Genomic DNA, 115,343 nt, shown 5'->3' on the forward strand with positions numbered 1-115,343 from the left:
ACCAGTACTAATCGGTCGAGGGCTTATCCAATAGCAAGTCTAATGAGCGTCAGTTTCGTTTCGAATCTAGTTTTCAGAGAACAACACTCTGAATGGTGAAATGAAAATCGGTACATCACGGAAGGTGTGTATGATTTTCAGTTCCCTAATGGATATGGAAAGAAGATAAACTTCGATCCAACCCGCGTTTGGTGGCGATGGCGGAGGGGTTCCACACGTACCCATCCCGAACACGACCGTTAAGCCCTCTAGCGCCGATGGTACTTGGACCGCAGGGTCCTGGGAGAGTAGGACGCCGCCAAGCGAACTCTTTCATCATACATAGAAAACAGGCTTTGCATGTGGACCTTGTAAGATGAATTGCATTTGCCCTGCAAATGCATATTATTCCCTGATAGCTCAGTTGGTAGAGCACTCGACTGTTAATCGAGTTGTCACAGGTTCGAGTCCTGTTCGGGGAGCCATTTGCTCTCATAGCTCAGTAGGTAGAGTGCATCCATGGTAAGGATGAGGTCACCGGTTCGATCCCGGTTGAGAGCTCTGCAAATGGGGCCCGTTGGTCAAGGGGTTAAGACACCTCCCTTTCACGGAGGTAACAGGGGTTCGAATCCCCTACGGGTCATAGTTATTTTAATAACTAAAGAGTGGGATGAGAATTCCAAAGGTTCGTCGGAGAATGAGCATCGTCAGGAACTGCTGCGCAGTCTCGAATGCAGTGAGAGTATCCCCTACGGGTCATAGCAATACCTATTGCTTCACAAAGATGGAGGCTTAGCTCAGCTGGGAGAGCATCTGCCTTACAAGCAGAGGGTCGGGGGTTCGATCCCCTCAGCCTCCACCATTTAACTATTGGGGATTAGCCAAGCGGTAAGGCAACGGACTTTGACTCCGTCATGCATAGGTTCAAATCCTATATCCCCAGCCATTTTATTACGAGCCATTAGCTCAGTTGGTAGAGCACCTGACTTTTAATCAGGGTGTCGAAGGTTCGAGTCCTTCATGGCTCACTTGTTATACATGCGCGTGTGGCGGAATTGGCAGACGCACTAGACTTAGGATCTAGCGTCTTTGACGTGGGGGTTCAAGTCCCTCCACGCGCATCCTTTATTTGCGGAAGTGGCTCAGCGGTAGAGCATCGCCTTGCCAAGGCGAGGGTCGCGGGTTCGATTCCCGTCTTCCGCTCCAAATTTTGCGCCCTTAGCTCAGCTGGATAGAGCGTTTGACTACGAATCAAAAGGCCGGGAGTTCGAATCTCTCAGGGCGCGCCATTATTTCCTTTCATATCGGGATGTAGCTCAGCTTGGTAGAGCACCTGGTTTGGGACCAGGGGGTCGCATGTTCAAATCGTGTCATCCCGATTTTGTTATATGCGGGTGTAGTTCAATGGTAGAACTTTAGCCTTCCAAGCTAATAGCGTGGGTTCGATTCCCATCACCCGCTTAAATGATAAAAGACTCTGCATTTTTTATGCAAAGTCTTTTTTTGTTCTATAAGCTGTGACGAAGAACTGAACATGAAATGCGGGGCTGGGAGGCGATCTGAGGCACGGATCGTCTCATAGTATCTTAAAGAGCCAAGACCACTGTAATGAGGAATACAGGTGGTCTTGGCTCTTTTCAGGGGTGCTTTGGGCTATGGCCTGGAATGACTTGGCCAGAAGCGGAGGTTTTCTTTTTACAACGAAGAATCCAAGGAATTAACGCTCGTGATGGTCTGTTGCCCGCTTACGCATGCCGGCAAGTCCAAAGAGACCCAGCAAACCAAGCCATCCCCAGTCCATGCCTCTGTCACGGTCTGTTGTTGTAGCTGCATTTGTACGTAGGCTATTTGTGCGGTAATCTCCGTTGTTGCGATAATCCCCATACGTACGGTAGTTATTGTCCATATTTGTGTTCATGTTCATATTGGTGTTAGTGCGGTCCATGTAGTTGTGGTTCTGATAAGACTGGACACGTGATCCGTTATAATCCGTGCCTTTTGCCATATGACCTTCAGCTCCTGCAGGACCTGCCATAGCGGCAACAACAAGTAGGGAAGCGATAATCGTTGTACTTTTTTTCATGTTGTAACTCCTCCTTTGTTTTGTACGAGCTATCTTATAATCTGCCCAAGTCTACAGGAGCATTATGTAGCGGATGAGGTGTTAACATATGGCTTCGGAGATAAAATAAATCGACAAAATACATAAGAAAACATGCAAAAGCAGACGGTAAGTGTCAGAAAAAACGAAATTACATCTTTAATTTATTACGTCACTGTGGTAAAGTATACAAAAGCTTGCTTTGCCGGTCATGTTTCTTTGGAACACTCTGTGATTAATGAATGGTAAACAAGGAAATTCCTCTTCACTTACGCATGTTCAGACCTATCAAGGTATACTGTATAATTATGAATTTTTTAGAATAGGTATGAGGTGTTGAAGTTATTCAAAGTACGTGAAAAAGGTATCATGCGACAGCAGATGTTCATTCATTGAAGCAGAATAAGAAAATGAATAAAAAAGCGTGTTTTTGTGCTGTAATTCGGGGATATTCCCCATTTTTTCTAGTAGAAAAATAAAGATTTTCGTACCAATTTATTGTATGATGTTATGAAGGTGTCAAATTTACGTGTACGAATGGAACGATCAGATGGGAGGATAAGCATGACTGAAACTATGGTAACCGCCAGCAAAAGCCAATCCAACAACCTGCTTCGGCGAGACGTGCGGTTCCTGGGCAATATACTCGGAGAAGTTCTTGTCCATCAAGGCGGCACGGAGCTTCTTGATATCGTTGAGAAGATTCGGGAAACGAGCAAATCGTTGCGTGCAGAGTTTTTGCCGGAACTGTATGAAGAGTTCAAAACGATGATCCAGGAATTAGACTCGGACAATCGTCACCAGGTTATTCGGGCTTTCGCTATTTATTTTCAATTAGTTAATATTGCTGAACAAAACCATCGGATTCGGCGTAAACGGGACTATGAACGTTCTGCCGGAGACGCTGTACAGCCAGGATCAATCGAAAAGGCCGTACAGGATCTGAAGGAACGCGGGTTGTCTCATACCGAGGTAGAAGAGATTCTGGAAGATTTGTCGCTGGAACTCGTCATGACAGCTCATCCGACCGAAGCGATGCGCCGAGTCATTCTGGACATCCATAAACGGATCTCGGAAGATGTTATGCTGCTCGATAATCCTACGTTAACGTTGCGTGAACGTGAACAATTGCGTGAGAAATTGCTGAATGAGGTTATCACTCTTTGGCAAACAGATGAACTTCGAGATCGCAAACCGACTGTACTCGATGAAGTACGGAACGGAATGTATTACTTTCATGAGACGTTATTCCATGTACTTCCGGATGTATATCAGGAGCTGGAACGCTGCCTGAACAAATTTTATCCAGACCATGACTGGCATGTGCCGACGTATTTGCGTTTCGGTTCCTGGATTGGTGGAGACCGGGATGGAAATCCATCGGTAACTTCAGATGTAACATGGCAAACGCTTCTCATGCAACGCAAGCTCGCTTTGCGTGAGTATCAGCGGATCATGATTGAACTAATGGATCACCTCAGTTTCAGCACCAACATCATTCATATCTCGGATGAACTGGCGCAGTCGATTGAGCAGGATCGCAGCTGTGTTACTTTGAAAAAAGGGAACATTTGGCGTAATGAAAAAGAGCCATATCGCATCAAATTGGCGTATATGATTGCCAAGCTGAACAATGTTCTCGATGAGAACAAATTGGGTCAGCCGGATCGATATAAGAATGCTCAGGACCTTATTGATGATTTGTTAATTATCGACCGCAGCCTGCGTCACCATTTTGCTGACTATGTAGCGGATACAACCGTTCGCAAAATGATTCGTCAGGTAGAACTGTTCGGTTTCCATACAGCAGCGCTGGATGTGCGTCAGCACAGCAAGGAGCATGAAAATGCGATGTCCGAGATTTTGGCGAAAATGAATATTGTGGACGATTATGCCCGTCTTACGGAAGACGGTAAAATAGATCTGCTTGCTCGTTTGCTGGATGATCCAAGACCGCTTACATCTCCTTACCATGAGTATACAGAAGGAACCAAGGAGTGTCTGGATGTATTCCGTACAATCAAGCGTGCTCAGAACGAGTTTGGTACAGGATGTATCACAAGTTACCTGATTAGTATGACACAAGGGGCTAGTGATCTGCTTGAGGTTATGGTATTTGCCAAAGAAGTAGGCTTGTTCTCCAAAGGGGCAGATGGCGAGGTTATCTCTACACTTCAAGCCGTTCCTTTGTTTGAAACGATTGACGACCTTCATGCGGCATCTGAAATTATGCAAAGACTTTTTAACCTGCCTATATATCGGGCGAGTGTTAAAGGCCGTAATGAGCTGCATGAAATCATGCTTGGCTACTCTGACAGCAACAAGGATGGCGGCGTTGTTACAGCGAACTGGGAACTGCGTGTAGCGATGAATGCCATTACGGCTGTTGGTAACGAGCATGGCGTGAAGCTCAAGTTCTTCCACGGACGTGGCGGAGCACTTGGACGCGGCGGTATGCCGCTGAACCGCAGTATTCTTGCCCAACCGCCTCATACGATTGGCGGTGGCATCAAGATTACGGAGCAAGGCGAGGTTATCTCTTCTCGTTATTCCCTGCAGGGAATTGCCTACCGCAGTCTGGAACAGGCCACTTCGGCGCTGATTACAGCTGCTCTGAACGGACTGGAGCCGCAAGAATCGGCATCCGAGCAAGCTTGGGATGCCATTATTAGGGAGATTTCGCAAGTGTCACTGACGAAGTATCAGGATCTCATTTTCCGTGACCCGGACTTCTTCACCTTCTTTAAAGAATCAACACCACTGCCAGAGGTTGGTGAGCTTAACATTGGCTCACGTCCATCCAAACGGAAAAACAGTGACAAGTTTGAAGACTTGCGGGCGATTCCATGGGTATTTGCCTGGACACAAAGCCGTTATCTGCTCCCGGCTTGGTATGCAGCGGGTACTGGTTTGCAAAGCTATTATCAGGACAAAGCAGAGAACCTGGACGTCCTGAAAGATATGTATGCTAACTTCCCGTTCTTCCGTACACTGATTGATACGGTGCAAATGGCGATTGCCAAAGCAGATCTTGTAATTGCCAAAGAATACTCGGCGATGACCTCCAACAAGGAGGCACGTGATCGCATCTATGGTCAGATCGAAGCGGAATTCAAGCTGACTAAAGAGCTGATCCTGAAAATTACGGGCGAGGCTGAAATTCTGGATGATGTACCGGTAATTCAGGAATCAATTCGTCTGCGTAACCCGTATGTTGACCCACTCTCTTACATGCAGGTACAACTGCTGAGCGAGCTGCGTGACATGCGTGAACGTGGTGAAGATGACGCAGAGCTGCTTAGAGAAGTGCTGCTGACGATTAACGGTATTGCTGCAGGACTCCGCAATACAGGTTGATATTTCGGCCAGAGATTATTCATGTGATGCATGGTTTATGCAATTAATTATAAATTCATCTCTGTTCTTGGGATGAAAGGTTAGACGGGACTCCTGAGGGAGTTCCCGTTTTTACTGTTTTTGGAGGATATTTGTCATACAGTCTTGATTTTTGACCAAAGTTGATTTACGATTTGATTGGTGAATTACAAGTGTGGACGGGTATGAGAAGACGGAAGACCCATCAGCATGTCTGGGGGAATTAGGGTGGACAATTTAGAGAACAGGCTTGTGAAGCTGGTACTCAAGGGTGACCAGCGAGCCTTTGCAGAAATCGTTGAACTATATAAAGACAAGCTGTTTCATCTGGCATATCGGATGCTGAGCAATCGTCATGAAGCGGAGGACGTTGTTCAGGAGACTTTTTTGCGTGTGTATCGAAATATGGAGAAGTATGATCCGAATCAGAAATTTTCGACCTGGATTTACCGGATCGCTACGAATCTCTGTATTGACCGGCTGCGCAGAAAGAAACCTTCGTATTCGCTCGATGCTGAACTGAATGACCAGGAAGGATCGGATGGATATGCCATGCTTCCGAGTGATGATCGTACACCGGAGAGTGAGGCGCTGCTGTCAGAGACACAGACTCTCATTCGGGAGGCGATTGACAGCTTGCCCGCGAAGTATAAGTCCGTCATGGTTTTAAGATATTTACAGGACTTGTCTTTGCAGGAAATCAGTGATGTCACAGGGATGCCCGTAACAACCATCAAGACACGAGTACATCGTGGCCGTGATTTTCTACGCAAAAAATTGGAATATAAGCTGTAACCGAAATTTGCCTGTTATTTTGGGCGAAATTATTTGAAACATATCTGAAACGGATACGTATGTAATGTATGCAAGTCTTATGCTTCCTTTTTACAGGTGCATGGACTAAGTGTCTAAGGAAAGGATTGGCTCTCATATGGATTGCAACTCGGCCGTCTCTTTAATGCATGAATGTTTGGATGAGTCGTTGTCCACGGAACAGAAGGCTGAATTGAAAAGCCATTTGTTGATCTGTCCGGATTGTCGCATGCGCTTTAAAGAGTTGGAACAGACGGAAATGCTGCTCTTTGCCATGAAACATTATTCACCGTCTGCCTCGGATGAGCTGACCAATCGAATTATGAATGCTCTGCCACAGCCCAAGAGACAGCAAGTATGGCTCAAATGGGTCAAAGGACATCCCGCGCTGACGGCGGCAGCCTTCTTTTTGGTCGTGATGCTCTTTAGCGCCTTCAATTTTTGGAATCAGAACAACGAAATGGTCGTTAAGGGGAACAGTCTGGATCAACTCGTGATTCAGGGCAACACGGTTATCGTTCCAGAAGGGAAGTCAGTTGCTGGCGATCTTACGATAGAGAATGGAACCGCTCAGGTCTATGGTGATGTGAATGGCAATCTGACGGTGATCGACGGACAACTGTTTCAAGCGTCTACAGCTCATATTTCCGGTCAGGTGAAGAGCATTGATCAGGCGCTGGACTGGTTCTGGTACAAAATAACCAATATGGTAAATGAAGTGGCATACCGCTAGGATTGGGTATTACTTCAAGGGTATATACCAAGCAGGGTACCTCCGAAATGCGTGGGGTGCTCTTTTTTATTTTTGATTAGTAGGAGAAAGTGGAAAATAGAGTAGTTTATATGAGCTTTGTGACCGGAGTAACTTGCAACCTGAACGGTAACGTTATAACCTAGATAGTAAAGAGAACATACTACATATAGATAAGCATTGAATAAATGCGAAGAAGGGATTATGTAAAATCCCGAATGGTTAATATGAGATCAGGGTTTTACTCATCAATGGGGATAGCGGGGGCTGGCTAATGAATTACTTTGCTGACTTAACGTGGAAAGAGTCCATCAAGGACGTTATCGATATATTGATCGTTACCTATATTATGTACAAACTGATTTTGCTTGTGCGGGGCACACGTGCGGTCCAGCTTCTGAAAGGCATTTTGTTCCTTGTGCTGATCTGGGCTTTAAGTACCTGGCTTAACCTGTACACGTTGAAATGGCTGATGAACCAAATGTTTACGTTTGGTGTCGTTGCCGTGTTTATCATCTTTCAGCCGGAACTGCGCCGTGGTCTGGAACAATTGGGTCGAGGCAAAATATTCGGCCGTTCGGCCGCAGCAAGTGATGAAGAATTAACAGTGTTAATTGGTGAGATCATTAAGTCTGTTAATTATTTGTCACGTCGGAAGATCGGGGCCCTTGTGGTTTTCGAGCGCGAAACGGGGTTGAACGATTACACGGAATCTGGCATCAAGATGGAGTCATTTGTCAGCTCGGAACTGATGATTAACATTTTTATTCCGAACACGCCGCTTCATGACGGAGCCGTAATTATACAAGGAAAACAGATATCCGCAGCAGCCTGTTATTTGCCACTATCCGAGAATCCTTTTATCAGCAAGGAGCTGGGTACACGTCACCGTGCAGCAATTGGAATTACAGAGGTGGCTGATGCAATCTGTCTGGTCGTTTCTGAGGAGACGGGACAAGTATCATTGGCAATGAACGGCCAAGTCGTTCGTGATATTAAGGAGGAGTCGCTCATTGCCAAGTTATATGAAGAATTGCGCCCAACCTCCAATCTGAGCAAAAAGAATGCATGGTCATCCTTCTGGAAGCGGAAGGGGGGACGTAACCGTGGATAAATGGTTTAACAACAATACGTTTGCCAAAATTCTTGCACTGGCGGTAAGCCTGCTGCTGTGGTTTATGATACACCTGGATGAAGTGCCGACAACACCAACGATTTCAACAGGCATATCCAGCAAAATCGTGGAGCGAACTGTGCCTGTACAGCCATACGGGCTGGATAGCAATGCTTATGTGCTTACATCTCTAAGCACCGATGAGGTGCGGCTTGAGATCAAAGGGCAGCGATCTATGCTGACCTCTATTTTTACCAATGATGATTATAAGGTGTTGGTCGATTTAAGCCAGGTCAAAGACGGTTCCAATACGCTGCCCCTTGTTCCTGATCTGCCTTCAGGTGTGGAAGTGGTCAGCATGGAGCCCTCTATGGTCACGGTCAATGTAGAGAAACTGGGCACCAAAGCGTTTAACGTGAATATTGTACCGGAAGGAGCCCCTTCCGCTGGATACAGCCTTGGAGCGCCTGTTGTAGAGCCTTCATCTCCGGTTAAGGTTGTACTGCCGGAAGGGCAGCTGGAGGCAGTAGCGAAGGTGCAGGGCAGTGTCAGCGTCAAGGATGCGAAGGAAGATGTAGTGCAGAAAAAAGTGAAGCTCCAGGCATACGATGCAGAGGGCAAGGTCATTGAAAATGCCATCATTACACCGCAGACGGTAGAGGTGCGTGTCCCGGTTAATCAGCCCTATACAAAAGTTCCCTTGAGGATCAAATATTCAGGACAGCTGCCAGATGGATTGGTACTCTCCAAGGTTGAGCCAAGCGTGAAAGAAGTCTCGATTTACGGGAGCGAGCAGGCACTTGCAGGTATACAGTCCTACGACCAAGCTACTCTTGATCTGACACAGTTTACTCAGTCAGGCACCTCGACAGTTAACGTGGACTTGACGCCGCCTTCCGGTTCTGAGAAAATCGAGCCTAGTTCGATTCAGATCCAGGTGACGGTGTCTCCTTACGATGAGGCCGAATCAACGACAAAGGTTTTTCCCAATGTACCGATCAAGCTGAGTGGTGTGGAAAATGGTCTTGAGGCTGTGCTGGTTTCTCCGAAAAGCGGAGGCCTGAATATTACGCTGACCGGATCACCAAGCATGCTTGAAGGTTTAAGCGGAGACGACATTCAATTAACCGGGGATCTCAGTGGTCTTGGTGCAGGCACGCATGAAATTAAGCTCGAAGCTGATTTGCCACGCTTTGCCAAGCTGGATGATGCAGCCAATGATCTAAGTGCAACGGTCAAGATCAGTGAGAAGGCACAAGACACAACCACTTCTCCGGGTCAAGATCCTAATGAGGGCAATCAGACGGGACCTGATCCGACACCAGCGGAAGTAGAAAATGGGCAAAATAGTACGGATCCTGCAGAAGAAGAACCTGAATCGAATACGGAACATCAGGATCAAAGCGAGCAGGGAAATGCGGCCACCAATCGTGGAAATGTAAACAATAATGCGAATAATAGCAGTACCGACAGTAAATCGGGCACGAATCCGTAATACGCAATTTTAATTCAATTTCATTTCTCATCAAAATTAAAAATTATAATGCGCACGATGCGTAGAAGATGCAAATAGAAGGAGCTAGATCATGGGTAAATATTTTGGTACAGACGGTGTAAGAGGGGTTGCCAATAAAGAATTGACGGCGGAACTGGCTTACAGCATCGGAAGATGTGGAGGTTATGTGCTTGCTGGCGGTGTGGAGAGACCGAAGGTGGTTATCGGGATGGACACCCGGATTTCGGGACTTATGCTGGAATCTGCGCTGGTCGCAGGTCTGTTGTCTATTGGTGCAGATGTCATTCGTCTGGGCGTAGTTTCTACACCGGGTGTAGCTTACATTACTCGTCTGCTCAAAGCGGATGCAGGTGTAATGATCTCGGCTTCTCATAATCCGGTAGAGGACAATGGGATCAAGTTTTTCGGTGGAGATGGCTTCAAGCTTTCAGATGAAACGGAGAACCGGATTGAAGAGCTGATGGATGCGGAAAAAGATGAACTGCCACGTCCCGTTGGTGCAGGTCTTGGAACTGTGACGGTGGATGAGCAATCCCGATATCGTTATCTGGATTATCTGAAAACAACCGTATCCGAATCGTTCTCTGGTCTCAAAATTGTACTCGACTGTGCGAACGGTGCAGCTTATGAGCTGGCGCCTAAATTGTTTGCAGAGCTTGGTGCCGAGGTCATTGCTATTGGTGCTGAGCCGAATGGCCTGAACATTAACGAGCAATGCGGTTCGACGCACCCGGAGCATCTCAAACAAGAAGTGCTGAAGCATAAAGCTGATCTGGGTCTTGCTTTTGATGGTGATGCGGATCGTTTGATTGCCATTGATGAAAAAGGTGCAGAAGTCGATGGTGACTTTATTCTGTGTATTTGCGGAGATGCAATGAATCGGGCGGGCAAGCTGAAGGACAGCACTGTAGTGTCCACGGTGATGAGCAACATCGGTTTCTACAAGGCAACGGAGAAGCTGGCGCTGAAAACAGCCAAAACGGCTGTAGGTGATCGTTATGTCATGGAGGAAATGCGTCGCGGTGGATATAATCTGGGTGGCGAGCAGTCCGGTCATGTCATTTTCCTGGATTACAATACAACCGGAGATGGCATGCTCACAGCGATTCAACTCGTAGATACCTTGAAGGCTTCAGGCAAAAAGCTGAGTGAACTGAAAGCTGTAATGACGCAATACCCGCAAGTATTGGTTAATGTGCGCGTTGAAGACAAGAGCAAATATGAAGGCAATACGGCAATTGGCGAAGCCATTGCTGCGGTCGAGCAGCAGCTTGGCGATAATGGGCGTGTGCTGGTTCGGGCTTCAGGTACAGAGTCCCTGATCCGTGTTATGGCTGAAGGACCAGATAAGCAGGAACTGGAGCAGTTCGTGTCCCAGATTGCTGATGTGGTGCAAAAAGAGCTGGTTTAGGATCGATGAAAAGCCTGCTGTAATGCGATCTGAGGTTGATTTTTCACAAATTGAATCTCTTGGCATATATTTAAACGGAGGTTTGATTTTTCCAAATAATAACGGTTAAACTCATTGAACCTGCGTCCTGGCCAGATAAGACCATTGGTCTGATTATCTCGCCGGGAGCGTGGGTAAATATGCTGAAATGGTTACAGGTACTTTGCTCCATTGCAAAATGGACTTCAGGTGCATATAATGAGTGGAGTCGTCATTCAGACACAGAAAGTGAGGATTGTAAGGTTACAGTTACACAAGCGCCAGAGCTTGGAGTTGCGCGGGACACATACTGATCGTGTCTCTCTTCCTGTGGAAGAGGGAACACAGCAGCATGGACGGCAATCAAGCTGACGAGGTGGAGGTGTTCGGATTGTTCGGCGGGGACCTCCCGGTGATGCACCAGAGCCGTAAACCGGATTGCGGAAAATGGATGGGTGACTGTCCACACAACGCGCCGGTAGGTGCAAGAAAAAAATAAAAACAAATGAATGTGCGTGAAGAGCGTAACAACAGTGCGCGGACGGGAAATGATGTACATTCATGATTGCATTCGTAATAAGGCATGATACCAGCAGGACGGCAACTGGCCGTTCTGATCATTGATAATTGAATAGAAAATGATATTCATGATACGTTAGCAATCCATCATTTTCCGATAGATCCAGTCTGCCTGTTTCTCTTTCTGACACAGTATTCATATAAACGGAGGAACTAAACTATGTGCGGTATTGTTGGATATATTGGTAATAAGAACACTCAATCGGTATTAATCGAAGGATTGAAAAAACTCGAGTATCGTGGTTATGACTCTGCAGGTATCGCTGTATTCACACCGCAAGGTCTGCAAATTACGAAAGCTCTCGGACGTTTGGCAAACCTGGAAGCGAAGCTGGATGGTGCTCCACTGGTTGGTAATGCCGGTATTGGACACACTCGTTGGGCTACACATGGTAAACCATCAGATGAGAACTCCCATCCACATACGGATGAGAGCCAGAAATTCTCTGTCGTACACAACGGTATTATTGAGAACTATCTGGAGCTGAAAGATGAGCTGATTGCTGAAGGTCACACGTTTTCTTCCGAAACGGACACTGAAGTGATCTCTCACCTCATTGCACGTGAATACAATGGCGATATTGTTAAAGCTGTGCAAAAAGTAATCACACTTATGCGTGGAGCGTTTGCGCTGGGTGTACTGACAGAGTATGAGCCTGAGAAACTCGTAGCTGTGCGTCAAGCAAGTCCATTGATTATCGGTATTGGTGAAGGTGAAAACTTCATCGGATCGGATATTCCGGCCATTCTTGAGCATACACGCAACGTGTACATTCTGAATGACGGTGAGATGGCTGTGCTGACACATGACGCTGTCGAATTGATGACGATTGAGGGCAATTTTATTTCTCGGGAAATGATTCATGTCGATTGGGATGCAGTAACCGCAGAAAAAGGCGGATTCGAGCATTTCATGCTGAAAGAAATTCATGAGCAGCCAAAAGCATATCGGGATACGATGCTTGGCCGCATCGACAATGAAGGCAAAAAAGTTCAGCTTCCTGAGCTCAAAATGACTGAGGAGCAAATTAAAAATATTCGGAACATCCAAATTATTGCATGTGGTACGGCGTACCATGCAGGTCTGGTTGGACGTACCGTGATTGAGCAATTGGTTCGTATTCCGGTTGAAACGGATGTTGCTTCCGAGTATCGTTACCGTTCACCAATCGTAAATAAAGATACACTTGTAATCGTAGTGAGCCAATCCGGTGAAACAGCAGATACGCTGGCAGCACTGCGTGAAGCTCAATCAAACGGTGCTCATGTGCTGGCAATTACCAACGTAGTAGGCAGCTCGATTGCACGTGACGCGAACGATGTCATTGCTACACTTGCCGGTCCAGAGATTGCTGTAGCTTCCACCAAAGCGTATACTTCTCAGTTGATTGCTTTTAACTTGCTTGGTTTGTACCTGGCACAAGTGCGTGGTACGAAAACACCAGATGAGATTGCACACACACTGGCAGCAATGCAAGCACTGCCTGAGCAAGTGGAATCTATGCTGGAGCAAGCGGATGCGATCAAAGGATATGCAGAGCAAATCTCCAAGCATCAACATCTTTTCTTCATCGGCCGCGGTCTGGATTATGCGGTAGCTCAAGAAGGCTCGTTGAAGCTGAAAGAAATCTCTTACATTCACTCTGAAGCGTATGCTGCAGGTGAGTTGAAACATGGTACACTCGCATTGATCGAGGAAGGCATTCCTGTAATTGCCTTGGCAACTCAGGAGAACGTATTGGAGAAAACGGTGAGCAACATCAAAGAAGTGAAAGCCCGCGGCGCAGACGTACTGGCGATCACTTATGAAGAGCATGTAGCTCCCCTGTTGAAATCCGTTGACCAAGCGTTTGCGATTCCTAAGACGCTGCCACTTCTGAGCCCGGCACTGTCCGTTGTAGCTTTGCAATTGCTGGCCTATTATGCTTCCCTGGCTCTGGGTCATGATGTTGACAAACCACGTAACCTGGCTAAAAGTGTAACTGTTGAGTAAGAGTTAGTGTGAAGGTTTAAAGCTTTATTTAGAATTTGCAATCAATAATAAAAAGCTCCAATACGTTATATAACGTATTGGAGCTTTTTTCTATTATTACGTTCGTCACCATCTTTTCCAGACCTAATGTCGACGTACGTCGAAATCCTTCGAATGATGAAATGAGCATCTTTAGCCGTTTTTTGTTCAAATCCTATTTTTAGTCAAAATATTAACATTTTACAATTATGTGCGTTATTTTACCAAAAATTTACTATACATTCTTTGGGAATTTGCTATAATTCTACCTAGGTTACATTGTCAAATATTCTATAAAATTACATCTAGAATATATTGCTCCATGACGTCAAAAGGTTCAGGCAGGATCAAGGCAACCTTATCTCAATTCCGATGGAGGATGAAGCGCATGAGCATTTTTGAAAAACTGGAATCCAACGTAAGATCTTACTGTAGAAGCTTTCCGGTAGTATTCGACCGGGCTAAGGAGGACCTGATATATTCTGAGGATGGCAGAGCATATATTGATTTTTTTGCAGGAGCAGGAGCGCTGAATTATGGTCATAACAATGATTATATCAAGGACCGGATTCTCGATTACCTGACCTCCGACCGGATAATGCATGGTCTGGATATGTATACAATGGCCAAGCGGGAATTCATCCAGAGCTTCTCGGAGCGAATACTGGAGCCGAAGAAGCTGGACTACAAAATTCAATTCTGCGGTCCGACAGGTACAAATGCGGTGGAAGCGGCTTTGAAGCTTGCACGCAAGGTGAAGAAGAGAACCGGGATATTCGCCTTTATGGGCGGCTTTCATGGCATGTCACTTGGCAGTCTGTCGGCCACAAGCTCCAAGTCGATGAGGGAAGGGGCAGGGCTTCCACTGGACGGAGTTACGTTTATGCCACACCCGAGCGGTTCTTTCGCAGACATGGATACACTCGGTTATATCGACAATGTTCTGACTGATTCACACTCCGGGATCGACAAGCCAGCGGCTATCCTGCTTGAAACGGTACAAGCTGAAGGCGGAATTCACGTCGTCGATACGCAGTGGCTGATCGGATTACAGCAGCTTTGCCACAGACATGATATTCTGCTCATTACCGACGAGATCCAAGTTGGCTGCGGTCGGACAGGGGATTTTTTCTCCTTCGAGCGTGCGGGAATTGAACCAGACCTCGTTACCCTGTCGAAGTCAATCAGCGGCTATGGTCTGCCAATGTCACTTCTGCTGTTAAAGCCTGAATTGGATCTCTGGACGCCAGGAGAGCACAATGGTACCTTTCGTGGCAATCAGCTAGCCTTTGTAGCTGCCAAGGCTGCACTTGAATATCGGGATAGAGTCTCCTTGGAGGCTCAGGTGAAACAGAAGGAAGAGTTCGTGCGCACGTTTCTTGAGAACGGAATCAAGTCTTTGCATCCGTCTATTACCATCCGCGGATTGGGGCTAATCTGGGGCATTGATGTTTCGGGCTTTATGGATGAAGCCGGGGCGAAGAGAATGACCGAGATTTGTTTCGAGAACGGGCTGATCATTGAAAGAGCCGGCAGAGGAGACTGCGTGCTGAAGATCATGCCCCCACTGACCGTTTCGATGGAGCATCTGGCTGCTGGCTGCGAGATTATCAAGTCCAGCATACAGCAGGTGATCTCTCAGGAGTCCCAGGATCTGCTGGTGACGACCTGAAAATGACGATATCAGTAGGCTCCTCGGCGATAGGTATGAAATGAAGTGCCTTCATTGAGCCATTGGGAGCCGATGTTTTCATTCACTTTTTGATCTCGTTGTAAAAATAACATCCTTGTTTGTCAGACAAGGTTACTACTCCGCAGCGGGATCTGTATTGATCCATATCAGTGCTGCGGGGGAATATGCAAAATATACATAGCGTGTATCCATACCCCGTAATCCCAGGCTTCTACAACGGTTGCTTCGGTGTCAAATCCGGAGAGATAGCCGAGTTTCCTGTTAACTGGCCGAAATCCTACATCAGGTCTTACAACGATGGGAGCAACCTCCCTTGTCTACCCCTACATCTATTTCCAAAAAAAATGTTAAATCTACGTTTGTTCTAAAGTAGCTCATCTGTAGAAAGTACATTACAACAGAGGAGCGAGAAGTCGTATATTACACGCAGGACGATGTTCTTTTTTTGTCACATGTTTGATAAGGCGGGGAGCTATGCTCCGCCGGATTGCTTTTACCGATCAAGAGAGGGGAACGATCCAGGTGGCTTTTGAAAAAGAAACGATGTTTTGGAACGAAAAATTTGTTGGTAACGATGATACCTTGACACGGCTGCCCTATACCAAAGCTCCAAGCTCGTTGTTGCCCATGATGACAACCGTCAGCGGTTCACTGTCCAAGGAGACGGCGCAGCGTATACAGCAGATGAGCAAAGGTGCTCCACTAGCCATGTTTATGATTTTACTCGCAGGTGTTCAATCGCTCCTACATAAATATACAGGCACTTCTGATATTTTGGTCGGCATGCCGGTTGTACGGAAAAAGGAGGAGACGCGGCGGTCTGTTAATCATACGGTCATTCTGAAAAACTCATTTTCGGCTGGTACGACTTTCAAAACACTTCTGGGTGAGCTGAGAACTTCCTTGCCGGAAGCGATAAAACATCAGCATATTCCATTCTTGAAAATGACGGAGAATCTGGACCTGCAATACGTTGACGGGATACCCGTCGTCCATACATTCGTTTCGTTAAAGGAACTGCATATGTATGAAACCGAGCACAGTGTGGTCACGGATTGTTCCTTTGAATTCAGCTTGAGTGCTGGCACCATACAGCTGACGCTGTCATATAACAAGAACTTGTATGACTCCGATTTCATGAATCGGGTTGTTGGTCACCTGAATCGCTTGTTGTCCGTGGGTCTCCACGAGTTGGATCTGGAGATTATGCGGGCAGATATGCTGTCGGAGGAAGAGAAATTTCAATTGCTGCAAGTCTTTAACGATACAGACAAAGAGTATGCCCAGGATCAGACCATTCATCAGCTCATAGAGGATCAGGTGGAGCGTGTACCTGAAGCGACGGCAGTTGTTTTTGAGGGGGAGCAGCTTACGTACGCTGAGCTGAACGAACGTGCGAACCGGCTGGCGTGCAAGCTGCGATCGCTCGGTGTGCTGCCCAATCAGCTCGTTGGTTTAATGGTCAGAAGATCGCTGGAAATGGTTGTTGGTATTGTAGCGGTTCTGAAAGCCGGTGGGGCTTACGTGCCGATAGATCCCGAATACCCGGAGGAACGCATCCGCTACATTTTGGAGAACTCAAATGCTCAGCTGCTGCTGACTCAAAGAGAACTGCTGTCTCAGGTGCCGTTCGAAGGCAAGGTGCTGGCGCTGGATGAAGAGCAGGCCTATAGCGAACATGGCTCCAATCTGGAGCCAGTCAGTGGTCCGAATGATCTTGCTTATGTTATTTATACATCAGGTACAACAGGCAAACCGAAAGGAGTTATGCTGGAGCATCGTGGTTTGGTGAGTTTGAAGTCGATGTTTGCAGACAGGCTGGGGATCAACCAGGATGACCGAATCGTTCAATTCGCGAGCCTGTCGTTTGATGCTTCCTGCTGGGAGGTGTTCAAAGCGCTCTATTTTGGCGCAACGTTATACATCCCGAAGGCCGAGACAATTCTTGATAACCGCCTGTTCGAAAATTATATGAACGAACATGCAATTACGGCCGCGATCTTGCCTCCGACCTACAGTGCGTATTTAAATCCGGAAAGAATTCCGAGTTTAACCAAACTTGTAACGGGGGGCTCGGCGGTATCGGCCGAATTTGTGCAGCAATGGAAAGAGAAGGTCCGTTATTTTAATGCTTACGGTCCAACCGAAGCCTCGATTGTTACGACGCTTTGGGATGCGAGTGAGCAGCAGTCAGAGCGCAGATTCATTCCAATCGGGCGACCACTGGATAATCACCAGATTTTTATTTTGAATGCTCACCTGCAGCTTGTGCCTCCTGGAGTGGAAGGTGAACTCTGCGTCGCAGGCGTAGGGCTTGCGAGAGGGTATCTGAATCAACCGGAGCTGACAGCCGAGAAGTTTGTCGAGCATCCGTTTGCGCCGGGAGAACGCCTCTACCGGACGGGCGACCTTGCCCGCTGGCTGCCGGACGGAAACGTAGAGTACCTGGGCCGAATTGACCATCAGGTAAAAATTCGCGGGTTTCGAATCGAGATCGGTGAGATTGAAGAGCAGCTTCTGAATATAGACGCTGTACAGGAGACGATTGTACTTGCAAGGCAAGGCAAAAGCGGGCAAGAGCTGTGTGCCTACTTGGTCGCAAGCCATCCGCTTGCACTCGGCGAGCTGAGAAGTGCACTGGCGCAAACCTTGCCGAATTATATGATTCCAGCACATTTTGTTCAGCTTCCGCGTATGCCACTTACGCCAAACGACAAAATCGACCGCAAGGCATTGCCTGCCCCGGAAGGAATTGCGTTGACAGGCAATGCCTACGTGCCGCCACGAAATGAAGCGGAGCAGACACTTGCTGATGTGTGGAAGGCGGTATTAAACGCCGAACGCGTTGGGATAACTGATCATTTCTTCGAACTGGGCGGAGATTCAATCAAGTCCATTCAAGTATCTTCGCGGCTTCATCAGGCGGGATACAAGCTGGAAATCAGGGATTTGTTCAAATATCCGACCATTTCACAGCTTAGTCTGCATGTGAAACCGACGGGACGTACGATCCATCAAGGCGAGGTCACAGGTGATATGTCACTGATTCCGATTCAGCGGTGGTTTTTCGAGAGTGCATTTGCCGACCCGCATCATTTTAACCAATCGGTAATGCTTTACCGCAAGGAAGGCTTTGGTGAAGAGGCAGTGCGTCAGGTGTTGCAGAAGCTGACAGAGCATCATGATGCCTTGCGAATGGTATTCCGCCAATCGGAACAAGGATTCAGCGCGCGGACTCGTGCAATCCAGGAAGGCGGCTTCTTCACGCTGGACATGTTCAACTTCAAGGATGCAGAGAATCCGATGCAAGCTGTGGAGACGAAGGCAACGCATATCCAGGCAGGCATTCATCTGGAGAACGGTCCTCTGGTAAAAGCGGGACTGTTCCGGTGTGCTGATGGCGATCATCTGCTGCTTGCGGTTCATCATGCCGTAGTGGACGGTGTATCCTGGCGTATATTAATGGAAGATTTCGCTCTGGGGTATGAACAAGCTGGAAAAGGAGAGGAGATTCGTTTTCCAGCAAAAACGGATGCGTACCACACCTGGTCCGAGCAGCTGACCGCTTATGCGCAAAGTTCTGAAATGACAAAGGAACGCGACTATTGGCAGGGGGTGGAGAACATCGAAGTTCCCCACATACCTAAGGATATGGAAGCGGACGTCACGATGCAGCAGGATAGCGAATCCCTGTTCATCTGCTTGACTTGCGAAGAAACAGAACTGCTGCTGAAACGGGTACACAGGGCCTACAATACCGAAATGAACGATATTTTGGTTACGGCGCTTGGTATAGCCATACGCAAGTGGACTGGACACAAAAAGGTGCGAATTAATCTTGAAGGGCACGGACGTGAATCGATCGGAACAGATATCGATATTACACGTACAGTTGGCTGGTTTACGACCAAGTTTCCTGTTGTCCTGGAGCATGAAATTGGCGGGAATTTGGCTCAGCAGATTAAACAGATTAAGGAAAGCTTGCGCCGTGTTCCGAATAAAGGGCTTGGTTATGGCGTATGCCGTTATCTATCTAATTCCGAGGATGGCTTCGTTTGGGGTGCGGAGCCGGAAATTAATTTTAACTATCTTGGTCAATTCGACGATGAAGTCAGCCAAGATGAAATTGGTATATCTTCCTATTCCAGTGGCAGCCCGGTAAGCGACCGACAGGCCCGCAGCTTTGTGCTGGATATTAACGGTATGGTGCTGGACGGTGCTTTGTCACTTGATCTCAGTTATAGCCGGAAGCAGTATCGTAAGGAAACGATGGAAGCTTTCGCCCTGCAGTTTAAGCAAAGTTTACAAGAGCTTATCGCCCACTGCGCAAGCAAGGATAATACGGAATTGACACCAAGTGATGTGCAATATAAAGGTTTGACGATCGCGGAATTGGAGCACATTGCGCATCGTTCGGGCCATCTTGGGGAGATCGAAAATATTTACTCACTTACACCTATGCAGAAGGGGATGTGGTTCCACAGCGCACTTGATCAGCAAACGGCAGCTTATTTTGAGCAGACGCGGTTTACGATGCGGGGGGCGCTCGACGTACAGCTTTTCGAGAAGAGCTGGGAGGAGCTTGCGAAACGACATCTGGTGCTGCGTGCAAATTATGTGAAAGGACCCGCGGGTGAGCCGCTGCAAATCATATATCGGGAGAAGCCAGCCTGCTTTGAATATGAAGAGCTGCTTCATCTGGAGGAGGACGAAAAGCAGGCGTACTTGGATAAAAAGGCCGAGGAAGACAGGCTTCGCGGCTTTGATCTGGAACATGACGCACTCGTACGATTCACGATTATGCGTACCGATGAACAAAGCTACCATGTGCTGTGGAGTTTCCAGCATATTTTGATGGATGGATGGTGCCTGGCTCAACTAACACAGGAGCTATTTGAGATATACTCGGCCTTGACCTCCGGCAAGCAACCAGTTGGAGAAAAAGGCTCGGATTATGGTGCTTATATTGAATGGTTGGAAAAGCAGGACGCTCAGGCGGCAGCCAGCTACTGGACGACATTTCTCGAAGGATATGAAGGGCAAACGGTACTCCCGGGGCAAAAGGAAGTGGCACCGAATGACCGGTTTACGGCAGATCACGTCATCGCCGAGCTTGGCAAGGCATTGAGTGAACGGATGGACAGGGTGGCAAAAGAGCGCCTGGTTACGGTCAATACGCTGCTGCAAGCTGCTTGGGGTGTGATGCTGCAAAAATATAACGGAACAAACGATGCTGTGTTCGGCAGCGTTGTGGCCGGAAGGCCAGCGGAAATTCCGGGCATTGAGTCCATGATCGGGCTGTTCATCAATACGGTCCCGGTTCGCGTCACGAGCGCAGCGGATACCGTGTTCGCCGACCTGATGGCGAAGCTCCAGGAACGGTCGCTGGAGCTCGGACAGTATGCTTATTATCCGCTGTATGAGATTCAAGCCCTCAGCATGCAAAAGCAGAACCTGATCAATCATATCATCGCTTTTGAGAACTACCCGGTGGATGAGCAGATGGAGCAGGCAGGCGACCAGCAGCATGGTGATTTGACGATTGCTGATGTTCAGATGGAGGAGCAGACTAACTATAACTTCAATGTGACGGTGGTACCGGGAGCCGATATCGAAATTCGATTTGATTTTAATGCCGAAGTGTTTGATAAAGATAGCGTTGAGCGGCTCAAACAGCATTTTGTACATCTGCTGCAACAGGTGACGAATAACCCGGAAATCACCGTGGGTGAGCTGGAACTTGTAACCGAAGTTGAAAAGCTGGACCTTCTCGAACGTTTTAACGATACGACTACGGAATTTCCGCGCGGGAAGACACTTATTCAATTGTTTGAAGAACAGGCGTGGCGAACTCCGAATGCAGCTTCCATTTCCTTGAATGAGCAGCAACTGAGCTACTGCGAACTGAACGAACGTGTCAATCGCCTTGCGCGAACCTTGCGTAGCTATGGAATATGCAAAGGTCGGTTGGTTGCCATTATGGCTGAACGTTCCATTGAAATGGTGGTTGGTATGCTGGCTACACACAAAGCTGGAGCGGCTTATGTACCGATTGACCCTGAATATCCCGAAGAGCGTATCCGTTTCCTGATTGAAGATTCGGGGGCGCAGGTCATGCTGACACAAACCCATCTGCGTGAACGGCTGGCGAATTCATGTGCTGGCTCACATTCGGTGATCTTAGTGGATGACAACTCTTTCTATCACCACGACGGTACTGATTTAATTCCGGGTACTGAAGCGACAGACCTGGCTTGTATCATCTATACGTCTGGCACGACTGGAAAGCCGAAAGGCAACCTTGTTTCGCACCGTAACATTGTGCGGATCGTGAGAAATACGAATTATATCGACATTACCGAGCGGGATCATGTCCTCCAGCTTTCGAGTTATTCATTCGACGGAGCGATTTTCGATATTTTCGGCGCTTTGACAAATGGGGCGAGGCTGGTGCTGGTCCCCCGGGAGACGTTGCTGGAAATCGGCCAGCTGGCGGATCTCATCAAACGTGAAAGCATCTCGGTCATGCTGATCACGACGGCTTTTTTCAACGTGCTTGTAGATGTGAATGTCGATTGCCTGCTGGATGTCCGGGCGATTTTGTTCGGTGGGGAGCGCGTGTCGGTTGGTCATGTGCGCAGAGCGCTTGCACATATCGGACCGGGCAGGCTCAATCATCTGTATGGCCCATCGGAAAGCACGGTGTATACCACGTATTTTCCGGTTGACTTCGTGGATGAGTCGGCGGTTACTGTACCGATCGGACGGCCGATAAGTAATACGACGGTGTATATCGTCGACAGCCAAAATCATCTTGTGCCGATCGGCATGGCCGGGGAGTTATGCGTCGGAGGAGAAGGACTGGTACAGGGTTACAACAACCGGCCGGAGCTGACGGCGGAGAAATTTGTCGACAATCCATTTGTGCCGGGAGAGCGCATGTACCGGACAGGGGACTTGGCGAAATGGCTGCCGGACGGAACGATTGAATACGTGGGACGGACGGATGACCAGGTGAAAATTCGCGGCTTCCGCATTGAGCTGGGGGAGATAGAAGCTCAGCTGCAGAAAGTGGAAGGAATTCGGAAAACAACAGTATTCGCTCATGAAAACACCTCTGGTGAGAAGCAGCTTTGCGCTTATTATGAAGCAGACCTTGAGCTATCGGCAGCTGAGCTGAAGAGTGTGCTCTCTCAGGAACTGCCAGCATATATGATCCCGACATACCTGATTCAGTTAGATCGGCTCCCTTTGACGACAAACGGCAAGGTTGACCGTCAATCGCTTCCTGCACCTGAGGAAAGTCTGCAGCCGGGTGAAGAGCGTACGTTGCCTCGGAATGCACTGGAGGAAAGCCTGGTCGGAATTTGGAAGAGTGTGTTGGGATTGCAGTACATCGGCGTTCATGACAACTTCTTTGACCTGGGCGGTCATTCTCTACGGGCGACGACGCTGGTGAGCAAGGTGCATCAGGAATTGAATGTTGAGCTGCCTCTGCGCGATGTGTTCCGCTACTCTACGATTGAAGATATGGCTCTTGCCGTTTCCCGGATCGGGAAGCAGTCCTTCTCGTCGATTCCGCTGGCAGGTGAGAGGCAGCATTATCCACTTTCTTCAGCACAGAAGCGACTGTTTATTCTGAATCAGCTGGAAGGAGCCGATCAGAGCTACAACATGCCGGGTGTGCTGCTGCTGGAAGGAACGATTGACCATAGTTTACTGGAAAATGCTTTCCGGGGACTGATCTCAAGGCATGAAACGCTGCGGACGGGCTTTGAAATTGTACAGGGCGAGGTTATACAGCGCATATACGAAAACGTTGATTTTGCAATCGAGTACCGTCATGCAAACGAAGGAGAAGAGTCTGCAATCATAGCAGCGTTTATTCGGCCTTTCGACTTGGCAAAGCCTCCGCTCCTGCGTGCAGAGCTCGTGGAGCTTGCAGCAGAACGTTATTTGCTGATGTTCGACATGCACCATATCGTGTCTGATGGGGTTTCGATGGATGTGTTCGTCAATGAACTCGTTCGTCTATACGGCGGGGAGTTATTAGAACCTTTGCGTATTCAATACAAGGATTATGCGGTGTGGCAGCAGTCGGATGAGCAGAAGTCACAGTTGAAACGCGAGGAAACGTACTGGCTGGACCGTTACCGGGGTGAACTTCCGGTTTTGGAGATGCCTACGGATTATTCACGTCCTGCCGTGCAGAGTTTTGAGGGACAGACGCTGACGTTCTTCGTAGATGAAGCAACGAATGAAGGACTGAAGCAGTTGGCGAATCAAACAGCAACAACGCTGTATATGGTGCTGCTTGCCGCATATACCGTGCTTTTGCATAAATACACAGGTCAGGATGATCTAATTGTTGGCACATCCATTGCGGGCAGAACACATGTTGACACGCAGCCTTTAATCGGAATGTTTGTTAATACGCTGGCGCTTCGTAATAATCCCTCTTCGGAGAAAACGTTCCTGTCGTATCTGGAAGAAGTGAAGGAAACAACCTTAGGCGCCTATGAGCATCAGAATTATCCGTTTGAAGAGCTTGTTGATCAGGTACAGGTTAGCCGGGATTTGAGCCGAAATCCGCTATTTGACACGATGTTTTCCCTGCAGAATCTGGAGGAGACAGCATTGGAGCTGGAGGGGCTGAAATGGTCTCCGTACCCTAGCGAATACGGCATGGCCAAATTCGACCTGAGTATAGATGTAGCGGAAGAAGATGGCGGCCTGGAGTGCAGCTTTGAATTTGCAACAGCTCTTTATAAAGAAAGTACGATCCGGCGGCTGGCGACTCATTTCGGGCAATTGCTCGAAGCGATTGTAAGTCATCCCAGTGAGAAAATTGCTGAGCTGAATCTGATGACGGCTGGGGAAAAAGAAGAAATGATCAGCGCGTTTAACCCGGCGCAGCCGGAAGCAGCCCCTGTGGCGGCATTCCATCGCCTATTTGAGAAACAGGCGGAACGCACGCCGGAGGCAGAAGCTGTTGTGTATGAGAACGACCGCCTGACGTATGCGGAGCTGAATGTGCGGGCGAACCGTCTGGCGGCGACATTGCGCACCAGCGGCATCGGCCGGGAGTCCATCGTCGGCATTCTCGCCGAGCGTTCGGTGGACCTGCTGGTGGCGGTGCTGGCTGTCTGGAAAGCAGGCGGGGCGTATGTGCCGCTTGACCCGGACTATCCGGCAGACCGCGTACGTTTCATGCTGGAAGACAGCGGGGCAAAGGTGCTGCTGACGCAAACGCCACTGCGCGAGCGTGCCGAAGCCTGGCTGAGTGAAGAGCAGCTGGCACTGGCGACCGTGCTGTACCTCGACGATGAAGCAGCGTACAGCGAGGAACGAACGAATGCGCCGATGCTGGGCTTTGGCCAAGGCTCCAGCCTGGTCTCTGGCAAGTTAACAGGGGCTGTGAATGGCGGGAGTGAGGGCTATCTGAATGTTCTGGATGATGTTGATGTTAATGGCATGGATCACTTCCATGAAGCTCGTCCAGAGGACTTGGCGTATGTGATCTACACGTCGGGAACAACCGGCAAGCCGAAGGGTGTGATGATCGAGCATCGGAGCCTGGTCAACACAGCAGCAGGCTATCGACGGGAGTACCGATTGGACCAGTTCCCGGTACGGCTGATGCAGCTCGCGAGCTTCTCGTTTGACGTGTTTGTGGGTGATATTGCACGCACGCTGTATAACGGGGGCACGATGGTGATCGTGCCTAAGGACGACCGGATTGATCCATCCCGTCTGCACCACTGGATCGAGCGGGAGCAGGTGACTATTTTCGAATCGACGCCAGCATTGATTGTGCCGTTCATGCAGTACGTGTACGAGCAGCAGCTGGAGATCCGCTCGATGGAGCTGCTGATCACAAGCTCGGATAGCTGCAGCGTTGCAGATTATCGCACCTTGCAGGAGCGGTTCGGCTCATCGTTCCGCATTATTAACGCCTACGGCGTGACGGAAGCGGCCATCGATTCCAGCTTCTACGACGAGCCGCTGACCCAGCTGCCGCAGACGGGCCATGTGCCGATTGGGAAAGCGTGGCTGAATGCGACATTCTACATTGTGGATGCACATCTGAATCCGGTGCCCGTTGGGGTGCTGGGCGAGCTGGTGATTGGCGGCGTCGGTGTGGCACGTGGATACTTGAACCGTGCGGAGCTGACGGCAGAGAAGTTTGTAGATAGTCCATTCGTCGCCGGGGAGCGGCTGTATCGCACAGGAGATCTGGCGCGGTGGATGGAGGACGGCAGTGTAGACTTCATCGGTCGAATCGACAACCAGGCGAAAATCCGGGGATACCGGATCGAGACGGGGGAGATTGAGTCGCAGCTGCTGCAGGTGGCAGGTGTGCGTGAAGCGGTGGTACTGGTTCGAAGTGATGCGAACGGGCAGAAGACGCTGTGCGCGTATTACACGCCGGATGCCGAAACGGAACTGGCCGTGAATGATCTACGCAGTGCGCTAGCACAGGAGCTGCCGGGTTACATGATCCCCTCTTATTTCGTGGAGCTTGAGCATCTGCCTTTGACGCCAAACGGAAAGATGGATCGAAAGGCACTGCCAGCGCCGGGAGGAGAAGCAGGAAGTGGAACGGAGTACGTTGCACCGCGCAATAAACTGGAAGCGAAGCTGGCTGCGATCTGGAAGGACGTTCTGGGGCATGTGAAGGAGATCGGGGTTTACGACAACTTCTTCGACATCGGCGGACACTCCCTGCGGGCGACGACGCTGGTCAGCAAGATTCATAAAACGTTAAACGTGGATTTGCCTCTGCGTGACGTGTTCCGCCATTCCACGATCGAGAGTATGGCGGCGGCCATTGCCCGTCTGGATCAACAGCAATTTGTTTCGATTCCGGTGGCAGAAGACCGGGAGGTGTACCCGCAATCTTTTGCCCAGAAACGTCTCTTTATCCTGAATCAGCTGGAAGGTGCGGAGCTTAGCTACAACATGCCGGAGGCGATGCTGCTGGAGGGTGCTTTGGACAGGGCAAGGTTCGAAGAAACGTTCCGTAAGCTCGTGGCGCGGCATGAAATGTTGCGCACCGGGTTTGAAATGGTGGATGGCGAAGCATCCCAACGGGTTTACCAGAACGTGAATTTCGCGGTGGAGTTCTATCAGGTCGAAGAGCAAGAGGTCGAAGAGACGGTTCTCGGTTTCATTCGTCCGTTTGACTTGGCGAAGCCCCCGCTGTTAAGGGTAGGCCTTGCCCAGCTTGCCCCCGAACGCCATATTCTGATGTATGACATGCATCATATTATTTCCGATGGCGTTTCGATGGAAATCTTCGTTGAGGAATTCGTTCGTTTGTATGGTGGAGAACAATTGGAGCCGTTGCGCATTCAGTATAAAGACTACACCGTTTGGCAGCATTCGCCGGAGCAGCAGGAACGGCTTCAGCAGCAGGAGATGTATTGGCTGAGCAGGTTCCAAGGCGAGCTTCCAGTGCTGGAAATGCCGACCGACTATCCGCGTCCTGCCGTTCAGAGCTATGAAGGTCAGACGCTGGAGTTTTTCTTTGATGCTTCGAAAACAGAAGGTCTGAAGCAGCTGGCTTCGGAAACAGGCACGACACTGTTCATGGTGCTGCTTGCGGCATATAACGTTCTTCTGCACAAATATTCAGGCCAGGAGGACGTAATCGTGGGTACGCCGATTGCTGGAAGGAACCATGAAGATGTGCAGCCGTTAATCGGAATGTTCTTGAACACACTCGCAATCCGCAGTTATCCGGCATCGGAGAAGACCTTCCTGTCCTACCTGAATGAAGTCAAGGAAACAACTCTGCATGCCTTCGAGCATCAAAACTATCCGTTTGAACAATTGGTGGACAAGGGTCAGGTGACCCGTGATTTAAGCCGCAATCCACTCTTCGATACGATGTTTACGATGCAGAATACGGAGAACGAGGCATTTGAGCTGGATGGGCTTCGCATGACGCCTTACCCGAACCTGCTGGATACAGCGAAATTTGATATCAGCCTGGATGTGGGCGAGGAAAATGGCGGTTTGGATTACAGCTTCGAATATGCAACGGCTCTCTACAAAAGGGAGACGATTGAACGGCTGGCGAAACATTATGAGCAGTTGCTCGTGACGATCGTAAGCCGTCCAGATGCCAAGATAGCTGAGTTGAACCTGCTGACGGCAGCGGAAAAAGAAGAAGTGGTCAGCGGGTTTAACCCGGCGCAGCCGGAAGCAGCCCCTGTGGCAGCATTCCACAGGCTGTTCGAGAAACAGGCGGAACACACACCGGAGGCAGAAGCAGTTGTATATGAGAACGACCGCCTGACCTATGCGGAGCTGAATGTGCGGGCGAACCGTCTGGCGGCTACACTGCGCATAAGCGGCATCGGCCGGGAGTCCATCGTTGGCATTCTCGCCGAGCGTTCGGTAGACCTGCTGGTAGCTGTGCTGGCCGTCTGGAAAGCAGGCGGGGCGTATGTGCCACTCGACCCGGATTATCCGGTAGACCGTGTACGGTTCATGCTCGAAGACAGCGATGCGAAGGTGCTGCTGACGCAAACGCCACTGCGCGAGCGTGCCGAAGCCTGGCTGGGTGAAGAGCAGCTGGTACTGGCGACCGTGCTGTACCTTGACGATGAAGCAGCGTACAGCGAGCAGCAAACGAATGCGCCGATGCTGGGCTTTGACCAAGGCTCCAGCATGGCTTCCGGCGTAGTCTCTGGCCAGCGAACGGGAGCTGTGAGCGGCGGAGATCGGGGCCATCTGGATGGTGTGGATGACGTTGAACAGGTTGATGTTGTTGGGGAGGCTACGGGAATGGACAGTTTCCATGAAGCTCGTCCAGAGGACTTGGCGTATGTGATCTACACGTCGGGAACAACCGGCAAGCCGAAGGGTGTGATGATCGAGCATCGGAGCTTGGTCAATACAGCAGCAGGCTACCGACGGGAGTACCGATTGGATCAGTTCCCGGTGCGGCTGATGCAGCTTGCGAGCTTCTCGTTTGACGTGTTTGTGGGCGATATTGCGCGCACGTTGTACAACGGCGGCACGATGGTGATTGTGCCTAAGGACGACCGGATTGATCCATCCCGTCTGCACCACTGGATCGAGCGGGAGCAGGTGACTATTTTCGAATCGACGCCTGCACTGATCGTGCCGTTCATGCAGTACGTGTACGAGCAGAAGCTGGATATCCGCTCGATGGAGCTGCTGATCACAAGCTCGGATAGCTGCAGCGTTGCAGATTATCGCACCTTGCAGGAGCGGTTCGGCTTATCGTTCCGCATTATTAACGCCTACGGCGTGACGGAAGCGGCCATCGATTCCAGCTTCTACGACGAGCCGCTGACCCAGCTGCCGCAGACGGGCCATGTGCCGATTGGGAAAGCGTGGCTGAATGCGACATTCTACATCATGGATGCACATCTGAATCCGGTGCCCGTTGGGGTGCTGGGCGAGCTGGTGATTGGCGGCGTCGGTGTGGCACGTGGTTACTTGAACCGTGCGGAGCTGACGGCAGAGAAGTTTGTAGATAGTCCATTCGTCGCCGGGGAGCGGCTGTATCGCACAGGAGATCTGGCGCGGTGGATGGAGGACGGCAATGTGGACTTCATCGGTCGAATCGACAACCAGGCGAAAATCCGGGGATACCGGATCGAGACGGGGGAGATTGAGTCGCAGCTGCTGCAGGTGGCAGGTGTGCGTGAAGCGGTGGTACTGGTTCGAAGTGATGCGAACGGGCAGAAGACGCTGTGCGCGTATTACACGCCGGATGCCGAAACGGAACTGGCCGTGAATGATCTGCGCAGTGCGCTAGCACAGGAGCTGCCGGGTTACATGATCCCCTCTTATTTCGTGGAGCTTGAGCATTTGCCTTTGACACCAAACGGAAAGGTGGATCGAAAGGCATTGCCAGCGCCGGAAGGAGAAGCAGGAAGTGGAACGGAGTACGTTGCACCGCGCAATAAACTGGAAGCGAAGCTGGCTGCGATCTGGCAGGACGTGCTAGGGCATGTGAAGGAGATCGGCGTGTACGACAACTTCTTCGACATCGGCGGGCACTCCCTGCGGGCAACGACGCTGGCAGGCAAGGTATTTAAGGAATTAAACGTCAATCTGCCGCTGCGTGATGTATTCCGTTACTCAACGATTGCGTCGATGGCCGAGGTGATGGCCCGGATGGAGCGGCAGGAGCATGAGGCCATACCTCAAGCGGAGGAGAGAGAATGCTACCCGCTGTCCTCTGCACAGAAACGACTGTTCATTCAACATACGCTGGATGGAGCGGATCAGCTGTACAACATGCCGGAGCTTGTGCAGATGGAAGGTCATTTTGATGTAGAGCGTTTTGAAGCCGCGATGCGGAAATTGATTATAAGGCATGAGTCGCTGCGCACCGGTTTTGAGATCGTGAAGGGTGAAGCGGTTCAGCGGATTTATTCACAGGTGGATTTTGCTATCGAGCATCATCATGCAGATCCAGAGGATGCGGCTCAAATTGAGCAGATCATTCGCAGCTTCGTTCGTCCGTTTGATCTTGGCAAGCCGCCACTGCTGCGAACCGGAGTCATCGAACTGGGGCCGGACCTGCATATTCTGCTGTTTGACATGCACCATATCGTGTCCGACGGAGTATCCATGGCAATTGTAATGGATGAATTCTCAACTTTCTATGCGGGAGAAGAGCTGCCACCACTGCGCATTCAATACAAGGACTATGCTGTTTGGCAGCAGTCGAAAGCTCATCTGGAGCGAATCGGGCGGCAGGAAGCGTACTGGCTGCAAACCTTTGAAGGTGAGCTGCCAACGGCGGACCTGCCGACGGATTATGAACGGTCTGCAGTTCGTAGCTACCAAGGCGCGCATCTGGATTTCGACGTTGAAGCTTCTCTCTCTGCACGGCTGCGCGAACTGGCGGCCCAGCGTGAAAGCACGCTGTTCATGGTATTGCTTGCGGCTTATACGGTGCTGCTGTCCAAATATAGCGGTCATGAGGACTTAATTGTAGGCACGCCGGTGGCAGCAAGAACCAATACTGACTTGGAGCCGATCATCGGTATGTTTGTGAATACGCTGGCACTTCGCAATCGTCCGTCAGGTAACAAAACGTTCTTGTCCTACCTGGATGAAGTAAAGGAAACGGCACTTGGAGCCTTCGAGAATCAGGATTATCCATTCGAGGAACTCGTGGAGCGTTTGAATGTGAAGCGAGAGCCTGGCCGTTTCCCGTTGTTTGATGCTGTTTTCGACATGCAAAATATTGAAGAACGAGACACCGAACTGGAAGGAATCCGTCTGAGAAATTACGAGCTTGACCAATTGGAAGAAGCGAAGTTTGATCTGACTCTCTTCATTTATGAAAATAACGGGTCATTAAGCGGGGGGTTCTTCTACGCTACCAAGCTGTTCAAAGAAACGATGATCCGCACCCTGACCCAGGATTACCTGCGAATTCTGACTCAAATTGCGGAGAATCCACAACTTGAGTTGAGCCGCATCGAATGTCATAAACCGTCAGAAGGCGCAAAGCGTGTCGTCGACACGATCGAATTTGCTTTCTAATGACTCCAGCGGACACGCTCTGCTGCGTCAAGCAAAGGCGGCGCGTCTCCCAAGAAAAACGGAAAACCACGTGCAAGCCCGTAAATCCAGCCCGTAAACGCGCAGGCCGAAGGCAATTTTCTTCGGACCTGCGTCAGGGCATGCGGTCACTTCATTTTTAGGGGAGGTACGAATGAAATCTTTATTTGAAAAGGAAGAGCAGTACTGGAGCCGCAAATTTGACACTGAAGATAGCCTGAGCTTTCTTCCCTTCAGTCCCGCCTCCAAATTATACGCTGGTGCTGAAGCAGCAACTGAACCAGCCTTTCTTCAGCTTACTCTGCCGGGTGAGCTCTCAGAGAGAATCATTCGTCTCGGTAACGGTTCGGATATGGCGATGTACATGATTGTTTTGGCAGGAGTTAAAAGTCTGCTTTTTAAATATACCGGGCAGAAGCAGCTGTTAGTCGGCATGCCATCTTATAGCCCGGACTCCGACGGGACTGCACCGCCGCATGACATCCTGATCATCAAAACGTCCGTGAGCCACCAGACGACGCTGAAAACGCTGCTGGGTGACATCAAAGCCTCCATCGGTGAGGCGCTGGAGCATCAGCATCTGCCTTTTCGAAAAATGGTGGAGCCGCTCCATCTGGATTACACCAAAGAAGGCCTTCCAATTATTAACACGCTTGCATCCTTTGCCCCGATTCATTCCGACTCGTTCCATAAATGGGTGTCGGCTGACACTGTTTTTCGCTTCAACCGTCAAAACGACTCCATTGAGCTGGAAATAAGCTTTAATGAGCAGCGTTATGAGCGGGCATTTGTAGAACAGGTGGCCGATCATTTTGTTCGGCTCCTGTCCATGCTTCTATCTCAACCGGATCTGGAGCTTGGACAAGTCGATGTACTTTCCCCTGAAGAGATGCAGACATTGCTCAACATTTTTAATGATACCGAAACCGGGTTTGATCGGGGCCAAACCATTCACGGTTTGTTCGAAGAGCAAGCGGAGCTTTATCCAAACAGCGTCGCCGTGGTCATGAATGAGCGGCAGCTGACCTACCGCGAACTGAACGAACGTTCCAATCGCCTGGCACGGAAGCTGCGCGAGACGGGCGTTCAAGCGGATCAACTGGTAGCTATTCTCGCTGAGCGCTCGCTGGATATGGTTGTTGGCATTCTGGCGATTCTGAAAGCGGGCGGTGCCTACGTGCCTGTTGATCCCGATTACCCGCAGGAGCGTATCCGCTTCATGATCGAGGATTCGGGCGCACCGCTGCTGCTCATTCAAAAGCATTTGCACGAGAAAACAGACTTCGCAGGACCGCGTCTCGAATTAAATGATTTTGTTAGGGAGGATAGCTGGACAAACCACTCGGCAGATGCCATGGATGCTTCGAATCTGGAGCCGATTTCCGGGCCGGACAACCTGGCCTATGTGATCTACACGTCGGGAACCACGGGCAAACCGAAGGGTACGTTAATTGAGCATAAAAATGTCGTGCGTCTTCTGTCCAATGACAAAAACCTGTTTGACTTCGGCCCGTCCGATACGTGGACGCTGTTCCACTCGTTCTGTTTTGATTTCTCCGTCTGGGAGATGTACGGGGCACTGCTGTACGGAGGCAAGCTGGTGATCGTACCGCCGCTCACAGCGAAAAATCCAGCCGATTTCCTGGCGCTGCTGAGCCGGGAACAGGTCACGATTTTGAACCAGACCCCAACATACTTCTATCAGTTGCTCCGCAAGCTCCTGGTGGACCATCCGCACAAGGTGACAATTCGCAACGTCATCTTCGGGGGGGAAGCACTCAGTCCGCTGCTGCTCAAGGGATTCAAGACGAAGTATCCGGAGACCAAGCTGATCAATATGTATGGCATTACGGAGACGACGGTTCACGTAACGTATAAGGAAATTACATGGACCGAGATCGAAGCAGCGAAGAGTAATATCGGCAAGCCCATTCCAACGCTGCGTGTGTATGTGCTGGATGAAAACCGCCGCCCTGTGCCAATCGGCGTAGCCGGAGAAATGTATGTAGCCGGGGAAGGGCTGGCGAGAGGATATCTAAACCGCCCGGATCTGACGGCGGAGAAGTTCGTGGATTCCCCGTTTGCAGAGGGGGAGAAGCTGTACCGCTCAGGTGACCTGGCGGCGTGGCTGCCGGATGGCAATATCGAATACCTGGGCCGAATCGACCACCAAGTAAAAATTCGCGGATATCGAATTGAGCTGGACGAGATCGAGACGCAGCTGCTCAAAATTGCGAATGTACAGGAAGCGAAGGTGCTCGATCGTGACGATACGAACGGGAATAAACAGCTTGTTGCTTATTATGTTGCGGAGACAAGGCTGATGGCGCATGAACTCAAGGAGCAGCTTGCCAGGCAGCTTCCCGGGTATATGATTCCTTCCCACCTTGTTCAGCTTTTGGAAATGCCGCTGACCCCGAACGGGAAAATCGACCGCCAAGCATTGCCTGCGCCCGAGGAAGCCGTGACTGGAGGAACAGAATATGTTGCACCGAGAACACTGCTCGAAATGAAGATTGCCCGAGTCTGGCAGGATACACTTGGCATCCCGCAGGTTGGCGTAAAGAATAACTTTTTTGAGCTAGGTGGCAACTCATTAAGTCTGATGAGGCTTGTTCAAGCCGTTTACGATGAAACGGGCATGGAGATACCGCTTAACCGTCATCTCCATCATGTAACTGTTGAAGCTATGGCCTACGGAGAGGGGGACCTGGGTCTGAACAAGGGTGGAGATTCTTTTATGAAGCTGAATAAAACAGGGGATCTGAACGTGTTCTGTTTCCCTCCGGGCAGTGGTTTTGGTATCGGTTACCGAGAACTCGCCAGCAGACTCGACGGACAGTTCTTGCTCTATGGCATTGATTTTATGGATGATACCACCGATTACACGGCAATGCTGAACCGTTATGTGGATGAAATGATTCGCATCCAGCCTGTAGGTCCCTACGTGCTGCTCGGCTACTGCTTCGGAGGCAACCTGACGTTCGAGGTAGCCAAAACGATGGAGGAGAGAGGGCATTGCGTATCAGATGTGCTCATGGTGGATTCGTGGATTAAGGACACCCTGACGCCTCCGGAAACATCGAAGAAAGAGCTCGAAGAGATGCTGGCTGATTTCGACGAAGAAGAGAAGGAATTGATGAGCAACCCGCTTGTACGGGAACGCGTTCACCGCAAGGTCAAAGCAACCTTGGCGTACGAAGCACAACTGAAAAATACAGGGACCATTACAGCCCGTATTTACGAGTTGATTGCTAAGGACAGTGAGGCGTTCCGCCGGGAGCACCAACTGCCATCATGGCAGAGGGCCACAACAGAAGCTTACACCGATTACCGGCTGGAGGGTGCGCATGAGGAATTGCTTGAACTCACACATGTAGATGAAACTGCTCTGGTCATCCGGGACATTTTGCAGCGAATCAAGCAGCAGAACGAGGCGGATAACGGGGTGTTGCATGGAAGCTGATCGGCAGCTGTCAGTTCAAGAGCAAGGGGCGGGAGCGTCCTCCAAGCGCCAAACTGCTTACGCTACCTGGAAAGCGCTTCGCTGGCTCATGTCCTATGTAGGCCGTCACAAAGGTTTGATGATCGTTGGCACTTTATCCGCAATTGCCGCGGCCATCATTGAGATATGGACGGGAAGTCTGATCGAGCAGCTGACTACCCAGGCCGAGAAGGGAGCGGGTCCAGTCGTTCAGCAAATCGTATACACGGTTTTTGTGGTCATCTTGATCGGCGTGCCTGCGAAGTTTCTGATGAGTTTCGGTGTGGAGCGAAGCAGTGCCGCGGCGGTGCAGGATATCCGCAACGATGTCATGCGCCACATCGGCAAGCTTCCGGTCTCTTATTTGGAAAAGCAGCACTCCGGTGACGTGTTGTCCCGGATCAACAACGATCTGCAGCTCATCCAGCAGTTTATGATTCGGGATCTCGCCCAGTGGTTCTATCATCCATTATTGTTTATCGGCTGCTTCACTTATTTGATCTATCTCCAGTGGGAGCTGATGTTGTACAGCCTGCTGTTATTTCCGTTAGCACTGCTGGTTTCGCAATGGATTGGCAAGCAACTGGAGCGTTTGACGGAGGAAGCACAGGCAAATATGGGCAGAATGAATGTCAATCTTCAGGATACGCTTGGCGGAATGCCTATTGTAAAAAGCTACCTGTTATCAGGCATGTTATCTCGTTCCTACCAAGTGCTGCTGCAATTGACAGCTCAAAAAAAGCTGGCTGTGAAAAAGCGGGAAGCCTGGGTTAACCCGCTGCTTTCCACGCTGATGATCAGTCCAATCATTTTTGCTGTCAGTTACGGGAGTTATTTGATTTACCAGGGGCAGCTAGGCGCGGGAGAACTGGTCGCCTTCCTGTATTTGCTGAATCTGTGTCTGGAGCCGCTGGAGCATATTCCGGAACTTATCACACGTACGTTCGAAATGGCGGGTGCACTGAGAAGGGTATCCGAAATTGTGGAGCAGCCGACCGAAACGGATAATGGCCGTTTGCTTCTGAAAGAAAACGCTGCGCCAATCGAGTTTCAGAATGTAACCTTCGGGTACGATGAGGGCTCCCCGATCCTGCGAAATGTCAGCTTCTCGGTGCCGGAAGGCAAGACCATCGCGCTTGTTGGAGCCAGCGGCGGGGGAAAGAGCACGGTGTTTAAGCTTGTATGCGGCTTTTATCCACTTGCGAAGGGTCAGGGGCATATCCGCGTGTTTGGTAGCCTGATCGAAGGAGCTGATCCAGAGCAGCTGCGGTCACATTTTTCCGTCGTAACCCAGGATTCCTATTTGTTTAGCGGTACGATTGCCGAAAATATCGGCTATGGGCGGGAAGAAGCGTCTATGAACGAGATTATCGAAGCCGCGAAGGCAGCTCAGGCGCATTCCTTCATTATGCAGCTTGCGGACGGCTACCAGACGTATGTCGGAGAGCGAGGAGGTTTCTTATCCGGCGGGCAGCGTCAGCGTATAGCAATGGCTCGGGCTTTTCTGAAGGATGCAGCCGTTCTGCTGCTGGACGAGCCAACATCGGCCCTTGATCCGGAATCGGAAAGTGCAGTTCAGAAGGCGCTTAACGTATTGATGAAACAGAGAACAACCATGGTTATTGCCCATCGGCTTTCTACAGTGCAGCATGCCGACGAAATTTGGGTGATGGAACAAGGACATATTGTGGAACAAGGAACGCATGAACAATTACTGGAACTGAAGGGGCTGTATGCCCAGTCGTATTATCAGGAATTTACCGAATCTGCCGAACACAGGGAGGTGGCGTACAGATGAGAAAGGGCAGATGGATTTCGCAAGTGAAAGAACTAGGCTACTTGTTGACGTTTATGAATCGCAAGCACAAAACCCAGTACGCCATTGGCCTGGCTGTAACGGCGCTCACCCAGACCTTGTTCCTGATTGCCTTCAGTCTGGTCGTACATAACCTGGTTGATTTTGCCGTGTCCCGTGATACGTCCCTCATGGTGCAAGCCTTTGTTATTTTGGGGGTGGCCCTGTTTCTGGAAAATGTCATATCCCCTTGGTTTATTTACTTATATCAACGCAGTGTTGAGCTAACGGTGCTACACATTCGCCAACGTCTTTATGACAAGCTGTGCCGGGTGCGGCCGAGGTTTTTGGAGCAGACACATCATGGTGACTTATTGTCGCGAGTGAACAATGATGTAACTACCGTTGAGTTCACATTTTCGCAGGTCTACTTTGTTTTGCTGCTTCAAATTGTTTTTTGCATCGGCTCGATTGTTTCCATGGTGTTAATTGATTGGCGGTTTGCAGGGGTGTCCTTCCTCATTTTGCTGCTGTCCTCTGCGGTTAGCCTGAAATTTGCTCGGGATATTCGTACCTTGTCTGAACAAGGCCTGCAAACGCTCGGTAAAATGACCGAGAAATTCAAGGATTTTATGGGTGGCATTCAATTGGTGAAGCTGTTTCGCATACGCACGATATATAGCCAGTACGAGACGTTGAATGAACAGATGACGCAGACGCTTAGGAAAACGGCGCAGAAGAATGGTCTGCAAGCCGCAGTGAACCATTTTATCAGCTACGTCACGTTTTGTGGAATCATTGTCATCGGCAGTCTTCTATATGCCTACGGGCTTATGGGGATGGGAAGTGTCGCGGCGCTCGCAGTGCTGCAAGTGAATCTGACGCATGCTTTGCTGAACCAGGGTCTGGTGCTGTCCATGACCCAAAATTCACTTGCCGGCGCTCACCGGATTCAAGAAGTACTGGAACAGGAAGAAGAACCCGAGCATCTGGGTTCCATTCATAGCCAGCATGAGTCGAAGGCTGCGGTGGAGTTTCGTGAGGTGCAATTTTCCTATCAGGCGGATCAAAAGGTGCTCGTTGACCTGTCCATGCAGGTGTTTCCTGGTCAGGTTGCTGCGATTGTGGGGGCCAGCGGCAGCGGTAAAAGTACGCTGATCAAGCTGCTGCTCGGCTTTTATCCTGTAGAAAGCGGGGAAATTTTGCTCCAAGGTAAACCGTTTGGCCATTACACGCTGAATGACATTCGCAGGCAGATCGCATACGTTCCGCAGGAGCCATTTTTGTTTTCGGGTACGATTGAGGAAAATATTCGTTACGGCAAGCCGGGAGCAACGGATGAAGAAGTGATCGAAGCGGCCAAAGCAGCGTATGCTCATCATTTTATTCAGGAGCTTCCTGAACAGTATAAAACGCCAGTGGGAGAGAGGGGAGCCTCATTATCAGGGGGACAAAGGCAGCGAATTGCCATCGCCCGGGCGATACTCAAAGATGCTCCGATTCTGCTGCTGGACGAAGCAACCTCTGCATTGGATAACGAATCCCAGCATTGGGTACAGCAGGCCCTGAACCGATTGATGAAGGGGCGCACCACAATTCTGATTGCTCACCGCCTCAGCACTGTAGAACAGGCGGATTGGATTACTGTTATGAATCAGGGCAAGGTAGTCGAGCGTGGCCGTCACCAGGATTTGCTGGCGCTTGGGGGGTACTATGCTAGGTTGTATGGCTAAACTGGCTTGGCGGCGGGTGGCTTCAGGCTGATCTCTATGTACGAAGACGAAACCTATCTATATAAATCTCTATTAACGGGGAGTGTGTCGATGTGAGAGAGAAGAGCAATACGCAATATGGATTGACGCAAGCGCAGCGCCGAATATGGTTTATGGAAATGATGAATCCGGGAACGTCTATTACGACACTTTCCGCGACCTACCAGATTACGGGCGAGATCGACACACAGCTATTGGAGCGTGCGGTGACTGAAATTGTCAAAACATATGATGCTTTCCGAATCCGCATTAGCGGGGATGTGCAGAATCCGACGCAGTGGTTCGAAGAGCCGGAGAATGTTCAAACCAGGATAAGTCGTCTCGTCGTAGGTACAACTGAACAATATTATGATTGGATTAAAGAAGTAAGCGAAAAACCGGCCAGCGTACTCGATGAACATCTCTACCAATTTACGATTATTCATTTTGCGAATGGTCAGGTATGGCTAAATTTGACGATCAATCATATTATCGCCGACGGCTTGTCTGTTAATGCGTTGCTTCATGCGGTGATGGAAAAATATCTGGAACTGCGCAAAGGAAAAGGCATTTCCGGCAGTTATCAAGCCCCGTCCTATCAGGATTATATTTCAGCAGAACAAGAATATGAGCAGTCGCCGCGTTATCAAAAAGGCAGGCAATACTGGCTGAACAAATACAGCATATTGCCAGAAACAACCGGCATTAAATCGGTTCCGCCATTCTCGATTGGCAGTGAATCCAATACACGTTTCATTACTTTGGATGGTTCCCGTTATGAACGCATTCTGGCCTTCAGCGAACAATATCAGGTCAGTTTATATACGTTATTTTTGTCTGCCATGTACGTTTTGTTGTACAAGTTGACCGATAACACCGATGTTCCAGTCGGCACAGTTTTCGCCAATCGCACCAGCAAGAAGGAAAAAGAAACGATCGGCATGTTTGTAAGCACCGTAGCTACGCGCATTCAGATGAATCCGGACGAGCATGTGCTTTCCTTGCTTCAAACGGTTTCCAAGGAAAATACAGCCGATCTGCGGTATCAGAAATATCCGTATAATCAATTGATTCAGGATTTACGCGAGCAACATGGACGCAATGATCTTTCGGAGCTATTCCGCACATCGCTGGAATATCTTCCTTTGAAAATTGAGGAATATGAAGAAATCAAGGTACGCCTGGAGGCTCACTTTGCCAGACATGAGATGGACGACTTGCTGCTGCGCTTCGACCATATGCTGAATGATGACTATATTACTCTCCATGCGTCCTACCGTACCGGTTTGTTCGAGAAGGCCGAGATTGATCGGATCATAGAACAGTATGTAACCGTCCTGGATCAGTTTCTTCAGTCTCCCGAGCTGCCTATACTCGAGATTTCTCTGCTGAGCGATGAGGAGAGACGACGTATACTTAACGTGTTTAACCCGCCGGTGGCAGGGCTGAGTGAGGGAGAAGTGTTTCATCGGTATGTTGAAAAGTTGGCAAAGGACATCCCGGATCATCCGGCAGTTGTCTACATGGACCAACAGCTGACCTACGGGGAATTGAATGAACGTGCCGATTGCCTGGCTTCTCTCCTTCGTGAACAGGGTGTGGGAAGGGAGACAATTACAGGCATCTGGGCGGAGCGATCGGTGGAGCTGCTGGTCGGTGTGCTTGCCGTCTGGAAAGCCGGCGGAGCTTATGTTCCACTGGACCCCGATTATCCAGCGGAGCGAATTGAATATATGCTCAGCGATAGCGAAGCATCGGTGCTGCTTACACAGCGTCATCTGCTGAAGCGTGCCGAAGGCTGGTTGGCTGATGGGCAGTTGAAGCTTCAAGCGGTCTATGCACTGGACGATGAACAGATGTATAAGCGGGATGCCTTGGCCGTGGAGTTTGAATCTGCGCACAGCACCCCTCAAGATCTGGCTTATGTCATTTACACCTCGGGTACAACGGGACAACCGAAAGGCGTCATGATTGAACACGGCAGTCTGATGAATACGGCAGACGCATACCGACGAGAGTACCGCCTGGATCAGTTCCCGGTACGGCTGTTGCAGCTGGCCAGTTTCTCGTTTGACGTGTTCGTTGGGGACATTGCGCGTACGTTGTATAACGGCGGTACGATGGTGATTGTGCCCAAGGATGACCGAATTGATCCGAACCGTTTATACGGCTGGATTCGGGAGCAAAACATTACGGTATTTGAATCGACGCCTGCACTCATTCTGCCGTTCATGCAGCATATTGATGAAGAAGGGCTGCACGTTAGCTCGATGCAGCTGCTGATTACCAGCTCGGATGCTTGCAGTGTTACCGATTACCGCTGGCTGCAGGAACGATTCGGCGAACAATTCCGCATCATCAACAGCTATGGCGTTACCGAAGCGGCGATTGATAGCAGCTTTTACGATGAGCCGCTGGAGAGATTGCCATCATCGGGGCATGTGCCGATTGGCAAGGCTTGGCTGAACGCCCGATTTTACATTGTCGATGCTGCATTTAATCCAGTTCCTGTAGGGGTTCCGGGTGAGCTTGTTATCGGGGGTTCCGGGGTAGCACGCGGGTATTGGAATCGTCCGGACTTAACTGCGGAGAAGTTTGCGAACAGCCCGTTTGTGCCTGGCGAACGTTTGTACCGGACAGGTGATGTGGCCCGCTGGCTGGAGGATGGCAACGTTGATTTTATCGGCCGGATCGACTATCAGGTCAAAATTCGCGGATTTCGAATCGAACTCGGTGAAGTAGAGACGGCCCTGCTGCGTTTTCCGGACATCAAGCAGGCTGTAGTCATAGACCGCACGGATGAACAGGGGCAGAAGTATTTGTGCGGCTATGTAGTAGCGGATGCATCCTTGCAGTTGAGTGATTTGCTGTTTCAATTAAAGCAAGAGCTGCCTGCACATATGGTCCCGGCCCGACTGTTATCTCTTGATCGGCTTCCTCTTACACCGAACGGCAAAATTGATCGCAAGGCCCTCCCTGAACCGACGGGAGAGATAGAAGCAGGCCGCGAGTATGTGGCCCCTCGCACAACACTGGAAACCAGACTTGCTCTCATGTGGCAGCAAGTGCTGGGTATAGCCAGGGTAGGGGTGCAGGATGACTTCTTCGACCTGGGTGGTCATTCCTTGCGCGCTTCTTCGCTCGTTTCCAAAATTCGAAAAGAGCTTCAAGTCGAGGTTCCGCTCCGTGATGTTTTCCGCTATACCACGATCGAGCAGCTGGCTCTAAGAATCGGCGGTTTAAAGCATCAGGAGACGTATGAGATAACAAAGGCAGCTGAGGCTGAGTACTACCCGGTTTCATCTGAGCAAAAGCGTCTGTATGTCCTGCGCCAGCTTGAAGGAGCCGAACGCAGCTACAATATGTCCGCAGCGCTTCTTCTTGAAGGCAAGCTGGATCCTACACGTGTCGAGCAAGCGTTCCAGGCACTGATTCAGCGCCATGAGACGCTGCGTACCGGGATCGAGCAGGTTCAAGGCGAGTTTGTCCAGCGTATCTATAACGATGTGGAGTTTGCTGTCGATTATTATGAGGCGAGTGAGCAGGAAGTGCAGCCAGTGGTAGAAGCTTATTACCGCCCGTTTGATCTGACAAAGCCACCACTTCTGCGTACCGGTCTGATTAAAGTTGCCGAGAATCGTCACATTTTGTTGTTCGATATGCATCATATTGTCTCGGATGGCATCTCGACAGCGCTGCTCTTCGACGAGTTCAGTCGCTTATATCGGGGGGAGGAGCTGGCTCCGCTGCAGATCCAATATAAAGATTATGCCGTTTGGCAGCATTCTGAAGCCTATGATCAATTGCTTCAGCCGCAGAAGGCGTACTGGCTGGAGCAGTTATCCGGCGAGCTGCCGATTCTGGATCTGCCCACCGATTTCCCGCGGCCAGCGGTGCAAAGCTTTGACGGACGTACCGTAAAGTTTCATATCGGGAAAGAGCGGACAGAGAAGCTGAAAGAGCTGGCAGCACGAACAGGCACAACCCTGTACATGGTGCTGTTGTCGGCTTATTCCATCCTGATGCACAAATATTCGGGTCAAGAGGATTTGATCATTGGAACGCCGATTGCCGGAAGAACGCAGGAGGAAGTGCAGCCAATCGTAGGCATGTTTATCAATACGCTGGCCATTCGCAGTCGTCCGGAGCGTTCGAAGCCATATCTTTCTTACTTGGAAGAAATCAAGAACATTACACTAGGGGCATTTGAACACCAAAATTATTTGTTCGAGGAATTGGTGGAAAGTCTGAGGATTCCTCGCGCAACGGGTCGGAATCCACTCTTTGATACGTTCTTCTCTCTGCAAAATACAGAGAACGAGCAAATAGTCATTGAGGGACTGGAGCAATCCTTTTATCCGTTGGAAAACCTGACCTCCAAGTTCGAGCTGCTTCTGGACATTTCGGAGCTGCACGGTCAGCTCGAATGCCGATTGGAGTATGCTACAGCTTTGTATAAACAGGAGACCGCTGAGCGGTTTGCCAGACATTATGACAAACTGTTACACACCATCGCAACGGCGCCGGACGGGGATATTGCATCGCTTGGAATGCTCACGCAGGAAGAAATTCACCAGTTGGTGCATGATTTCAACGATTTGGAGGCGGACTACCCGCGGCAGCAGACGATTCACGGTTTGTTTGAAGAGCAAGCGGGGCTTTATCCAAACAACGTTGCCGTGGTCATGAATGAGCAGCAGCTGACCTACCGTGAACTGAACGAACGTTCCAATCGCCTGGCACGGAAGCTGCGGGAAACGGGAGTCGAAGCGGATCAATTGGTAGCCATTCTCGCTGAGCGCTCGCTGGATATGGTTGTTGGCATTCTGGCGATTCTGAAAGCGGGCGGTGCCTACGTGCCTGTTGATCCCGATTACCCGCAGGAGCGTATCGGCTTCATGATCGAGGATTCGGGCGCACCGTTGCTGCTCATTCAAAAGCATTTGCACGAGAAAACAGACTTCGCAGGGCCGCGTCTCGAATTGAATGATTTTGTTAGGGAGGATAGCTGGACGAACAACTCGGCAGATGCCATAGATGCTTCGAATTTGGAGCCGATTTCCGGGCCGGACAACCTGGCCTATGTGATCTACACGTCGGGAACCACGGGCAAACCGAAGGGCACGTTGATTGAGCATAAAAATGTCGTGCGTCTTCTGTTCAACGACAAAAACTTGTTTGACTTCGGCCCGTCCGATACGTGGACATTGTTCCACTCGTTCTGTTTTGATTTCTCCGTCTGGGAAATGTACGGCGCGTTGCTGTACGGAGGCAAGCTGGTGATCGTACCGCCGCTCACAGCGAAAAATCCAGCCGACTTTCTGGTGCTGCTGAGCCAAGAACAGGTCACGATTTTGAACCAGACCCCAACATACTTCTATCAGCTATTACGTGAGGTCCTGGCAGAGCACCCGTATAATTTGCGGATACGCAATGTCATCTTCGGAGGGGAAGCGCTGAGTCCGCTGCTGCTCAAGGGATTCAAGACGAAGTATCCGGAGACCAAGCTGATCAATATGTATGGTATTACGGAGACGACGGTTCACGTAACGTATAAGGAAATTACATGGACCGAGATCGAAGCAGCGAAGAGTAATATCGGCAAGCCCATTCCGACGCTGCGTGTGTATGTGCTGGACGAAAACCGCCGTCCTGTGCCGATCGGCGTAGCCGGAGAAATGTACGTAGCCGGGGAAGGGCTGGCAAGAGGATATCTGAACCGCCCGGATCTCACGGCGGAGAAGTTTGTGGATTCCCCGTTTGTGGAGGGGGAGAAGCTGTACCGCTCAGGTGACCTGGCGGCGTGGCTGCCGGATGGCAATATCGAATATCTGGGCCGAATCGACCACCAAGTAAAAATTCGCGGATATCGAATTGAACTGGACGAGATTGAGACGCAGCTGCTGAATGTCCGGGGCGTAGAAGAAGCCGTGGTGCTCGCCCGTCAGGACAACGGAGGTGAAAATGCGCTTGTTGCCTACTTTGTGGCGGAACGCACGTTGACGGTTAGTGATATTAGAGCCACTCTAGCCCACGGAATGCCGGGGTATATGATTCCGTCGTACTTTGTACAGCTGGAGCGCATGCCGCTGACGTCTAACGGAAAAGTGGGCCGCAAAGCGCTGCCTGAGCCGCAAGGCAGCATGCAAACGGGCGTGGAATACGTAGCGCCGCGGAATCGGACGGAGTCCGAGCTTGTGAACATCTGGGAGGATGTACTGGGTTACTCGGGCATTGGTGTTCTGGATAATTTCTTTGAGCTCGGTGGTCACTCCTTGCGGGCGACAAACCTTGTCAGCAAAATTAGGAAGGAAATGAATGTTGAGGTTCCTTTGCGTGACGTGTTCCGCCTTACAACGGTGGAATCAATGGCCGAGGCTATTTCCAGCTTGGAGGAAACATTGCACAGTTCAATCCCAAAAGCAGAAGAGAGAGTCTATTACCCGGCTTCCTCTGCGCAAAAAAGGCTGTACGTCCTGCATCAGCTCGATGAACTGGAGCTAAATTACAATCTTCCAAGTGCCTTGCAACTGGAAGGGGCGTTGAATGTAACCAGAGTGGAAGCGGCGCTGGCTGCTTTAGTGGCACGGCATGATATGCTGCGCACCGGTTTTGAAATCGTGAATGGAGAGCCGGTTCAGCACATTCATCCGTTCGTAGCGTTCAAGGTCGAGAAGCTTCAGGCAAGCGAAGATCAGGTTGCGGCACTTCTTGAAGGTTTCATTCAGCCTTTTGACTTGACTCGACCGCCTTTACTGCGTGCTATGCTGATCGAACTGGAACAAGAAAAATTTCTGCTTGTGCTGGATATGCATCATATTGGTTCGGATGGCCTTTCCATGGACATACTGCTGCGCGAATTCGTGCAGCTATACAACGGGGAGACTTTGCCTGAGCTGCGAATTCAATACAAGGATTATGCTGTATGGCAGCAGTCGGAGGAGCAACGTCAATCCATCCAGCAGCAGGAGCAATACTGGCGCGGGGTATTCAGCTCCGAGCCTCCGGTTCTTGAGCTTCCGCTCGATTTTCCTCGTCCGTTCATACAGCAGTTTGACGGACAGACCCTCACGTTTGCGCTGGATACGGAGAAAAGTGAAGCGCTCAAACGGCTGGCAGATGACTCAGGTGCAACGCTGTACATGCTTTTGCTGGCTGCGTACTCCGTATTGCTTCATAAATACGCGGGGCAGGAGGATATTGTGATCGGCACGCCGATTGCTGCCCGTTCTCACGCCGACTTGCAGCCGATTATCGGCATGTTCGTCAATACGCTAGCCCTTCGTTTGGGACCAACGGCAGAGCGGACGTTCCTGGATTACTTGCAGGAAGTGAAGGAGACGACACTTGGGGCCTATGAACACCAGGACTATCCGTTTGAGGAGCTGGTGGAAGCCCTTCAGGTAAGCCGGGATTTAAGTCGTAACCCGCTGTTTGATACGATGTTTTCTCTGCAAAAGCACGAAAGTCTGGATCTAACCATGGAAGGATTAAACTGGTCGCTGTTTGACATTGAGGAAAAGACGGCAAAGTTTGATCTTAGCTTGGATATCGTGGAGACGGGTAACGAACTGCTTTGCAAGATCGAGTATGCTACCTCTTTGTTTAGACCAGAGACGATCGTACGGCTGGCAAACCATTACGAGCAGCTTTTGTCCTCAATTCTGGCTGAGCCGGATGCACAAATTGCGGATTTGAATATATTAACGGATAGCGAAATACATGATTTACTGGTCCGGTTTGACGTGTCGTGCCCGGCTCTTGCGAACCGGTACAACACAGAGGGGGCAGGCTTGGAAGCGGATGAGTTGTGTGAGTCGTGGAGAGAGAGAACGTTCCACGAGTTGTTCGAGCAGCAGGCGGAGCGTACTCCAGAAGCGCTGGCCGTGGTCTGTGAAGACAGCAAGCTGACATATGCAGAATTGAATTCCAGAGCGAATAGTCTGGCGCATGCACTGCGGGCACACGGGGTGAGACCGGAGCAGGTGGTCGGCATTCTTGCCGGGCGTTCGGTGGAACTGCTGATCGGTGTACTCGCTGTATGGAAAGCGGGTGGCGCTTATGTGCCTCTCGACCCGGATTATCCGGCGGATCGGATCGAATATATGCTAGCAGACAGCGGGGCAGCCGTGTTGCTTACACAGACCTGTCTGCTGGAGCAGGCAGAAGCTTGGCGAAGCAATGGAGCTCTGGTACTGCAAACGGTGCTTGCACTGGACAACGTTGCGACATACAACCTCGAAGCGATAGAAACCGCTGCCGGCTTGCAAACGCTGTGCCAGTCAGGCGCCGAGGAGAAGGTTTTGGCACCAGCGGAACCATCTGCTGCGGAAACGTCTGCCACCGCAGAAGCAGTGATCCACAGACTAACGGCAGTTCCTGCATGCAATCCGGCGAATGTGAACAAGCCGCATGACTTGGCTTACGTCATCTACACCTCCGGTACAACAGGCCGGCCGAAGGGCGTGGCGGTGGAACACCGCAGTCTGGTAAACACGGCAGCAGGTTATCGGCGGGACTATCGACTGGATCAATTCCCGATCCGGCTGTTACAACTCGCGAGCTTCTCGTTCGATGTGTTTGTGGGCGACATTGCACGGACGCTGTACAACGGAGGAACGATGATTATCGTGCCTAAGGACGATCGGATTGATGCAACCCGTCTCTACGGCTGGATTCGGGACTACGCCATAACGGTGTTTGAATCGACTCCAGCGTTGATCATACCGTTTATGGAGCATGTATATGCAGAAGGTTTGGACCTCAGCTCAATGCAGCTGCTGATTACAAGCTCGGATGCATGCAATGTTTCGGACTACCGCACCTTGCAGGAGCGTTTCGGCTCGCAGTTCCGTATCATTAACAGCTATGGCGTCACAGAAGCAGCGATTGATTCGAGTTTCTATGACGAGCCGCTGAATAAGCTGCCGAAAACGGGAAGCGTGCCAATCGGAAAAGCATGGCTGAATGCGAAGTTCTACATCGTGGATGCAAATCTGAAGCCGGTGCCGATCGGGGTACTGGGCGAGCTGGTTATCGGCGGAGCAGGAGTCGCCCGCGGATATTTGAATCGCCCGGATTTGACGGAGGAGAAGTTCGTAGACAGCCCGTTTGTGGCTGGTGAGCGGCTTTACAGGACGGGAGATCTGGCGCGCTGGATGCCTGACGGTAATGTGGATTTCATCGGACGAATCGACAATCAGGTGAAAATTCGCGGTTATCGGATCGAGCTGGGTGAGATTGAAGCAGCCATGAAAAATGTTGCTGACGTGGGACAAGCACTTGTCATCGACCGCATGGACGAGCGGGGACAGAAATATTTGTGTGGTTATGTCGTAGCAAATTCGGACTTTGATCTGGAACAGCTTGTGGCTTATCTGGATGCGGCGCTGCCTTCTCATATGGTGCCTTTGCGCATGACTCGTCTGGATCATATGCCACTTACGCCAAACGGCAAGATCGACCGTAAAGCGCTGCCTGTGCCGGAAGGAAGCATGCGTTCCGAGGCTGCATACACGGCGCCGCGTACTCCTGCCGAGCAAGCACTCGCATCGGTCTGGCAGTCGGTTTTAGGCATGGAACGGGTTGGCACTATGGATAATTTCTTTGCCCTTGGCGGGGATTCCATTAAAGCTTTGCAGGTATCTTCTCGCCTTTTGCAAACGGGCTACAAGCTGGTCATGAAGGATTTGTTCCATTACCCGACGATCTCCGCCCTGAGTATGCGACTGCAAACGGTGGAGAGAACGGCAAGCCAGGCCGAAGTGACAGGTGAGGTAGTTTTGACCCCGATTCAGCGCTGGTTCTTTGAGCAAAATCCGGCCGATATACATCACAGCAACCAGGCGTTCATGCAGTTTTCCAAGCAAAGGTTTGATGAAGAAGCTCTACGTCAGGCCGTGCGTCAGCTTATCGTGCATCACGATGCTCTCCGTACAGTTTACCGTACAACCGAGCATGGTTATGCAGCCTGGAATCGAGGCGCGGAGGAGAACGAAGCATTGTTTGATCTGGAGGTTATTGATTTCAGGGGCACGCTGGATGTGAAGAAAGCGGTGGAGGCTAAGGCGAGTGAGATTCAAGCAAGCATTGATCTGGAGCATGGCCCGCTGGTGAAGCTTGGTTTGTTCCGTTGCGACGATGGTGACCACCTGCTCATTGTGATCCATCATTTGGTCGTGGACGGTGTGTCCTGGCGAATTCTGCTTGAGGATTTGGCTACCGGCTATGAGCAGACACGGCAAGGACAGCCGATCCGTCTGCTGCTCAAAACAGATTCCTTCCAGCTGTGGGCGAAACAGCTCGCTGATTATGCCAAAGGTTCGGCAATCGAAAGTGAAAGAGAGCATTGGCATAATATCGAGCAATTGGCCTATGAGCCACTTCCGAGAGATTTTGAACAAGGTCGCCCCATGCTGAAGGACAGCGGGATTGTGTCTGTACGTTGGACGGAGGTGGAAACGGAGCAGCTTCTGAAGCAGGCACACCTTGCTTACCATACAGAGATGAATGATCTTCTGCTTGCCGCGCTTGGCCTTGCAGTACAAGCCTGGAGTGGTCATGAACGGGTGCTGGTGAATCTTGAAGGTCATGGTCGTGAAGAACTTTTTCCAAATGTAGATATTACACGCACGGTAGGCTGGTTTACAAGCCAATTCCCTGTTGTTCTGGAGCAAGGGCACGCAGAGACTCTTGGTCATCAGGTGAAAAGGGTGAAGGAAGGCTTGCGCCGTATTCCGAACAAAGGAATCGGTTACGGCATCCTGCGTTATTTGGCGGGGACACGTGGTGACGAGAGTTTTGTTTTAGAGCCGGAGATCAGCTTCAACTATTTGGGTCAGTTCGATCAGGATTACGATAGTAGCGGCTCACAGCCGTCTCCGTTCAGTCCGGGTTCTGATTCAAGCCCGAATGCAGTGATGGATTTTGTGCTCGATATTAACGGTATGGTGTCTGAGGGAGTGCTGGAGCTCAACATTCGATATGGGAAAACCCAGTATAAACGGGAAACGGTAGAGCGCTTAGGTACCCTGCTCCAATTGAGCTTGCGTGAGATCGTCGACCATTGTGTTTCAAAAGAGAAGCCAGAGCTTACGCCTAGCGATGTACTGCTTCAAGATATGACGGCGGAGGAACTGGAGCAGCTTACGGACCATACAGCGGCGCTTGGCGAACTGGAGAATGTATACACCCTGACGCCGCTGCAAAAAGGGATGTTGTTCCACAGCCTGCTGGATGCTGATTCGGAAGCCTATTTTGAACAGGTGACCTTCGATCTGCACGGAAGCCTGGATGTCGAGGCCTTCACTCAAGGTCTGGACACGCTGGTGCAGCGCAATGAAGCGCTGCGAACCAATTTCGTGACTGGCTGGAGGGACGAGCCGATTCAGGTGGTATTCCGCGAGCGGAAGTGTGAAGTGTATTTTGAAGATATTCGCCCGTCATACCATGAAGACCCGGAGAAGACGATAGCCGAGTTTGTCAGCGCGGATAAAGCGAACAAGTTCGATCTGGCCCAAGGCTCTCTGATGCGTGTGACAGTCCTTCGAACAGGTGAAGAGTCCTACCATGTGATCTGGAGCCATCATCATATTTTGATGGACGGCTGGTGTATGTCTTTCATGATCAAGGAAGTGTTCGATACCTATTTCGCAATTCAGGAAAAGAATGCACCGGAGCTTCCTCCAGTTACCTCGTACTCTAAGTATATCGAATGGCTTGAAGCTCAAGATGCTGCGAAAGCTTCACTGTACTGGTCTGAATATTTGGCCGGTTACGATCAGCAGACCAAGCTGCCACAGGAGAAAACACAACTGAGACAGCATGCTTTTGAGATGGCCGAAATGGATATGGAGCTTGGTAAAGGATTGACTGGGCAAATTGAGCGTGCAGCGCGCCAGCAGCAGGTGACACTTAATACGTTCATGCAGACCATATGGGGACTGGTGCTGCAGATATACAACAACAGCGAGGATGTCGTATTTGGCTCCGTTGTATCCGGGCGTCCAGCAGAAATTCCGGGCATCGAAAGCATGATTGGTCTGTTTATTAATACGATTCCTGTTCGTATTCAAAGCAAAGCGGAGCACACAGTAGCAGATATCCTGAGAACAACTCAGGATCAAGCACTGGCATCGAGAGCATACGAGACGTATCCACTGTTCGAAATTCAGTCGCTGAGCGAGCAAAAACGCGACTTGATCAATCATATTATGGTCTTTGAAAATTATCCGATGGAAGAACAGATCGAGCAGGTCGTCGGGGGTGACCAGAACGCGTTGAAAATTGCCAACATCCAGTCGCCGGAGCAAACGAACTACGATCTGGACATTACCGTCATTCCAGAAGAGCAAATTTTGCTGCGGTTTACGTACAATGCGTTGACGTTTGAAGCGGATGGCATCAGACAGCTTTGTAGTCATTTTGTTCGGGCACTGGAGCAAGCTGCGGTTAACCCGAATATGCGAATAAATGAGCTGCAGCTTTTGACAGCATCGGAAAAAGAAGAAATCATCAGCGCGTTTAACCCGGCGCAGCCGGAAGCAGCCCCTGTGGCAGCATTCCACAGGCTGTTTGAGAAACAGGCGGAACACACGCCGGATGCAGAAGCTGTTGTGTATGAGAACGACCGCCTGACGTATGCGGAGCTGAACGTGCGGGCGAACCGTCTGGCGGCTACACTGCGCACAAGCGGCATCGGCCGGGAGTCGATCGTCGGCATTCTCGCCGAGCGTTCGGTGGACCTGCTGGTTGCTGTACTAGCTGTCTGGAAAGCAGGCGGGGCGTATGTGCCACTGGACCCGGATTATCCGGCAGACCGCGTACGTTTCATGCTGGAAGACAGCGGGGCGAAGGTGCTGCTGACGCAAACACCGCTGCGAAAGCGTGCGGAAGCTTGGCTCGGCGAAGAGCAGCTGGCACTGGCGAAGGTGCTGTACCTGGACGACGAAGCAGCGTACAGCGAGCAGCAAACGAATGCGCCGATGCTGGGCTCAGACCAAGGCTCCAGCATAGCTTCCGGCGTAGTCTCTGGCATGGACAGTTTCCATGAAGCTCGTCCGGAGGACTTGGCGTATGTGATCTACACGTCGGGAACAACCGGCAAGCCGAAGGGTGTGATGATCGAGCATCAGAGCTTGGTCAATACAGCAGCAGGCTATCGACGGGAATACCGATTGGATCGGTTCCCGGTGCGGCTGATGCAGCTGGCCAGCTTCTCATTTGACGTGTTTGTGGGTGATATTGCACGCACGCTGTATAACGGGGGCACGATGGTGATCGTGCCTAAGGACGACCGGATTGATCCATCCCGTCTGCACCACTGGATCGAGCGGGAACGGGTGACTATTTTCGAATCGACGCCTGCATTGATTGTGCCGTTCATGCAGTACGTGTACGAGCAGAAGCTGGATATCCGTTCGATGGAGCTGCTCATCACAAGCTCGGATAGCTGTAGCGTTGCAGATTATCGCACCTTGCAGGAACGGTTCGGCTCATCGTTCCGCATCATCAATGCGTACGGCGTGACGGAAGCGGCCATCGATTCCAGCTTCTATGACGAGCCGCTGACCCAGCTGCCGCAGACGGGCCATGTGCCGATTGGCAAAGCGTGGCTGAATGCGAAATTCTACATCGTGGATGCACATCTGAATCCGGTGCCCGTTGGGGTGCTGGGCGAGCTGGTGATTGGCGGCGTCGGTGTGGCACGTGGTTACTTGAACCGTGCGGAGCTGACGGCAGAGAAGTTTGTAGACAGTCCATTCGTCGCTGGGGAGCGGCTGTACCGCACAGGAGATTTAGCGCGGTGGATGGAAGACGGCAATGTAGACTTCATCGGTCGAATCGACAACCAGGCGAAAATCCGGGGTTACCGGATCGAAACGGGGGAAGTCGAAGCGAAGTTGCTGAGTGCAGCTGGTGTGAAGGAAGCCATCGTCGTTGTTATGGAAGATCAGGAAGGGCAGAAGGCGTTGTGCGCTTATTATACGGTGGAAGAAGGTTTGTCGGCCGCAGATTTGAAAAGCATGATCTCCACCGAACTGCCGGGTTACATGATCCCGTCGTATTTCGTTGAACTGGAGCAATTACCGCTAACGCCGAATGGGAAAATCGACCGTAAGGCGCTGCCAGCACCGAAAGGGGGCGGTCACGAATACGTGGCGCCTCGCACCGAACTGGAGCAGAAGCTGGCTGCCATCTGGCAGGAGGTGCTTCTTCGGGAGCAGTTGGTAGGCGTAACAGACAACTTCTTCGACCTCGGGGGACACTCTCTGCGGGCGACAACCCTTGTCAGCAAAATGCATAAAGAACTGGGTATTGAATTCCCGCTTCGCGACGTATTCCACTACGCGACAGTTGAGGAAATGGCCGCGGCGATGGAACGGCTGGAATCCAGCTCGTTTACTTCTATTCCGGCTGTGGATCCTGCCGAATATTATCCGCTCTCTTCCGCCCAGAAGCGTCTTTATATTTTGAATCAACTGGAAGGAGGCGAACTGAGCTACAATATCCCGGGAGCAATGCTGCTCGAAGGACAGCTTGACCGGCAAAGGTTTGAAGAAGCGTTCCGCGGGCTTGTAGCGCGTCATGAAACGCTGCGAACCGGTTTTGAGATGGTACATGGTGAAGCCGTTCAGCGGATATATGAAGATGCTGCCTTCCAGGTTGAATATGTGCAGATTAGTGAAGAGCAGGCGGTAGAAACGGTGCGTCAATTTGTTCGTGCATTTGATCTGGCGAAGCCGCCACTTCTGCGAGTAGGTCTTGCCAAATTGGAACCGGATCGACACATTCTAATGTTTGATACACATCATATCGTATCTGATGGCGTTTCAATGGACGTCATGATTGAGGAGTTCGTGCATTTATACAGTGGGCAGTCGCTCGAGCCGCTCCGCATTCAGTACAAGGATTATGCGGTATGGCAGCAATCGGACGAGCAAAAATTGCAGCTTGCCAAGCAAGAGGCCTACTGGCTCGATATGTTCAGCGGAGAGCTGCCGGTTCTGGAAATGCCAACGGATTATCCACGTCCGGCTATGCAGAGCTACGAGGGTCATTCGTTGCAACTGTGTATGAATCGTGAGAAAACGGAAGGCCTGAAACGACTTGCAGCCGAGAATGGAGCAACGCTATATATGGTTCTGCTTGCAGCATATACCGTGCTTTTACACAAATATTCAGGGCAAGAAGACGTGGTAGTGGGTACGCCGATTGCGGGCAGAAATCATAGCGACGTTCAGCCGTTAATCGGGATGTTCGTTAATACGTTGGCGATTCGCAGTTATCCGGCTGCCGGGAAGACGTTCCTTGACTACTTGCAAGAGATCAAGGAGACAACGCTGGGTGCTTTTGAACATCAGAATTATCCGTTTGAAGAACTGGTGGAACAGGTGAATGTGACTCGCGATTTACGCCGTCATCCGCTGTTCGATACGATGTTTGCTTTGCAGAATACAGAGAATGTGGAAATCCAGCTTCCAGGACTTCATTTATCGACGTATGCCAGCGAAGAAATGGTTTCCAAATTCGACTTGAGTCTGGATGTTACAGAGATTGAGGATGGCTTGGAAGTTCTATTTGAATACGCTACGGCTCTATATAAAACGAAAACGGTGGAGCAATTGGCTACCCACTACTTGCAGCTGATTGAATCTATTCTCTGCAACCCGTCAGCAACAATTGCTGAATTGGATATGTTGACGGGGGCGGAAAAAGAAGAAATGATCAGTGGGTTTAACCCGGCGCAGCCGGAAGCAGCCCCTGTGGCAGCATTCCATCGCCTGTTTGAGAAACAAGCGGAACGCACGCCAGAGGCAGAAGCTGTTGTGTATGAGAACGATCGCCTGACCTATGCGGAGCTGAACATGCGGGCGAACCGTCTGGCAGCTACACTGCGCACAAGCGGCATCGGCCGGGAGTCCATCGTCGGCATTCTCGCCGAGCGTTCGGTGGACCTGCTGGTTGCTGTACTAGCTGTCTGGAAAGCAGGCGGGGCGTATGTGCCACTGGACCCGGATTATCCGGCAGACCGCGTACGTTTCATGCTGGAAGACAGCGGGGCGAAGGTGCTGCTGACGCAAACACCGCTGCGCGAGCGTGCGGAAGCCTGGCTGGGTGAAGAGAAACTGGCACTGGCGAAGGTGCTGTACCTGGACGACGAAGCAGCGTACAGCGAGGAACGAACGAATGCGCCGATGCTGGGCTCAGACCAAGGCTCCAGCCTGGTCTCTGGCAAGTTAACAGGGGCTGTGAATGGCGGGAGTGAGGGCTATCTGAATGTTCTGGATGATGTTGATGTTATTGGCATGGATCACTTCCATGAAGCTCGTCCGGAGGACTTGGCGTATGTGATCTACACGTCGGGAACAACCGGCAAGCCGAAGGGTGTGATGATCGAGCATCGGAGCTTGGTCAATACAGCAGCAGGCTACCGACGGGAGTACGGATTGGATCAGTTCCCGGTGCGGCTGATGCAGCTCGCGAGCTTCTCGTTTGACGTGTTTGTGGGCGATATTGCGCGCACGTTGTACAACGGCGGCACGATGGTGATTGTGCCTAAAGACGACCGGATTGATCCATCCCGTCTGCACCACTGGATCGAGCGGGAGCAGGTGACTATTTTCGAATCGACACCTGCATTGATCGTGCCGTTCATGCAGTACGTATACGAGCAGAAGCTGGATATTCGCTCGATGGAGCTGCTCATCACAAGCTCGGATAGCTGCAGCGTTGCAGATTATCGCACCTTGCAGGAGCGGTTCGGCTCATCGTTCCGCATCATCAATGCGTACGGTGTGACCGAAGCCGCTATTGACTCCAGCTTCTATGACGAGCCACTGACTCAGCTGCCGCAGACGGGCCATGTGCCGATTGGGAAAGCGTGGCTGAATGCGACATTCTACATCGTGGATGCACATCTGAATCCGGTGCCCGTTGGGGTGCTGGGCGAGCTGGTGATTGGCGGCGTCGGTGTGGCACGTGGATACTTGAACCGTGCGGAGCTGACGGCAGAGAGGTTTGTGGACAGTCCATTCGTCGCCGGGGAGCGGCTATACCGCACAGGAGACCTGGCGCGGTGGATGGAGGACGGCAACGTGGACTTCATCGGTCGAATCGACAACCAGGCGAAAATCCGGGGATACCGGATCGAGACGGGGGAGATTGAGTCGCAGCTGCTGCAGGTGGCAGGTGTGCGTGAAGCGGTAGTGCTGGTTCGAAGTGATGCGAACGGAAATAAGGCGCTGTGCGCGTATTACACAACGGATAGCGAATTGCTGGCGATTGACATAAAACGGGCGATCTCCAGCGAGCTGCCGGGTTACATGATCCCGTCTTACTTTATCGAACTGGAGCATTTACCTCTGACACCAAACGGAAAAATCGACCGAAAGGCGCTGCCGACGCCGGAAGAGGCAATAAGTGCAGATCGTGAATACGTGGCACCGCGTAATGAGTTGGAAACAAAACTGGCGGCAATCTGGCAGGACGTGTTGGGGCTCTCGAAGGAAATTGGTGTTCACGACAACTTCTTCGATCTCGGCGGTCACTCCCTGCGAGCAACAACGTTGGTTAGCAAGGTGCATAAAACGTTGAGTGTAGATCTGCCTTTGCGCGATGTGTTCCGGCATTCGACCGTTGAAGCGATGGCTGAGGCAATCAGTCGATTGGAGCAGCAGGAATTCCTCTCTATTCCGGTGCTGGATAAGCAGGATTGCTACCCACTTTCCTCCGTGCAAAAACGGCTTTATATCCAGCAGCAGATGCAAGGTGCCGAGCTAAGTTACAACATGTCTGGCATGACGGTGCTCGTCGGGGGCTTGGAACGGGAGCGATTTGAGGCAGCGCTCAAGGGTTTAATCGCGCGTCACGAAATCTTACGAACCGGCTTCGACATGGTTGACGGGGAACCGATGCAACGCATTTATGCGGACTTGGAGTTTGCCGTAGAGTATACAAAAGCAACAGAAAGTGAAACGAAAGGCATAGCGGATGCCTTTGTACGTGTCTTTGATTTGCATTTACCACCACTGTTGCGCGTGGGCTTGGTTGAATGGGAATCGGAGCGCCATCTGCTTATGCTGGACATTCATCATATCGTCACGGATGGCATGTCAATGGGCATCTTCGTCGAAGAACTGCTGCGTCTGTATAATGGTGAGACGCTGGAACCACTTCGGATTCAGTACAAGGAGTTTGCCGCTTGGCTGCAATCTGAGCCTGTGAAAGATCGGTTGAAACGTCAGGAAGCCTACTGGCTGGATATGCTGAATGGTGATCTGCCAACGCTTGAACTGCCGACGGACTTTGCCAGACCTGCTGTTCGCAGTTTTGAGGGAGATGTGCTGCCTTTCAGTATTAACAAGCAGATGACCGAAAGCTTGCAGCGCATTGCAGATGAGAACGGTGCTACCCTGTATATGGTGTTATCGGCTGTCTATTCCGTCCTGCTCAGCAAATATTCGGGACAAGAAGACTTCATTGTAGGGACGCCGGTGTCGGGTCGCACCCATGCCGACCTGGAGCCGCTAATCGGAATGTTTGTTAACACATTGGCGATTCGCCATTATCCTTCAGGGGAGAAGACGTTCCTTGCTTACTTGAACGAAGTCAAAGAAACGATGCTGGGCGCCTATGACCATCAGGATTATCCGTTTGAGGACCTTGTGACGAAGCTGCAAGTACCGCACGATCAAAGCCGCAATCCAGTGTTTGATGTCATGTTTGCTCTGGAAACGAAGGAAGATAACGTTCAAAGCTTTGGAGATATCCAGATCGAATCTTATCCGGAAAAACATACGGTTTCCCAATTTGATCTGACCTTGATCATTTCGATGCTGGATGAGGGCATGAACGGGCTATTCGAATATGCCACGAAGTTGTTTACACGCAATCTGATCGACAATTTTGCTCAGGACCTGCTTGTGATCATTGAACAAATTGGCGAACAGCCTTCAATGCTGCTCAAGGATATTTCCCTGAACGGGCCATCCGAACAGGAGCAAGATGAGTTAGAGACGATCGATATTATATTCTAATCCTTTACCCGGCTTGGGTGTATGCCGTATTTTTCTCGGTATGCATCCTGCCGGGTATTTTAAGTTAGAAGAGAAGAATTAACTATAAAGGCCGCAGGTATAGATCTAAACACAGGTCAGAATGAATGTTGATTCATATTCGGTGCTGACGACTGTATCGTGGGGGGGTACGTTGTTTAAGGGGAAATGGCTGTGACACAACTTTGGCAATGTAGAGACTGCTTGTCATTTTATTTATAAATACAATGATGTGGTAGTCCATTATATGATTTAGTTAACTAATCTTAAAGACATAACATATGTAAGAGTGAAGCGAATTTCGCTTCACTCCGTAGTTAAATGAATTTTTAGATTGAAAAAATAATATAAAATTACTCTACGAAAACATTGGCACTTATACTTACATTGCCAGGACCATTATTGTAATAACCTAAGAAGTACGTACCAGCTTCCTGGATGAAGTATCTTCTGTGATATCCGTTACCCGAGACATTCCATCCAACATTGTTGCTTCCATTTTCTTTGAACACCACGTACGTTACATTAGGTATGCTAGAGCCGTCAACGGATGTTTGTGTAATATCAATGTAAAATGAAGTTGGGGCATTAATTGTAACTCTGGCATAGTTGTAAGTCGTTTGAAGACCATCCGTTGGAGAGAGATTGTTGTGGAAAACCCACATAACGAGTTGTGATTGCAGCGCAACTGGAAGGAAATCGGATAGCTTGGTGTGGGTGCCCCCTCCATAGTCTCTTGCTGGCTCCATCTCAGCTGCCATAGCAGGTTGAGATATTCCTAAAATCATCAGTGAAGCAAAAGCACTAAGAAGCCCCTTTTTTAACCACATACATTAAACCTCCTTAATATAAGTGTATGAGAATGGCCATTTCTCAATATAATAATTGCATAAAAAGAAAAATTTGTAAATAGATATCTATATTTCAATTATTGAAAATATTATACTTTCTAAGTGTTATTAATTGAATTCATTTAATTAGTTCGAACACCTGCAATTTCTTGGCAGGAAAAAGATTCAGGGAAACTGATCGGCAAAATGAAGGCGGTATGAGCTGTGCTAAATATTAATATGATAAACGTTCATTAGTTTACTAATCTTTCACAGAGATTAACTTGAACTTATAAGAGTATAGTTGTTGCTGCATCACCAATTCCTATATATGACTCAACAAATGCAAATAATGCTGTCTCAGTGATTCCTTTAACGTGTCAGGTGCAACAATCTGAATAGAGGTGCCGTAACTTGCAAGATAGCTCACGATGAAATCCAGTTCATGGGATTCATAGGTCCCGACGAGCATATGCATACCATGCTGTTCTTCAAGGTGCATAGATGGAAAGTAGTTCTGACGAAATAACTCCATTCCCGCCTCGCTGATCTTGCATTGAAACGAGATCGCCTGCTCGGATGGTTTCCATAAGGCATGAAGATGCTCTGCATGTAGTAGATCGGCAACCTGCTTAACAGGCTCAATATCAGTTAACAACGCCGTTATCATGCGATCACAGCGAAATACACGGTAAGCTTTCTTTTTCAGATCATACGCCTGACAGTACCAGTAGCCTTTACTGGCGTACAGTGCAATGGGCTGAATGATACGGGGACTGGCTTCTACGTTGTGCTTGTCCGAATACGTCATCTGAATGACCTGCTGCTGCACAGCCGCCATTAATAGAAGCTCCAGGTGGGAGCTGTCCTTGATTTGTTCCGTATGTTTGAAGGTAACACGCTGCTGCATATTGTGAATATTGTCCCGCTGCTTGTCGGATAGTGCCGCCATAAACTTCTGATGAACGGAATCAAATGTCGTCTGGAATGGCAGGCTGGAGAAGCTGCGAAGCGCCTGCATGGCAAAATACAGGGCATGAAGCTCATCTGTGTTAAAAGAGATCGGAGGCAGCTGCATTTGCTGGAGCAGCCGATAGCCGCCGTAACGTCCATATTCAACATAGATGGGCGCACCCATCTCTTCCAAAGACGCAATATCCCGCAGAGCCGTGCGTTTGGAGATTTGGAACTCCTGCATCAGCTCAGGCAAGGTGAAATGTTGTTTTTGATTAATGAAGCGAAGCATGTGATGTAATCGTTCTGTTTTCTTCACAAGGCTGTACCCTGTCCTTTCAATGGTGCCGTGAATTGGCACCTTTACTTGTTATAGTCCTAAGTGTAAGGCAAACGAATAGAGGAGGCAATTCTGATGAAGTATGAAGTTATTCCATTCCTGTCCATGAACGGGGATGCAGCGAAGGCCATTGCATTTTATGAGAAAACGTTAGGGGCGAAGGTGCTTTTTCGCAAGAGCTACAAAGAAATGAAAGAGATGAGTCCTGAGTTCACGTATCCTGAAGGCCAGGATGAGTATGTCACACATTCCGTGCTGCAGGTTGGCGTAAACAAATTAATGATTGCTGAAGAAGCGATGGATGCGGAAAGGCCTTGGGAATCGGGGAATAGTATTTCAATGTGCATTCAGTCTCGAGATCAAGATCAGATCGACCGATTATATGAGGAATTATCGCAGCATCCAGGGGTAAAGGTGCTTGTCCCTTACGAACAGAATGAATTCAGCCCCGGCTATGGCATCGTTCGTGATCCGTTTGGTGTTGTCATACAGCTGTGTGTTACAGTGCATGATTTTTGATAACTATAATTTTCACTTAACAACTGCTTAAAGATGTATCATGCTAAAGAAGAGTAAATGGGGATATGAATCTCCAGCTACTCTTCTTTTTTAATAAATATGGTGCGGAACGTGAATTTTGCCCTAGAAAACAGATGCAATTTGTTGTATGATTCGGCCCGTAACGTTTAGTACGTAGAAAAAACTGTATGTGTGTGAAAAAAATATATTTTGAGATTTATGCAATTCAGTGATCCAAAAGTAATGAATTGGGGTATCAATACCTAGAATCAAATGCAGGAATGAAGGTGCGTTAAACGAAAACTTGTGATCTGCACTTGTCATCCATCTGCATCAGGCAAGCAGTTACAATATATGACGTTATTGACTACGGGACGGATTGTGGGGGATTTAGATGACTTTATTGGGGAATGTGCAGCAGGATGAGGTTACGGACGCACTGGTGATCAAGGCGCTGGAGAGAAGCTTGGCCATTATCCGGTTTGATGTAAATCGCAAGGTTACATACGTGAATGATGTATTTGCTTCAACAATGGGGTATACCAAGGAAGAGATGTATGGCATGCATCATCGTCAATTATGTTTCGGCAAGTTTACAGACAGTCCGGCGTATGAGGAGTTTTGGAGAAGTATTTTGAACGGAAAAAGTTTTCAGGACAAGGTGGAGCGGATGGATGCCGGAGGGCAGTCTGTATGGCTCGAAGCCACGTACATGAGGGTATATGATGAGTCTAATCAAAAAATTGTTGGAGTCTGCAAGATGGCAACCAATATTACGAATCGTCAGAATAATATAACAACCGTTGTACAGGAGCTGAAGGCACTCTCTCAGGAATTAAACGAGCAGGCCGGTGCGGGCATCGGTCGAAGCCATGAGCTGTTGTCTAGCGTTGCTTATATCTCGGAGGTGTCGGCAACAAACCAGTCTACACTGACTCATCTTCAGGAACAGGCTGGCTCCATTCAAGGTGTGGTACGCACGATTCGGGAAATATCATCCCAGACACAGCTGCTGGCACTGAACGCGGCTATTGAAGCTGCACATGCAGGAGAGTTTGGAAGAGGCTTCGATATTGTAGCGAAGGAAGTGCGCAAGCTGTCTGCGATGGTGGAGAAATCCATTAATGAGATTCGGGATAGTGTCACGGGTATAACCAAGGAAATTACGAATATCACCAACGGCACCAAAAAGGTGGAGCAGTACGTGCAGCATAGCAATGAGAGAATTGAGATTGCATTACAGGATTTCAAAACAATCGCAGACGCAGCTCGCCTGCTTGATGACAAGGCACAGCATGTGACTCGGATAGTATAAGTTGAATATCAGAACGATTCTGCTCCTTGCAGGGTCGTTTTTTGTTGTTCAAGAAAATAGAAGAAAGCGTTCTATTGGATATGCTGCCAAAAACACGGAATTTTTGCGGGTAAACAGGACACAATAATTCGGGAATACCTGTAGCTTGATTTTTGCAGAGAGGGAGGCGGAGGACATGTGGTCTAAGATTATATCGTATATTCCTGAATGGCCGATATGGGTTCAGGCTATGCTGGTATTCATTGTACCCGTGATTATTACGCTGATCTGGAGATGGTTGAATACAGCTGTACAGAGAGGCAGCTTTTCTCGTTCAACCAAGCCTTCCATCTCTTCCAGAGACATTTCGCCCGCAGAAGCACGCATAGGACCGGGTACAGAGACAGGACATTATGCAAACATCAAATTAACAGGCGAATATGCAACAGATATGACAAGTGTGAAAGAAACTTTTGCCAAAAATGCAGATGTACATATTCGCGAGTTTACGATCAGAGGTACAAGCACAAGGGCTGCTGTGATGTATACCGAAGGATTGGTGGATCAGGAATTAGTTGATGAGCATTTGATTACACCGCTAATGACGGATGGTGTGCCTGAACTGAAACAGGAGGGGTTTGTGCATCCGGAGAATCGTCAGGCGCTGTCCAGCTATATCCGGAACCAATTGCTGCCTGTCAGCCAGATTCAGGAGACAGGTTCGCTGCAGGAGTTTGCACTCGGTGTACTGGTTGGGAAGAATGGATTGCTGGTGGATGGTATGCCAGGCGGTATGCTGATCGGCACGTCGAAGGGCAAGACACGAAGCATTGATGAGCCGTTATCCGAAGCATTACTGCGGGGGCCGCGAATTGGATTTACGGAGCAGCTGAGTGACAATACAGGCATTTTGCGTCGGTATGGCAGCGATCAGAGCTTGTTCATTGAAAAGATTGAGGTAGGCTCGCGCATTAAAAAAGACCTCGCCATCGCTTACATTCAGGACATTGCTGACCCGAAGCTGGTGGCAGAAGTCGAGAAGCGCATTCGTGAGATGGATATGGACAATTTCCTTGAATCAGGTTATGTCGAGCAATTGATTGAAGACAATACACTGAGTCCGTTCCAGCAAATATTAAATACAGAGAGGCCTGACCGGGTGATCGGTGCCCTGCTGGAAGGACGAGTGGCGATTTTACTGGACGGGACGCCATTTGTACTCGTTGTACCCGTGACCTTCAGCATGCTGCTGCAATCTCCCGAGGATTATTATGAGCGCTGGATTCCTGGTAGTTTTCTACGTATGCTGCGCTTTCTATCTGCCATGCTGGCTTTGCTTGCGCCCGCCCTGTATATCTCGTTTATCTCATTTCATCCAGGTCTGATTCCCACCAAGCTAGCATTGACCATCATTGAAACGAGGACAGGAGTACCTTTCCCCGCCCTTATTGAAGTATTGATTATGGAGCTGTCTATCGAAATTCTGAGGGAAGCAGGAATTCGTCTCCCTAAGCCAATTGGACCTGCGATGGGAATCGTCGGGGGTCTCATTATTGGCCAGGCTGCGGTACAAGCGGGAATTATCAGTCAGTTCCTGGTCATCGTGGTGGCCGTGACGGCAATCTCTTCTTTCACCATTCCAGTATACAGCGCAGGATTAACATTGCGGATTTTGCGATTTGCTGCCATGTTCAGTGCTGCAGTGCTCGGATTGTATGGCGTAGTCATGTTCTTTCTGCTGATATGCACACATCTCGCGAGGTTAACAAGCTTTGGTGTTCCATATGTGGCACCAGCTGTTCCATATCGTATGAGTGACTGGAAAGATTTTATTATCCGTGCACCTCTTTCCATGATGAGAAGACGCCCCGAGATGATGAATACGGTGGATGAGGATCGGAAGAAGTAGGCAGGCATTCGCTTGTATCAATTGTAGGCGTGGAGGTGTAGTGAAGTGAATGACGCTCAGGGGAAAATAAGTACTACACAGGCGGTTGTGATCATCGTCAATTATATGCTGGGTGCAGGGATATTAACGCTGCCACGAACGATGAGCAAAGCGGTGGGAACACCTGACGTCTGGATCTCCATTATTTTGTCCGGGCTAATCATCACAGGAGTGGGTATCATTCTTGTGACCCTGTGCCGCCGATTTCCCGAAAAAACAGTATTTCAATTCACAAGGGAAATTACCGGACGCTGGATCGCGTACATTCTGGGATGTTCGATGATCTTGTATTTCATGATTATTGCTGCCTTTGAGATCAGAGTGATGGCTGATGTAACGGGTATGTATCTGCTTGAGCGTACACCGACATGGGCCATTGTGATGGTATTTATGTGGATTGGCGTCTATCTCATCTCTGGCGGGTTATCGGTGATCCTGCGTGTATTTGAGATCATTCTGCCCATTACACTGGTCATCTTTGTTATGGAAATTCTGCTTAGCAATCAATTGTTCGAGATCAGCAATTTAAGGCCTGTTTTGGGTGAAGGGATCATGCCAATCATTAAGGGCTTGAAGCCATCGCTGTTGTCTTATACAGGTTACGAGGTCATGCTGGTCATTACGGCATATATGCAGAATCCGAAAAAAAGCAATAAAGCGATAACATGGGGCATTGCTGTTTCCACTGCTGTCTACCTCATTACGGTGGTCATGGTTGTAGGAAGCCTTTCACTTGACGGAATCAAAACGAGGACTTGGCCGACGCTGGAATTGGTACGAAGCTTCGAAATACAAGGCTTGATCTTTGAGCGCTTTGAATCGCTCCTGCTGGTTATCTGGATTATGCAGATCTTCTCCACGTTTGCAATTACCCATTACTGTGCTTCAGTAGGCATTCGTGACTTATTCAAGACCAAAAAAATGGGCAAGATCATGTATGTTCTGCTGCCTATTATATATATAGCGGCGATGATGCCCAAAAATGTAGATGAAACCTTTGCACTTGGCGATATGCTGGGTAACGCTTCGGTTTTGCTGTTCGCCATCTTGCCCTTGATCCTGTTGGTCATAAGCATGATACGTAAAAAAGGAGGCAAGCACGCATGATTTTCTTTCGCCTGCTGGGACGGATCACTTGCGTTGTGACCATCCTGAGTTTACTCTCAGGCTGCTGGAGCAGCAGAGAAATTGAGGACTTGAGCTTGTACGTTGCTCTCGGTATTGATGTGGGTCAAGAAACCGAGTTTGAGAAAAAAATTGCGGAGCAGGGAGGACGTTATCCCAAGCTGGACAATGTAACAGCTACCGTTCAGATTGCGCCAGGATATTCCAGCAGCCAAAAAAGTGAGCAGTCAGGATCACCTGCATCCGGTAAAACGTCTTATTCCAATGAACGGCTTTCTGGTGATTCCTTGCTGCAGATTTTCCGTCAGTTTGCCTTGCGCCGTGATCGCCCTCTCATTGGACATCACCTTAAGGTCATTGTGATTTCCAAGGATATTGCCAAAAAATACGGGCTGGATCAGCTGCTGGATTTTATACTGCGCGATAACGACATTCGCCCGAACTGTCTGGTGCTGATCAGTCATCATCGTGCGGTAGATGTGCTTACATCTAATGACCCGTCACGCATTCCGGCATTTTATCTTACGGGGATTACGAATAATTATTATATTTCCAACAAAATTCTGGAGCCTGTATCGCTCGCGAAGCTTGATGCCCAGATGCAATCCGAGTCGAGTTTTCTATTGCAGAATGTACTGAACTATAACGGGGAGGACAAGTTCTCGGGCGGCAGCATCTTCGATGCCAAAACCAAGAAGTTTATCGGTGAGCTTGACCAAACGGATCTGGAGGCTCTGTCCTGGCTCAGACCAAATCAAAAGGGTGGAGTCATCAAGACCTACAGCAAGGAAGGATTTACGGTAATCTATGAGATCAAAAAGAAAAGAACCAAGATTATTCCGAAAGTAGTTGGTGATGACATTTCATTCCACATTAAAGCCGAATCTGATGGTTGGATGATGGAGGATTGGCGAGCTCCGGAAAAGGAGGAGAAGGGAGCTTATCGGGATGATTTGGAAAAGGATTTTGCAAAATTGGTTGAACAGCAGATTAAGGATATGTTGTATAAACTCCAGCATACGTATCAGGTGGATGTTGCCGATTTTCGGGACACAATTCGAATCAAATATCCGAAGACATGGAAGAAGGTGAAGGATCACTGGGATGAGGTGTTTGCGAAGGTGCCCATCACATATGAGGTCAAGACCAGAATTGTGAATCCGGGGTCTTCTACAGAGTAGCTCGTTGGAATTTTGTAGAGGGAGCAGGCTATTGGAACAGGATGCAGGCGTAATTCTATTTAAATGTTGACACATCAGGTGGCAGTCGATATAGTTATAAAAAATCATTTTCTTATCCAGAGAGGTGGAGGGACTGGCCCTTAGAAACCTCAGCAACAGATCTGAAGGATACTGTGCTAATTCCAGCGGGTGAAAGCCTGATAGATAGGAGCAGTTGTTTTTATTTGTCAGTAGAGGCGCACTCTTCGGGAAGAGTGGGTCTTTTTTGTTTGCTCTGGATGAAGAAGCAGGGAGTATGTCATATGGAGAATAACAGCGATAAAGGTCATTTTCAGCGTAAGATGCAAACGAGACATGTGGTCATGCTTTCGCTTGGCGGCGTCATTGGAACGGGATTATTCCTTAGTTCGGGGTACACGATTCAGCAGGCGGGACCGCTCGGTACCATTTTATCCTATCTCATCGGGGCACTCGTCGTGTATCTGGTTATGCTCTGTCTGGGCGAATTATCAGTATATATGCCAGAGACGGGTGCATTCCACAGCTACGCAGCCAAATATATCGGCCCAGCTACAGGTTATACGGTTGCCTGGCTGTACTGGCTGACCTGGACAGTCGCACTGGGCTCAGAATTTACGGCAGCCGGGCTGCTGATGCAGCGCTGGTTCCCGTCCGTAAATGTCTGGATATGGAGTGCACTGTTTGCTCTGATGATTTTTCTGTTTAATGCGTTCACGGTTAAACTGTTTGCCGAATCCGAATTTTGGTTCTCCTTGGTGAAGGTGATGACGATTGTGCTCTTTATTATTATTGGCGGGGCTGCCATGTTTGGGATTATTCCGATGGCAGATGCGTCTCCGGCGCCACTCTTTACCAACATTACAGCATCAGGTTGGTTTCCGCATGGAGCCACAGCCATATTAATGACGATGCTGGCCGTGAACTTTGCCTTTTCGGGTACAGAGCTGATTGGCATTGCTGCCGGAGAGACGGAAAACCCGGAAAAAAACATTCCAAAAGCCATTCATACGACATTATGGCGTCTGATTATTTTCTTTATCGGTACAATTGTTATTTTGTCTGCGCTGCTGCCGATGTCGGACGCAAGCGTGCTGGAAAGTCCATTTGTAGCCGTGATGGAACGGATTGGTGTTCCGTATGCGGCAGACATTATGAATTTTGTTATTCTAACGGCGATTCTTTCCGCAGCTAACTCGGGATTATATGCTTCCTCACGAATGTTATGGTCACTGGCAGATAAAAAGACCATCTCTCCATCGTTTGCGCGCTTGACCAAGCGTGGTGTGCCGTTCAACGCGCTGGTGCTCAGCATGGCTGGTGGTGCGCTGGCATTGCTGTCCAGCATCATTGCACCTGGAACCGTGTATATTACACTTGTCTCTATCTCGGGTCTTGCTGTAGTGGCGGTATGGATGAGCATCAGCGTGTCTCAGTATATGTTCCGCAGACAGTATCTGCGAGAAGGAAACAAAGTGCAGGATCTGGTTTACCGGACACCGCTATATCCAATCGTACCTATCGTTTCATTTTTGCTGTGCCTGGCCTCCTGCATCGGCATTGCTTTTGATCCGACACAGCGAATTGCTTTATACTGCGGTATTCCATTCATTATTCTGTGTTACATCGTATATTACCTGACAGATCGTACGAAGAAGAAAAGAGGGTTGACCCCATGACTAAAATGGAGCAAACGAATGATATCAATGTAATTCAACGTATTCTGAACGACTATCCACTCATGATTCTGGATGGTGCACTGGCTACGGAGCTTGAGCAGCATGGCTGTGATCTGGATGATCCGCTCTGGTCTGCACGTGTGCTGCTGGAGAACCCGGATGTCATTGTGCAGGTACACGCGGATTATTTTCGTGCAGGAGCGGATTGTGCAATTACTTCAAGCTATCAGGCCACTGTCGAAGGTTTCCGCAAGCGTGGCATTGGAGAGAAGGCTGCGCTGGAGTTGATTCGCAAGACGGTAGAGCTTGCTGCAAAGGCGAGAGATGACGTGTGGGCAGAAGTGCAGGGTGTCACAGTAGAAGGCGGCAGTTCAACGAGACCACTTGCAGAAGTGTCTTCGGGACGTGCCGAGAACGTGGGAAACGAGCAGAGTGAAAATCGTACAGGTGAGCATACGGGTGGTGAGAAGCTGGGTCGTCCGCGCCCTATAGTCGCTGGCTCCGTTGGGCCATACGGTGCTTATCTGGCGGATGGTTCAGAGTACGTGGGGCATTATGGCGTATCGGATGAGACATTGGCAGCATTCCATCGTCCGCGTATGGCAGCGCTGGTTGAAGCGGGAGCAGATGTGCTGGCGCTCGAGACGATCCCTTCATTGCAGGAGGCTCGGGTGTTGGTTGAATTGCTCAAGGAGTTCCCGGAGACATGTGCCTGGCTTTCGTTCTCGTTAAAAGACGGGACAAGCATCAGCGAAGGCACACCGCTTCAGGTATGTGCACAGACATTTGGTTCCGAGCGGCAGCTTGCGGCGATTGGTCTGAACTGCGCTCCAATGGAAGTCGTTACGGAAGCGATTGGTATCTTGCGCCGTGCCAGTGATAAACCGGTTATCGTATATCCCAATTCAGGCGAGACTTACGATGCGGAAACCAAAACATGGAGCGGCCAAGGTTCCTGTGGCAGTATGAAGGACGCATCGGAGCAATGGGTTGCTGCGGGTGCCCAGATTATTGGAGGCTGCTGCCGTACAACACCGCATCAGATTAGCGAGCTGGCGAAGAAGTGGCGAAATTAACGGAAAAATGCTAAATAGCCCTTACCTATCGAGTGAACAGGTAAGGGCTATTTGTTGTTTATTCAATCACGAGCATGCGAGGTGACATTTGACGAATTTCTCTGGAAGCCAGCCAGCAGCCAATAACTGCAGGCTAATGCAGCATGTAATGAAGACAAAGATGAATGTTACAAGGATGAACAGCAGACCTTACGTTTAGGGTTCATGGGATCGCTCCAGTTTAATATAGTTGAGATTGAATAGATGATGCTTGGATTTTTAAGAAGCTGTTTCTAATATTGTACATTTTTGCCGGAGAAGAGTCACAGGAAAGTTTAATTCGGAGGATGTAGAAAAGTGTCGTTCGGAGAATGTAGAAAGGTGTCGTAATATGTAGTTGTCTTTGTCGAATTACCTTGACAGAGTATATACACCGTGACATAATACATTTCATACTAATTTACTATGAATTATAATTCATGGTTAGAATAACAGAGAGATAACACAACAAGGGGGATATAACAATGAAGAAGAAATTTGTGCCGGGAATTCTTTTATTAGTGCTCGGGTTGATGATTGCCGGTTGTGGCAACAAAAACGAAGCGAGTTCAGGTGCGGGTGCGGAATCCGGTCAGAAGACGATTATTGCGGCAACAAGCGGCGTGAGTAACCCGTTCAGCTACGATAAAGACGGTACACTTACCGGTTATGATGTCGAAGTCATGAAAGCCATTTTCGAGAAGCTCCCTGAGTATAAACTTGAAGTACAAGCGATTGAGTTTGAAGGCATTCTGACAGGTCTGGATAATGGACGTTTTCAATTAGGAGCCAACAACTTCAGTTCCAATCCAGAACGACGCAGCAAATATAATTTCTCTTTGCCTATTATCGAAAATGCTAACGTTTTTGTGGTACGCAAGGATGATAACACCCTTAAATCGATTGAAGATTTGAAAGGATACAAGGCAGTAACCGAAGTAGGCAACTCAGGTGCAACGCTGCTGGAGAACTATAATACAGAGCATCCGGATGCCAAAGCAGATATTATGTACACCGAAGAAAACTTTGTTAAACAATTTGAAGGCATTGAAGCAGGAAAATACGACGTTCGCATTATTTCTCGTGTTTCTGCGGAAAAAGCAATCAAGGAGCATGGCTTCACTAACCTGAAAGTGGTTCCATTCTCTACAGAAAATAGTGACCCGGGTTCCTACATCCTGTTCTCCAAGTCGGCGGACAGTGCATTGCTGGATGCGGTGAACAAAAGAATTAAAGAAATGTACAATGATGGAACATTGCTCAAGATCAGTGAAGAGCAGCTCGGCGGCGACTATCTGCCGAAGAAAGAATTGATGGAGTAGGGAAGGGGATCACATGAAATTTATCGTTACAGGAGATGCGTTGTTTTCCAGCAGTCATGTAGATAAAACCATGGACCCGAACCTGCTGGCTCTTTTAAAGGAAGCTGATGAGGTTTTCACCAATGCTGAATTTGTTACCCCGCGTAAAAATACAGTACCGGCCGCAGGCCGGGGATACCAGACCAGTGTACGTCCCAAAACGCTGGACGAGTTTGCACGTTTGAATATTCGCTACGTCGGCTTTGCCAACAACCACACGGGTGATTACGGCATCGAAGGACTTACGGATACGCTTGCTGAAGCGGAACAGCGCGGTCTGATTCCTCTGGGAGTTGGAATGAGTCTGCACGAAGCTCGTAAGCCGGTATTTATCGATACGGCTGATGGACGAATTGCCATCATTACGATTGGTGTAACACGCAGCGAAGTATTTGCTGCCTCCAATCCGGGGAACGGTGTTCCCGCCCGTCCAGGTCTGAATCCGCTTCGCTGGTCACGTACGTATGTGGTTAATGAGCAGGATTTTGAGGCATTGAAGGGCATTAGCGAACGGATTGGCATTGCTGCAAGTATGGAAACAGGTAAACGGATTGAGACATTCAAGAGCAAATCCGAAAATCACTATGAGTTTGGATCATTGTTTGAGGGTTATCTGACCTTTGAAAAGGGCGACAACTCTCGCGTTAAAACAACAGCGCATGCCCAGGATCAGCAGGAGATTCTGGAAACGATCCGTGATGCCAAAGAACGCAGTGATTTTGTTTTCGTTAATCTGCATACGCACGAGGGAGAGAATGAGGACTGGTATTCGGATTATCCGGCGGAATTTATCGAGAATTTCGCAAGAAGTGCTGTGGATGCAGGAGCTCATTGTGTATTCGGACATGGTGCGCATTTTACAAGAGGTGTGGAGCTGTATCAGGGTCAGCCGATTTTCTATAACATTGGCAGCTTGATCATGGAATTTGAGGCGGGGGAATCCATTATATCTCCTGAGATGTTCACTGCTTACGGTTATGCAGAAAATGAATCTCCCTCCACGCTTCACAAGAACAGAACCAAAGATAGCGATGGAAACTGGCAGGGCTTCTATAGTCACCGGAAATTTTCGGAGAACTTCCTGATTTCGTTTGACCTGAATGCAGATCAGCAGAAGTTTGATTATGAGTTGATTCCGATTGATCTCAGATTAACTCATGCCCGCGTGACCAAACGAGGTTTGCCTGTGCTAGCTTCGGAGGAGGCTACGGCTTCTTTAGTTGAAAGGCTTAATAATGTGAGCAAAGAGCGCTACAACACTGAAATTATACGCGAGGGCGAACGTTTAACTGTGAAAGAGTGGAAGTAATTCCGCTCTTGCTTTTTTTTGAAAATGAAGGTGGAAGGATGTAAACCATGGGAGAAATTTTTGATATCAACGCGGTATTTTCAGCCATCCCTCGTCTGTTAGAGGTTCTTCCTGTGAGTCTGCAGATTACGGCGATTTCAATGGTTGTAGGTCTGGTCTTTGCTTTGCTGTTTGCGGTGATACGCATGAAAAAAGTACCAGTACTCAGCCAGCTTGTCACGCTGTTTATTTCGTTCATCCGGGGGACACCGATCATCGTACAGCTCTATCTGACGTATAACGGGATACCGCTGTTATTAAAGTTTATCAACCAGCAGTACGGCACCGATTACAACATTAATGCGGTACCCGCAATGCTTTTTGTACTTGTGACATTTGCATTTAATGAGGCAGCTTACAATTCCGAGACGATTCGTGCAGCCCTGCAATCCGTAAACAAAGGGCAGATTGAAGCAGCGGAATCCCTTGGCATGACCTATCTTCAAGTGCTGAAGAGAGTTATTGTTCCCCAAGCACTCGTTGTAGCGATTCCACCTCTTGGCAATGCCCTTATAGGTCTGTTAAAAGGCACATCACTCGCGTTTGTTGCAGGGGTTATTGAGATGACTGCACAAGGTAAAATTATTTCGGGCAGCAACTTCCGCTTTTTCGAAGTATATCTGGCTCTAGCCCTCATCTATTGGGTGATGACCATTATTATCGAACAGATTCTTCGTTTTCTGGAGAAACGCTTCTCTATTCCTGATCCAGTGCAGCAAACGATGAATCGCGGCTGGTTTTCATGGGGAAGGAGGGGCATTTAATGATCAAGGTAAGTCATCTGTCAAAATCCTTCCATAACAATCTGATTCTGAATGATCTTTCGGTCGATATTCAGAAGGGAGATGTTGTGGCGCTAATTGGCTCTTCGGGTGCAGGGAAATCTACTTTTCTACGCGCATTAAACTGTCTGGAAGCAGCCGATCAGGGTCAGCTGGATCTGGAAGGCTTCAAAGTTGATTTCAGTACAATTACAAACAAGCAGCGGCTTGAACTGCGCAAGCAGACGGCTATGGTATTCCAGCACTTCAACCTGTTCCAGCACCGTACGGCTCTGGATAATGTAAAAGAAGGCTTGAAGGTTGTCAAAAAAATGAATGATAAAGAAGCGACTGAACTGGCTAAATTGCAGCTGGAGCAGGTCGGCTTGTCCGAACGTGCACATTATTATCCGAAACATCTGTCTGGGGGCCAGCAGCAGCGTGTGGGTATTGCACGTGCACTTGCGATGAAACCCAAGCTGCTGCTGCTGGACGAGCCAACTTCTGCGCTTGACCCGGAGCTCGTGGGTGAAGTGCTGCAGACGATCAAAAAGACAGCTGCTTCGGGACAAACGATGCTTCTCGTTTCGCACGAAATGAGCTTTGTTTATGAAGTGGCAACCAAGGTGTTGTTTCTGGATAAAGGTAAAATTGTTGAAGAAGGTACACCCGATGAAGTGTTTAACCACCCGAAATCGGAACGTGCCAAAGAGTTTTTGCATAATTATTTCCGCAACAAAGGTGAGCATCGGGCATAGGGCGCGATTGAAGCTGTACGGTTGGAAGATTTCATTCTGATGCCTTGCCTGACATGAAATTATATACTGAACGCATTCAATCTGATTTGAATTAACATGCGAACATACGAGGTTGACTCTAATGTTCATATATAAAACGCTTTGGGAGAGACATACAATTGTATGTGTGAAGCCCGAAGCGTTTTTCATTTTGCTATGAGCAGCAGTGTTACACATGTTCCAGATCATCCGTCGGTTCATGCTGCCTGGATTTAAGGTACTCTGCCGGAGATACGCCAAAATGTGCACGGAATACCCGGTGGAAATAGGAATAGCTTGCAAAACCGCAGGATTCGGCAATGTGCTCTAATGTCATTTCACTGTATTTCATGCGCTCCAGAGCAGCATTCAGACGGATTTCGATGGCATACTGAATCATGGTCTGGTTGTAATGTTCCTTGAATAAACGAACGGCGCGAGAAAGGCTGAGTCCGGCGTAACGTGCAGCTTCATCCAGCTTGAACGTCACGGTAGCATGTTCTTCAATAAAACGCTTGAGCTTGAGAGCCGAGGAAACGGCCCGATCTGTCTGAATATTTTCCGTAATTGCCCGGTCAATGTACAGGCATAGTCCTCGCAGCAATGCATCCTTGAGCTCTGCATTTTCCTCCAGCGGCCCTCGCCGTTTCTCCAGCAGCATGTTGCGCCACAGACTGATCAGCTTGTCATCCAGGCCGATGCGGCTTACGGTAGGACGTGACTGGCGTTTCCACCACTTCTCAATCCAGCTGCCTTCACAGAACAGGTAGTAGTCGCCGCTGGACAAACGCCCTTCCTTATGCGGTTCATCCACCACAAGGCGGTAATCATCTCCCGGTTTGAGTAAAAGCAAATCACCGCTTGTCATGCGAAATTCCTGCTCCTGCACGTATACTTTACACGAGCCTTCCGTCTGCAAACGGAATAGATAGGTGGATAGCTCGCCTTTCATATTATGACTGAATGCCTTGTAATGATAGGAGTAGTCACAGATCAGTACGGATGTGGATGTGTCCGATGTGTGCAATGTGTCCAAGATGTACGCCTCCCCCTGATTCGATCCAGCTGTGTCCGTGAGTCTGGTGATGGTCGAGTGAAGTTATATAGCCAAAGGATTGGACTACTTCAGGATGAAAATAAAATTTGAGCAGATAGTTCATGTTCTGACTATATTGTATATGTTCATTCTAGCCTGTTTTGCGTTAGGATGATACCAGATAGAGCAATGCAAGCAAATTTCGAGAGCAGAGGAGTATCTGTCATGAAAAAACTTAACATTGGTTTGCAACTTTTTACACTTCGTGATGAAACTGCAGCAGACTTTCGTGGTACACTGCGCAAAGTAGCCGCCCTTGGTTATGAAGGGGTCGAATTTGCCGGATATGGCGACATTCCAGCAGAGGAAATGAAAGCGCTACTAGACGAGCTCGGTCTGAAAGGATTCAGCAGTCACGTATCACTGCATGCCATGCGCGAGGATTTGCAAAAACAAATCGATTACCTGAAAACGATCGGTGCACAATATATGATCTGCCCTTATCTGATGCCGGAGGATCGCCCGGACAATGCGGAGGGCTGGACTAAGCTGTTTGAAGAATTACAGCAGTATGGAGCCGAAGCGGCGAAGCAAGGCCTGATCTTTGGTTACCACAATCATGACTTTGAATTCCATGGTCAGGTTGGAGATGCCAATGCTTTTGATGCCATGTTCGCTCAAACGACACCGGAAGCGGTACAGGTGGAAATGGACGTATGCTGGGTGCAGTTTGCCGGACAAAATCCGATCGAGTATATTAATAAATATGCGGGCCGTTTGCCGCTGCTTCACTTGAAAGATTTCAGCAAAGACGAGCAGGGTCAGATGAAAACATTGGAGCTTGGACAAGGCGAAGTAAATCTGTCGGCTGTAATTGAAAGCGCAACAAATGCAGGTGTAGAGTGGCTTATCGTGGAGCAGGACGTATGCCAGAACCCGCCGCTCGAGAGCGTAGAGAACAGCCACAACTGGCTGAAGCAAAACTATTTGAACCAGTTTTAAGCGGTTCCAAATTTGAAGAGCGTTAACCTAATTTCGTTTAAGATTTAACATCTGACCGTGTCAAACATGAATCTAATTGTCAAAGGAGAATTTTGTACATGAGTAAAATTAAAGTTGCTGTATTCGGCTGCGGAGCGATTGCCCAGCGCAGACATATTCCAGAGTACGCTGCCAATGAGAACGTAGAACTTGTTGCATTTGCTGATCCGGTCGTGGAGCGTGCGCAGGAAATGGCTGAAATGTACGGCGGTAAAGCGTATTCCAGTTATGAGGAATTGCTTGCCAATGAAACAACAGTAGATGCAGTGAGCGTATGTACACCGAACTATCTGCATGCACCTATGTCGATTGCTGCTGCCAATGCGGGCAAGCATGTGCTGGTTGAGAAGCCGATGGCGGTTTCTACTGAAGAAGGCGAGCAAATGATTGAGGCGGCTAAGAAAAATGGCGTATATCTGATGGTAGGTCACAACCAACGTCTGATGCCGCCGCACGTGAAAGCAAAAGAAATTCTGGATTCCGGCCGATTGGGCAAAGTGCTGACCTTCCGTACTGCTTTTGGTCACCCGGGTCCGGAAGGCTGGAGTTTAGATGGAGCAGGCAGCTGGTTCTTCCGCAAAGAAGAAGCAATCATGGGCGCAATGGGCGACCTGGGCGTGCACAAATCCGACTTTATCCGTTATTTGCTGAATGACGAAGTATCCGAAGTGGCTGGTTTTATCAGCACGCTGCACAAAGAAGGCACGGATGTGGATGACAACGCTACATGTCTGCTTCGCATGAAGAGCGGTGCAATTGGCACACTCGTAGCCAGCTGGACACAATACAGAGGCGGAGACAACAGCACCGTGCTATGGTGTGAGAACGGCGTAATGAAAATCGGTACTGTGGATGGCGACGAGGTTATCGTTGAGCTGACCAATGGTACGGTTGAAACGTACAAAGTGGGCGCTATGGCGACAAACGAAAAGCAAGTACCAAGCGGTGTGATCGATGCATTTGTTGAGTCCATCGTGACCAAGACGCCACCAACCATCTCTGGTGAAGAGGGCCTGCGTTCTCTGCAAGTGATCCTGGCTGCATTTGAATCCCAGAAAACAGGTCAAATCATCAAGCTGTAGTAGGCCGAATAGGATAGAATCCGCTTTTGGTTCGTAATCCGTAGGTGTGCCACCGTAAGCGAATGAAGCGATGATTCCCTGCGTGCCTATGGTGTAGAATGAAAATATGAATTCAACTAAAGGACATTCTCCAGTGAGCAGTATGCTGGTGGATGTCTTTTTTTTATGTGAGTGAGCAGAGGAGAAGCAAATGAGCGAAGGTGCGCGAAACGTTAGGTTGCGCTAACGATCTCAGATGAGCTTATTTGCATGATTTTGGCAGTCTGAGAAATGTAACGATCTCCAGAGAAGCTATTTCCTCCGAAATAGCTCAAAATGAGCAGATTTGAGCGTGAAATGTGGAAATAGCGTTTCTACGAATCGTTACATGTGAGGGTGTGCCAAAATGAGGTAAATAGTGTCATCTGGAATCGTTAGCGTTCCAGCGCAGCTTGTTGACTACAGCCGATGGTTCCAGATAGGTTTAATGAGGGATTTACGGTGGAGCGATATAAAAGTATACTTTGCGACGTGTGCGTGAAAATTACTCCACAGACAGCACATATTATCGAGCTATCCAAATAAAGGGATCAAGGCGAAAAGTTCTTTGCCTTGATCCCTTATTGTTTGGTCGCATCAGCTTATTTAACGTCTTGTGTTTTTACGTTTAGCGAGTTTAAAACTTCAGGCGGTAACTTACAGGCCTGCCGGTTTGACCTCACTCGCCAGATCAATCCAGGCAATCTCTTCTGAGGTGAGCGTAATGCGTGAGCCTTCGTCGCAGGAGAGCAGCTCTGCCTGATTCTGTGCGCCGATCAATGCGCAGGTCGGGAAGGACTGATTCAATACGTATGCCAGAGCAATCTGAATAGCTGTTGTGTTCTTCGATTCAGCCAATTCCCCGGCACGGCGCAGTCGTTCCCAGTTGCCATCGCTGTAGAATACACGCACCAGGTCAGCATTATCTCGTACTTCAGGCGTAAATCGGCCAGTGAAGAAACCGCGTGCCTGAGAAGACCAGGACAGGAGCGGCAATTGTGTCTGCTCATGCCATGCGAGCGTCTCAGCATCTGCGGATACACAGCCTGCCCAGAATGGCTCGTTCGCCTTGGCGAGACTGAGGTTCGGGCTGCTGAACGTGAAGCCTTTGAGACCATGGGATGCGGCATAAGCGTTAGCTTCCTCCAGCCGCTGCCAGGTCCAGTTGGAGGCGCCGATGGCGCCGATTTTGCCAGATTCGATATGTTCGTTCAGTGCTTCCAGGATTACAGCGACAGGAATGTTGGGATCGTCCCGATGGAGCGCATACAGCTCGACATGATCCGTTTGCAGCCGCTCCAGGCTATCCGTCAGGTCACTGCGAATGGCATCCGCGTTCACACGAGGGCCGTGCTGATTGTGATGTGCTCCTTTAGTCAGAATCACCATCTGGTCGCGATTGCCGCGTTCCTTCATATAACGTCCGAGAACCTCTTCGCTCTGTCCACCGCAATAGATATGTGCCGTATCTACCGTGTTGCCACCGATCGCCAGGAATGCATCCAGGTTTGTCGCTGCTTTCTCATAGGCATCATGCACGAAATAGTCTGTTCCTTTGATTAATCGGGAGACAGGTTTGCCTGCACCAGCGATTTCAATAAATTCCATTGATTCATCCATCCTCTCTGATCAAAGACAATTAGTCTTAAAGGGTTAATTCATCCTTAGGCTGCTGCCTCACAGGGTGATTCGTGTACGTTCCTCCGCTGAGCGAAGACAAGCTTCCAGCACTTTCATATTGGCTGCCGCATCGGAAGGGGAGAAACGAAGCTCTTTCCCTTGCAGCACAGCACGTGCCATATCATCCCCCTGTAAAGCGTAGTGATTGACCTGCTGCACTTCAACCTCGCGACGCTCCCCACCTGAGGTAACAAAGAAGTTGGAGCTGCTGTCCTGGCGAGCAATATAAGCAGAAGGCACTTCAATAATCCCGTCGGAGCCAAGCACCTCCAGCGTATTGCGGAAGGCCGCCCACATGCTGCTGTCAAAGGTAACGCCGACATGGTTATCGAATTCAAGCAGACCGGACGCCATCATATCGACCTGATCATGCTCCGGCGAGAACATGCCGATGACCGTTACTGCCTTGGGTTCCTGCCCTAACAGAAGCCGGGCCGCACTTATGGAGTAACAACCGATATCATACAGCGCGCCGCCACCCCATTCTTTACGGAAACGCACGTTGCCGGATGAACCGGAATTGTTAAATGAAAACGTACTGTGAATACCGCGGATCTCACCGATCTCGCCGCTGGCAATAATTTCACGAATCTGGTCATAACGCGGGTGATGGCGGTACATAAACGCTTCAGCCAGATGCACGCCTGCATCCGCACAAGCTTCAACCATTTCGAGAGCTTCCTTTTCGGTCAGAGCCAGTGGTTTTTCACATAAAATATGTTTGCCAGCCTGTGCTGCGCGGATCGTCCATTCCCGGTGCAGATGATTCGGCAGCGGAATGTAAACGGCATCAATAGAGTCATCCTCCAAAATAGCCTCATAACTCCCGTAAGCCTTTTCAATACCAAGTTTATCAGCGGTTTGCTGTGCTTTATCAAGGTCCCGGCTGGCGATGGCGGTAACCTCGTTCAACTCCGATTGCTGTAAGCCAGGAATGACAGAACCTATCGCAATGTTGGCGCTGCCAAGAATACCCCAGCGTAACTTTTGAACAGAATTCATAACTTGTTTCCTCCTGTAATTGAATGTATATTGTGATTATAATGAATAGATGAATGAATTAAAATGATAATATATTGAAGTTAATTAACACAATATTGTTTAATGGAGTGAATCACTATGATGAGACAGACGGTGCTGCTGACCCTGCAGGATATTCCCTACTTCTGTTACCCTGAGTCTGTCGGACATTATACCGATCATGAACAGCATGCCGTATTGCGAGAGGCAGGTGTGCTGAACAATTTCAATATTCATTATGTTGCAGCAGGCAAAGGGTATGTGGAAGCAGATGGTGTCGTGCATGAGCTTAGGGCAGGTCAGGCGGTACTCTATTTTCCGCATCAGCGACAGCATTATTATAGTAGTAAAGACGAGCCTTGGGACGTGCGATGGGTGCATTTTTACGGAGAACGTCTGCATGATTATATGCTGGAGCGCGGGCTGCATCGCAATCTGTTATGGACGCTAAGGCAGCGTACGTCCTGGGAGGAGGCTCATCTGGCGCTGCTTGACGAGGCCGAGCAGAACAAGATGCTTCGTCCAGCGCAGCTGTCGACACTGACGTATGCTTTACTTGCAGAATTTGTGCAGCATGCCGTTCCGCTCAAAAATACACGGGCAACAAGCAAAACGGAAAGCCGGGTGCTGGCGTTATTGCCGCAGATGCAGCAGGAGGCGTGCGAGCCTTTTTTGTTACAGGACTGGGCAGATCGAGCAGGGGTGAGTACGTATTATTTTTGCAAAATATTTAAAAATGCCGTGGAGATGACTCCACTGGAGTTCATCACGCGCTCCCGGCTGCAGATGGCGAAGCAGTGGCTGCTTGAACGTCCCTCGGACAACATCGGGCAGATTGCGGAGGAAGCGGGGTACCCGAATGCCAGCTATTTTAACCGCCAGTTTATGGCGCATGAGGGCATGACGCCCACCGATTATCGGGGACTGTATCACCACTAGCGCATGAGAGCTTTCTGCAAGAAAGCCGCATCGGAAGCATACGCTTATCACCGGATTTTTCCCTTTGGAAAAGGGAATCCAAAAATCTGGGGATAATCGCTACTCTCCAGGTTGCTCTGTCATCGGAGTGGTTTGTATGAGATCTTTAGTTCAACTTAAATAGTCTGTGTATTGCTTGGACGTTTGTTTGACAGGGCGTCCAATCAGGTCTATTATGGATAAATTAAATCCGTATATAATGAGGTGTACTCTCATGAAATATTCCAAAGCGACAAATTATGCGCTGCATACGATGCTGTATCTCGTCAGCACAGCGCCTGAGCAGCTGGTCAGCGTGCATCAGCTGGCTGATTTTCAGAAAGTGTCTCCAACGTACCTATCCAAAATTCTTACCAAGCTGGTGAAGGCGGGGATGATTGAATCCACTTCTGGTGCCAATGGAGGTTATCGTCTCAGCCGCAGGAACCCTGATCCGTCTTTTCTGGAAATTATTCATGCGATCGAAGGCCGGGCCTCTCTGTTTGAATGCTCGCAAAACCATAATGCCGAATGTTTGATTCAGCAGGTGATGGTTCAGGCGGAGGAAGAGATGGAAAGTTTCCTGCATCATAAAAAGATGTCCGAGCTGGCATCCCGGATGAGAGAAGCTCATTCGCTGTAAATGCTGTGGCTATAGGCGCTGTAGCTCCAGTGTGATTCTAGTATGTTTCTTCTCCTTTAAGATTGGGTAATGTCTTTAGATTTCTTGTTGGCCCAACGTTTTACCTGAGAGAAGGGCAATGCTACAATAAGGAATATCCGATCTATACATACTTAATCACATTTTACATCTCTGGAGGGAAAACACATGAGCCAAACGACAACGATGACGGAACTGGAGCAGCTGCTCGCACTTGAAAATATCAGAAATACCAAGGCGCGATACTGCCGCTATATTGATACGAAAGCCTGGGATGAACTTGGCCAGGTTTTTGCACCGGATGCCGTTGCCGATTTCAGTACCGAAGGTAATCCCATTCCCGTTTTGACTGGTCGTGATACGATTGTGCAGGTGTTCCGTGATCTCGTAGACCCGGCGGTAACGGTGCATCATGTGCATAGTGCAGAGGTGGAGTTTGTATCCGCGACTGAAGCGAAGGTCATCTCTCCGATGGAGGACTGGGTGACGTTTCCGGAAGGCAATGAGAATAAATCCTTTCATGGATTTGGACATTATCATGAGACGTTTGTCAAAATTGACGGGCAATGGTGCATCCAGCATACCAGCCTGAAGCGCCTTCGTCTTGATTTATTTGAATAGCTGAATAACATCGCGCGCTCTACAGCTGCAAAATTCTAACGATTTCAGGGAGCCTTATTTCCCACTTTTTGAGTTGTACTGAAATCTAACGATTCCAGGAGACGTTATTTCGCGAAATAACGCCAATTTTGCCCATCAGCGGCCTGTTTGTGACGAAATAGCGCTTCTGGGAATCGTTAGAGTTGGAATTCACTGAAAATGGGTCTAATAAGGCTTCTCCTGATCGTTAGCGCCGAAGTTAAAGTGTGTCTGCCGCATCCACTGCGAAATCTGACGCTGCATCTGACCCTACGTTCAACCCCACGTTTAACAACACCTCCGACGCTACGTCCACTGTTGTGTTCAGCGCCACATTTGGTGCTACGCCACGCACCACGATTAACATCACGTATGTCGCTACGTCCACCGCCGCATTCCGGGCAATGACCTACGTTCACCGCCCTCGTCCCACATCATCTCTAGCACCATGTCAGGCATTACACCGACATCGCATTCGCCACCATTCTCCGCCCGATTTGGTGCAAGGGGTACGCAAAAGCAGGTTATACATCCAATTTTTCCTTTACATAAGCTGTTTAAGGGGCAGTCTATGTGCAGCGTTACCAAGGCACGCTTTCTTTTTGCGTTGCAATTTGGAGAACGGGACTGGTCCCTGCCATTTCATGAATGATGGAACGGCCGTTTTGTTATGTAAGAACACATCATCGGTCTATCAGAATGTAAAAAAGAAAAAACCAGAAATTCTGTCTGAAGACAGAGCTTCTGGTTCGAACGAGGCAAGAGAAGGTCATCGAACCTTAACGTCATGTAGCAAAGCAACGCGCGCTTGGAGCTGCACACCTTAACTTTTACCGGGCTACTTGTTGTTTCCGTGCCTGCATTCTCAGATAAATTTGCGAAAAGATAACTGATGCGAGGCCAACCACGGTCATGCCCCAGAAAATAAAGCTATAAGCCGAGGATAGCTGCATGTTCTGCATCGCGGTCAAGGCAACTCCGGTTACAGCTACGCTGAATGCACCGCTGAAAAATTGACTAAGCTGGAACAGTCCCATGCCTGCGCCCACCTGATCCATGGACAGATTGCCTGACAATTCGTTGGATACGCTGGTCGTCAAGGAAGAGAAACCAACGCTCAGCAGCATATATACAACCATGATGGCATAGATGCTTTGGTCTGCAAACAGAGCGAATAGTCCGGCAGCGGCCAGGAGCAGCCAAGGGGCAAATTTCAGCAGCAGCGTATTGCCATGACGGTCAATCATGCGCCCGATGCGGTTAGACAGCAGCATCGACACGAGCGCACCCGGGAAGATCACAAGTCCCGATTGTGCGGGTGTCAGTCCGTAAAGATGAGCCAAAACCTGCGGCAGCAGGAACAACGTGGCGAAGTTGTTAATGTAAGATACAATACCCAGCGAGCTGAGGATCATATATTTTTTGTCTTTGAACAATGCGGGTTGCACAAATGGATCGGTTGCACGGCGAATGCGGAACCAGAACAGCAGCAGTGCGCTTACCCCGATGATGAGTGTAATGACCTGACGCGAAGTCAGGAATAACAGAATCCCGGTTGTACCGATGGCCAGCAAAATTGCGCCAATCAGGTCGAAGGACCCTTTTTGCGGCGTCTCTCGCGGTAACAGTTTGTAAAAAACAGGAATCAAAAATAACGCCAAACCTGTGACGATAAACAGATCATGCCATCCCAGGAACTGAGTAATGCTACCGCCAAGTACCGGGCCGAGTCCCAGACCCAGCGAACTGGCGGACATGATAACAGCCATCGATTTACCCCGGCGGTCATTCGGAATGTAGCGGGTAATCAGCACAATCGCAAGTCCCGGAACGGAAGCTGCGCCTGCGGCTTGAACCAGACGGGCAATGAGCAGAACAATGAAGTGGTTACTGAAGAAACCCAGGACAGATGCGGTTCCAAGCAGTGTAAGCCCGGTGGTAAACAGGGTGCGTATCGGCACAAAATCGGATAAACGGGAGAACGTAATCGAGGAAATCGCAAATACGATGGAATAACCCGTAACAATCCAGGAAGAAGCAACAGAGGTCAGCTTGAAGTCAGCCGCAATTCTGGGCAGAGCCAGATTAAACATCATCGTGTTCATCACGACGAGCACAACGGTGAAACCAAGTAATGCCACAATCAATCCTTCTTGTATGCTAGTCCGTTCCATCGGAGTTGCAGTAGTAGCCGTGTTGTTCATAAAAACCTCCTATCATGATGTGTATTTCGCAACATTTCAGAAACGGTGTGTAACATTTGCAAAATGGTGTATAATGTCAGCCCCTGTGTTTCACAACAAGGGATGCTTGCGAAATTTATAAGTTCGATTGGTATCGAACATTAGAAATATATCATGGATGTATGTTAGAATACAATGCATAGTCTGAAAAAAGGAGACTGCCTTATGAAAATTTTACATCATCCACAAGTAGCGGATATTGAGCTTTCTTCTGTGCTCTATGCGCTCAGTGACCCAACCCGGCTGGGGATAGTGGCCGAAGCCGCTAGAAGCGGGGAGCAGCCATGTAGTCATTTTCATGCCCGTGTTGTGAAATCAACGATGTCGCACCATATTCGTACCTTACGTGAGGCGGGTGTCATTCGAGTCCGAGTACAGGGAACACAGCATTTTATTACACTGCGGTCTGAGGATCTGGAAGAACGATTTCCAGGGCTGCTGCAACCTCTTCTCCAAGCCGCGGCACAGACAAGTGCAGAAGCAGCTGAATGAATGTCCTTTCTTCGATATGAAGAAGGGGCATTTTTTATTTTTTTGAACTCGATAAAAAGATTGCTCCTGATGCGACATTCTGTGTCGTCCCAACGCCTCTATAATGATGGTGAACAAAAACACATAAACCCTATTGAAAAGAGGTTCACAATCATTGGCTAAAACGAAAAGAGGTCGCGTTCTGTGGAGTCTTCCGTCCAGAGGACGGGGAACATGTCCAATATGCAGGAGTACCCGGATCAAATTGTTGTATACGCAAACGAAAACAGATGGTAGGAGTCTGAAGGTTTGCAAAAAATGCTCCAAAGCGGTGCAGTCCAGAGTGGATCTGGCAGAAACAAATGTTTAGCGTTGAAAGCAGACAAACGAGTAAGTAGATGTTATACGGATAACCTTGTCCAGCCTGTTCTTCGGAACAGGCTATAGCCTTTTGTTATAATACAGGAATAAACGTTGGAATGTTCAGGGGGTGGAATCGCTTGAGTAGTATGCATCGGATTCATTGGTTTGATGAACAGATTCGCAGCGGGCGTTTCCCGAACAGTGGTGGTTTGGCACGACAATTCGAGATCTCTCGGCGTCAGGCGCAGCGTGATATTGAATATATGTTGAATACTCTTCGAGCACCGTTGATGTATGTAGCCAAGTATCGAGGGTATTGTTACGAAGATCAGACCTTTCGTTTGCCGCATTTATATATGACGGATGAAGAACAGCGTGTATTGAAATATCTGGCTCATCGGTATCAACATTATGAATATGATCAATCGGATGCGGTGAAACGGGTAGCGCATTTACTGGAACGTTTTACGATGGAGGAGCATCTGCCTGAAAAACAGCAATTCCCCGTGTTCACAGCACAGCCTAGGCAGCTTCAATGGTTTGAATTGTTGACCCATGCTATAGCGGATGCACGAAAAGTGCATATCTACTACAAGGATCACGATGGGGAGCATCGGATGACCTTCTGTCCAGTGAAGCTGACCGCTCAGTTTAATGCAGACTATGTGGTTGGTTATGAGAAAGACCCGCTGCAGCAGACACCAATTCGGCTGGAAAGCATCGTGCAGCTGACGCTGCTGGATGAACACTTTGAATGCAATCAGGATACATGGATCAGCGGCTGGGAGGATCCCATGCCTGTGCGAAAACCGTTTGTGGCAGAGATTCGTTTCCATGAAATGCAGCAATCGGAGCTGTGGCAAGGGTACCGGATTCGGGAGCAAAAGGGACAGGTCTGCTTGATTGAATTTTACGATGCAGATGTATTCTTGCAGCATCTGTACGCTGCGGAGTGGGAGGAGCTACTCTCCCCAGGATGGCTTAGACGCAAGCTTCTAAAGCGGGCAGAAGAAATCACAGAGCGGCTGAGCAGGGGACAGAACGGGGGAGAACAGGATGGCTGAGAACATGCTGGAGCATCTGGTGATGAAACGGGAATCAAAGTCATTTGTGGATAGCTTACATGCCATTTTAACGCACACAGGTCAATTTCAAGAAGAAAAATACATGCTTGCAGGGTATACCGGCATGGCCTTTAAATTATCAGTTCATAAGAGATTACTTCCGATGTCCGTAACGGCTTACGGACAGTGGGGAGTTGCTCATCAAGGCGGTATCGACAATCTTGGTTTATTTACAATACATGATGGGGGACGCAGTCGCCATCCGACATTTGCATATTATCAACAAGATGCGGTGAATTGGGTCAGGCGCAGCCTGGATGAAGGCAAAGGCGTCATCTACTGGATGCCCGAATTTGGTGTGATCTATGGATATGATGATGCAGATCGGGTCTTTTATGTGCAGGATGGCTGGAGCAAAGAGCCGCACATTGTACTGTATGACAATTTTGGTCTGAATTTCACAGGTTTTTGGTACTGTCAGATTTTTGGTGATCAGGTGCAGTCTACTCAACAGGAGATGGTGCTTGAATCTTTGCGGCTGGCAATTGAGGACTGGGATATACCGTACCGCTTGCTGCCTGATCGAGATGTAGCTTCCGGGCGGCTGGCATACGAGGTGTGGATTGAAGCACTGCGCTCTGGAGATTACGATGCTTCAGGAGCGGCGTACCTTCTGGATTCCTACTGTCAATCGCGTACCGAGATTCGAAAGTACTTACATGATGTTCGCGGCTTATGGACTGAACTGGAGCAGGCATGGATTGGTTATAACCAGCTTGCTGGACTGATCCAGCAGATGAGAGAACTTTTGGTACGGGAAGAGAATAGGCTTGTGCTGCGGGAGGATGCCAGTAAGCAACTTGCATATCTGCTTCGACTTGCCAAGCCGCTCGAAGAACAGGCGGTCGATTCTTTTCGTAACATATCGGCGCAGTATGCGGATCGTAAACGATCTACGGTACCCCGTTGGGGCACACACTCCGCACGGTAGAACTGGGGATGGAGATGTACGATGAAGAAAAGGAAGAAAAGGAAGTCAGAATGGATGCAGGAATGGGGCTCAAAGAATGAAAAGAATGAGGTTATTGAATGATTTAGCTGATTTAATTCAACGACTACCTCAGACAAATTCGGGTAACCCGAGTACAGATACATGGCGATACAGAACAGGTGCTTATGCAGATGCGTTATATCCTATTTTGTTACACAAAAAGTGGACACATCTTCCTCATTATATGATTGCAGGCATGACAGCAAGTCTTTTTCGTTTCGTGGTAGACCGTCGTTTGACGACAGAATCCATCTCGGCGTATAACTGGATGGCAGAAAATTTTGTTGCTGCTGATTTCATCGGAGTGGCAGCGAGTCAGGCTGCCGGGTTTTCCTTTGAACCGACGTTTCCGCTCTATCAGAAGCAGGCATTACATGATATTAAAGCTTCGATTGACCGGGGAACTGGGGCGGTGCTATGGCACGATCAATTTGTGGTGGTTGTCGGATACGACGATGACGAGGAAGTACTGCTTATTTGTACAGGAGATGCTCCTGAAGTGCTCCGCTTACCCTATACGTTAGTAGGCCGAAACAGCTCTCCATACTGGTATTATCAAGTGTTGGAAGCACACCAATCCATCGATATGTGGGAAGTATGCAAGGAGTCGTTAATACAGGCTGTATACAAATGGGAAACGCACGACTATATGCTGCCAGCGCAGGATTACGCTTGCGGTTCTGCCGCATACACCGCGGTTGCGGATGTGCTGCAGTCTGGAAACTATGAGAGCAATCAGGCGGCAGCGGTGCTTCGCTATTATGCTTATACAAGAGGGGAGATCGCCTCATATGTCAGAGCGCTTGAGCATTTATCGCAGCATATGGACCAAGTAATTGTACAATACACACAGCTTGCGGATCTCTATGCATCTATAGTTGGAGTACTGGATGATTCCGCGGCATGGGATGCAAGGGAACCGGAAAGTGTACAGCGAGTTAGTGAACTCATTCGAAACGCAGGGGATACGGAACAAGCTGCGGTTGATGCGATTAAACATGCTTTTCCCGAAACGATCAACAATCGCTTCTCGGATATTGGGCTCAGATAACACTACGACACTTTTACATCAAATGAGCTGTACAAGCCAGACATGTTAAACACCAGAAAGGCGATAAGCCAATCTGGTGTCTTTTTGCGTATCACCATGTTTCGAACACAACATGGTGATACGCTGCTTTTATAAAAATAATATATAAAATTTGAAATAAAGGTAATCTGAATCCTGATTCATTCCGAATATTATAATAGATGGTCTTATTTGGATGTTGAATTTCAAGGAATGAATGGGGGCAGAACGATGGTACGGAACCCGGAAACCCTTCAGAAATGTATCGAAAACGCAAGGCAGAGACTTTACCAGATGGCAAACCAATATACGAATCTGCAGCATCCAGAAGTCATTCGTCAGTCGATGGTGCTGGATGAATTAATTAATGAATATAACGATGCCAAACGCTTCATTTCACAAACGAACCATCATATTTAGGGTCAAGTGTACGAACGGCTGACTGAACCTCCGAAATAAGTCGTTCGCGTTCTTCGTAGAGCGGCATTTCTTCTTTGTCAAACTGAAAGTGAATCGTTCGGACATCGCCTTCAGAGAATGTTATTTTTTGTGACTCTAATTCAATGAAAAATGAGTCATCAAACCTAAATCCGTCTCGATCCCGGTAGCAGTACATATAGCCAATATCCTTTTCTTCAAGCACTAACACACCTTGTTCTGTCAACTTCATCATTGGATCCTCCTTTACTTGCGATGTTACATTTATCCCTAGTATATATTGAAAGAAAACAACTGGAAAGAGTTGTATATTGAATATGCTGAATAATTTATAATATGAATGAATTTTTTTCAGAGCGAAGGCTCTCTGGTATGAATGTAATCATACGAAAGTCGGACAAGTTCAATATGAATTTCATATTTACACCGAAACGGGACTGCAAGCGGCCAAATTTGGTGTTTTTTTGTATTCATCCGAGGTTTTACGCCAGAAGAACAGATACGAATCCAGAATAAGACAGGGAACAACCGTGCGTAAGACTTATTGTTGCGGGTGTATTTAAGCATGTAAAATAAGAATTGATATGCAACATTACTGCATATTTTCTATCCGATCATAGTCAGATGTAGACTTGCTTGAATATAGGAAGAACGATCGTAGTGTCTCGGCACAAAATACATACAGCACATCATACGGGAAGGCAGGAGAACAGATGACGACAAAGGTGGAGCAAGCGCTGGAAGAGATGATTGAGGCGGTTCATGAATGGTTCGATGAACAGGCAAAACGTACAGATTTACAGCAGACCTTGAAACGAACGACACTGCAGATGGGCATATTCGATGACATCTTTCTTTTATATAAGCCCGGAAGAACCGTTGTGGACAGTCTGGATATGGGATGGGACGAAGGCTCCTTTTTGACGCAGAACATTCGTTTTACAGAGGAAATGGTTCGCAATGAAATTCAACCGCGGCTGGTTGAGGTGGTTCAGGAAAGAATGGCCGAATGGGTGGATACTCCGCTGATTGATTATCGCTTTATCTTTCGCGGCAAGTTCCCTGCGAGTGATGGCATGCTGAAGCTGACGCTGCTGGAATATGTCAATCAAGAGAAAAGACAGCTGCTGCTGGATCGGATTCGTACGTATACAGAGCAAAAGCTGGAAAATGGCGTTCATCCAACCAAACCTCTGGAAACACACTTTTTGGCAAGTCATCTGCTTGATCCAGTGCTGTATCCTGCTTTGGATGCGGCATGGATCATCAGACAGTATGAACGGATTCAAACCTTAAACCGTGAACGAAAGGAAGCGCTCGCAGAACACCGCCATACGATCATTTATGCTTTGACATTATGGGCAGAGCGGCAGTTTCTGCCGAAGTATTTCGACGTACAGACTTCAGCATACCGCGAGAATGAATATACTTTGAAGCGAGCAGAGCAGCTGCACGGACTGAATACAGCTCAGGATGAAGCTCGGAATTCCATCGAACTGCTGTTATATGCCGCAGTGCTGATTCTTCGTTTTGAACCCAGCTACAGCAAGCCGAGGGGACTCAAGTTTCTGGAGCTGGCGAAGCAGCTGGGAAGTGAACGAGCAGAGCGTATGTTGACAGAGGGCAGTGGTGCATATCAACCGGAAGATACCTATGTTCAGACGAAGCAGGTGGAAGGCCAGGCCAATGATGTCTTTGCCCGGATCACCATCCAGATTCGTGAAGAGAGCCCGGAGGCATATCGGCAGGCACTGGTTTTTATTATCCGTTTGCTGGAGCAGGGTTTCCCCAAAAACTATCATATCAAGCTGAAATCGAAGGAGAAACAGTATCTTCCAGTCAAAGGCCTTGCGAAATCCGATACACATCGTTTCTTCGCGAATGCTCTAACCTACCCTGAACTGCATCCTCTTCTGGAAACATACACACGAGCAGCGATGCAGCAGTTTGAGTTCTATGCAGACACGGAAGGGGAGAAAAACGGCATGCCTGGCAGTTATGCTGCCTTTGGACTTGGGCTTTCGAGCGAGCAATATTTTTCTTTAATTAATGACTATATGGATCAGGTGGATGACGAGCATCAGATGATTCAGGACAAGTTTATCGCTGCGTTTGTTGAAAAATACGGAGTAACCGCACATTCCATGCCCGTTCTGGTCAATAGTCTGCGCCGTTCAACCGATGGCTTGAAGCTGAAGGTGCTGCCGGAGTTCGAGCACGAAGAGAAGCTGGCATTGCTGCTTGAACAGGTGCAGAAGCTGGAATCGTTTGAAGTACAGCGTGTGCTTTATCCGATCTTTGGCAAGCTGGAGAAGCTGGTCACATTGGCGCGCAAGACGGAAGGAAGACGGAAGAATTTGCTGCTGTCGTTGGCACAGGCCGCGGGCAAGTGAGCGTTCAAGTGAATTAGAGCAACTTTTACGGACTCAGATGTAGTCACAAGGAGAGGTGGGGCTGGAATGGAAGCATTAATGAGGAACGTCTGGCAAGGACTGTCCGGGCAAGAAAAGCAGGATTGGATGAAACGCATTGAGCTTATGCTTCCTGAAGGGATGCAGTATGAGGGACTGGAGACGTTCGAACGATTCGGACAGCGGACGGAGACGGGGGTGTTTACACATGAGGAGGAGCGGTTTGTATTTGTTCCGGGTGATCAGGTAACCCTTGGCTGGACACAGTGGCAGGACGGAATGGATGAAGCAACATCTGATGATTTTCAAGAAACGGCCGACACCCAAGGTATAGAGGACGTGCAAGCCTTTCTGGCCAGCCAGATGTCACCCGTGCGAGAAGTCACCATAGGGCCGATGCTTGTAGAATGTGAGACGATCTCGCTAGGCTGGATTGAGGTAACCGAGGAAGAAGCTTTTGCTCAGGAGCATGATGACTTCCCCGAAGCGCTGGCACAATTCAAGCAGTCCGGGTTGAATGAATATGAACTGCATTTGCAATTTCGACTGGTCCGGCATCGTGAAGGAGATATCCAAATTTTTTGGTTTAATGAAGGGATTGAGCTGGAGGACGTTGTGAAGGAAGAAACAGCGGCCGGGTTTGGTTTGCTGACCGAAGACGAATGGGAATATATCTACGGAGGCGGTTGTCGTACGTTATTCCCTTGGGGGGACAGCTTTGATTATACGATGAGATTGAGGTATTTCGGCAAACTCAACGAACAACCTGCTGCAGCGAATTCATATGACTTGGAGCTGCCTAACTTTTTTGGTATTCAGTTTAAGGGGGATCCCTACAAGTATGAGCTTACGCTGGATGCAGATGGTGAAGTGATGCCAAAAGGCGGGGATGGTGGCATGCTGGTTTGCGGTGGAACAGGTCCTTTGCTTGGCTTCCTGCCAGCAGCTTCCGTATTTTTTCGCGACGAGAATGTTGATGAGCTGGACTGGGAGGAACTGATGGACGCCCTGTATTATCGCCGGGTCATCCGTTTGACGGATGTGAAGGTGGATTAAAGCAAAAAAATAGGGGACAGCATATTTGCTGTGCCTTTTATATTTATAATTGGGTAAATATAATCAGGCCTGACGGCTTAACTTCAGGAATGGGGACACATTGAGCAGCATCCTCGTTCCTTTTACAATAAAGAATGAGTGCTTTCTATCGGCTTTCATTTTTCGAAAAGGGGAATACACGTGTCAGTATATACATCCTTTCAGTGTAACGGTATGGAGACGCTGTTTCTATTTGAAATTTTGAATATACCAGAGGCAGGACAACTTCGGGCAGAACTGCATGATGCTGCAGGTCGGGATGGAGAGCCTGCACCTTCGTACGCGCAGCTTCTCAAGGGTCTTGTTCAAGATCATGTGGTAGATGTCAGCGATCAAGAATTTACAATAGAACCTCAGGTACATAGGCTTCTTATGGGATGCAAGCTGGGCAGTGCAGTAATGCGTCTGGAGTTAATCGACACGAAGCAGGGCAGATCCGTAACGTATGGTTTTTTATCAAGTGATCAGTTGGTCGAATGGATCTGGGAGCCTGTGCATCATCAGTCCGTATTCACTTCTTATCCTTCATTACAGGAAATGTTTCAAGTTCTCGGTAACCGATTGGATATTAACGATTCTCCTCAAGAAGCTGTTCTTGATCCGGGACAAGAGGGATCACGTACGTCCATCGGGGCCGACACCTTGCGCCGTCTGTTTGAATTGGAGATAAGCCCAGAGGAAACTGGCAATGAACCAGCCGGAGTAACTGAAAAAAACGAAATGACCGATAAAACCGAAAAAATGCAATTCATACTTCAAGAAGATAAACATTTGGATCAGACCTGGGTTCAGCCTTTGTCCTGCAGTTTAGCAGCTTTAGAACGGCGCGGCAGATTTGAAGTGTATACCCGGGGCACAGGTGAGAGATCACAAGTGATTTATTTTATCGGCAGTGCGAGTGGAAACTGGCTCTTTCTTGAAGGGGAAACAGAGAACTTGTTTACCCCATTCATCGTAACAGAAGAAGAACTGGTTCAGAGTCTCTTTCTGCTGACTACACGTTCCATATCCGTTCTGTCCCGTGTGCGCTGAATGGTAGAAATATATACGTCCGAAAAGGTAAGGGGATTGAATATGACAAAGATTGTTATGAAAGCAGAGTACCTGAACTCACTTGCCCAGCAGATTGAACAAGTCACTGCACAGCTGCAGCAGGTTGATGGCATGCTGCAGCATGCGCTTCAAGGAGCCGCATGGCAATCGGGTAACAGGCAGACGATCATTGGACTATATCAGGAGCATCAGCAGCGTTTTCAAAGTGCAGGGCAAAGTATGCAGCAGCTGGCAGCTTATGTGAAAACAACCCGGCAGACGATGGAGCAGGAGGATAACACTGGTGGTCAATTCGGGGTGACGGGCATTAATTTCCTTGCTCCGTTTGATGGGCTGGGCAGCACAGTAGGTACATTAACCGCAGCTATGGCGGTTGCTCGTTTGGGATATCGAGTGAAGAACGGTTATATGGTCAAAGCTCAACTGGATCGAAACACACCTCGGGTTCTGGTTCGTGAGAGTCATGATGCAGTCAAAGGTAATAAGGCTCCGAACGGCCGGCCAAGAGACTATAAAATCCATTATTTACGTGACATTGAGGCCAAAATTGCCAACGGAACAGCTACTCCGCAGATGAAGGAAATTGCCGCCATGCTCAAGCCTGGTTATGGAGTCAAATCAGCGTTGAAGGACAAGCTGGGATGGGCCAGTGTGGGTATTGATGTGTTTACAGATACGAAGGAAAATATCAGTGAAAATGCAGGCACCGACAAGATTGCTGGTGATATTATCGGAAACGTTGTGGTGGGCGGAGCAACGACTGTAGGGGCGACACTTCTGACCGCAGCTCTCATGCCGGCAGCAGCACCTGTGCTGGCTGTCGGTGCAGTTGGTTTTGGAGTATCGGTTGGCTTGACATATCTTGCTGAAGGCATAAAGCTGGATATGGATCTGGACGGTGATGGAAAGGATGATTCGGTGAAGGATGTTGTCAAACATGGTGCGAAGAAAGCCTGGTCTACCGTGGCGGGGTGGTTTAAATAGATGGCGAATAAACAGCGATCCAAACCATCAGCGCACAAGGGAAATACGGCTTCTGGTCCAGTAATGTATGAAGGGACGGCGTATCCCAGGGAAACGTTCGAAAATTACCTGGTGATTTATGCGGCTGATGGCATTCGACTCAGTGCCGGAACGCTGGTTCTATTTTTTCTCAATGTATTTCTGCTGATTCCTATATTCAGTGTTCCGTTTCAAGCTCTGTATGCGTATCTGCTGCTGCCGCCGCTGGCAGTTATGAATCTATGGGCCATTGCTCTGATTGCAGCCCCGCGCAGGCTGCAGCTCAATTATGTGTTGTTTAGAGGCGTATTCGGGCTTGTGTGCTCGGCTTCCTTTATGGTGGTTATACAGAAGTTCGCCTATGAGACACTGGAGCTGAGCACGCCATGGTATGCGATTGGATCTTTTGCAGTGTATGTCTTGGCCCTATCTCAATATGTAAGGTTTCGTTTACAAAAATTAAAGCAGCCGCCTCAGATTAAAAAAGGGGACAAAAGTAACGGTATGCCTGTTGCTGCCTTAACCGCGATTACAGGAGGGGCCTACCTGTTGGCCAACATTTCACTGGCCTTTGTTACACAGCAGACCGTGGCTGTAGTTCTGATATGTGTATACATCCTGCTGGCTTTTGTTGTATTTCATTTTGTTATGGATTTGCATCGATATTACTGGCTTCGCCGAGCCATGAACAAATCGGAGTCAGTTTAATACAGTATAATCAGACTTTATCACCAGGTCACCACATATAAGGAGGATGATCAGTTTGCAAAAGAATACAACTGCACTTCTGCCCAACGGGTCGGTAATCCGTTTAAAAGAGGGCACCAAAAAGCTCGTGATCTACGGACGCAAGCAAATGTTAATGACAGAACCTCCGCGGCAATTTGATTATATTGGCTGTCCATACCCGGAGGGATACATTAATCCGGATTACACTTATGTGTTTAACCACGAAGACATTGAGGAAGTTATTTTCAAGGGATATTGTGATGAAGAGGAAGAGGCTTTCGCAGCAGAACTTGAGCAGGCGTGACAATCGATTACGTCAAATCTGATGTCACATGAAGAGTGTTTTCTTCTATAAAGGGAGAGTTCTGCTAAAGTACAGCCTTTGCTATAAGGCGTTCTTGATGAAACGGATCAGTGTTAACGTGACTGATCCGTTTCACGGAAACGTGCTGCAGTCTGCTGCAGCTGCGTGCCTGTCTCCGATAAACCTCGCAGGTAACTGCTCACAGTGGTCATACTGTTGTTCATACGCTCCAGGAAATCACGCTGCCGATTGCCCTCCCATTGACCTTCGGACTGATCAATCATCGTTTTGAGCTGGTTAATGATGCCCTGCCCATTCTGCGAAGCTTTGTTGAATTGAACGGCAAGCTGCTGCAGTTCCTCCGGCGACAGATCGATACGCTGATTCATAGTATACTCATTCCTTCCTGTTCGAGTTTGCAAGATCGGGATAACTGCATTTATTATAACCCCTTCTGAATCAAAATGAAGCTGGACTAAAGCCGCGTTTTGCAAGCACCATAAACGGCCTATAAACAAGACAAAACACACACCAGATCAGCTTCCAAGTCTGGAGAACGGAAGAGCCGAAATTGTATGTGTTTGTTATTACTATTTATGATCTTATGGTATTTATGATCTGATGATGCTTATGAGTTTATGCAGAAGAGATCACAATTACTTCAGTTTTTGTACGCCTGCAGCCATCTGCTCCAGTTGGGTATGTGTCAATTGGTTATTTGGCGAGCTGAGTGTCACATAACGATCATCCAGCTTGAAGGTAAGCATGTCGGTTTTGTCCGGTGTGTACCATTTGCCCGGTACGCCGTTAGGCAGTTTTACCGTTTTGCCATCATAGCTGAACGAGTAGTCTCTAGGAGATACCGTAACATTCATGCGATTGAATACAAAGTTCACGCCATCTCCGCCAGCGGCTGCGCTTTTGAACATGTCACCTGCGATCATCTGCTGCGGAGCATATGCTGTCTCGAAGCCATCGAATTGAGCAAACGCTTTGAGAATGGCTTCCTTCTGAGCAGAGGTATACGTGACGTTTGTCAAAGCTGATGGATTGTTGTTATTTTGACCACCAATGATCACTTGTTTGGTTGCGCCATCGTAGGTTACAGGCACATGCAGTGCATCAGCAAGTGCGCGAACTGGGAGATATGTCGAGTTGTTATACGTGATTGGAGCAAGTTTTTTACCATTCCCGTCAGTCGGTGCGTATGCTGCACCGTCTACATTAAAGCTGATCCCGTGATTGAGGTAAGCCGAAATTTTCTCCAGCTGTGTTCCGGCATATACACCGGCTGCTCCGGTTAGGGTCATACCGAGTACCATCATCGTAGCTACGGATTTTTTCATGTTTTTTTTCATTCTATATCTCTCCTTTAAGTTGGGGGTTATTTATTGTCTTGCTGTTCCTTATGGCTTTATATTACCCCCTGAACTTATCCAGAATAATTCTGAATTATCTCCAACTTGTAAACATGTGTAACAATCTTTGTATGATGATGGGAAGTTGTTATGTAAAGGCTACAGGAGAAGTATCTTGTTTGATTCTCATAATAAAAGGAGGGAAATAAGATGGATTATCGCATTATTGAAGAGTTTTATGATATCGGACGAATACAGCGCTTGGTAGTGATGAAACAGGGGACAAGCTCTGATGCAAAATGCGTTGAGTCTTCAGCAGGTAGATTTGTGTTGCGTAAACTTAGAAATGAGCAGCAGGCTGTAAACGAAGAGAGACTTCATCACGTTATGTCATTGCAAAACATCTCTCCAGCACTAGTGATTGCGCGGAACGGGTTGTCCTATGTTCATTTAAATGATGAAATATATAACTTGCAGTACTACGTGGAAGAAACGGTACCATACGATCAGGCAACGATCCATTTTGTTGAATTTGGAAAAATGCTTGCTCGCTTTCACCATGCTGCTCACAAGCTTGAAATCGTTGATCAGCCGGATCGCTTTGCTTTACCTCTATTATGGTCACAAGTCTGTGATGAAGTCAGGGGATCTTCGTCAATGATCTGTTCACTTGAGGGGCAAGTACAGCAATGTATAGAGTACGCCGTGAGAAAGGAGAGCGTGATTCATGGTGATCTGGGTGTGTGGAATATGTTATTTACGAAGCAAAAGACACTTTTGATCGATTTTGGAGAGGTGAGAAGAGGTGATCCGCATGTTGATGTGGCTGCCGCGCTTACCTCAATGATCCCTGCAACGGCAACAGAAAATGAATGTTTCTCGATATTGGAAGATGTGATGAAAGGGTATGCTCAGGCTGAAGGGCTGCTTACAAGAGATCGGTTGTATGAACAAATTCATCTGTGGATGCTGCGCGGTTGGCTGGCGTGGATCAGGGAGAGGGGAGTCACCTCCCCGATGGTGCAGTACATTGAGCAAGGCATGCAAAGAGTTGCCGTATTCAAAGAGATATTACTTTAGTATTCAGTGAATCACGATCAATTGTACAAATACATTACAAATCCGCCTATGCCCAGTACGATGGCGCCGACGTATACATATGTAAGTTTACTGAGATTTTGCCGTGTGCGGCGATCATATTCGGGGTTACTGATGCGATTGGCTTTCGAATTCCCGATGATAAGTGTAGCAATTCCGCCAAATAAGGCGATACCGATAACCAGTGCATAAGGCAGCCAAGTCATGAGTTGACCTCCTTTTCCAGTCCATGGAATGAGTTTGCTTCTATTGTATCCCAGGTTTACTCGCAATGTAAGCTATTATTGAGAAATATAGGAAATTATATTGCTTGAATTAAAAGGTTTACACCGAAACTACTGTATCCAATAGACGAAGGATCATTGCAATTTTAATTTTTTGCGCGATTAAAAACATAGATATATCAAGCGTTTGCGGCTTTCGTTATCGGAAGCTGCAATTTTTTTTGCCTGCGTAGTGATCCAGATTCGCGAACCCTGCGTTACACCTCATGAAGACAACAACAAGGAAAGAAAAAATACTTAAAACCAACCCAAGGAGTGAATAACACAATGAAGATGAAAATGAAAACATTCATTGCACCTGTACTTAGCTTGTCCCTGTTGATGCCGGGAATCGCGGGAGCTGCTGCCGCACCGCAGACCTCCACTTCCATGACGATGATGAAAGCATCGGTTAACACACCTGCTGCTGACTTGAGGGCAAACCTGGATCATTTGCTGTCCGAGCACTTTGCTCTTGCGGTAACTGCGATGGCAAAGGCTTATGACGGTGCCAAGGATGCAGATGCAGCTTACAAAGCACTCGACCAAAATGCCCTGGATATGCAGCCAGCCATCGCTTCCCTCTATGGTGAAGCAGGTGCCAAAGAATTCGAACGCATTTTTCGTGCACATAACAAATACACCGATGATCTGGTGAAAGCAACCAAGATGGGCAACCAGGCTGGCATCAAGCAGGCCCAGGATAACATCAACGGATTCGTGGATGAATTCTCCACATTCCTGAGCACAGCTACAGAGGGGAAATTACCTAAAAACGCAGCAAAACAAGCGCTGAAAGTGCATGAAGACCTCGTACAAAAAGTATTTGACGAATATGTAGCCGGGGATTATACCGATGCATACAAGGCATATCGTGAAGGCTTCAAGGAGATGTTTGACGTAAGTAAAGCTCTCTCCACGGCAATCACAACACAAATGCCTGAGAAATTTAACAACACCAAAGCAGATACGAAAGCAGCTGATCTGAGATCTGCACTCAATCACTTGGCTTCGGAACACTTTGCCCTTTCGGCGTTGCAGATGCAGGAGCAGTATGATGGACGCACAGCAGCATCGAATGCCCTTGTTACCGCAGAAGCTGGAAATACAGCGGATTTCAAAGCAGCCATCGCTTCCATTTACGGCAATGAAGGAGCCAATGCATTCGAGAAAATCTGGGTGACCAACCACGTTAATGCTCAAAGCGACTATGTGAAAGCTGTAAAAGATAACGACGCAACCGCGCGTGCAGCTGTGCAAAAACGGATCGATAGCTTCACAACGGAGTTTGCTACATTCCTGGATTCCGCAACAGCAGGCAACCTGCCTAAAACGGCAGCACAACAAGCGCTGACGACGCATGAAAACCAGGTGCAAAAAGTGCTGGATCAATACGCAGCAGGTAACTACGATGCTTCTTACATCACAAATCGTGAAGGCTTCAAAGTGATGTTTGGTGTGGGTCAAGCACTGGGCAACGCGATTGTAACTCAGTTCAATGACAAGTTCCAAGAGGCAGCACCGACAACGCCTGCACCAGCACCAACGCCAGACATGACAACCGTTTGGATGAAGCTCAACAGCAAAATGCTGAAAATTAATGATAAAACAACAAACATGGACACGACACCTGTGCTGTGGAAAAATACAACGTTCATTCCGCTGCGTTTCTTGAGCGAAGGCATTGGTGCAACGGTGAAATGGGATAAAAAAGCACAGCAGGTTACCGTTATGGCTGGTGACGATACCCTCGTATTCTGGGTGAACAACACCGTCATGGAAGTTAATGGTATGAAGAAAAACGTAGGCTCCACCGTGTTTGTCAACAAAGATGGACGTACTCAGGTTCCGCTGCGTTTCATTGCTGAACTGCTTGACTGGAATGTAAAATGGTCTCAAAAGGATGGTTCCATTACGCTGACCAAAGCCATGTAAGCGGAGCAAGAACCTCGTTATTAACGATATTTATTTTTAATAATAGCCTTATATGAAAGAGCTGCCCCGCATGGGGCAGCTCTTTTCAAGGTTAGTCAGGCAGAGATATGATTGTGATACATGATCTTCTCAACAGGATGACGTACGGTTTGATGTCCCTCTTTGATGCCTTTGCCAACCGCAATCAACATGACATCCAGATATCTGTCCGAAATATTCAACGCTGATTTGAGTTCTGCAGAATGATATCCAGACATCGTAATGGTTTGTAATCCGGCCTCCTGCGCGAGCAGCACGAATGACATCGCGGCGAGACTTACATCACGGGTAAGTTCAATCGCAAGCTCCTGCTCTGTTTTGGAGGCATAATACTGGATGGCGGCATCGGCCAGAAAATCCCGGGTTGATTCGTCATAGAAGCCGGCCTCGAAGCCCTCTTCAAGAATAGAGGTAATGTTGTTTTTAGCAAACGCCTCGTAGTCTCCCAGCATCAGGATTAAGGCAGAAGCCTCCAGAACCTGCTGCTGATTAAAGGCGATAGGCAGCAGGGCATTCCTTAATTCGGGATCATCAATCACAAGGTAACGAGTGGCTTGAATATTATTTCCATTCGGTGATTTACTTGCCAAAGCGATAAGTGTACTCAGCGTCTCCTCGTTCAAAGCGTAATCTGGATCGAAATGTCGAACGGAACGTCTTTTTTCCAATAGGGCCTGTACATGCATGGGATCATCTCCATCGTTGTTATTTAGAGTCTGTTTGGATTATAGTAGACAGCAGAAGAGAAGAAAATAACGCACATTAAAGTGGCCTAGCAACCTGAAAGTATCTATTAGGAGGAGAAGCAAGTTGGTGAAATAACGCGGTAAGAACGAAAGAGTTCTATGAATTAATACCTGGCATTACCCAGAAGGCCCTGACAGAGCAATTGAAGCAATTGGAGAAGGATGGATTGGTTTCCAGAGAGGTGTTCAACGAAATTCCTCCCAAAGTCGAATACAGCTTGACAGAACTGGGCCAGTCCTTTGTGCCCGTATTAAAAACGATGTGTGATTGGGGCAACAGGTACGCCGAGATGAATGGAAATCCACGGGATAAACGTATCCAATGTGATCAAGGGTGATCCTTAAATTCCAAATATTTGATATAATTGCTGTGTAGTGACTCTTATAGAGGGCATACATAGGTGGAATGCACAGAATAACGTATGATAATCCAATATGAATGAAGAAAGAGGAGGACAGAGGCATGAGTGCAGCATCCCATTCAGAGCAGCCCGCCAAAGGGGCAGAAACCCGGTTATTTATCGCCTGGGCTGTGTCTGTGATTGCAACCTTGGGAAGTCTTTATTTAAGTGAAATCAAAGGCTTTCTTCCATGTGATTTGTGCTGGTTCCAGCGCATATTTATGTATCCGTTAACGATCCTGCTCGGTATTGCGTATTTCAAGGATGACGTGGGCATTGCCAAATACGTGCTTCCGCTCAGCTTTATCGGAGGGGGTATATCCTTGTATCACGTAACGATCCAGCGTATTTTCTCGGCTACTGGCAACGCGGTGGCCTGCGGCAAGGTACCTTGTTACACCGATTATTTGAACTGGTTTGGTTTTATTACAATTCCACTGCTGGCTCTGATCGCATTTATTATCATTATTGTAATGCTGTGGGGAATTGGCAAAACATCTAAACGTTCTGCTTAAAATTTCTGTTGAAACCTTCTTCTTAAATCTGGATACGCGGAAAGGAACTGAACTGTGGTGATAAAGGGACAAGCTCGCTGGTTTACGCCTTTACTCATACTCATGCTAATGTTTATCATGGCCGGGTGCTCCTACACGGAGCAGTCTGCTTCGGGAGAGATGCCGGAAATGATTCGAGTAAAGCTCCTGATGCCGGATCAGGTGAAGGTAAATGAAGAAGTTGCTTTACAGATCAAGCTGACTCAGGGAGAGAAACCTGTAGATGATGCCGATCAGGTACAGTTCCAAATATGGAACGAACAGAATGAGCCTGCAGCACCTGCTGCTGAGCAAGGTATGATGAATGCCGATGAGCTTGAAGCTCGCGGAGCAGTGAAGGCGAGTGCTATAGGTGATGGTGTGTATGAAGTGAAATATACGTTTCAGGAGCCGGGGGAATACGTTGTCCAGGCACATGTAACCTCAGGTGCAATGCATACCATGCCGCGTGCGAAAGTAACCGTTGAATAATATTTATAATGATTAAATTCAATCCTTGACCTTGAAGTATACTTCAAGGTTTATTCTTGTTGTATCAACAACGTTTGGAGGAAAAATAATGAAATTATTCGAATGGATTTTCGTGCTTGTAACGATAGTCGCAGCTCTTGGTTTGCCGTTCTATCCGAAGCGGCGGAAGCTGGCGACAGGTATGCTTTCCGTTTTGATTATCGCTTTTTTGCTGCATGCTGTCCGTGATTCGTTACGGGTGATGCTGCTGCCGTCCTATATTGTTGCGGTCATTCTTTTCATCCTGTTAATCATTCAGCTGATGAAATCAGTTCGCGGCAGCGTAAGGACAGCACCATACAAGAAGAAATCAAGAGCGGGCACGTGGCTTCGCGGCGCGTTAATCCTTATGCTTGCTGCCTTCTCGGGTGCAGGTTCAGGACTGCTTACGATGTATTTCCCTGCTTTTACAATGCCAGCGCCAACAGGCCAATTCGCCATCGGTACCTTTTCACAGCAGCTTGTGGATGAATCTCGTGAAGAGACGCTCTCGCCTGAGAATGGGGACAAGCGCGAGCTGATGATTAACGTATGGTATCCGGTCGATCCCGAAGCTGCAAAAGGCATAAAGCCCGAATCGTACCCCGCTGAACTGGGGGAAGCGATCAGTCTCGTTTTTGGCATCCCGCCCAAGGTGTTCAGTTACCTGGATACGATTCCGACACATGTGGTGAAAGGGGCAGCGATGTCCAATGCACAAAGCTCTTATCCTGTTGTTTTATTCTCTCCCGGCGTGCGTTCGGCCCGCTTCCAGAGCATGACTGCGGTTGAAGAGCTGGTGAGCCACGGTTATATCGTTGTGGGCATGGATCACCCTTATACTTCCGCTCGTGTAACCTTCCCGGACGGGCATGCTGTTTCTTATGAAGCCGGACCCGAGTTTGCCACATCGGAGGAACTGTACCAGTATAACGTGGAAGGCGTAGGTATTCGTGCTGCGGATGCACGCTTTGTGCTTGATACTTTGGAGCAGTGGAATGTGAATGATCCTAATCATGTGCTGGAGGGCAGGCTGGATCTGAACCATACAGGCATTATGGGCCATTCCTATGGCGGGGCTACAACAGCTGAAGCGCTGGCACAGGATGAACGTTTGCAAGCCGGACTCAGTCTGGAAGGCGGATTCTGGGGCACCGTCTCCAAGACGGCGTTGAAACAGCCTTTTATGTATATTATGTCTGGTGAAACGGCCAAAAGCTTCGATCCGAATGCTGCATCCAAAGATAAAGTGTTTTATCCCGAATTCGAGCCCGATCTGAAACATGTTATGACAAGTAGTCTGAATGATACCTATTATCTGACGGTGGACGGATTTTTCCATCAGAGCTTCACCGATATTGCCTTGATCTCACCACGTTTGTTTGCCAAGAACATGCCTGCGGAGCATAATATTGATATTACGCGGAGTTACGCGCTCGCCTTTTTTGACCGTTACCTGAAAGGGGAAGCACAACCACTGCTGCAAGGAAGCTCAGAGAAATTTCCCGAAGCAGCTTATGATCAAGAGTATACGAAAATACGTAACAAATAAGCAGATGAAGTCTGCGGGAAGGTGGAGATCGGTGTGGACACGATGACAAGAGGCCAATTAGCCAAAAGAACAGGGGTAAGCATGGCAACGCTCCGCTATTATGAGGACAGCGGCATACTGCCCGCTCCGCATCGATCCGCTAACGGTTATCGGGTGTACACCGATGATTATCTGGTTAAAGTGAAATTTATCAAGGGTGCACAGACGCTCGGCTACTCACTGAAAGAGATACAGGAAACCTTGGAGCTGTTAAGCAATGAGGATATGGAAAAAGAAACACTAAAGGCACTCGTTCGTGAACGAATTGCTGACATTGAGAAGCATATCGGCCACCTGAAGGAGATGCAGCAGCATCTGGCCACATTGCTGCATACGCCTGAGGAGGAAATCGACAGTTACATTCAATCGTTCAGAGTAAACAGGAAAGAGCCGTGATAACGGCTCTTTTTTCAATTCTAAGAGCAGACAGGTCATATGTAACGAGCAGGAAATGGTGGAGGAGAAACGAATATAACGAACATAGCGTTTCATTTTTCCATCATAGGTTGGTTAGTGTGAACTTAATATGGAGTAATCGATGTACACCGGAGAGGAGCACTATAGTTCATGAGGGATATACAAGGTTTTGTTTCGGATTATATTAAAGGTAAAAAACATCTTCATCTTGAGATTGGCATGGTTACCAAAGGAGATATCGAATATCATTCATTTGGCAATCCGCCCAAGCAGCGTAAGGCTTCCCCTGAACACAGATTGTTTGAGATTGGCTCTCTGACCAAATTATTCACAAGTATGCTTCTACTAGAATTGCAGCATCAACAACGTCTTTCCATCGATGACACAGTCAGCAAGTACATACACCAGGGCAAGAATGATTATTTAAAGAAAATTACGCTCAAACATCTGGCTACGCACACCTCTGGATTACCCAGATTAGCGCCAAACCTGTCATCGAAAAAAAATAGATACAATCCGTATGTAAACTATACAGAGCAAGATTTGCTTGCCTTTTTAGCTGATGCGGACTACACAGATCATATCGGTTCCTTTGAGTATTCCAATACAGGCATGGGCTTACTGGGCTACATTCTATGCAAAGTGACAAACAGTACATATGACGCTCTGCTGAAAAAATATATCACAAATCCATTAAAGATGATGGAGACTGCAGCTGTGCTGAATACAGAACAGAACAGCCGATTGGTGGATGGTTATACGTCAACGGGGAAAGTAATGCCTCACTGGGATATGAATGGCGTGCACGATGGAGCGGGAGCAATCAGGTCATCTCTTCACGATATGAGTTTATTTGTACAAGCCAATCTCAATGAAGATCACCTGCTAGCCTCTACAATGCAGCAAAGTCACGTGCCTGTTCGAATCGGAGATTCAGACATCTATCTTGGGTGGCAAGAGGATACGGCGTTAGATCAGGCTATTCTGTGGCATAACGGCGGTACTTTTGGTTTTACCAGCTATTTAGCTATAAACAAGGAGCAGGGCGTGGGTGTTGTATTATTATCCAATTACTGTTTTGGATCAGCCGCTCGTGTGGATGAGTACCTCGATGCGATTTACAAGTTTTTTACGAAAAAAGATCTATATCCACTCACGTTTCTGGAGCCTGTAGGTGAGAGCATACTGGAATCCATGATGCAATAATAAAACCACCTTGCAAGTGAACCCCGATGTCAATTCTCGGATGTTCTCTTGTGAAGGTGGTTTTTCACTCAAGACATACCCGTTTCACGCAGAAAATGATGAACAATCTGCGTCTGATACTTGATGCGTACAGCGCGTTTCAGGCTCCAGCACGTTTCAACGGTAACAGACTTCGCTTTCAGCAGCCTTGAAGCAGCAGTACGAGCAGAACCCGGCAGCTCATGCCGCTTCAGATTAAAATGATGCTTGTGAACCGGGATGGATCGGTTCATACGTTCAATCACCCTACGGCAAATCGGCACACTGGAGCTGCCCGGATTGGTGATCAGCGTTTGCCCAAGCACGCGTGGACTGAGCTGTGAGAGGCCGTTGGCTTCATGCAGATCAAGCCACCAGTCGGGTTGTTGCGCACGCGCAAGCTGGAACACAGCGGCTGCCAGTGGATGCTTGGCTTTACCGGATTTACGGCGGGGGAACGTACGATTCAGGTCGGGCTTGCCTCTTATTTTTTTCGCATACGCCTGCTGGTTGACTCTGGGTACAATAATTAAAGTTCCGCGATGAATCACATAGCGCCCTGCTGCACAATCATCAGCAAGCTTCTGCGCAGCGGCCATGCTCGCCGTTTCATTGCCATGAACCCCGGAAGTAATCATCATGACAGGTCCAGGATTTATTCCACGAACGATGTAATAGGGCGCAGCATAGACGCTTGACGCAGCTAGAACATGTCTACTTACAAGCATGACCCTCACCTCCGTTACTACAGTACGTCATGTCCCGCTTTCCTGTAACGGCGTTCGAACAGGCCTGTATCCCGTTTCACTACAAAATAGGCCAACCCCTGGACTATTCAATATACGTTGTGAATCACATCCTCAAAGTCTGGTTCCTTCATTTCGATATCGTCAATCTCTCCCCACTGCTCCAGCTCCTTCAGAATGTCCATCGTACGCCACTCCTTCCGATTCACCAGTGCAGTCAGCACCTGATCGTCCATGCTTGTAACCTGAATGGCAGAAGGCAGCGTGTTGGGCAGCTGAACCTGTCCACGGAAGGCAACACGAATCATGGTAGGCAGGCCGATTGTATCCCGCAGGGAGGAGATCGTACCGTCATAGGTCAGCTGCCCATGGTTGATGACCATAACGCGGCTGCATAACTGTTCGATATCATCCATATCGTGGGTGGTGAGCAGAATGGTTTTGCCAAACTCTTCATTTAATGTGCGTAGAAACTGGCGAATGTTCCGCTTGGCGTTCACGTCCAGCCCAATCGTGGGCTCGTCAAGGAAAAGCAGCTCCGGATCATGCAGCATGGACGCTGCTAGATCCGCTCGCATGCGCTGCCCGAGGGAGAGCTTGCGAACGGGGGTAGCCCAGAACGATTCGAGGTCCAGCAGTTCAGCGAACTGGGACAGCCGTTTTCTTTTGACCTCAGCACTTACGCCGTACATCTCTGCCAAAATATCATACGAATCCTTCACGGGTAAGTCCCACCAGAGCTGGCTGCGTTGTCCAAAAACGACCCCGAGCTTTCGCACCGTTCTGCGCCGTTCCTCATGTGGATTCATGCCGCCCAGCCGCACCTCACCCGCAGTGGGATGAAGAATGCCTGTCAGCATTTTGATCGTGGTTGATTTACCAGCCCCATTCGGACCGATGTAACCGACAAATTCACCTTGCCGAATATCAAAGCTGATATCGCGTACCGCTTCTTTGGTCACATACTGGCGTGAAAACAAGGTGCGCACCCCTGAGAAGCGTCCTTCCCGCACGACAGGGGTTTTAAATTGCTTTTGCAGCTGGCGTGCCGTAATCATATTCATGTGTATTTCGCCTCCTTTATTAACTTCTCTAACTGCCTGTACTTTGATATCTGGTCATGCCGAAGGCCCAGAACCGTAAACTTGCGGCCAAACATAATAAGGCTATTGCAGCAATAAGTGCCAGTACCCACCCGCCACCTTCACCGCGCAGCAGGTAAAGGGCCGGAATATAGTTCACGAATCCCACAGGAATAACGGTCAGCAGCAGGCTGGACATCCATTTGGGATAAAGTGTGAGGGGGTACTGAGCCGCTGTACGGGCGGCATCCTCGGTAATGACCTGCAGTTCCTCGATGCGTGTTGTCCAGAAACCGAGAGTTGCCGTAGCGAGTCCGATGGAAAAAAGAATGATCGCCCCGGTCACGATGACCAGCAGAGAAAGTGGAATGACCGTCCAGCCGATCTGCCCGCTGTTCATCATTCCTGCCAGCGACCAGCAGAGAATAAATCCGCCCTGAAGCACTTCACCAACCATCAGGCGGAAATTTTGTGGCAGTAGTGCGAGCAGCACTGGCATGGGCCGTGTCAGCAATTGATCGAGTTCCCCGCCCACCAGATATTTTTCCAGATGATGCACCTCGTTGCCGAATGTTCGGTACAGCGTTTTGGATAACGTCATAATGGCGAAGAGATAACCGATCTCATATAACGACCAGCCCTTGATCGCACCAAATTTGTGCAGCACTAGCGCGACCATCAGAAACTCGGAAATTTGAATAAGTGCGGCGAGGATAGCTCCCAGCACAAAATTGAATTTGTACTGCATCCGGCTGCGGATGCTTGTGCGAATGAGTATTTTATATAAATGGAACCAGGATATTGGCTTCATCCGCCCTGCACCTCCACTTTACGTCGTAACACTTGGGTGATGCCCAGGCAGAGCAGTGTCATGAATACACACCAAAGCAGGGTTCCCCAGAGCAAGGAGCCATTTTCAAAGCCTAGGTAAATTCGCGTAGGAACGTAGAGCAGAAACGGATAAGGAGACAGCCAGGCCAATTGCTCTAGCCACTTCGGCAGCCATTCCAGCGGAATGAAGAAACCGGCCATCAGGTTCATCAGGGCATGATTAGCCCAGTGTAACCAGGATGACTCCGTCGTCCACATGGATGTGACACCGATAATGTAATTCATACAGATGGACAAGTATGCTGCGCCGGCAAGGGCAAGTGCGGCATAAGCGAATGTCCAGGCCTCCGAAGGCCATTTCAGGGAAAAAACGATGGAGTAGAGAAGGTAGATGGGAAGGCTTTTGTACACGAACTGGTAGGCGATTTGCCCCCATTCTCGTGCCATTAAATGGCTGAACAGATGTACCGGACGCATGAGGTCCAGTGCAATCTGCCCCGTCCTGACACTGAGCGGAATGCCTAGTCCGTTGGTCAGAAAGCCTGAGATCCAGAGTGACGATTGCGTGAACGCAATATAGCTGATCATTCCCTGTACCCCGTATTCTCCGAGCTGGTGATCGGCCCCGATGCCGATCCAGAGACAAGCGTACATGTACCCAAACATGGCGCTTGCCAGGTTATGTACCATGTGTGCCCCGCGATATTGCAGGTTTCGGGCGTAGGCTTTGGAAGCCAACGTAAAATAAAGCATATAACACCTCCGATAAGTGGATTGAACGGTGGACCCGTTCACTTCAGTCAAGGCGAAAAAGAGAGAAGGACAACAGCATACCAATTTATTCCTTCACATGCAAGACATTTTTTTAGCGAATATTGGAATCAAAGGGAGTGTTCATGAATGCGCCACAAGACAGGCCGGAAGGGTTGGCTTTATAATGAAGAGGTATAGTCGCAAGCGTTTACAATTGAGTTTATTCAAATTTAAAATAACCGCCGGGCATGTGCCTGACGAGTAGGATACAGAACGAACAATCCGGCAAGAGAGAAGGATGTCATGAAGAAAATTGCATGGGTCACCGACAGCACCAGTACACTGGATTCCGCGTTTGCGGAGCAAAATCATATCTACATCGTGCCGCTGCGCATCGTATTTGGCGAGGAATGTTACCGGGAAACCGAAGAGATCTCGTCGGATACATTCTATGAGAAACTGGAGGTTTCTTCGCGCGCGAGCAGCTCGCAGCCACCCATTGGCGAGTTTATTGAACTGTATGAGTCGCTTAAAGGCCGATACGATGAGATCATTACGATTCATTGCTCCACTGCACTTAGCGGAACACTCCATACCTCGATGCAGGCTGCAGAGATGGCAGACGTGAAGGTGACCGCAATTGATTCAAGAGCAGGAGCCTATCCTCTCCGCGAGATGATTATGCAAGGGCTGGAATGGCAGAAACAGGGCTGTTCAGCTGGCGAGATCAAATCCCGTATTGAACAGATGATTGATAACATGGCTTTTTATCTGATCCCTGCAAGTCTTCAAAATCTTCACCGCAGCGGGCGTGTGACCGGGACACAGCTGATCATAAGCCAGTTGCTCAAAATTCATCTGCTGCTTCGGTTTGAAGAGGGCAAAGTGGTTGTGAACGAGAAAATCCGCACGTTTAAACGCACGAAAGAGCGTATGCTCGATATGCTGAAGAAGGACATGGAAAAGGTCAAACATGTGTGCATTATGCATGCAAACAATCATGAGGAAGCTCACACCATCAAACAGCAGATTACGGAGCTACTTCCCCGCTTGAAGACGGAGATCATGCCGTTTATTCCCGTGGTGAGCATTCATGCCGGGGCCGGCACCATCGGATTGTGCTGGATTCGCAGTGATAAAGCCCAGGCTTAGACGGATTCAAGGGTAGATAAGACAGCCTGATCGGGCATACTTGAACGTTCCTTCAAGTACCTGCCTGGTCAGGTTTTTTGGTCATTGGATTGCGATTTTCATCAAATTGTGAGGTAATGAAGGAAATGTTAACTACCGGGAGGGAAGGTTCATGTCACGTCAACGCCTGCTGCTTGTAGAGGATGATCGTTCGATCAGTGAGATGGTTGGACCATATTTGGAAAAAGAGGGCTTCGACCTCACATATGCGTATGACGGTCTGGAGGCAGAGCGTCTGTTCACCGAGACTGGGCCCGGGTTTGATCTGATTATACTTGATCTGATGCTGCCGCATCGCAGCGGAATGGATGTGCTGCAGACCATTCGGGCGAGCAGTCTCGTGCCAGTGCTCATTCTGTCTGCCAAGGACGGGGATGTAGATAAGGCGCTCGGACTCGGCTTTGGCGCTGATGATTATCTGAGCAAACCGTTCTCGCTGATCGAGCTGACCGCCCGTATCAAAGCAGCGATTCGCCGTGCCAATTATATCAGTCAGCCTGTGGAAAAAGAAGCGGTAGAAGACCACCGAATAAAGATCGGCGGACTTGTGGTAGATATGGACACGTATGAGGTTCAGCGCGAGGGGGAAGCGGTGAAGTTAACGTCCAAAGAGTTCGGTATTTTAAAATTGTTTGTTACTCATCCCGGCAAAGTATTCACCAAAGCTCAGATTTACGCGTCAGTCTGGAACGATCATTATTATGGTGATGAAAATATTATTAATGTACATATGCGCCGTCTGCGGGAGAAGCTGGAAGTCGACCCTTCTGCGCCTCGTTATATCAAGACGTTATGGGGGATTGGATACAAGCTGGAGGCAGAGCCGGTATGATGCTGATCTGGCTGCTTTCCGTTACCCTGTTGGTGCTTGGAGTTACCGCTGTTGTGCTCGGACTGAGACTTCGTAAACGCAGTGCACATCTGAGATATATTCATGACAAAGTATTGGATATTCTGGACCAAGGAACGTATGAACGTCTGATCGTATTTGATAGTGATGCAGAGATGAGCCGGCTGTTAAACGACATGAACCGGCTGCTTGAACATGCCCATCTGGCCAAGGCCAACTACGCGAACCAGGAGAAAGAGATCCGTAATATGCTCTCCAACATTTCGCATGATTTGAAAACTCCGCTTACCGTTGTACTCGGGTACAGTGAAACGCTGCTGCACAGCACATCCCTGACGGATGCAGAACGGAGAGTGATGACAGAGAAGATACAGGATAAGGCGCAGGAGGTGCTGCGTTTGATGCATTCCTTTTTTGATCTTGCCAAGCTTGAATCGGGGGACCGCGAATTGGAACTAACTCGCGTGAACATCAGCGAATTATGCAGGGTGAAAATGCTATCGTTTTACGAATTGCTTACAAAGCTGGGGGTGCATGTGGAACTGGATATCCAGGAGCAGGATGTGTTTGGCAGGGCCAATGAAGAAGCACTGGATCGGGTGCTGGACAACCTGATTACCAATGCGATGAAATATGGAGCGGACGGCAAAGTGCTCGGAATATCTGTACTGAACCGGGAAGGAGAGTGCGTGACCATACAGGTATGGGACCGTGGGAAGGGCATTCCCGAGAAGGAGCACAGCCGTGTCTTTGAACGAATGTATACGCTGGAGGATTCGCGCAACCGGATGTATCAGGGCAGCGGCCTGGGGCTGACCATAACGAAGCGTCTGGTGGAACGTATGGGGGGGCGTATTGATGTACACAGCGTGCCTTATGAGCGAACCGTATTTTCCTTTACTTTGGAGGCGCTGTAGACATATAGAGAACGAACTTAAGGTTTTTGTAAGATTTGATTAATAAAAATGCAGACTTTTTTCTTTACAATACAGATATAAGCACCCCAGCAGGGGATGTAAAGGAGAATGACCAGATGAGTTATATTGCACGGACCATAGATTTAACCAAGGTTTATGAAGGAACAGAGGCGGTATCCGGCGTTAATTTGAATATCAGGCAAGGCGAGATTTACGGATTCCTGGGCCCGAACGGGGCTGGCAAAACAACAGTGATGAAGATGTTAACTAATCTTGTTAAACCTACAGCGGGTGAGATCGAGCTTTTCGGGGAAAAGCTTAATCCGAACTCGTACGAGCCGCTGAAACGAATGGGCAGCATTATCGAATATCCCTTTTTCTATGACAAGTTGTCTGCCTGGGAGAATCTCGACCTGCACTGTGAGTATATGGGGTTCCCGAACAAACAGATGATTGGTAAACATATGGAGATGGTCGGTCTGAAGGATGCAGGTAAAAAACCTGTAAAAGACTTCTCTCTCGGTATGAAGCAGCGCCTTGGGCTGGCCCGAGCGCTGATCACAACACCTGAACTGTTAATTCTGGATGAACCAATCAACGGGCTTGACCCCGTGGGGATCAAGGAGATGCGTGATCTGTTCAAACGACTAAGCACTGAATATCGAATGACCCTGTTAATCTCCAGCCACATTCTTGGCGAGGTGGAGCAGATTGCAGACACCATTGGAGTTATTCGCAATGGCAGACTAATTGAAGAAGTGTCCATGGAGAGCATCCGGGGCGGTCATACGGATTATATTGAGATTCAGGCTGCAGATATTCGCAAGGCCGCTTACGTTGTGGAGCATTTGCTTCATATGAGCAATTACAAGCTCTCAGATGAGCAGACACTGCGTGTTTATGACCCTGGCATTATGCCATCCGATCTCAACAGCAAACTGATGCAGCACGGTGTTGCCGTAGAGTCGATATCCAAACGCTCGCACTCCTTGGAAGAACACTTTATGAGTCTGGTGAAGGGGGATGAGCACATTGCTTAAACTGATTCGACTGGAATGGCGCAAGCATCGCTTTGCCCGGAATTTGACAGGTGCAGGCATCGCAATGCTCAGCATTCTTCTATTTCTCATTATGATTGGTGTGACCGACCTGGGGGCTGAAGATTATGCTTTTGCCAGTTATGAGGATTCGTTTATTCTGATTGATACGTTTGCCCGCGCAGTTTTTATCATATTTGCAGGAGCTCTGATATCCAAATTGATTATTAGCGAGTATCGGGACAAAACGATGAATGTGATGTTTACGTATCCGATCAAACGGCATAAAATCATCGCTGCGAAGCTGATGCTGGTTTTTCTGTTTACTTTTGCGATGATTATGCTCACTGATGTGGTGATGGGTGTGATTCTGCTGGCATCCAATCACTTTTATGACTTTATTACCGAACCGCTGAGTACAGCTGCATTGTTGAAAATAGTTGTTAAATACACAATCAGCTCAGTCTCTGCTTCTGCGATGGCTCTGATTCCTCTATTCTTCGGCATGCGCAAACATTCAGTGACCTCTACGATGGTTGCCTCGATTTTACTTGTGTTCGTTGTGTGCTCGGGCTTTAGCGGCTCTAACGGCCCTACGTTTTCGCTGAATAACATTGTCATTATTCCTTTAACCCTGGGAGCCATTGGATTATGGATTGCTGCCCTTTCGATGATACGGCTGGAGACAAAAGACATGAGCTGAGACCCGGGTCGGGGTATTCGTTCTTCTCCGCAGAAAACCATGCGTGGTATGGCTTGGCATGCCATTGACATACGCTCGTACAAGGGATAGGATAGTGTCAACTGAAACACGAAGGAGATTAGAACGACCATGACTATTCCTAAAACGTTGACCATCGCGGGTTCAGATACGAGCGGCGGTGCAGGTATTCAAGCGGATTTAAAAACCTTCCAGGAGCTGGGAGTATACGGAATGACCGTGTTAACTACAGTTGTTGCGATGGAGCCTGAAACATGGGACCACCAGGTTTTCCCGGTAGAATTGAATGTAGTCGAGGCTCAGCTTCGTACCGTTCTGGACGGAATTGGTTTTGATGCAATGAAGACAGGCATGCTTGGTTCAGTTGATATTATTGAGCTTGTCTCCAAGCATATTCGCCGCAGTGGCCTGCCGCAGATCGTTATTGATCCGGTTATGGTCTGCAAAGGTACAGATGAGGTGCTGCAGCCGGAGAACACGGAAGCGATGATTGAATTTTTGCTGCCAGGTGCGGACCTTGTTACACCAAATCTGTTCGAAGCTTCTCAACTGGCAAAGAGTGGACCTATTCGCTCCAAGGAGCAGATGGAGGCTGCTGCAGCAACTATTCATGCACATGGTGCAAAGCATGTTCTGATCAAAGACCGTGGTGTGATTAACCCGGGTAAGGCGATGGACTTGCTTTATGACGGGACCAGCTACGAGTGGTTTGAAGCGGATGTTGTTGGCTCCGGGTATACTCACGGCGCAGGCTGCACAACCTCTGCTGCAATTACGGCAGGGCTGGCCCGTGGCTTATCTGTAAAAGAGGCTGTACGTGAAGGCAAAGCCTTTGTAACCAAAGCAATCGCTGGCGGATTCCCGTTGAACCGCTTCGTTGGCCCTACGCTGCATGTTGCACATCGTCTGGAGCATCAACGTTAATCATAGAGGCGGGGCTTTTATTTAAGGGAGACCTGCTGCGAACGTTCATGATTACGATAAATCCAATTCAAATCTCATCTAAGGAGCGGTCAACAAACAGTTTATTGCCTGTTGGCTGCTTCTTTTTTTATGCTCATTTTGATAAAAAATAGTAACTTTTGGTATATATTAATCGTATATATGGTGAAGCTGAACGCTGTATAGCTGGATGGATATGGACACTTCTGGACACATGAACGACACATGAAGCAGGTATGTTAAGGTAAGAAATTGAGAAGGAGAGTCGGTCATGGTCAGAACCGTGCTTCTGGTAGAAGACGAAAGCCGCATTCGAGAAATTGTGGCCGATTATTTTATAAAAGAAAAATGGAATGTCATTGAAGCTGAAGATGGGGTGCAGGCGCTGGAACAGCTGACTCAGCATCAGGTTGACCTGGTCATACTGGATGTGTTGATGCCTGAAATGGACGGATGGACATTATGCGGTCATATTCGTGCCACTTCCACCGTACCTATTATCATGCTCACCGCAAGATCAGAGGATGATGATAAAATCCATGGATTCCAGTTAGGTGTTGACGATTATGTCACCAAACCGTTCAGTCCTCGTGTTCTGGTTGCGCGGGCGGAAACGCTGATGAAACGAGTCGAAGGTGCCATTGGGAGAGAGCAGGGAGTAATTCGTTTTGGCGAGGTTACACTTGATCCCTGGGCCAGACGTTTGGAGATCGGCGGGGTTGAGGTGGAGCTTGCACCTAAAGAGTATGATCTGCTTCTGTATCTCGCCCGGAATGCCGGCATCGTTCTATCCCGCGAAGCGATATTGAACCGGGTGTGGGGATTTGACTTTGAAGGTGATTCCCGTGTCGTGGACACTCACATCAAAAAGCTGCGAAGCAAACTGGGCGATGAAGCGAAGTGTATTCGTACCGTCATTGGTACAGGGTATCGTTTTGAGGCAGAGGCATGAGGAAAAACGGTGTAACGATGAAGCTGTTTCTGGTCATGGCCGGATTTCTGCTTTTATTATATGGAACAACGGTGCTTGCTCAATTGATCTGGTTCCCTGATTTTTACCAGCATCAGAAGATTAGCAGTATGAAGAAAAAGCTTTTCAAGTTTGAACAGCAGTATTCGGCCAGCCGCTGGAGTGATCTGCAGCTCGCCAAAGAAACGGGCAAATTCATGCGTCAAAATCAGTCTCACCTTGTCATTCTGACAAGCACAGGCAAGCTGGTGAATGACCCTTTTCACATTACACTGCTGCAGGAAGACGGCAAACGTGTGAAGGTATCGCTGTCTCTGTTTATTAATAGCGAGAATGCTGGCTGGATCAGATCCCATCTGAAATTCGGACAAAAGCTGATTGTGAAGGGACCCTCCAGTGACCAGAATGACCCCGAGCCTATGGTATATCCTTTCAAAATTCAGGATGGGGCTTCTGCCGCATGGGGAACCGAAAGCTTTCAGGAATCACTACTGCCTGTACAGGAGTGGACCGGGGTATTAACGGAGGTTGTACTTCCGGATCTCGCCACCTGGAGTCAGAGACAAGGCCTGCTCGTGCAGGCGCTTGAGAGCCGATTTCCATTGTCTCCAGATGATCAGAAGGTGTTGTCCAGTGGCAAGATGCTCAATGAAGAATGGATGGACAGCTGGAGCGGTGTTCGCAACGTTATCACCATTGCTCCGGTACAGCGTGCAGGAGCAGAGCAGCAGCTGATTTTCTCCCTGACTTCGCTGCAGGAGATGCGTGAGGCGAATGAAGCGACACGGTTATTTTACGGATATTTCGGTATCGGAGCATTTGTCCTGATTTTATTGCTGGCACTGCTTTTGTCACGCTTCATAACGAAGCCGCTTTTAGCTTTGAACCATGTAGCCAAAAAGATGTCCACGCTGGACTTCACAGTGAAATCACCGATTCGGCGTAAGGATGAGATTGGCAGTCTTTCCGACAGTCTGAACGCTTTATCAGGTACACTTGGTCAGACGCTGGAGGAACTGAAGCAGGCCAATAATCAGATGCGCACCGATATGGAACTGAAGCAGCAGATTGAACAGCGTCAACGTAAGTTTTTTGCCGATGCCTCTCATGAGCTCAAGACGCCGATCAGTATCATTAAAGGTTATTCGGAAGGTCTGAAAGACGGGGTAAGTGAGAGCAAACGAGAGCGTTATATCGAGATTATAGCTGATGAGGCCATCAAGATGGAAAAGATGGTGGAAGAGATGCTTGATCTGGTGAGGCTTGAATCGGCCGCGATTCAGTTGAACACGGAAGCGATTGCTCTGGATGATATGATCGAAGACATTGCGGGGCGTCTCGGGCCTCAGCTGAAGGATAAAGGGCTCGAGGTGGTGCTGGTGTCCACGACAGAGCAGAGTATTGAAGGCGATCGAAGCAAGCTGGAGCAAGTATTTTACAATATCTTAATGAACGCTATACGTCACGCGATTTCACAGACCGATATAATGATTGAGATTAGCAGGCATGAGGGATGCGTACACGTG

75 protein-coding genes, 11 tRNA genes, 1 rRNA gene, 1 pseudogene and 1 riboswitch (1 of these 89 running past the window's edge) are annotated in these 115,343 nt (G+C 48.8%); of the genes and pseudogenes, 71 read left to right on the forward strand and 17 right to left on the reverse strand.

What is annotated here, in order from left to right; all coding sequences use genetic code 11:
* The first annotated feature begins 187 nt into the window (after window positions 1-187).
* From rrf to HNR77_RS09970, 12 genes are all read left to right on the forward strand, one after another.
* Window positions 188-304 (forward strand): 5S ribosomal RNA (rrf, locus tag HNR77_RS09915).
* A gap of 84 nt (window positions 305-388) precedes the next feature.
* Window positions 389-464, forward strand: a tRNA-Asn gene (locus HNR77_RS09920).
* Between the two features lie 3 nt (window positions 465-467).
* Window positions 468-540 (forward strand) — tRNA-Thr (locus HNR77_RS09925).
* A gap of 10 nt (window positions 541-550) precedes the next feature.
* Window positions 551-622 (forward strand) — tRNA-Glu (locus HNR77_RS09930).
* A gap of 143 nt (window positions 623-765) precedes the next feature.
* Window positions 766-841 (forward strand) — tRNA-Val (locus tag HNR77_RS09935).
* Window positions 842-850: 9 nt separating this feature from the next.
* Window positions 851-925 (forward strand) — tRNA-Gln (locus tag HNR77_RS09940).
* A gap of 9 nt (window positions 926-934) precedes the next feature.
* Window positions 935-1,007: transfer RNA gene (locus HNR77_RS09945), tRNA-Lys, on the forward strand.
* 12 nt (window positions 1,008-1,019) lie between these two features.
* Window positions 1,020-1,100 (forward strand) — tRNA-Leu (locus tag HNR77_RS09950).
* A 10-nt stretch (window positions 1,101-1,110) separates the two neighbouring features.
* Window positions 1,111-1,185: transfer RNA gene (locus HNR77_RS09955), tRNA-Gly, on the forward strand.
* Window positions 1,186-1,191: 6 nt separating this feature from the next.
* Window positions 1,192-1,268, forward strand: a tRNA-Arg gene (locus HNR77_RS09960).
* A 16-nt stretch (window positions 1,269-1,284) separates the two neighbouring features.
* A tRNA-Pro gene (locus HNR77_RS09965) sits at window positions 1,285-1,358 on the forward strand.
* 11 nt (window positions 1,359-1,369) lie between these two features.
* Window positions 1,370-1,440, forward strand: a tRNA-Gly gene (locus HNR77_RS09970).
* A gap of 256 nt (window positions 1,441-1,696) precedes the next feature.
* Here HNR77_RS09970 and HNR77_RS30265 read toward each other — a convergent pair.
* Window positions 1,697-2,062: a WGxxGxxG family protein gene (locus tag HNR77_RS30265; protein ID WP_260410461.1), complete on the reverse strand. Its 366-nt coding sequence runs from the start codon at window positions 2,060-2,062 to the stop codon at window positions 1,697-1,699.
* 582 nt (window positions 2,063-2,644) lie between these two features.
* Here HNR77_RS30265 and ppc point away from each other — a divergent pair.
* The 15 genes from ppc to HNR77_RS10050 all read left to right on the forward strand — a co-directional run bounded on the left by ppc (window position 2,645) and on the right by HNR77_RS10050 (window position 56,989).
* Window positions 2,645-5,437, forward strand: a complete 2,793-nt coding sequence (gene ppc, locus HNR77_RS09980; protein WP_184183188.1) for a phosphoenolpyruvate carboxylase — start codon at window positions 2,645-2,647, stop codon at window positions 5,435-5,437.
* A gap of 246 nt (window positions 5,438-5,683) precedes the next feature.
* The gene (gene sigW, locus HNR77_RS09985; RefSeq protein ID WP_110899668.1) at window positions 5,684-6,250 is read left to right on the forward strand and encodes an RNA polymerase sigma factor SigW; all 567 of its coding nucleotides are present in this window, start codon (window positions 5,684-5,686) and stop codon (window positions 6,248-6,250) included.
* A gap of 136 nt (window positions 6,251-6,386) precedes the next feature.
* Window positions 6,387-7,001, forward strand: a complete 615-nt coding sequence (locus HNR77_RS09990; protein WP_111273614.1) for a zf-HC2 domain-containing protein — start codon at window positions 6,387-6,389, stop codon at window positions 6,999-7,001.
* Between the two features lie 292 nt (window positions 7,002-7,293).
* On the forward strand, window positions 7,294-8,133 hold the full coding sequence (cdaA, locus tag HNR77_RS09995; RefSeq protein WP_184183191.1) for a diadenylate cyclase CdaA: 840 nt from the start codon (window positions 7,294-7,296) through the stop codon (window positions 8,131-8,133).
* Window positions 8,126-9,628 carry a CdaR family protein gene (locus HNR77_RS10000; protein ID WP_184183194.1) on the forward strand — a complete coding sequence of 501 codons (1,503 nt, stop codon included), beginning with the start codon at window positions 8,126-8,128 and terminating at the stop codon, window positions 9,626-9,628. The genes cdaA and HNR77_RS10000 overlap by 8 nt, the downstream gene beginning before the upstream one ends.
* A 91-nt stretch (window positions 9,629-9,719) precedes the next feature.
* Window positions 9,720-11,060 (forward strand): phosphoglucosamine mutase, encoded by a 1,341-nt coding sequence (gene glmM, locus HNR77_RS10005; RefSeq protein ID WP_184183197.1) that lies wholly within the window; start codon window positions 9,720-9,722, stop codon window positions 11,058-11,060.
* A 179-nt stretch (window positions 11,061-11,239) separates the two neighbouring features.
* Window positions 11,240-11,392 carry a hypothetical protein gene (locus HNR77_RS10010; protein ID WP_184183200.1) on the forward strand — a complete coding sequence of 51 codons (153 nt, stop codon included), beginning with the start codon at window positions 11,240-11,242 and terminating at the stop codon, window positions 11,390-11,392.
* A 38-nt stretch (window positions 11,393-11,430) separates the two neighbouring features.
* On the forward strand, window positions 11,431-11,577 hold the full coding sequence (locus HNR77_RS10015; protein WP_221443791.1) for a hypothetical protein: 147 nt from the start codon (window positions 11,431-11,433) through the stop codon (window positions 11,575-11,577).
* Between the two features lie 240 nt (window positions 11,578-11,817).
* The gene (gene glmS, locus HNR77_RS10020) at window positions 11,818-13,650 is read left to right on the forward strand and encodes a glutamine--fructose-6-phosphate transaminase (isomerizing) (protein ID WP_111273609.1); all 1,833 of its coding nucleotides are present in this window, start codon (window positions 11,818-11,820) and stop codon (window positions 13,648-13,650) included.
* 406 nt (window positions 13,651-14,056) lie between these two features.
* Window positions 14,057-15,340, forward strand: a complete 1,284-nt coding sequence (gene ectB / locus HNR77_RS10025) for a diaminobutyrate--2-oxoglutarate transaminase (RefSeq protein ID WP_184183206.1) — start codon at window positions 14,057-14,059, stop codon at window positions 15,338-15,340.
* Between the two features lie 495 nt (window positions 15,341-15,835).
* Complete coding sequence (locus HNR77_RS10030; protein WP_184183589.1) at window positions 15,836-30,904, forward strand: non-ribosomal peptide synthetase; 15,069 nt, start codon at window positions 15,836-15,838, stop codon at window positions 30,902-30,904.
* A 172-nt stretch (window positions 30,905-31,076) separates the two neighbouring features.
* Window positions 31,077-34,388, forward strand: coding sequence for a non-ribosomal peptide synthetase (locus tag HNR77_RS10035; protein WP_184183209.1), 3,312 nt, complete (start codon window positions 31,077-31,079; stop codon window positions 34,386-34,388).
* Entirely contained in the window at window positions 34,378-36,204 is a 1,827-nt protein-coding gene (locus HNR77_RS10040; RefSeq protein ID WP_184183212.1) for an ABC transporter ATP-binding protein, read from the forward strand. Before HNR77_RS10035 ends, HNR77_RS10040 begins: the two co-directional genes overlap by 11 nt.
* A complete protein-coding gene (locus HNR77_RS10045; protein WP_184183215.1) occupies window positions 36,201-37,934 on the forward strand; it encodes an ABC transporter ATP-binding protein in 1,734 nt (577 codons plus the stop codon). The genes HNR77_RS10040 and HNR77_RS10045 overlap by 4 nt, the downstream gene beginning before the upstream one ends.
* 152 nt (window positions 37,935-38,086) lie before the next feature.
* Complete coding sequence (locus HNR77_RS10050) at window positions 38,087-56,989, forward strand: non-ribosomal peptide synthetase (protein ID WP_483874549.1); 18,903 nt, start codon at window positions 38,087-38,089, stop codon at window positions 56,987-56,989.
* Window positions 56,990-57,360: 371 nt separating this feature from the next.
* Here the strand turns inward: HNR77_RS10050 and HNR77_RS10055 are convergent, their stop codons facing one another.
* Both HNR77_RS10055 and HNR77_RS10060 read right to left on the reverse strand, forming a co-directional pair.
* Window positions 57,361-57,837: a hypothetical protein gene (locus HNR77_RS10055; protein WP_184183221.1), complete on the reverse strand. Its 477-nt coding sequence runs from the start codon at window positions 57,835-57,837 to the stop codon at window positions 57,361-57,363.
* A gap of 325 nt (window positions 57,838-58,162) precedes the next feature.
* Window positions 58,163-59,110, reverse strand: coding sequence for a helix-turn-helix transcriptional regulator (locus tag HNR77_RS10060; RefSeq protein ID WP_184183224.1), 948 nt, complete (start codon window positions 59,108-59,110; stop codon window positions 58,163-58,165).
* 96 nt (window positions 59,111-59,206) lie between these two features.
* On the opposite strand from HNR77_RS10060, the gene HNR77_RS10065 reads away from it, so the two are divergent.
* From HNR77_RS10065 to HNR77_RS10115, 11 genes are all read left to right on the forward strand, one after another.
* Window positions 59,207-59,650: a VOC family protein gene (locus HNR77_RS10065; RefSeq protein ID WP_184183227.1), complete on the forward strand. Its 444-nt coding sequence runs from the start codon at window positions 59,207-59,209 to the stop codon at window positions 59,648-59,650.
* A 394-nt stretch (window positions 59,651-60,044) separates the two neighbouring features.
* A complete protein-coding gene (locus HNR77_RS10070; RefSeq protein WP_184183230.1) occupies window positions 60,045-60,965 on the forward strand; it encodes a methyl-accepting chemotaxis protein in 921 nt (306 codons plus the stop codon).
* 175 nt (window positions 60,966-61,140) lie between these two features.
* The gene (locus HNR77_RS10075; protein ID WP_184183233.1) at window positions 61,141-62,853 is read left to right on the forward strand and encodes a spore germination protein; all 1,713 of its coding nucleotides are present in this window, start codon (window positions 61,141-61,143) and stop codon (window positions 62,851-62,853) included.
* Window positions 62,854-62,898: 45 nt separating this feature from the next.
* Window positions 62,899-63,999, forward strand: coding sequence for a GerAB/ArcD/ProY family transporter (locus HNR77_RS10080; protein WP_184183236.1), 1,101 nt, complete (start codon window positions 62,899-62,901; stop codon window positions 63,997-63,999).
* Window positions 63,996-65,198 (forward strand): Ger(x)C family spore germination protein, encoded by a 1,203-nt coding sequence (locus HNR77_RS10085; RefSeq protein WP_184183240.1) that lies wholly within the window; start codon window positions 63,996-63,998, stop codon window positions 65,196-65,198. The genes HNR77_RS10080 and HNR77_RS10085 overlap by 4 nt, the downstream gene beginning before the upstream one ends.
* Window positions 65,199-65,307: 109 nt before the next feature.
* Window positions 65,308-65,409: riboswitch (SAM riboswitch) on the forward strand.
* A 91-nt stretch (window positions 65,410-65,500) separates the two neighbouring features.
* A complete protein-coding gene (mmuP, locus tag HNR77_RS10090; RefSeq protein WP_184183243.1) occupies window positions 65,501-66,895 on the forward strand; it encodes an S-methylmethionine permease in 1,395 nt (464 codons plus the stop codon).
* 5 nt (window positions 66,896-66,900) lie between these two features.
* Window positions 66,901-67,971, forward strand: a complete 1,071-nt coding sequence (gene mmuM / locus HNR77_RS10095; protein ID WP_260410492.1) for a homocysteine S-methyltransferase — start codon at window positions 66,901-66,903, stop codon at window positions 67,969-67,971.
* 503 nt (window positions 67,972-68,474) lie between these two features.
* The gene (locus tag HNR77_RS10100) at window positions 68,475-69,311 is read left to right on the forward strand and encodes a transporter substrate-binding domain-containing protein (RefSeq protein WP_111272682.1); all 837 of its coding nucleotides are present in this window, start codon (window positions 68,475-68,477) and stop codon (window positions 69,309-69,311) included.
* A gap of 13 nt (window positions 69,312-69,324) precedes the next feature.
* Complete coding sequence (locus HNR77_RS10105) at window positions 69,325-70,659, forward strand: CapA family protein (protein WP_184183249.1); 1,335 nt, start codon at window positions 69,325-69,327, stop codon at window positions 70,657-70,659.
* A 47-nt stretch (window positions 70,660-70,706) separates the two neighbouring features.
* Window positions 70,707-71,462, forward strand: a complete 756-nt coding sequence (locus HNR77_RS10110; protein ID WP_184183252.1) for an amino acid ABC transporter permease — start codon at window positions 70,707-70,709, stop codon at window positions 71,460-71,462.
* Window positions 71,462-72,217, forward strand: a complete 756-nt coding sequence (locus HNR77_RS10115; RefSeq protein WP_184183255.1) for an amino acid ABC transporter ATP-binding protein — start codon at window positions 71,462-71,464, stop codon at window positions 72,215-72,217. The genes HNR77_RS10110 and HNR77_RS10115 overlap by 1 nt, the downstream gene beginning before the upstream one ends.
* Before the next feature lie 208 nt (window positions 72,218-72,425).
* Here the strand turns inward: HNR77_RS10115 and HNR77_RS10120 are convergent, their stop codons facing one another.
* Window positions 72,426-73,271, reverse strand: coding sequence for a helix-turn-helix domain-containing protein (locus HNR77_RS10120; protein ID WP_260410463.1), 846 nt, complete (start codon window positions 73,269-73,271; stop codon window positions 72,426-72,428).
* 225 nt (window positions 73,272-73,496) lie between these two features.
* Here HNR77_RS10120 and HNR77_RS10125 point away from each other — a divergent pair, with 225 nt between their 5' ends.
* Both HNR77_RS10125 and HNR77_RS10130 read left to right on the forward strand, forming a co-directional pair.
* Entirely contained in the window at window positions 73,497-74,273 is a 777-nt protein-coding gene (locus HNR77_RS10125) for a sugar phosphate isomerase/epimerase family protein (RefSeq protein WP_184183258.1), read from the forward strand.
* A 98-nt stretch (window positions 74,274-74,371) separates the two neighbouring features.
* Window positions 74,372-75,394: a Gfo/Idh/MocA family protein gene (locus HNR77_RS10130; protein WP_184183261.1), complete on the forward strand. Its 1,023-nt coding sequence runs from the start codon at window positions 74,372-74,374 to the stop codon at window positions 75,392-75,394.
* A 675-nt stretch (window positions 75,395-76,069) separates the two neighbouring features.
* Here HNR77_RS10130 and HNR77_RS10135 read toward each other — a convergent pair.
* Both HNR77_RS10135 and HNR77_RS10140 read right to left on the reverse strand, forming a co-directional pair.
* Complete coding sequence (locus tag HNR77_RS10135) at window positions 76,070-77,020, reverse strand: aldo/keto reductase (RefSeq protein WP_184183264.1); 951 nt, start codon at window positions 77,018-77,020, stop codon at window positions 76,070-76,072.
* A gap of 69 nt (window positions 77,021-77,089) precedes the next feature.
* Window positions 77,090-78,094 (reverse strand): Gfo/Idh/MocA family protein, encoded by a 1,005-nt coding sequence (locus tag HNR77_RS10140; protein WP_184183267.1) that lies wholly within the window; start codon window positions 78,092-78,094, stop codon window positions 77,090-77,092.
* Between the two features lie 117 nt (window positions 78,095-78,211).
* Here HNR77_RS10140 and HNR77_RS10145 point away from each other — a divergent pair, with 117 nt between their 5' ends.
* The 3 genes from HNR77_RS10145 to HNR77_RS10155 all read left to right on the forward strand — a co-directional run bounded on the left by HNR77_RS10145 (window position 78,212) and on the right by HNR77_RS10155 (window position 80,351).
* Window positions 78,212-79,051: an AraC family transcriptional regulator gene (locus tag HNR77_RS10145; protein ID WP_110899478.1), complete on the forward strand. Its 840-nt coding sequence runs from the start codon at window positions 78,212-78,214 to the stop codon at window positions 79,049-79,051.
* A 253-nt stretch (window positions 79,052-79,304) separates the two neighbouring features.
* Window positions 79,305-79,712 carry an Rrf2 family transcriptional regulator gene (locus HNR77_RS10150; RefSeq protein ID WP_184183269.1) on the forward strand — a complete coding sequence of 136 codons (408 nt, stop codon included), beginning with the start codon at window positions 79,305-79,307 and terminating at the stop codon, window positions 79,710-79,712.
* 186 nt (window positions 79,713-79,898) lie between these two features.
* The gene (locus tag HNR77_RS10155) at window positions 79,899-80,351 is read left to right on the forward strand and encodes a nuclear transport factor 2 family protein (protein ID WP_184183271.1); all 453 of its coding nucleotides are present in this window, start codon (window positions 79,899-79,901) and stop codon (window positions 80,349-80,351) included.
* 238 nt (window positions 80,352-80,589) lie between these two features.
* Here HNR77_RS10155 and HNR77_RS10160 read toward each other — a convergent pair whose 3' ends face one another.
* On the reverse strand, window positions 80,590-80,757 hold the full coding sequence (locus HNR77_RS10160; protein ID WP_184183273.1) for a hypothetical protein: 168 nt from the start codon (window positions 80,755-80,757) through the stop codon (window positions 80,590-80,592).
* A 442-nt stretch (window positions 80,758-81,199) separates the two neighbouring features.
* Complete coding sequence (locus tag HNR77_RS10165) at window positions 81,200-82,573, reverse strand: MFS transporter (RefSeq protein WP_184183275.1); 1,374 nt, start codon at window positions 82,571-82,573, stop codon at window positions 81,200-81,202.
* A gap of 204 nt (window positions 82,574-82,777) precedes the next feature.
* Between HNR77_RS10165 and HNR77_RS10170 the strand changes: the two genes are divergently transcribed.
* From HNR77_RS10170 to HNR77_RS10190, 6 genes are all read left to right on the forward strand, one after another.
* Window positions 82,778-83,104, forward strand: coding sequence for an ArsR/SmtB family transcription factor (locus HNR77_RS10170; protein WP_184183277.1), 327 nt, complete (start codon window positions 82,778-82,780; stop codon window positions 83,102-83,104).
* Between the two features lie 154 nt (window positions 83,105-83,258).
* Window positions 83,259-83,453 carry a hypothetical protein gene (locus tag HNR77_RS30275; RefSeq protein WP_260410464.1) on the forward strand — a complete coding sequence of 65 codons (195 nt, stop codon included), beginning with the start codon at window positions 83,259-83,261 and terminating at the stop codon, window positions 83,451-83,453.
* Window positions 83,454-83,592: 139 nt separating this feature from the next.
* Window positions 83,593-84,510: a helix-turn-helix transcriptional regulator gene (locus HNR77_RS10175; protein ID WP_260410493.1), complete on the forward strand. Its 918-nt coding sequence runs from the start codon at window positions 83,593-83,595 to the stop codon at window positions 84,508-84,510.
* The gene (locus HNR77_RS10180; RefSeq protein WP_184183281.1) at window positions 84,503-85,501 is read left to right on the forward strand and encodes a cysteine peptidase family C39 domain-containing protein; all 999 of its coding nucleotides are present in this window, start codon (window positions 84,503-84,505) and stop codon (window positions 85,499-85,501) included. The genes HNR77_RS10175 and HNR77_RS10180 overlap by 8 nt, the downstream gene beginning before the upstream one ends.
* A gap of 94 nt (window positions 85,502-85,595) precedes the next feature.
* Window positions 85,596-86,612 (forward strand): hypothetical protein, encoded by a 1,017-nt coding sequence (locus HNR77_RS10185; protein ID WP_221443792.1) that lies wholly within the window; start codon window positions 85,596-85,598, stop codon window positions 86,610-86,612.
* Window positions 86,613-86,861: 249 nt separating this feature from the next.
* On the forward strand, window positions 86,862-87,050 hold the full coding sequence (locus HNR77_RS10190) for an aspartyl-phosphate phosphatase Spo0E family protein (protein WP_184183285.1): 189 nt from the start codon (window positions 86,862-86,864) through the stop codon (window positions 87,048-87,050).
* On the opposite strand, the gene HNR77_RS10195 is transcribed toward HNR77_RS10190, so the two are convergent.
* Window positions 87,022-87,300, reverse strand: coding sequence for a hypothetical protein (locus HNR77_RS10195; RefSeq protein ID WP_184183287.1), 279 nt, complete (start codon window positions 87,298-87,300; stop codon window positions 87,022-87,024). The genes HNR77_RS10190 and HNR77_RS10195 overlap by 29 nt on opposite strands.
* 481 nt (window positions 87,301-87,781) lie before the next feature.
* Here HNR77_RS10195 and HNR77_RS10200 point away from each other — a divergent pair, with 481 nt between their 5' ends.
* The 6 genes from HNR77_RS10200 to HNR77_RS10225 all read left to right on the forward strand — a co-directional run bounded on the left by HNR77_RS10200 (window position 87,782) and on the right by HNR77_RS10225 (window position 93,662).
* Complete coding sequence (locus HNR77_RS10200; protein ID WP_184183290.1) at window positions 87,782-89,461, forward strand: DUF6138 family protein; 1,680 nt, start codon at window positions 87,782-87,784, stop codon at window positions 89,459-89,461.
* Window positions 89,462-89,527: 66 nt separating this feature from the next.
* Entirely contained in the window at window positions 89,528-90,535 is a 1,008-nt protein-coding gene (locus HNR77_RS10205; protein WP_184183293.1) for a hypothetical protein, read from the forward strand.
* Window positions 90,536-90,715: 180 nt separating this feature from the next.
* On the forward strand, window positions 90,716-91,606 hold the full coding sequence (locus HNR77_RS10210) for a hypothetical protein (protein ID WP_184183296.1): 891 nt from the start codon (window positions 90,716-90,718) through the stop codon (window positions 91,604-91,606).
* A 42-nt stretch (window positions 91,607-91,648) separates the two neighbouring features.
* Entirely contained in the window at window positions 91,649-92,611 is a 963-nt protein-coding gene (locus HNR77_RS30280) for a hypothetical protein (RefSeq protein ID WP_260410469.1), read from the forward strand.
* On the forward strand, window positions 92,612-93,337 hold the full coding sequence (locus HNR77_RS10220) for a hypothetical protein (RefSeq protein WP_260410470.1): 726 nt from the start codon (window positions 92,612-92,614) through the stop codon (window positions 93,335-93,337).
* 55 nt (window positions 93,338-93,392) lie between these two features.
* Window positions 93,393-93,662 (forward strand): DUF4176 domain-containing protein, encoded by a 270-nt coding sequence (locus HNR77_RS10225; RefSeq protein WP_260410471.1) that lies wholly within the window; start codon window positions 93,393-93,395, stop codon window positions 93,660-93,662.
* A gap of 113 nt (window positions 93,663-93,775) precedes the next feature.
* On the opposite strand, the gene HNR77_RS10230 is transcribed toward HNR77_RS10225, so the two are convergent.
* Both HNR77_RS10230 and HNR77_RS10235 read right to left on the reverse strand, forming a co-directional pair.
* Window positions 93,776-94,051: a WXG100 family type VII secretion target gene (locus HNR77_RS10230; RefSeq protein ID WP_184183302.1), complete on the reverse strand. Its 276-nt coding sequence runs from the start codon at window positions 94,049-94,051 to the stop codon at window positions 93,776-93,778.
* Between the two features lie 267 nt (window positions 94,052-94,318).
* A complete protein-coding gene (locus HNR77_RS10235; protein ID WP_184183305.1) occupies window positions 94,319-95,020 on the reverse strand; it encodes a stalk domain-containing protein in 702 nt (233 codons plus the stop codon).
* 210 nt (window positions 95,021-95,230) lie between these two features.
* On the opposite strand from HNR77_RS10235, the gene HNR77_RS10240 reads away from it, so the two are divergent.
* Window positions 95,231-96,100: a phosphotransferase gene (locus HNR77_RS10240; protein WP_184183309.1), complete on the forward strand. Its 870-nt coding sequence runs from the start codon at window positions 95,231-95,233 to the stop codon at window positions 96,098-96,100.
* Window positions 96,101-96,117: 17 nt separating this feature from the next.
* On the opposite strand, the gene HNR77_RS10245 is transcribed toward HNR77_RS10240, so the two are convergent.
* Window positions 96,118-96,324, reverse strand: coding sequence for a hypothetical protein (locus HNR77_RS10245; RefSeq protein WP_184183312.1), 207 nt, complete (start codon window positions 96,322-96,324; stop codon window positions 96,118-96,120).
* A 351-nt stretch (window positions 96,325-96,675) separates the two neighbouring features.
* On the opposite strand from HNR77_RS10245, the gene HNR77_RS10250 reads away from it, so the two are divergent.
* A complete protein-coding gene (locus tag HNR77_RS10250; RefSeq protein WP_184183598.1) occupies window positions 96,676-98,316 on the forward strand; it encodes a copper amine oxidase N-terminal domain-containing protein in 1,641 nt (546 codons plus the stop codon).
* 95 nt (window positions 98,317-98,411) lie between these two features.
* Here the strand turns inward: HNR77_RS10250 and HNR77_RS10255 are convergent, their stop codons facing one another.
* Entirely contained in the window at window positions 98,412-99,041 is a 630-nt protein-coding gene (locus tag HNR77_RS10255) for a nitroreductase family protein (protein ID WP_184183315.1), read from the reverse strand.
* 143 nt (window positions 99,042-99,184) lie between these two features.
* Between HNR77_RS10255 and HNR77_RS10260 the strand changes: the two are divergent.
* The 6 genes and pseudogenes from HNR77_RS10260 to HNR77_RS10285 all read left to right on the forward strand — a co-directional run.
* A pseudogene (locus HNR77_RS10260) lies at window positions 99,185-99,439 on the forward strand (winged helix-turn-helix transcriptional regulator); the annotation flags it as partial.
* A 125-nt stretch (window positions 99,440-99,564) separates the two neighbouring features.
* Window positions 99,565-100,017 (forward strand): disulfide oxidoreductase, encoded by a 453-nt coding sequence (locus HNR77_RS10265; protein WP_111272713.1) that lies wholly within the window; start codon window positions 99,565-99,567, stop codon window positions 100,015-100,017.
* Between the two features lie 102 nt (window positions 100,018-100,119).
* Complete coding sequence (locus tag HNR77_RS10270) at window positions 100,120-100,527, forward strand: FixH family protein (RefSeq protein WP_221443793.1); 408 nt, start codon at window positions 100,120-100,122, stop codon at window positions 100,525-100,527.
* An 88-nt stretch (window positions 100,528-100,615) separates the two neighbouring features.
* Entirely contained in the window at window positions 100,616-102,097 is a 1,482-nt protein-coding gene (locus tag HNR77_RS10275) for an alpha/beta hydrolase family protein (RefSeq protein WP_184183321.1), read from the forward strand.
* Window positions 102,098-102,130: 33 nt separating this feature from the next.
* Complete coding sequence (locus HNR77_RS10280; RefSeq protein ID WP_111272716.1) at window positions 102,131-102,532, forward strand: MerR family transcriptional regulator; 402 nt, start codon at window positions 102,131-102,133, stop codon at window positions 102,530-102,532.
* A 171-nt stretch (window positions 102,533-102,703) separates the two neighbouring features.
* A complete protein-coding gene (locus HNR77_RS10285; RefSeq protein ID WP_184183324.1) occupies window positions 102,704-103,759 on the forward strand; it encodes a serine hydrolase domain-containing protein in 1,056 nt (351 codons plus the stop codon).
* 68 nt (window positions 103,760-103,827) lie between these two features.
* Here HNR77_RS10285 and HNR77_RS10290 read toward each other — a convergent pair whose 3' ends face one another.
* The 4 genes from HNR77_RS10290 to HNR77_RS10305 form a co-directional block, all read right to left on the reverse strand.
* Window positions 103,828-104,505 (reverse strand): M14 family metallopeptidase, encoded by a 678-nt coding sequence (locus HNR77_RS10290; RefSeq protein WP_184183327.1) that lies wholly within the window; start codon window positions 104,503-104,505, stop codon window positions 103,828-103,830.
* A 107-nt stretch (window positions 104,506-104,612) separates the two neighbouring features.
* Entirely contained in the window at window positions 104,613-105,581 is a 969-nt protein-coding gene (locus tag HNR77_RS10295) for an ABC transporter ATP-binding protein (RefSeq protein ID WP_184183604.1), read from the reverse strand.
* Between the two features lie 34 nt (window positions 105,582-105,615).
* Window positions 105,616-106,416, reverse strand: coding sequence for an ABC transporter permease (locus HNR77_RS10300; protein WP_184183330.1), 801 nt, complete (start codon window positions 106,414-106,416; stop codon window positions 105,616-105,618).
* Entirely contained in the window at window positions 106,413-107,189 is a 777-nt protein-coding gene (locus HNR77_RS10305; RefSeq protein ID WP_184183333.1) for an ABC transporter permease, read from the reverse strand. The genes HNR77_RS10300 and HNR77_RS10305 overlap by 4 nt, the downstream gene beginning before the upstream one ends.
* A 303-nt stretch (window positions 107,190-107,492) precedes the next feature.
* Here HNR77_RS10305 and HNR77_RS10310 point away from each other — a divergent pair, with 303 nt between their 5' ends.
* The 8 genes from HNR77_RS10310 to HNR77_RS10345 all read left to right on the forward strand — a co-directional run.
* A complete protein-coding gene (locus HNR77_RS10310; RefSeq protein WP_184183336.1) occupies window positions 107,493-108,341 on the forward strand; it encodes a DegV family protein in 849 nt (282 codons plus the stop codon).
* A gap of 151 nt (window positions 108,342-108,492) precedes the next feature.
* Entirely contained in the window at window positions 108,493-109,212 is a 720-nt protein-coding gene (locus HNR77_RS10315) for a response regulator transcription factor (RefSeq protein ID WP_311768601.1), read from the forward strand.
* A complete protein-coding gene (locus HNR77_RS10320) occupies window positions 109,173-110,147 on the forward strand; it encodes a sensor histidine kinase (RefSeq protein WP_260410475.1) in 975 nt (324 codons plus the stop codon). Before HNR77_RS10315 ends, HNR77_RS10320 begins: the two co-directional genes overlap by 40 nt.
* A gap of 116 nt (window positions 110,148-110,263) precedes the next feature.
* On the forward strand, window positions 110,264-111,187 hold the full coding sequence (locus HNR77_RS10325) for an ABC transporter ATP-binding protein (RefSeq protein WP_184183339.1): 924 nt from the start codon (window positions 110,264-110,266) through the stop codon (window positions 111,185-111,187).
* Window positions 111,171-111,887: an ABC transporter permease gene (locus HNR77_RS10330; protein ID WP_221443794.1), complete on the forward strand. Its 717-nt coding sequence runs from the start codon at window positions 111,171-111,173 to the stop codon at window positions 111,885-111,887. Before HNR77_RS10325 ends, HNR77_RS10330 begins: the two co-directional genes overlap by 17 nt.
* 129 nt (window positions 111,888-112,016) lie before the next feature.
* Window positions 112,017-112,829, forward strand: coding sequence for a bifunctional hydroxymethylpyrimidine kinase/phosphomethylpyrimidine kinase (gene thiD / locus HNR77_RS10335; RefSeq protein WP_184183345.1), 813 nt, complete (start codon window positions 112,017-112,019; stop codon window positions 112,827-112,829).
* A 289-nt stretch (window positions 112,830-113,118) separates the two neighbouring features.
* Entirely contained in the window at window positions 113,119-113,799 is a 681-nt protein-coding gene (locus HNR77_RS10340; protein WP_184183348.1) for a response regulator transcription factor, read from the forward strand.
* On the forward strand, window positions 113,796-115,343 hold the 5' portion of the coding sequence (locus tag HNR77_RS10345; protein ID WP_184183351.1) for a sensor histidine kinase. Its footprint extends 216 nt past the window's final position; 1,548 of the gene's 1,764 nt are visible here — the first part of the coding sequence; its start codon is at window positions 113,796-113,798; its stop codon lies beyond the right edge, outside the window. The genes HNR77_RS10340 and HNR77_RS10345 overlap by 4 nt, the downstream gene beginning before the upstream one ends.

This window comes from Paenibacillus sp. JGP012 (genome assembly GCF_014203995.1).
Classification (GTDB): domain Bacteria; phylum Bacillota; class Bacilli; order Paenibacillales; family Paenibacillaceae; genus Paenibacillus; species Paenibacillus silvae.

Coding starts and splice junctions, on each gene's coding strand:
- HNR77_RS30265 (WP_260410461.1), bottom strand. CDS start 2,062: ATGAAAAAAAGTACAACGATTATCGCTTCCCTACTTGTTGTTGCCGCT.
- ppc (WP_184183188.1), top strand. CDS start 2,645: ATGACTGAAACTATGGTAACCGCCAGCAAAAGCCAATCCAACAACCTG.
- HNR77_RS09990 (WP_111273614.1), top strand. CDS start 6,387: ATGGATTGCAACTCGGCCGTCTCTTTAATGCATGAATGTTTGGATGAG.
- cdaA (WP_184183191.1), top strand. CDS start 7,294: ATGAATTACTTTGCTGACTTAACGTGGAAAGAGTCCATCAAGGACGTT.
- glmM (WP_184183197.1), top strand. CDS start 9,720: ATGGGTAAATATTTTGGTACAGACGGTGTAAGAGGGGTTGCCAATAAA.
- HNR77_RS10010 (WP_184183200.1), top strand. CDS start 11,240: ATGCTGAAATGGTTACAGGTACTTTGCTCCATTGCAAAATGGACTTCA.
- HNR77_RS10015 (WP_221443791.1), top strand. CDS start 11,431: ATGGACGGCAATCAAGCTGACGAGGTGGAGGTGTTCGGATTGTTCGGC.
- glmS (WP_111273609.1), top strand. CDS start 11,818: ATGTGCGGTATTGTTGGATATATTGGTAATAAGAACACTCAATCGGTA.
- ectB (WP_184183206.1), top strand. CDS start 14,057: ATGAGCATTTTTGAAAAACTGGAATCCAACGTAAGATCTTACTGTAGA.
- HNR77_RS10030 (WP_184183589.1), top strand. CDS start 15,836: ATGCTCCGCCGGATTGCTTTTACCGATCAAGAGAGGGGAACGATCCAG.
- HNR77_RS10035 (WP_184183209.1), top strand. CDS start 31,077: ATGAAATCTTTATTTGAAAAGGAAGAGCAGTACTGGAGCCGCAAATTT.
- HNR77_RS10040 (WP_184183212.1), top strand. CDS start 34,378: ATGGAAGCTGATCGGCAGCTGTCAGTTCAAGAGCAAGGGGCGGGAGCG.
- HNR77_RS10045 (WP_184183215.1), top strand. CDS start 36,201: ATGAGAAAGGGCAGATGGATTTCGCAAGTGAAAGAACTAGGCTACTTG.
- HNR77_RS10050 (WP_483874549.1), top strand. CDS start 38,087: ATGGAAATGATGAATCCGGGAACGTCTATTACGACACTTTCCGCGACC.
- HNR77_RS10055 (WP_184183221.1), bottom strand. CDS start 57,837: ATGTGGTTAAAAAAGGGGCTTCTTAGTGCTTTTGCTTCACTGATGATT.
- HNR77_RS10065 (WP_184183227.1), top strand. CDS start 59,207: ATGAAGTATGAAGTTATTCCATTCCTGTCCATGAACGGGGATGCAGCG.
- HNR77_RS10070 (WP_184183230.1), top strand. CDS start 60,045: ATGACTTTATTGGGGAATGTGCAGCAGGATGAGGTTACGGACGCACTG.
- HNR77_RS10075 (WP_184183233.1), top strand. CDS start 61,141: ATGTGGTCTAAGATTATATCGTATATTCCTGAATGGCCGATATGGGTT.
- HNR77_RS10085 (WP_184183240.1), top strand. CDS start 63,996: ATGATTTTCTTTCGCCTGCTGGGACGGATCACTTGCGTTGTGACCATC.
- mmuP (WP_184183243.1), top strand. CDS start 65,501: ATGGAGAATAACAGCGATAAAGGTCATTTTCAGCGTAAGATGCAAACG.
- mmuM (WP_260410492.1), top strand. CDS start 66,901: ATGGAGCAAACGAATGATATCAATGTAATTCAACGTATTCTGAACGAC.
- HNR77_RS10100 (WP_111272682.1), top strand. CDS start 68,475: ATGAAGAAGAAATTTGTGCCGGGAATTCTTTTATTAGTGCTCGGGTTG.
- HNR77_RS10105 (WP_184183249.1), top strand. CDS start 69,325: ATGAAATTTATCGTTACAGGAGATGCGTTGTTTTCCAGCAGTCATGTA.
- HNR77_RS10110 (WP_184183252.1), top strand. CDS start 70,707: ATGGGAGAAATTTTTGATATCAACGCGGTATTTTCAGCCATCCCTCGT.
- HNR77_RS10115 (WP_184183255.1), top strand. CDS start 71,462: ATGATCAAGGTAAGTCATCTGTCAAAATCCTTCCATAACAATCTGATT.
- HNR77_RS10125 (WP_184183258.1), top strand. CDS start 73,497: ATGAAAAAACTTAACATTGGTTTGCAACTTTTTACACTTCGTGATGAA.
- HNR77_RS10130 (WP_184183261.1), top strand. CDS start 74,372: ATGAGTAAAATTAAAGTTGCTGTATTCGGCTGCGGAGCGATTGCCCAG.
- HNR77_RS10135 (WP_184183264.1), bottom strand. CDS start 77,020: ATGGAATTTATTGAAATCGCTGGTGCAGGCAAACCTGTCTCCCGATTA.
- HNR77_RS10140 (WP_184183267.1), bottom strand. CDS start 78,094: ATGAATTCTGTTCAAAAGTTACGCTGGGGTATTCTTGGCAGCGCCAAC.
- HNR77_RS10145 (WP_110899478.1), top strand. CDS start 78,212: ATGATGAGACAGACGGTGCTGCTGACCCTGCAGGATATTCCCTACTTC.
- HNR77_RS10150 (WP_184183269.1), top strand. CDS start 79,305: ATGAAATATTCCAAAGCGACAAATTATGCGCTGCATACGATGCTGTAT.
- HNR77_RS10155 (WP_184183271.1), top strand. CDS start 79,899: ATGAGCCAAACGACAACGATGACGGAACTGGAGCAGCTGCTCGCACTT.
- HNR77_RS10165 (WP_184183275.1), bottom strand. CDS start 82,573: ATGAACAACACGGCTACTACTGCAACTCCGATGGAACGGACTAGCATA.
- HNR77_RS10170 (WP_184183277.1), top strand. CDS start 82,778: ATGAAAATTTTACATCATCCACAAGTAGCGGATATTGAGCTTTCTTCT.
- HNR77_RS10175 (WP_260410493.1), top strand. CDS start 83,593: ATGCATCGGATTCATTGGTTTGATGAACAGATTCGCAGCGGGCGTTTC.
- HNR77_RS10180 (WP_184183281.1), top strand. CDS start 84,503: ATGGCTGAGAACATGCTGGAGCATCTGGTGATGAAACGGGAATCAAAG.
- HNR77_RS10190 (WP_184183285.1), top strand. CDS start 86,862: ATGGTACGGAACCCGGAAACCCTTCAGAAATGTATCGAAAACGCAAGG.
- HNR77_RS10195 (WP_184183287.1), bottom strand. CDS start 87,300: ATGAAGTTGACAGAACAAGGTGTGTTAGTGCTTGAAGAAAAGGATATT.
- HNR77_RS10200 (WP_184183290.1), top strand. CDS start 87,782: ATGACGACAAAGGTGGAGCAAGCGCTGGAAGAGATGATTGAGGCGGTT.
- HNR77_RS10205 (WP_184183293.1), top strand. CDS start 89,528: ATGGAAGCATTAATGAGGAACGTCTGGCAAGGACTGTCCGGGCAAGAA.
- HNR77_RS30280 (WP_260410469.1), top strand. CDS start 91,649: ATGACAAAGATTGTTATGAAAGCAGAGTACCTGAACTCACTTGCCCAG.
- HNR77_RS10220 (WP_260410470.1), top strand. CDS start 92,612: ATGGCGAATAAACAGCGATCCAAACCATCAGCGCACAAGGGAAATACG.
- HNR77_RS10230 (WP_184183302.1), bottom strand. CDS start 94,051: ATGAATCAGCGTATCGATCTGTCGCCGGAGGAACTGCAGCAGCTTGCC.
- HNR77_RS10235 (WP_184183305.1), bottom strand. CDS start 95,020: ATGAAAAAAAACATGAAAAAATCCGTAGCTACGATGATGGTACTCGGT.
- HNR77_RS10240 (WP_184183309.1), top strand. CDS start 95,231: ATGGATTATCGCATTATTGAAGAGTTTTATGATATCGGACGAATACAG.
- HNR77_RS10245 (WP_184183312.1), bottom strand. CDS start 96,324: ATGACTTGGCTGCCTTATGCACTGGTTATCGGTATCGCCTTATTTGGC.
- HNR77_RS10250 (WP_184183598.1), top strand. CDS start 96,676: ATGAAAATGAAAACATTCATTGCACCTGTACTTAGCTTGTCCCTGTTG.
- HNR77_RS10255 (WP_184183315.1), bottom strand. CDS start 99,041: ATGCATGTACAGGCCCTATTGGAAAAAAGACGTTCCGTTCGACATTTC.
- HNR77_RS10265 (WP_111272713.1), top strand. CDS start 99,565: ATGAGTGCAGCATCCCATTCAGAGCAGCCCGCCAAAGGGGCAGAAACC.
- HNR77_RS10270 (WP_221443793.1), top strand. CDS start 100,120: ATGCTAATGTTTATCATGGCCGGGTGCTCCTACACGGAGCAGTCTGCT.
- HNR77_RS10275 (WP_184183321.1), top strand. CDS start 100,616: ATGAAATTATTCGAATGGATTTTCGTGCTTGTAACGATAGTCGCAGCT.
- HNR77_RS10285 (WP_184183324.1), top strand. CDS start 102,704: ATGAGGGATATACAAGGTTTTGTTTCGGATTATATTAAAGGTAAAAAA.
- HNR77_RS10290 (WP_184183327.1), bottom strand. CDS start 104,505: ATGCTTGTAAGTAGACATGTTCTAGCTGCGTCAAGCGTCTATGCTGCG.
- HNR77_RS10295 (WP_184183604.1), bottom strand. CDS start 105,581: ATGATTACGGCACGCCAGCTGCAAAAGCAATTTAAAACCCCTGTCGTG.
- HNR77_RS10300 (WP_184183330.1), bottom strand. CDS start 106,416: ATGAAGCCAATATCCTGGTTCCATTTATATAAAATACTCATTCGCACA.
- HNR77_RS10305 (WP_184183333.1), bottom strand. CDS start 107,189: ATGCTTTATTTTACGTTGGCTTCCAAAGCCTACGCCCGAAACCTGCAA.
- HNR77_RS10310 (WP_184183336.1), top strand. CDS start 107,493: ATGAAGAAAATTGCATGGGTCACCGACAGCACCAGTACACTGGATTCC.
- HNR77_RS10315 (WP_311768601.1), top strand. CDS start 108,493: ATGTCACGTCAACGCCTGCTGCTTGTAGAGGATGATCGTTCGATCAGT.
- HNR77_RS10320 (WP_260410475.1), top strand. CDS start 109,173: ATGGGGGATTGGATACAAGCTGGAGGCAGAGCCGGTATGATGCTGATC.
- HNR77_RS10325 (WP_184183339.1), top strand. CDS start 110,264: ATGAGTTATATTGCACGGACCATAGATTTAACCAAGGTTTATGAAGGA.
- HNR77_RS10330 (WP_221443794.1), top strand. CDS start 111,171: ATGAGCACATTGCTTAAACTGATTCGACTGGAATGGCGCAAGCATCGC.
- thiD (WP_184183345.1), top strand. CDS start 112,017: ATGACTATTCCTAAAACGTTGACCATCGCGGGTTCAGATACGAGCGGC.
- HNR77_RS10340 (WP_184183348.1), top strand. CDS start 113,119: ATGGTCAGAACCGTGCTTCTGGTAGAAGACGAAAGCCGCATTCGAGAA.